Raw genomic sequence first — 115,343 nt, 5'->3', positions numbered from 1 at the left:
CAGTTACAGTCATTGCTGGTGCTGCATCTGGGTTAGTTACAGTGTAACCTGCAATTACTGGAGCAGCTACTTTATCAAAGTTAGCAGTATTCCAATCACCATAAGTAATTTCGCCAGTTACTAAATCTTGAGTTGCTGTTCTAGTCAAACTTACACTTTGAACGCTAGCTAGCATTGGTGATTGACCAGCAATTTGAGTATAAATAGTACGAGTTACATTCTTAGTAGTACCAAAATCAATAGCCTTAGTTTGGTGTTGAATGTAAACAGTAATTGTCTTTGGATCAGTTGTGCCAAAGGTAATACTACTTGGAATACTTTGACCACCACTTAATTCCCAACCAGCTGGAACTTGTGGTGTAAATTGAACTGTTGAACCTGTTCTACCAGTAACAACATCAGTTGAAACAAGCTCGTTAGTCTTTTTGTTTACGTAGCTAATTACTTGGTTATGCCATGAAGCAGCATATACAAATGTCACAGTTGAATCTGGTGTATCACTAGTTACGGTCATTGCTGGTGCTACAGCTGAACTTGTAATGTAGTAACCTTGAAGGCTTGGTGCGTTAACTTGATCAAAGCTACCAGTTGACCAATCACTATAAATTACTTTTCCAGTGACTAAGTCCTTTTCACCAGTTCTAGTTAAAGTTACTTTTTGAACAGTCAAATCTTCTGGATTTTTGTCATTTGGTAAAAGGTAATTAATTGTTCTAGTAATAACCTTAGTAGTGTCAGCTGGATCTGTTATTGCTTCAGTACCATGTTTTACATAAACAGTAATTGGTTCATTACCATTAGGACCGAAGGTTACATTAGTTGGAATTGTTTCTGGATTAGCAATTACCCAATTGGTTGGTACATGGCTTTCAATATTTAAGCCAACAGTTTCACCAGTCTTACCATCTACATCATATTGACTAACTACATTATTGTGATTATCGTTATCGACAAACTTAACTACTTGAGTTTGCTCATTTGCAGTATAAGTGAAAGTTACAACTGAATTTTGAGTATTACCAGTTACTTCTACAGCAGGAGCAGCCTTTGGATTTGTTACTGTATATCCTGCAACTGCTGGTGCGTTAACCTCATCAAAGCTGCTAGTTGACCAATCACTGTAAGTTACTTCTCCAGTGACTAAGTCTTTTTCACCAGTTCTAGTTAAAGTTGCTTCTTGAGTAGCTAATGGACGAACAACATTAGTTACTGGATCAAGATAGTTAACTGTTCTAGTTACTTTCTTAGTAGTATCAGCTGGATCTGTTATTGCTTCAGTTCCATGCTTAATGTAAATAGTCATTGGAGTTGGATCTGAAGTACCGAAACTAATAGTTGTAGGAACTTCTTGATCTGCTACCCAACCAGCTGGAATTTCAGCAGTAAAGGCTACATCGCTATCAGCTTTACCAGTTACAGTTTGCTTACTGATTGTATTATTGGTTGTACGATCTACATAGTTAATATCTTGAGTTAATGTATTAGCAGTATAGTTAATAACTACCTTAGTATCTTCAGTATCACCAGTTACAACTTCACTGGCTACCTTAGCAGGATTTGGAGTATAACCTTCAACTGCTTGAGGGGTATATTCGTCCCAGCTATTAGAACCAACTGGTTCCCAATCAGTAGCTGAAAGTTGCTTACCACTCATATCTTCAGTAACTTTACGAGTTAAGTTAACTTTTTGTACTACGGTAACAGGGGTTTGCTTAGGAACATTGTCAACAATTGTACGAGTTACAGTCTTATTATCATCGACAACTTGGTACATTTGTTTAACAACGATTTTGGTATTTACATCTGTCTTTTGTCCATCAGGCCAATTAGCTACAACAGTTGCATCAAATGTTCCTGGAACATCAGTCTTAGGAACTTCTTTCCATGAGTAAGTAGTTCCTGGGAAGTATGTTTGAACTTGTTGGTCATTAGTAATTACACTGGCTGCACTTGGCGCTGGGTCACCTTGATCTACGTTTACAACCTCTTTACCTTCAGGCCCAATTACAGTTACAGGAATAGAAACTGAAGTTTGGGTACCGTTCTTATACTCTAAACGCGCAGCCCCAGTTTGGGTACCTAAGACAGATGTATCAACTACTTTTACACCTTGTGCTTGTTGATCAGTTACCCAATCACCTGAAACCAAACCGGTAAGGTTTTCACTCTTAGAAGCAAGTGCTTTCTTGATATCTTCATAAGTTAATGTACTGCCCTGATGGACATAAATCATATCAGCATCTACAATTGGAACTAAGAATAAAGGTTGCGTAGCTGAAGGACCAATATTATCACTATTTAACAGAAATTCCCTTACAATATCGCTTATCCAGGTTCCTTCCTGACCAGCCATACCAATTGAACCATCTGGATTGTGGTATAAAAATGTTCCTAATTCAACATTATTTCCTTCTGAATTCTGTGAGCTTAACCAACTAACAGCATGCCATTTAGTTTTATTAGTTGCAGATTCATAATAAGTATTCTCATCTAAGCCCAACTTTGCCAAATCTTCCTTTGACATTGGTTGAACTAATTGATTAAATTCTTTCCAGAATTCACTTGCTTCTGGCTCAGTAACTGAAGGTACAGTAATTCCATATTCTGTGTATCCACCAGTTCCATTTGCATGTGTAGCTGCAGAACTGGTTGCAGCTGAACTAGTAACAGCTTTACTTGCAGTTAATTCTTTAGCTGCAGCACTATTACTTTCTAAGTCTTTTACTGAAACAGTATTTGTAGTTTCTTTCTTAGCTTCTGAATTCTTTACTGAAGTTTCACTTGCTGGTGCAGCACTACTTGCTGAACTTGATGCTTGACTACTTGCAACATCACTTGCTGCACTTGAAGTAGCTTCAACTGCTTGAGAAGCTGGTGCTTTTGCTTCATCAGTAGTTTCAGCTTCTGCTTTTGCAGTATTTTCATTTGACTTAGCAGTTTCAACTTGTGGAGTTACGGTATCAGCATGAACAGTAGTTTGTGATCCCACTCCCATGAAGAAGAAGCCAATTAGCACTGAAGCAGCTCCAACTGAAAACTTACGAATGGAGAAACGCTCTTTCTTTTGTTCCATCTTTCGTAATCTTTCCTTGTAATTATTTTTTGATAGCATTCTTAATCTCCTTACTTTATTCCTTAATTTTCCTTAGTCCACTTAGTGTAAGTTACACGTTTAGGATTACCCACTGGATAGGCATAATCAGTTAATCTGTTTCTAGTATAAGTAGTCTCAGTGGTTACATCACCTTGACTACCAGTTCCAGAAACCTGAGTTGCTACTCGAATTACTTTGTATAAGATTTTATCGTCTTTGTGGTCAATACCCTTTTCTACACCAATTACATCAATGGTTACATTTACTAATTGGTGAGTTCCATCAGCATAATCCACCTTTACTACGCCTGGGATTTCAGCACCAGCAACATCAGTTTTTGGAGTTTGATCCCACGTCATAGCTTTAATACCAAAGTTGTCAACATCTTTGGTATTAACGGCTAATCTAGCGTTAGGAGCAGGTTCACCTTGGTAAACCTTATTACCATTAATAGCAGTTGCACCTTTAACTACTACAGGTACCTTTACAGTTTCATTAGACTTATCTTTAAAAGTAATTACTAACTCACTGTTTTCTTCAGTAATCTTTGTAGTATCAGGAAGTTTTTTCCAAGTCACTGTATAATTTTCTGGAGCTACAATTGCTTTACCATCGGTATCTTTCCAAGTTAAGGCAACATTTTTAGCAGCTAAAGAAGGACTTTGTTCATTAGCACCAACGTGAGTTACTACTTCGCCCTTAGCACTTGCTAAATACTTAGAAGAATCAGGTGCTAATTGAGAACCAAAGGCAATTCGTTGAGCCTTCCACCAGTTAAAGTTATTGTTAAAGTCTGCATGTTGTTCTACATTCTTACGATCAGTAAATGAAACAAATCCTGAAGTTTGATCAAATTTCAAATCAGTACTGTATTGCTGCTTACTTGGATTATTTCCAGTCTTTTGACCCTTACCGTTGTAATTGTAAGCGTAATTTCCCATCTTGTTTTCAGTGAAAAGACTGTCTACATTCCAGCTATAATCACTCTTATCAGAATGATTACCAGCTTGCCATTGCATCAATGGGATATCGTTACCATTAATATTAACTGCATTTGAGCCTGAGATGTTATGACCACCTTCAAGACGGATCAAAACTCCGTGTTGGTAACCAGTTCTTTGTAAGTTAACATACTTAACATTTCCAAAGTTTAAGTTATCTACAGATCTAATTCCGTACATTGCAATCAAACCATTGAGAGGTAATTCTGCTGAATTTCCTAAGTATGAGGCTAACTTGTCACCATATTCATGCCAATTAGATTGTCCAGCATCTTGTAAATCTAAAGTAGCACCATCAGCAACATTTAAAGTGTAATTGTTGTATGGATTTTCACCGGTACTACCAAATGAAATTAATGGACTAACTGCTGGACGACCACTTTGACTACGAACAATTCTTACAGTGGCATTCTTTTCAATATCAAAACCTGTGTTACCGTGGCTATCTTTTAAGTTACCCAAGCTAATTGGAGCAACGTGGTTTCCGTTATTGTTAGAACCCCATGCATGTGAGCCATTATTATCTTGTTTGGTAGTAATATTCAAAACAGCTCCGTTTTTAACAGTTAATTGACGTGCAGCCAAAATTGCAGTTGAGTTACCATCACCCATATTCATATCTACATGAGCATTATCTGCAATAATCATGTTTGCCTTATCACTAAATGTAAATCCTTTAGTGTTAGTAGTTGCTTGATCAGGATTAAATTTAAAAGTAGCACCAGAACCAATTACTACGGCATCATTACTATCATTGTAGTAAGTGTGAACTGCTGAGTTACCCCAAAGATATTGCGTAGTATTGTTAGAAAACTTAGGATCTTCTTTAACATTCATTACTACATTAGAGCCATCAGTTACTTTCATGCTGTAAGCAGTAATTACTGAATAATCGCCACTTTCCAAAACAGAATTAATATTTACATTACCATCTAAAACAATGTTAGAAGCATCTGATCTAGAGAATTGGTGACCAGTGTAATTTACATTTGAGTAAGTAATAGTATTTTTCTTTGAATAGTTAACACTGTTGTTATTAGTAAAAATTGGAGTAAATACTTTGTCAGTACTGGTGATATTTACATCTTTAAAGATGATATTCCAGTTTTGGTTGGTATTCTTTTGGTTATTATCCCAAGTACTGATAAAGTGCTCACCAAAGTTAAAGTTTACTGGCTTATCTGCATCTTTACTGGTAATTTCAACAGTTCTAGCAATTCCCTTTTGAGTAAATGCTTTTTCACGACGTCCACCAACATTAATGTCATTATTTAACACAATTTGATCAACACTACTGTCCTTAAAGGCATTAGAAAATTGATCCCAATCACTTACTTGAACCGAATTCTTGAAGTTAGTTGGAATGTTTGCTTGGACAGTAGGAACAATTTTAGCTTGTTCTTGATCTTGACTTGCTGATTGAGTTGCATCATTAGTTTGAGCAGTACTTGTGGTAGCTGTCTTATCTGCTACTGTAGCTGTATTAGCAACAGTTTCAGCTTTATTTGTATCAAGACTAGTTGCTTGCACAGCATCATCAGCTTTTTGTTGAGTATTGGTAGTTTGTAAAGTAGTTTGAGCGGCATTATCTACAGTTGCAGCTTGAGCTTTAGAATGGTTACCAAATACTAAAATACTTGTTCCCAAAATTACTGAGCACAAACCAACTGATACTTTTCTTAAGCCTAAACGTTGAGTTACTTCACCAAATTTTAATTTTTGATTTTTTCTTTTATTCATCTCTTACTATCCTCGCGTTATTTAATTTGTTTGATTACGTTATAAATATAGCATTCAATTTTTCACTGTCAATAATTTTTCTTAAAAATACAATAACGCTCAGCCCTTGATACCTCTAACTTTTGAAGAATTCTTCCAATTAGAAAAATAACATTTTTTCTAATTTATATTAATTATTTTTTTGATTTTTTATTAAAAAATATCTATTAAACTTCATCGTAAGGATAGTTTTTTTATATAACATTTTTTGTTATTAAAAAATAAAAAAATTCCTCTTTCTAAAAAATTAAAATAATCATTTTCACGACTTTCAAGCAACCATTTACGAAATTAATTTTAAAAGTATATAACTATTTTTATAAAATTTACTATTTTCACTCAAAAAGTAAATAGTATATTATTTACATAAACTATTTTTTATATTATACGTACACACAAAAAGCCGCTCAACGTGAGCGACTTTTATATTTTCATTAATTTGTTTTTTAATTATTCAAATAATTTTTTATATTCTCCATAACCTTCTTGATCTAATTGATCAACTGGAATAAAGCGTAAAGCAGCAGAATTTATACAATAACGTAATCCACCACGGTCTATCGGTCCATCGGTGAAAACATGCCCTAAGTGAGAATTTGCTTGCTTACTTCTTACTTCTGTTCTTTCCATTCCAAAAGATTGGTCTCTTTTCTCGGTCAGTTTAGCAATTGGTTTTGTAAAGGCTGGCCAACCACAACCAGCATCATATTTATCTTGGGATGAAAATAAGGGTTCTCCGCTAACCACATCTACATAAATTCCTGGTTGGTAAAAATCATCATATTTTCCTGTAAATGGTGCTTCTGTAGCTGCTTCCTGTGTAACTGCATATTGTTCTGGAGTTAAACGCTTTTTTAGATCTTCTTTATTCTCCATTTTTATCTTCCTTCCTTTTTAGTATTTAGTGTGTTTCATTGTACCTAGATTTTCTTCAATTTCCAAGTAATTAATCTTCTTTAACAACCTGATGAACTACCCGAGCAAAATTATTGAATGTTGTATTTATTATTGATACATTTAAATTAAGTTAACTATAGGAAGGACACTTTATTATGCCTGATTACTTACATACACAAAATGAATTTGTTCTAGTAAACAATGTTAGAATTGCTTATCGTGAACTTGGAGCTAATACTTCAGCTTTGCCATTACTATTGCTTAATCATCTAGGTGCAACCATGGATCAATGGGATCCAGCTTTTATCAATGAATTAGCACGCCAAAATCACGTAATTGTGGTTGATTTAAATGGTGTTGGAGCCAGTGGTGGCAAAGTTCCAACCACTATTAGCCAAATGGCTCAAGAAGCAATTAGTTTCATTATTACTTTAGGCTACGATAAGATTAATCTGCTTGGACTATCAATGGGTGGATTCATTGCTCAAGATGTAATTCGTCAAGATCCAAATCTTGTTAACAAACTTATTCTCGTTGGAACTGGTCCTAAAGGCGGAATTGGAATTGATCAAGTTACCCAAGTCACCTTCAAAGATATGGCTAAGGGGCAACTTCATCATATTGACCCTAAGCGCTATATATTCTACACCCATGATCAAGCTGGTAAAAAAGAAGCTACCGAAGTTCTTAATCGCATGAACAGTCGCACTAAAGAAAATACTGATGATAAGATGAAAGTTTCTTCATTTTTGCGTCAATTAAAAGCTATCAAGAAGTGGGGAAAAGACAAGGAAGATTCCTTACAATACATTCACCTCCCTACCTTAATTATTAATGGTAATGATGACACCATGGTCCCTACTGCCAACAGTTATGAAATGCACTACAAAATAAAAGATAGCAAACTGGTTATTTACCCACATGCAGGACATGGTTCAATCTTCCAATATCCAAATAGTTCTGTCAAAGAAATTGACAAATTTTTAGAAAATTAATTTTATATTATTTAGCAAGCTAAAAAGCATCCCTGAAGCGTAATTTCACCAAAGGGGTGCTTTTCATTTATACTGTCTCATTTTACCTAAAAAGTAACTTAAGATACTTATGGTCAATAAAAAGTAATACTGAAATTTATTGTTACCACTTTCAAAACAGATAGTTTCGACAGTTCTAAGCTTGATAAGCTGAGTGAAATGACTGCACCAATTCTTCCAACACTTGTGAGAAAATTTCCTCATTTTCAATTCAAATTATCTTCGACACAAAAATACCCCAAAATTCGAGAAATGAATCTTGGGGTATTTATTAATTAATGGATTTTTTGATGGAGATCAATATTTTCTTTAGTTTCATTAACAAGTTGTTGAAGAGTAACTTGTTTCATTTTTTCGTTAGCAAGTTTCTGCACCTCTTGATAATGCTTATCTAAAACTTCCGGAAATGCTACACCAACACTACAAACTTGTGAAGTATTATTATCAACTTGTAGCAAATTTTTCTGAGGTTCAATTGCCTGATAAACATCAAATACAGTAACTTTATTTAAATCCTTTACTAGGTGTGGTTTGCCTTTAACCGATTCTAATAAACCTGCACTTCGTAACTGCACTAACATACTTCTTACCAAACTTGGATTAGTATTCAAACTGCTAGCTAACCTTTGGCTAGTTATTTTTTCTCCATCATGTACTTTGAGATAAACTAAAATTTGCAATAAATCACTTAAGCGAGTATTTGCCATTTTTTATCCTTTACTAAAAAATTAAATATTCCTACTTAATTAGTTTAGCATTCTTTACAGCTTCAACATCTTTTGTTCCTGCTAATTGCATTACTGTTTTGAATTCATTATTTAAGTGTTCCATTACACTTTGGACACCTTGGGCACCACCAAGAGCTAACCCATAAATTACTGGACGAGCCAACGCAACTACATCTGCACCACTTGCTAAAGCTTTAAAGACATGAGATCCGCGACGAATTCCACTATCAAAGAATACTGGTACTCGTTTATTTACACGTTTTGAAACTTCTTCCAAGACGCTGAATGAAGCTGGACCACCATCAAGTTGACGGCCACCATGGTTAGAAACCCAAACACCTTGAGCACCTGCGGCAATTGCTGCATCAGCATCATCTGGATCTTGAATTCCTTTGACAATAACTGGAAGATTTACATATTCTACAATCTTTTTAATATCTTCTGGACCAATTTTTTGTGCACCAGCTGCATAAATTTCACCAATTCCTTTACCAGTTCCAGAATCCTTAGCATATTTTTCTAAGTTTGCCATTGGAAGTGGGAATTGGAAACCTGTTCTAATGTCAGCTTCTCGATATCCACCAACAGTTGCATCAACTGTTACAATAATTGCTTTGACTCCTGCTTTTACTGCTTCATCAAGTAAGGCTTTATTTACATCCCAATCTTTGCTCATATATAATTGGAAAAATTGTGGTGCACCTTTTCCAGCAGCTGCAGTATCAGCAATTGTTGTATTTCCGTAAGTACTTTGTGCCATAATGGTGCCTGCCTTAGCCATCCCTTCAGCAGTTGCCATTTCACCACGAGTATGGGCCAAACCTTGAGCTGCTGCTGGTGACATCATAATTGGCATACTCATCTTAATACCAAATACTTCAGTTTCAGTAGATGGATTTTCAACATTAGAAAGTACTCTTGGCATAATTTTTACATCATTGAATGCACGTGTATTTTCATTTAAAGTCCATTCATTTTCAGCACCACTAGTGATGTAACCAAAACCACCTTCTGGAATAATTTCTTGTGCTTCTTTTTCTAATGAAGGGAGATTAAGAATATTAATTTTGCGTTCATTATCTGATTGATAGTATCCATTTGTAATTGACATAGGAATTCCTCCTTTAAATAATTGCAATATTTTTTATTGCATTTCTCTTTTCGATAATTAGTATAACACTCAAAAATAAAAATGCAATATTAAATATTGCATTTTTTGCTTAAAATTTCTATTTATTTTCTTTATCACTAAATGATACACTATTTAAGTATTAAAATATTTGCGTATAACGGTTCAGCAAACATTATAGTTTGTTGAGCTTTTTTGTTTTTATTAAAGGAGTAAATATGGAATTTTACATGAAACTACCTCGTAACTGGAAAGAAAAGGCAATATTTATGCTTATTGTTTCTTTTATCTCCGTAAACATAATTGGGCCAATTATTTCTCTTTGGGAAATGGGCTGGAGCGTTAAAAACTATTTAAAAGTTCTTCATATTTTACCATTTATCTGGGTAGCTGTTATCTTCATAAAAAAGAACACATATCTCTGAAGTGCCTCATAATTATTAGCCATAGATTTAACGATTGTGAGGCACTTCATCTACTATATGGTCTCTTCAAAATCTATTATTTCAAAACCACCCCTTGAATCGCATTCTTATAGGTCCACTCTTTTAATTGATCCATTTCATTAGTCTGATAAAAATCACTTAACAAATCATTCCACTCTTCCCATTTATCAAGGGGAATATTTATTAATCCAGCTCCACCATCAATCATAATTTTATTGGCAAAAATTGTTGCAGTTCTTTTATTTCCATCCCAAAATATCTTTGCACGCATATCGTGGTACATAACTGTCATCGCCTTATCAGTTGTACTCATATTATTTGAATGCAAAATACTAATTAAATAATTCTTTTCTTGTTCAACATTAGGAATGGTAGGAATAAAGGTCTCATCATTTGTAAGAGCCACCATACTATTCCCAGTTCTAATTTCACCTGGTACTAGCGCATCATGTAAAGCTACAATTTTATTAATTTTTTCTTCTAATTCTACTGAAGGAAGTTCACTAGTATTGATTACAAATTCCCAGCCTCTTTTTAATTGAAGAATAGTTTCAATATCATCAGTAGAAACTCCCCTCACTCCCATGCCATCAATAATAGTTTGTGTTTGAGGAAGCGTGGTAGTTAATCCTTCAAATCTAGAATTAGTATAGACTAATCGGGTAATATTTTGTTTAGCAAGTCTTTTATTTTGATCTATCGTGAGATGATACAGATCGGGATATTTCAACTTTATCTTTCCTTTCTAAACTCACAAAATAGTCTTCTAAATTTACTTCTTCTCTAACACACTCACTGCTTCAACATGAGGAGTTTGTGGAAACATATCAACCGGATCAATTCTGTTAAAACTATATCCTTTTTCTTTAAATAATTGTAAATCACGCACCATCGTAGCTGGATTACATGAAATATAAACAATCTTTTTAGGACCAGTTTTAACAGCGGCCTCAATAAATTCTGGCGTCAAACCTTTACGGGGTGGATCCACAAAAATCACATCAGTCTTTAGACCATCTGCTGCCCACTTAGGCATAATTTCTTCTGCTTTTCCCACAACATAATGAGCATTTTCAATTCCATTCAAAGTAGCATTATTATTTGCATCTTCAACTGCTGGCTTAACAACTTCCATTCCGCGTACTTCTTTAACATGCTTGGCTACAGACAAGCCAATAGTACCAATACCAGAATAAGCATCAATTACTACATCATCCGGTTTCAACTCGGCTGCTTCAATGGCTAAATTATAAAGTCGTGGTGTTTGTAATGAATTGATTTGGAAGAAACTTTGCGGAGATATTTTAAATTTTACATCCCCAATTTTATCCATAATGTAATCATTACCCCAAAGCAAGTAATCCTTCTTTCCCAAGATTACATTAGTCTTTTGCGGATTATGATTCAAGACAACACTAGTTACGCCATCAATCTCACTAATTTCTTTAGTCACTTTAGCCAATTGTGGAAAATCTTTATGAAGTGTGACTAAAATAACCATAATCTCACCAGTAGCTTTAGAACGTCTAACATCAAGATAGCGCACCTCTCCCTGATGATTTTTCTCATCATAAGCAGGAACATTATTTTTACGTAAAATATCACGTACAGCTAAAAGCGTGCGATCAATTTCGGGATCGGTTGTAAAAAAATTGGTCAGTGGCATCAAATCGTGAGAATGACGACGGAAAAAACCAATCTCTAATTGTCCTTTCACATTTCTTACTGGCACTTGTCCTTTATTGCGGTACCCAATTTCTTCTGGACTTGGTAAAGTTTTCCCTACTTCAATATTATCTAAGTGTGCTTTTTGTAGTAAATTTACAACCTGTTGACGCTTAAATTCAAGTTGCTTATCATATTTTAAATGTGCTAGAGAAGCCAGCCCAGTTTGTACCCACTGGCGTAATTTTACATTGATACGGTCAGGACTTTCTTTTTTAATCTTTTCAATTTTAGCAAAAGCAAAATTCTTTTTTACTTTTAACAATTTTGCACTAACAATTTCTCCCGGTAGCGCATTAGTCACAAAAATAGTTAATCCATCTAAATGAGCCACTCCCATTGCTTCATAAGATAAGTCAGTTATTTCTAAATCTACAATTTGATTTTTTTGCATAATAGGCCATCTCTTTTCTATAAGAAATTATTTTTCGTTGGAACTTTTACCTACATCTTACCATTTTTTATCGTTAGATGAATTTGCGAAATTTTTCAATTCATTATTGACAGTTAATTTTAATCTTGCTATCATAATTAACAACTAAAGCGACCTAGTAGAAACTTCGTTAAGCGTCAGAGAGCTGGTGGTGATGTGCGAACCAGTCAGGCGAAGATTTTCGAATTACACCGCGTTTTCTAACCGGCCCTAAGCAGTGCCGCTATCACCTGCGATGAGACACAAGTTTTACTTGTAAATTTGGGTGGTACCACGATGTAAGTTCGTCCCGTTGATTAATTTCAACGGGACTTTTTTATTAGGAGAATTTAATATGAAAATTAAAGTAGGATTTGGTGAAGCAGTTACAATTTTAGTAATCTTGCTTGCCATTTTAGGAACTTCAGTTATTAGTTTAGGTCTTTCTCCCGAAGTACCTGTGCTGTTCACAGTATTATTACTAGTGTTCTGGGCTAAACTTCGAGGAGCCAGTTGGGAAGAAATCCAAGACGGCATCAAGGAAGGGATTGGTGTTGCAATTATTCCAATTTTTATCTTTATTTTGATTGGAGCTTTAATTGGGCTCTGGATTAAAGGTGGCATTATTCCCTCAATCATGGTATTAGGATTTAAATCAATCAATGGACAATTTTTTGTTCCTTCCGTTTTCATTGTTTGTTCAGTGATTGGAACAGCAATTGGAAGTGGCTTTACCACAATTTCTACAGTAGGAATTGCACTATTTGGAATTGGAGTAAGTATGAATATTAACCCAGCTTTAATGGCTGGTGCAATTATCTCTGGAGCAGTTTTTGGAGATAAAATGTCTCCTCTTTCAGATTCAACTAATTTATCTTCAGCTGTAGCAGAAAGTGAACTCTTTGCTCATATTAAAAATATGATGTGGTCAACAATTCCAGCATTTTTTGTTTCATTAATCTTATTTTGGATTTTGGGTAATGGTGGTCAAATGCACGCCACTAAAATTAATCATACCGTCCAAGTTTTACAACAAAACTTTACTATCAGCTGGTGGGCAATTATTCCAATTTTATTGATGATCTTTTGTGCCTGGCGCAAAATTCCAGCAATTCCCACTTTATTTTTAAACATTGCTGTTACTGTAATCATGATCTTTATTCAATCACCTCATGAAACTGCTAAATCTCTAACTGATTTAATTATGAATGGTTTTGTCGCTAAAACTAGTGATTCAACTGTTAACTCTCTTTTATCTCGTGGTGGAATTTCTAGTATGATGGCAACTGTTGCTTTAATTATCGCTACCTTATCACTAGGTGGTTTACTCATGAAATTTGAAGTTGTTCAAAGTGCCATGGAACCACTAGTAGCTAAGTTAAAAACTCCCGGAAAACTTATTACAATTACAATTTTATCTGGAATTTGTATCAACTTATTTGTTGGTGAGCAATACTTGTCAGTAATTTTACCAGGACGTGCCTTTAAGCCAGCCTACGATAAAATTAAACTTTCTCCACTTGCTCTCAGCAGAGTGTTAGAAGATGGAGGAAGTGTAATTAACTACTTAATTCCTTGGGGAGTTGCTGGTTCATTTGCGGCTTCTACTTTAGGGGTTCCAGTTTTAGCCTTTATACCATTTACCTTCTTTAGTTTACTCTCACCTGTCTTTTCAATTCTTTCAGGAATAACTGGAATTGGTTTAAAGTGGAAAAAAGAAAAATAATCTAACTACTTGAGACAATGATGACTTTTAGTTATCATTGTTTTATTATTTAATTATAAAATTAAATTTTAGAAAGAGAGAAAAGTTAATGGATAATTTTTCAAATACACCTGAACGTCGCCCTATTCAAGACGTTTCAGCAGTAAACAGCTTTTTAACTAAAACTTATATCATTATGGCAGTTGCAGTTTTAGTTTCAGCTTTAACATCATTTTTATCAACAACAGTTTTTAGAGCAAGTTTAATTCACTTATTCAGTAATCAGGCCTCAAGTTGGATCATTATTCTTCTACCATTTGTTCTTTCGCTGTTTATCAGTTTTAGAGCTACACGTAATCCAGTTGCTAGTTTTATTTTGCTAATGGTTGTTGCAGTAGCTTACGGCTTAACATTTGCTGTTATTTGTAGTGTATATACTACTGGTACAGTAACATCTGCCTTTGTTTCTGCAGCAGCTGTTTTCATTACAATGGCAATCTATGGAACAGTAACTAAGCGGGACTTATCTAATATCGGTTCCTATGCTACAGCTGCTTTGATTGGTTTTATTGTGGCTACAATAATTAATATGTTCCTTAAAAATCCAATGATTACTTACATTTTTGCTTATATTGGAGTTATCATTTTTGTGGCTTTAACAGCTTCTGATGCTCAACAAATTAAGAAAGTTTATGCTCAGTATGCTGATCAAACTAGCTCACTTGGATTAGCCGTTTTGGGAGCCTTACAATTATACCTTGATTTCATCAACATCTTTATGTTTTTCCTTGAAATTTTTGGTATGGGAAGCGATAATCGCTAATCTAATAAAAAATACGCTGATTTTTCAGCGTATTTTTTTATTTCTTTTCGGAAAAAAGAATGAAACTATTGGGATCGATAAATAAAGGACCATTGCCAAACTTGGGTACCACCAAGCCACTGCAATTAAAATTATACTCATAATCGCTGTAATTTCTAAGCGCACCAAAGCATGACGATAATTCATTTTTTCCATAATTGAAGATTCTAACAATGGTTTTGTACCAAAAAATCTAACTAAAATACTAAAAATTTGAGCTATCAGAAAAACGACCCCAAAATTAATTACCGCAAAGGTAGAAGGAGTAGCCATAATCCATTTGGTCATTGCAGGCAAAATTGATAAATCAGCTAGCAATCCTAAATCAAAGATTACTGTTAGCTTATCTGGTTTAAACCCTAAATAGTCAAACATTTTGTGCAAACTATACCAAAATTCACCCAAAATAAAGAAGGTAATCAAAAATACTCCTATATCTTTTAAGAAGTCACCATATTCATTTACATGCACTGGTGGCTGAATTTCTAGCACAATAATTGTCATTACAATTGCTAGTACTGCATCATTAAGCGCTTGAAGATGTTCTTTTAACCTTTTAGGTGCTTGGGATTTATCTTCTGTAATTTTACTTTTTGCATTTAATAGCTTTTCTTTTTCTTCTGGGGTAATTTTAAACTTTCCACTTTTTGGCATTATTTTTCTCCATCTAAAAATGCACTGCAATTGCAGTGCATTTTAATTATCCAATGTAAAACTCAATATGTTGTTGTAAATTCTGGAATTCAATTGGCAGATATCCACCTAATTCTCCATCCAGATTAATTGGAATTGGCTCTTTTTCTTCATCAAGAGGTTCTACTTTTAGAGAACGCGTCTTAGTGTAAATAATTTTAGGATCATTTACATGAGTACCCTTTAAAGCCATTCCTAGTAAACGTAAAACTTCCATTGGATTAGCAGTTTTTACCACAATTAGCTGAAATAGACCATCTGATAATTGGGCATCAGGCATAATTTGTTCTAAACCACCCATTGAATTGGTCATCCCTAATAAGAACATTGACATATCACCTTCATATACTCCATCGTCATATGTTAGGCGCATCTTACGATTCTTAATATGAGGGAACATTTCCATTCCTTTAATTAGGTAGGCACTATATCCCAAAACAGATTTCAATTGTGATGGCACAGCATACGTTAAATCGGTTAACGATCCGCTAGCAGCAATATTCATAAAATATTTGTCAGCTGCTTTTCCAATATCCATTTTTTGAGTCTTACCTTTTAAAACAACCTTAGCTGCATCAATTAAATTATCTCGCGGAATATTTAATGCTCGGGCATAGTCATTAGTTGTTCCAGCAGGAATTACAGCAACTTTAGGTCTTTTTTCTAAGGGTGCAATTCCATTTACAACTTCGTTAATGGTACCATCCCCACCAGCACCTACAATTAAATCAAACCCATCCAAACTACATCTAGTAGCTTCCTTTTGAGCTGATAATGGTTCTGGGGTTGTCTGATAGGCACTTGCCTCAAAACCGGCTTGCTCTAATATATTTAAAATTCCCGCCACATTTTGAAGCATTTGTTCATGGCCTGAAACAGGATTATAAATTAATCGTGCTCTCTTTGTCATTACCTATCACCTTTCTTATTTACATTAACGACTTTGTAATTCCTTGTTTAATAATTGGTTAACTACCTTAGGATTTGCCTTTCCACGAGTTTCTTTCATAATTTGGCCAACTAAGAAACCAATTGCACGATCCTTACCATTCTTGAAGTCTTCCACAGATTGAGGATTATTATCAACAATCTTTTTAACCATTGGTTCTAGAACAGAAAGATCAGAAAGTTGGACCATACCATTATCTTCAACATATTTCTTAGGATCAGTACCATTTTCAATACTTTCTTGGAAGACTTTCTTAGCAATTTTAGATGAAATAGTACCATCTTTAATCATCTTAATGATTTGAGCTAAATTAGCTGGTGTTAACTTGATTTCACTAATTTCAACTTGGTTTTCATTCAAATAACCATTAATTTGAGTATTCAACCAGTTTGCTGCTAAAGTAGCATCTGCTCCAGCTTTTACAGTTTCATCATAGAAATCACTAGATTCTTTAGTCTGTAAAATAACATCTGCATCGTATTCTTTAATTCCGTATTCATTGACGTAACGCTTACGACGTTCAAATGGAGATTCTGGCAGGCTTTCTGCAATTTCATCGATCCATTCTTGACTAATATGATCTGGAGCAATATCTGGTTCTGGGAAGTAGCGGTAATCTGCTGCACCTTCCTTAACACGTTCTAGAACTGTCTTACCAGTATTTTCATCAAAACGACGAGTTGAAACTTGAATACGACCACCTGAAAGTAAAACTTGTTGTTGACGTTGTTCTTCATAAGCAAGTGAACGTCTTACGTGATCAAATGAGTTCAAGTTCTTCATTTCGACTTTAGTACCAAGTTCTTTTTGACCAGCTGGGCGAATAGAAATATTAGTATCTACACGCATTGATCCTTCTTCCATCTTAACATCAGAAGCACCAGTAAATTGAACGATTTGGCGTAATTTAGTTAAGTAAGCATAAGCTTCTTCTGGATCTTCCATATCAGGTTCAGACACAACTTCAAGAAGAGGAACACCTTGACGGTTTAAGTCAACGTAGGAGTAACCGTTAGCACCGTGAGTGTTTTTACCAGCATCTTCTTCAATGTGCATTTCATGAATACCAATACGTTTCTTTTTTCCATGAACTTCAATTTCAATGTAACCATCACGGGCTAATGGTTGGAAAAATTGTGTAATTTGGTATGCCTTAGGATTATCTGGGTAAAAGTAGTTTTTACGATCAAAATGAGTAGTTGGTAAAACGTGTGAATGGGTTGCTAAAGCCACCATAATTCCCAAACGATAAACATCTTTATTTACCATTGGTAATACACCAGGCATTGCCCAGTCAATTACATTTGTTTCAGTGTTAGCAGGTGCTCCGTAACTAACAGGTGATGGAGAGAAAATCTTACTCTTTGTTTTTAACTCGAAGTGAACTTCAAGCCCGATAGTCGATTTAAAATTCATTAATTAATCCTCCAATCCAGCTGGTTTCTTTTCATAGAATTTATTCTTGCGTTCAATAAAGTCAGCAACTTGGAAAATACTTTCTTCATCAAAGCGCTTAGCCATAATTTGGAAACCAACAGGCATTCCATCAACTAAGCCTGCTGGAACACTAGCTGCAGGAATTCCAGCCATGTTAGCAGAAATAGTTAAAATATCATTTGCATACATCTTAAGTGGATCTTTGATTGAACTACCAATCTTAAAGGCAGTAGTAGGTGTAGTTGGTCCAACAATTACATCATTTTCTTCAAAGATTTTTTCAAAGTCACGACAAATTAAAGTTCTAACTTTGGCAGCTTGTCTAAAGAAACGATCATATGAACCTGCTGATAATGCGAAAGATCCAAGCATGATACGACGTTTTACCTCATTACCAAATCCTTCACTTCTTGATTTAATATAAACGTCAAGTAAGTTTTTAGTATCTTTAGCACGGTAGCCGTAACGAATTCCATCGTATCTTTGTAAGTTAGATGAAGCTTCACTAGAAGCAATAATATAGTAATCAGGAACAACGTATTTAGTGTGAGGTAAGCTTACCTTATTAATAATGGCACCGTTGTCTTCCAAAAGTTTGATTTGTTCATTTATTAAATCTTTAACTTCTTTTTCGACACCTTCACCAAAGTATTCTTCAGGAACTGCTACACGAAGTCCCTTAACATCCTTACCAAGGGCCTTGGTAAAATCAGGAACTGGACGTTGTGAAACAGTTGAATCATGTTCATCGCCACCAGCAATTACATTTAAAATTTTAGCTGAATCAGCAACTCGTTTAGTCATTACACCAATTTGATCTAATGAAGATGCAAAAGCAATCAATCCCCAACGTGAAACACGTCCATAAGTTGGCTTAATACCAAAAATACCAGTAAAAGCAGCAGGTTGGCGTACAGAACCACCAGTATCAGAACCAAGAGCTGCTACTACTTCACCACTAGCAACAGCTGCTGCAGATCCACCTGAAGATCCACCAGTTACTCGGGTTAAATCCCAAGGATTCTTTGGCGCACCATAGTATGAATTTTCACTAGAAGATCCCATGGCAAACTCATCCATGTTTGCTTTACCAACAATTGTCATTTGAGCTTTTTTAAGCTTGGAAATAACTGTAGCATCATACATTGGCATAAAATTATAAAGCATGTGACTTGCTGCAGTAGTCTTAATTCCATTGGTAATGATATTATCTTTAATGGCAATTGGGATCCCAGCTAATTCATTAGAAAGATCTAAATCTTCTGCAGGCTTAGCATCATCAACTACTGTAATCATTGCGTTAAGCTTTGGTTCTAAGTCCTTAATTGTCTTTAAAGTATCTTCAGTTAATTGGTTTGCGCTAAGTTCACCATCTACTAATTTTTTATGTAATGATTCAATATTTTCATTTAAATAATTCATTAGGCATCCTCATCTTTATCAATAATTACTGGTACCTTGATAAATCCATCAACTTTTTCAGGAACATTTTCCATTAACTCTTCCTTACTTTGCCAATGTTCAGGTTTATCTTCTCTAAATACAGTGTCTCGATCAACTACTTGAACTGTTTCAGGAACATCACTGGTATCAACTTCAGCAAGTTGATCAGCCATATTGATAATTTCATCCATTTGCTTAGTAAATGTATCTAACTCTTGATCACTAAACTCAAGTCGTGACAAAGTCGCTACGTGCGTGATCGTTTCTTTCGTAATCTTCACGATATACCTCCTATTCACCGCCAAAGATATGTGTATAATAACTATCATCTGCTGAATTCTTAGCAATTAATGCTTGTGTTTCATTTACAGACCCAATTTTTATTTCAATTGGGGCATCTTTTGGTAAGTACTTTTTAGCCGATGATAAAACTAACCGTGAAAAGCTTTCGATTTGAGCATAACCAAAAAATTGGGTTGTCACATTAATATTCATCTGCTTTAACTTACCATCTTGATACTTAACTGTCGCAGTTACTCCACTAATATTAGGGAAATATCCTTCAATCGCTGTCTTGAAGTCACTAAAGGCAGTTGCATCGTTAGAATTAATTGCTTTCTCATTTCCAACAACTGGTAGTACTTGACTTTGGTTATTGACGGTTTTCCACTTATCTATTTTACTACTATTTGCATTTGCAATTCCATATGTAAAATAGTTACCACCAACTAAAGAATCCTTGTCAGTTTTACTAAATAATCCAACTATTAATGTAACATTTTTTAAAGCTTTACGCTTTCGTAATCTCGCTACAATTTCATTAGCTGCATTTTTACCAAGTTTTTCTTGCTGGGCACGAGAAATATTTTTACTATATTCGGCCCCGTTTTTGACTTTATTGTAATAATCAACTGAGTTTAAAGCTAATCCTAAACTAATTCCACTAACTTTATAACTAGTACCTGATTTGACTAAGTAATCTTGTTCCAAAATTTGATCCAAAATAATTGGGGTATAATTCTTAGTTCCAGTTGATTTTAAGTTCAAACCTTCAGGATTATTTTTTGATTTACGTGCTAGCCAATCTGTTGCTGTAGCTGAAGAAATTTCTTGACCTTCTTGAAAGACATACTTTGCTGGTGAAAAAGTACCCTGTGAAATAGCCATCAAACCAGCTTCCAACGCACGTCCATCAACACTATTATCACTGCTATTTTCAGTTAAGCCTTCAATTGGACTAGTTACATACTCTCCATTTTTTAACAAAACACTGTAACCATTGCTAGAAGCACTGGTTGTTTGGTAACCCTTCTTTTTTACCGTTGTATTAGTAGAATTATTAGCTAAATCAGTATCTTTTAAACTACCACAAGCACTTAAACTTACAGCAGTTCCTAAAACTACTAAGAAACTTAATAACTTTTTCACTTACCTTAAAACCTCTTATTCATTAATTTTGGCCATTGCTTCTTGTTCAGTAAGCATCGGAATTCCTAATTTTTCAGCTTTTTCTTTCTTGGAACCTGCTTCTGCACCATAAATTAGGTAGTCAGTCTTTTTAGAAACTGAACTTGTAACTTGAGCACCTAATTCTTCTAATTTACTTGTGAATTCACTGCGTCCAAAGTGTTCTAATTTTCCAGTTAAAACTACCTTCTTATCTTTGAAGAAGTTATCAGGGATATCTGCTTCTGTCTTACCCAAGTATTTCATATTTAATCCACTGGCTTTAAGCTCTTGGATTAATTTTTGGGAAAGAGGTTGGTTAAAATACGTAACCATTGAATCAGCAATCGTCTCTCCTATTGTATCGATTGTAGTCAATTCTGACACGGTTAATTTACTAATCTTTTCTAAGTCTTTATATTTTTCACTAATTAAACGAGCTGCTTTAGCTCCTACATGATCAATTCCTAAACCATAGAGTAAAAATTCTACTGAGTTATTTTTACTTTCTGCAATTGCGTTTAATAAATTAGTAATTGATTTTTCACCAAAATGATCTAATTGCCCTAAATCTTCTGCAGTTAAATGATATAAATCTGCTACATCTTTTACCAGCTTCTTTTCCAGTAATTGCTTAATAATTTTAGGCCCTAAGCCCACAATATTCATGGCTCCACGAGAAGCAAAGTGAATAATCTTTTCTTCAACTTGAGCTGGGCACATTGGATTAATACAACGTAAAGCAACTTCACCATTTACATGCACTAGCTCTGCGCCGCAAGATGGACAAGTTGTTGGTATTTCATAAGGCTTGCTATCCTTTGGGCGCTTAGATAATACCACTTCAGAAATCTCAGGAATAATATCTCCAGCTTTATGAAGTTTAACTGTATCACCAATTCGAACATCTTTGGCTTTTAAAAGCGTTGGATTATGCAAGCTGGCTCTTGAAACAGTTGTACCTGCTAACTGAACGGGATCCATAATTGCTGTAGGGGTAACTACTCCAGTTCGTCCTACTGTCCATTGAATGTCACGAACTACTGTTTCTTGTTCTTCAGGTGGAAACTTATAAGCAATTTCCCAACGTGGCACTTTTACTGTAGCACCTAATTCTTCTTGTAAGTGTAAATCATCGACCTTTAAGACAATACCGTCAATTCCATAGCTTAATGTATTTCGCTTAGCAGTAAATTCATCAATAAACTTAAAGACTTCATCCATCGATTCTAAACGAACACCATTTTCATTAGTATGGAAACCCATTTTTGTCATTTCATCAATTGCTTGATGTTGACTGGTAATTTCCTTTGGAGGATTAATCCAAGTATAAATAAAAGTACTTAATTCTCTTTTTTTAGTAATTGTTGGATCTAATTGACGCAATGAACCAGCTGCTGCATTTCTAGGATTAGCAAAAATTTGCATCCCCTCTTTATCCCTTTGCTCATTTAATTTAGCAAAGGCTTCTTTACCCATATATACTTCACCACGAACTTCCCCAGTAAAAGAGTTAGGCACTGTTTGGGGCACATCAGCAATATAGCGTACATTTTCTGTTACATCTTCACCCACTTGACCGTTACCACGAGTCGAAGCACGTTTTAATTTACCATTTTCATATTCCAATGAGACTGATAAGCCATCAATTTTTAATTCAACATTATAAGCTACTTGGTGACCAACCTGCTTTTGAATTCTTTGATCAAATTCACGCAATTCTTCTTTTGAAAAAACATCCCCCATTGAAAGCATTGGAACCGCATGATTAACTTTAGTTAACTCATTCTTTAACTGTCCGCCCACTCGCTGGGTAATTGAATCTTTAGTTACAAGTTCAGGGTACTGTTGCTCTAATTTTTCTAGTTCATTATAAGCTTTATCATAAACTGAGTCTTCAACAACAGGGGCGTCCTTTGAATAGTAATCATCTGCCCATTCATTTAACTGTTTACGTAATTTCTCTGCTTTTTCTTGCGCTTCCTGTTTGGAAGTTTCCTGTAAAGTTGAACGTACCATTTTTTGCCTTCTATCTAAAATATAATAAAATTCTTTTCTTACTTCTTATTATATCTTTTTAATAGGAGCAAAGGCAGCTAAAAGGCGTTTTATTCCCTGATCAGCAAACGCAATATCTAATTCCATATCTTCTCCACTACCTGTCACTTTTGTTACTACACCAACACCCCAAGCTTTATGTTGGACTTGATCACCAATATTCCAAGCTTTTTTATCTGCTCCAACAGCGCCAGCAGCTTTTTTAGCGATTGGTTTCACTTTAGGAACAGTAACTTTCTTATGACGAGAAGAAATATCAATAATGGCTTTTTCTGATTGCTCTACCTTAAGATCTTTTCCATCAATTTCTTCAATAAAACGGGAAGCAGGATTTGCTTGGATTCTACCATAAAGTAAACGTGACATTGCATTAGTTAAGTATAACTCTTGACGTGCACGAGTAATGCCAACATAGGCTAGTCGTCGTTCTTCTTCCAGTTCAGCTTCATCATTAAGAGCACGTGAAGTTGGAAAAATACCTTCTTCCATCCCCACTAAAAATACTACTGGAAATTCCAATCCTTTAGCAGCATGCAAAGTCATTAACGTTACTTCGTTTCCTTCATCTTCTAGATCATCTTGATCACTTAACAAAGAAACCTCTGCTAAAAAGTCTTCCAAGCTGTTTGCATTTTCATCTTCAGGTTCATAATTATCATCAAATCTTTTAGTAACTCCTAAAAATTCCTGAATATTTTCAATTCTAGCCTCTGCTTCTAGACTCTTATCTGCTTTTAGTGCCTCTAAGTAACCAAATTCATCCAAAATCTTTTCAGTTAATTCTGTGACATTATGATCTAAAGCATACTTAACGATATTTCTAAAACTATTACCAAATTTATTTAATTTTGTAGCTGCACTACCTGTAATTGGTGCCAAAGCCAAGTTATTAAAAGCTTCTAACATTCCAAAATTATTTTCACTAGCAAAACTATTAAATTTAGCCATCGTTGTAGGCCCAATTCCTCTTTTTGGCGTATTAATAATTCTATTTAAGCTCATTGAATCACTAGTATTGGCCACAATTTTTAAATAAGCCAAAATATCTTTAATTTCTTTTCGATCGTAGAACTTATGTCCCCCAACAATCTTATAAGGAATATTTGACTTAACTAATACTTCTTCAAGATTACGTGATTGGGCATTAGTACGATAAAGTACCGCAAAATCTTTATAATTACGCCCCTTTTTCACTTCTTCTTTGATTTTAGAAATAATGAAATAGGCTTCATCATTACCATTTGATGCTCGATAATAATTAACCTTTTCTCCTTCACCCTTTTCAGTCCACAAATTTTTCACTTTGCGATTTACATTATTTTTAATAACCGAATTAGCTGCTGACAAAATATGCCCAGTTGAACGATAATTTTGCTCTAGCATTATGGTATTAACTTCTGCATCTTGATAATCTTTTTCAAAATTCAAAATATTTTCCATATTTGCGCCACGCCAGCCATAGATCGATTGGTCAGCATCCCCCACAACACAAATATTTTTATATTGAGCAGCTAAAAGCTGACATAATTCATACTGTGCTTGGTTAGTATCCTGGTATTCATCAACTAAGATATAGTGAAACTTGTTTTGATAAAAATGTAAGACATCTTTATTACTCTTCAGCAGTTTTAAGGTTTGCATAATTAAATCATCAAAATCCATTATTCCGCCACGCTTTAATTCTGCTTGATAATTTTTATAAACCTTAGCTGCTACTTTTTCAAAAGGACTTGATACTTGCTCTTCATAATCAGCAGGCTCTAATAACATATTTTTAGCTTTAGAAATTAGCCCTAAAATTGCGCGAGGATCATATTGCTTACTATCGTAATTAAGTTCTTTTAATATTCGTTTAATTAAAGTTTTTTGTTCACCACTATCAGCAATAGTGAAATTTTTAGTATAGCCAATCTTGTCGGCATCTCGACGTAAAATTCTAACTCCTAAAGAGTGAAAAGTTGAAATCCAAACACTTTCAGCCACAGGTCCTAAAAGATCTTGGATACGACTCTTCATCTCGCTAGCAGCTTTATTAGTAAAAGTAATTGCTAAAATACTCCAAGGAGCAACTTGATTTTCCTCAATTAAATAAGCAACCCGACGTGTTAAAACAGATGTTTTTCCACTCCCTGCTCCTGCAACTACCAAAAGTGGTCCTTCAGTAGTTTCGACTGCTTTCTTTTGTTGAGGATTTAATCCATTAAGAATTGCCTCTGCACTCATTTTAATTCCTCCCTATTGTATTTACTCATTAATAAGACGTCTCTAATTATAACAAAAAAAGTATTCTAGAAATTCTAGAATACTAAATTGATTAGATCTTCTTTTCAAGTATTTGATTTACACAATTTCTCATTTCTTTTACATCTAAAATACTATAAGCAAATTCTTTTTTTACCAGTTCATCTGGCAAAAATTCATCATATTTATCAAATACAGGTACTTCATTTGGAAAAAGTAGCTCTAAAGGATCAAATTCTTTATTAGCTTCTTGCTCTAGAACTTCAAAGAATTCTTCTTCATTTGCATCCATTGAAAATTCCATGAAATACGGTCTTGAAGAGTTAAATCCTCGAATATTTAACTTTTTTCCACACTTTATTCTAATTAAACGCTCTAAAGCCAAAAAGCTATAAGAACCTGTCCAAGGGAAAAATGCCCACATTTTACCTCCTAAATTAATTAAAGGCTTATCTGGCATTCCTGCTACCGCTACAGTATCACGCATTTGAGTTAAACGTGCACGCGCATTTTTCATCAAATAAGGATACATCTTTTTTTCGGTTAAAACTTGACGCATTCTTTGTAAAATTTTAGATTGCATATCACCAGCTACATCACCAAAATAAGCAGAAATTCTACCTTCAACACCATGAACATAAACTTGATGACGCTTGCGGTCAATATCTTCAACTACCCAAACTTTTCCTGCAATAGCAATTTTGTCTCCTACAGGAGGTGGCTTAACAATGGTTCCCAATTCTTCACTACCAGCATGCACACTAAATTCTTCATTTTCTTGAAAAACCGCATAGAACTTGAAATTATTAGTTATTCTCTCACCACTAATTCCTACAATAAGGCCACCATTTTCAGTTTGTTCAATATGGTTAATTTTTAATAAGTGACGAAGCAAAATTTTATAATCTTCCTGACTTACATTTCTAAAATAAGACAAACTTAAAACTCTTGAAGCAAGTTCTGCTGGTGACATTTCCCCTCCTGCAGCTAAGGTACTCATTGTTTGGTGATAAAGCAAACTATAAGGCAAGCGGTTAGGAGCTGGAGGCTCCACCCATTTTTCTTCAATATAAAGTTGTACTAAAGCAATTCCTTGTAAAAGAGACCAAGGTATCAAATCAGGTAACATTGCTCTTGATTCGGGATGTTCTTCTCTCATCACAAAATGCATTTCTGGTGGTGTTCCTCGTCGACCAGTTCTCCCCATTCTTTGTAAAAATCCCGAAACAGTATAAGGGGCATCAATTTGATAAGCTGACTGCAACTTCCCCACATCAATTCCTAATTCCAAGGTTGCAGTAGCACAAGTTGTCATATATGAATCTTCATCCTTCATTGCATCTTCAGCGGTCTGCCTTAATGCTGGTGAAAGATTACCATGGTGAATTAAAAAGCGATCTGGCTCGTGATTATACTTACAATATCCTCGCAATTCCTGACAAACTGCTTCACATTCCTCACGACTATTCGTAAACACAAGAGACTTTTTCCCACGCGTATGCTCAAAAATATAACCAACACCTGGATCAGCTTGAGCAGGAGCTTGGTCAGTTTTTGCTTCCACAAATGTCTCTGGGTCAAATCCTTCAGTTGCAGCCTGAGGATCTGTTTTATAAAAATGCTCCATTGACAAGCGCCAAACTTGCCGATCGTTTGCTACCTTAGGAGCTCCAGTTTCATAGGGACTGCCTGCTCCTAAGAATTTACTGGCAGTCTTTAAATCCCCAATTGTTGCAGATAAACCTACTCTTCTAGGCTGCACATCTGCTAACCTTGCTAGCCGTTCAATTAAACTGAAGGTTTGCCCACCACGATCACTACGTAAAAAAGAATGTAATTCATCAATTACAATATATTTTAAGCCATGAAAAAGGTGTGGCACTTCCATATGCTTATTAATCATAAAACTTTCAAGCGACTCTGGCGTAATTTGTAAAATTCCAGAAGGCTTTTTCAGTAACTTTCGTTTTTGGCTTTGGGCAACATCTCCATGCCAGCGCCAGACTTTAATCTGAGTATCATTACATAACTCAGTTAAACGATCATATTGGTCATTAATTAAAGCCTTTAATGGAGCAATATAAAGAACTTGAACAGAATCTACTTTATCTTGAACAATATCAGATAAAATTGGAAAAAAAGCTGCTTCAGTTTTTCCTGAAGCAGTTGAAGCAGCTAACAATACATTATGATTAGTTTGAAAAATTTCTTGCGCTGCTGCCACTTGAATTGGTCGTAATGTTTGCCAACCCTGGCGGTAAATATAATCTTGAATAAAAGGTGCATAATGACTAAAAACGTCCATTTAAACCTCTTTTCTAAACTCAAAGAGTAAACTCAGTATAATCATCGTCTTTTTTATCAGAGACTGCTTCAGACTTAGCAAAACTAAATTTATCAGAATTTAAAAGATCGGTAATGCTTCTTTGCGGATTTTGATGAACAATATCTAGTAATTCAATAAAATCACGAATTACCTCACGTGGAGTAATGTTTGTTTCAGCACCAATTCTAGCGTATTCAATTTTGATAAATTGAGCTAAGTCTTCATCAGTGATTGTTTTTTCATAGTTGTATAAAGCTGCATGCATTTGAGCTAATTTTTCAGTTAAAACTAACATTTCCTCTGGAGTTAAAGGATCCAAATGGATAATTGGTGCATACATATCCCGTGCACCTTCTTGAGAAAATTTGCCACTAGATAGACGTGAACGTAGTGCTTCATAGCTAAACACTCCGCGTCTTTGGTCCTCAATTGCTTGTGGTGTCGACCCCATAATTACTCCAAGATACTTTGCTTTTCCTTGCAGCGCATCGTTATACATCGTTAAAATTTTTTCATAGTTATATTGACGTGAGATACTGTTGGGAATTTTAAAAATATTAACTAATTCATCAATCATGATAATTAATCCAGAGTAACCTGCTTGCTTAAAGAAACTTGCAAATAGTTTTAAATATTCATACCAATCACTATCTGAAATAATTATATCAATGCCTAAGTCCTTTTTTGCTTCCGTCTTTGTAGCGTATTCTCCTCTAAACCACTTAACTACTTTAGCTTTTTTCTCATCATCAGCCGCAATATAAGCCTGATAATACATATTCAAAAGCTTGGCAAATTCAAAACCATGAACTAATTCATTCAAATTTGAAATTACTTCATAGATTTTTTTCGAAACTTCTTGTTCAAATTCAGGACTTTCAGGAGTTAAATTTCCTTCTTGCGCTACTTGTGATTGCACTGAATTTATCCACCGATCTAAAATTAATGTCAAAGCTCCACCCTCAGGACGAGTTTTTGTGGCTAAATTTTGAATTAATTCTCGATAAGTTGCTAACCCTTGTCCCTTAGTTCCTTGTAGTCTTCTTTCAGGGGATAAATCCGCATCTACTACTACAAAATTACGATCCATTACATAATTACGCATCGTTTGTAATAAAAAGCTTTTCCCTGATCCATAGCGTCCCACAATAAATCTAAATGAAGCTCCACCTTCAGAAATAATGTCTACATCATGTAATAAAGCTTCAATTTCAGATTTTCTTCCTACAGTGATATAGGGTAACCCAATTCTTGGAACTACCCCACCTTTTAACGAATTTAAAACTGTCTGTGCTATTCGCTTTGGAATTCTTCTTTTCATTTCTACCATTTACCTCTACTCCTTTCTAAAACATTTCCATTAAATCTTCTCGATAATCTTCAACAATTTTAGGGGTATCATTTTCATCAAATTCAATCACACTATCACCAATCTCATCGATTATTTTTTCATTGATGCTATCGGCTAAAATCGAGACCATTAGATGTTTTTTGTTTAAATAATCTTCAAAAGGCCGATGATTAAGTAACGCCTTTAAGAAAAATACTTCATCTTCATTTAAGCCATAACTTTCCTGTACCACTTCTTGGTTTCCATCATTAGCTGACAAGACCTCTTGATTAAAAGTACTTTCATCAAAGCTATTTAAATTGTCTCCAAGTTCACTATCTTGCTTTTCTTCTTCTGTTAACAAACTTTCTCGCGTTTGAGACGCATCACGTCGAATTTGATCTAAATCAGAAAAATCAATTTCAATTTTTGGCTTACTTGCTTCTATCTTAGCAAGTTGATATTTTTTAATTCCTGCTCTAATTGCGTCTACCACTACATCACTAAGATCATTAGCTTTTAATTTTCTTCCCACCTGAAAAACATCTCGACTAATGCGATCAACTTCATGTAAAACTTTATTAAGTAGAATTTTTCTTCTAGCTTGGGGAAGATAAAAAGTTTTAGAGCCACTAATTTCATTGAGCTTAAACTTCAATAACTTATCAATCTCTAGCTTAATTGACTTTTTATTTTGATTATAAAAAATCGCCCCTGTAAAAGGAAAATAATCTTCTGTAACTTTCATTGCCACAGTATTATCAAAAAAATCGGGTACTGTTGTTAAAGCTTCTTTCCATGCATAAAAAAAGACCTGATTAAATTCTTCCTTCAGCGGACTCTTACCGTGATAAGTAGCCATTTTTCTTATTACTTGCATTAGTTCTTCAGCATCTGCAGGATTTAGTAACCTTTCATAAAGAGTATCTTGCTTTATCTCTTTTTTAAATTCTTGTTCAATAACTTCCGCCGGCAATTGATAAAAAACTACATAATCTTGTAACCAACGCTTTAAATAAACTGCCATGAAAGGTGCATAAGTTGAGATGTAATTCTTTTCTAATTCTTTTAGCTGATGGTAACCCTCTAAACTATCCTTTACTCCAACTTGATTCAATAATTCATAAATATAGACAAATACATAAGAACTACTTGTTTCTTGATAAACTCCCTTTCTTACTTTGCTACGCCAAGCAAAATAGGTTCTTAATTGATTAATGGTCATATCATGGTAGACCGGATAGTATCTTTTAAAAGGATAAAATTTCGAATAGTCATCTTCATAGTTTGCAACTATTTGAGCTTGTTTATAAAAATTTCTCTCTCTGCCAATTCTAGGCAAGATACTATAATCATAAGCCTGTAACATTTTGTGGATAGGTTCAGGAATATTATCCTTAAGATGATTTTTAACTTCCACTGGCTTCTTATCATGGTTAAAAGGAATCGTTTGAGCTTGATATTTATCAGTATCGGTTTCACTTTCAGAATGATTTAAAACAATATATTGCCCAGATCCAGTGTGATTCTTATTTAAGGCTAATTTGTAGGCGTAATCCACTGCTTTAGCTACTGCTTCAAAGTTTGCATTTTCAAGGTTTACTCCTACCCAATTATTATCATGCGTATAGTAAGGAAATGAGAACTCTGGCAAATCTCTAATTATTTCAGAAAAAGAACCACAGTTTATGTCAACTTGCAGTTCATTTTCTGGCTTAAACTGAACAAAATAATTTGGGTTTCCTGGAGCTTTTAACACAAAAAATTTATCTTGAGAGGTAGTCAATACCTCAAAATGAAGGGCATATTTATTCTTTAGATAATTTTTCAATTCTTGTAGTTTCATCATATCCCTCCTTACGAACGTATATTCTATTATAACAAATTATTTCTCATGAAAAAAGTACTCTAGAAGACTAGAGTACTTTAAAATTATTTAACTAAATCAATGATTGGAGAATCAGCTTGAAATGAATTTTTCAAATCCAATTTTTTTAATCCTTCTTGAATTTTCTTTAAATCATAGCTTTGATTATTTTCCTGCCACTGCTTTAAAAATTCTATGTAATTTAGATAGTCATCTTTTTTGACTATCTTTTCAATCACGGATGTTTTTATTGCGGTAACACTCTCCAGCTGGCCAAGATCATTTAAGGATTCAATTATTATAGTATCTTCATCTTCTCTAATAATTTTCCCAACCAAAAATTCATTTTGTTCAATTGGTGACTGATTTTTTAAATCTATTTCTACCAAATCAGAATTTTCAATAGAAGTTTCTGAATTTAAATATTCATCTAATAACTTATCTTCTAACAGCTTAAACCCAAATACCTGGACTTCATCCAGTAATACTGTCAACTGATGATTCTCATAATCTAATTCCGTTAAGGTTATTTCTTTTGAATTAATACTTTTTACTTTTCCGTGATAATTTTCATCAGCTGTTTCAAGATAAATTAGTGAATTTTCCTGACATAACTTCTTAATATCTTGCTGCGTTAAAAATTCTTTTAATAATTCTTCGCTATTTTTCTTTAGACTAAAAGGATCAATAATTTTATTCTTTAAATCTTCAATTTCATCAGAATTTGTTTTTACTGCTGAAATTGCAGACTTTTTAATGAAATATATTCCACCTAGATAACCATTTTCATCTACTGACTGTAAAGCTAGATAATCTGGCGTTTCAATAAGACTATTTCCAAAAAAGTAACTTGAGTGGTCTTTTTTTAGATGAATTTCTACTACAGACATTTTAATTACCTGTTTCTTTTCCATTTACTACTTATTTTTTTCTTTTCCTTTCCTCCAGGCCTTTTCTTAGTGTGTTTGTCATGAGTAGATTTTCTTGCATTTTTTCTATGAGAAGCATAATGCATTACTACTCCACCAAATCCTCCAGCTGCTCCTGCGGCTCCTAATCCTCCTAAAGAAATACTTCCTCCTCCACCTATAGAAGTAGCTACATTCATTTTTGACTCACTTATCCAGCTAGTTGAAATCTGTTGTGCTGAAGTTACATTAAAAGTTGTATTTTTTTCTGTTGCTTCTACTTTATTAGTAATTTCCAAGGGAGCTACTGTACTAATAGCAAATCCAATACTAGAAATTAATATTACTTTCTTTTTTAATTTGTTTTTCACATTTATCATTCCTTTATTTTATTTTTTTATAATATTATCATTTACATAATCATTAAGCAATACTTTTTTCTGAAAATATATTAAATTCACTCCTACCTCAACTTTCTTTCCACACTTCTCTTTAGAGGAATAACAATTATCGGTGTTAAAATTCCAGTAAATATCATTTCTCCAATACCATTAATTCCTAATGCTGTAAACAAGATTAAAAGTAGAGGGTTTGAATTATTTGTTTGACCTAATGCATGTAATAAGTTGCCTGGATGCCACATATAAACTAAAGTTGTCATGACAATTACACCTAGCGTATTAGTTAAAGAAGTAACTACTCCTACTAAAAAATAAATTAATCTCTTAGGATTACTTTTTCCCTTTGCTAACTTTGCCACAAGACCACCAACTACTCCAGCAACTGCTCGGGGTAAAACAGCAATTAAGGGATTTTGAAACAACAGTAAGCTTAAAACATCACTTGGTTGTACATAAGCCAATATTAGTCTCAAAGCTCCCCAAAAAAATCCTAACCATCCTCCAAAACTTACCCCCATTAAACTAGCAGCAATTGCAATAGTTAATGGAATAGTTGTCACAGCAGGCAAACCTGGAATAAGGTGCAAGTAACCAATATATGGTACAAAAGTTTGTAATAAAATAATAGCTACAAAAATTGCAGCAATTGTTAAACGCTGTATTTTTTTACGAATCATTTTATTTTCCAAAATTAATTTCAATAAATTTTATAAACAAAAAAGGAAGTCGACTTAACGACTTCCTTTTTCCTTGGTGCGGGCGAGAAGACTCGAACTTCCACGATCTAAAGCGATCACAAGATCCTTAGTCTTGCGCGTCTGCCATTCCGCCACGCCCGCGTACTTAACTAATATACCAAAGAATTCGTAACTCGTCAACCACTTAAAAAATTAATTAATAAGCTATTTCCTAGTTACTCAAATAATTTATCAAATAGATAATCAATCGTCAATATGGCAGATCAAATCTTAACGAATAATTTTTTCATATAAGCCAGCTTGTTGAGGATTAGAAATATGCTTTTTTAAAAACGTAACTAAATTATGCTTAATTGAGCTTTTTCCTTCTAACCACGTTCCAGTAAATAGATGAATAGACTTAGAATTACTAGAAGGATTACATAAAATCCCATCCCCATAAACATGAATTCCTGTTCGTAGTTCTTGTTCGTAATTACCAGTCTTTAGTCCATAACGATCTATCAAAATATCTGTTACCGAAAAACTATTGACCCCTGCCAGCTGATTATTTTTATCAAATTCAAAATTTCGATTTTGATAGTAAGCAATCATATCTTGGATAAAGGGATGCCCTGGTCGAGCTCCAAAAACGGCAGCCGATAAATAATTTTCATTTTCAAATCCAATAAATGCTTCATTAGCAAGCAAAGGAGTTAAATCATCTAGTACACGTACATCAGTATCCAAATAAATTCCACCTTCTTGCTCAATCACTCGAGCACGGATATAGTCAGAGACAAACGCCCACTTTTTAGCTTGATAAGCTTGCTCAATGTACTTATTTTCATGAATATTAAAGTTATCTTCGTTCCATTCAATTATTTCAAAATCAGGTAATTTTTTCTTCCAAGTCTTAATTGAATCTACAACAACTTTAGGTTTCGGATTCCTTCCTACCCAAACATAATGAATTTTTTTAGGAATCATTGTTTTACTCGCTTTCTAAAAAATTTTTTCACTAACAAAATCAAATCTTGATTAAAATCTAAAGGACAAAGGAACATTAAAATTAAGTACACCAGTAAAATTACAATTGATTTGACTGCCATATTAAAGAAGGCACTTGAAATAAAATTAGGTAAGACCATCCCCACCATTAAACTGATCAATCCAATGCCCAAATAATATGGCACATCATGAAATACATAACTAAATTTAAATGCATCCCTAACAATCCAAATTCGCAGCACCAAAACTACCGCCTCGGTAATTAAAATTGCTACCATAGCTCCAGCAGCTGCATAAGTTTTATCCAAAAAGTAACTCAATACTAATTCTAAAATTGCTCCAACTACTACCGGAATTGCATAATCTTTATCTCGTGAAACTGCTAAGGCATATTGATTGGCAAAGACTCCCCCTGTTGGGATCATAATAATTGTTAAGGTAAAGAAAAACATCAGTGGTGTCATGGGAATATACTTATTTCCAAAAAAGAACGGCACAAACTGCTTAGTATTTGCCATTACTATTACCGAAAATAATGTACCAAGCATAACCGTTGCTTCGAGTGATTTTTTCATCACAACTTTTTGAGTCGCCTTACCTTCTCCAGCCATTTTTGGCATAATAACCAAAGAAATTGACGTAATCACTCCCAGAATCATATTTGAAATTCTTTGAGAATTATCATAATAAGCAACTTGCGTTGAATTTTGAAAAAGACCTAGCAAAGGTTTATCTAAAGAAGTATAAATTTGAGTTGCAATTTGGGGAATCATTAGAATGACAATCGCCTTCACACTTTCGCGCCACTTGTAAAAGCCTTTAGTAGGCTTCCCAACATAATTATGAATATCAAACCAAAATACAAATGATCCTAGCATTGTTGAAACTGACATAATGAGTAAATATTTCCACAAATCTTGGGGACTTTTTACCCAGAGTAAAATCAGCACCACACTGACTAATTTAACGCCAGTATTTTTTAAAACAACGCGTCCGAAATCTGCTAATCCTTGGAAAAACCAGGAAATATCAAATTGTGCTGAAATCAGAAAAGGAATCATTAATAAGAGGTAATTCCAATACTGAATTTTTAAGGAAAGGCAAATCAAGCTAGTTAGACCAATCATTACAATGCCAGCAATACCTTGAAAATACCATAATCCCCAAAATGCTTGCGTTAATTCTTCTCGTCCTTGAGTTGCTCTAGTTTTTGAGATTGTTCTCATCCCAATATAAGTAATCGATAAGACACAAAAAACCATCAAAAACTGAACTGTATTATTAACACTACTATAAATTCCATATGTTTTAGGACCCAATACCCTTGATAAATATGGCACAGTGATTAACGGAACAAATACTAAAAATATCTGATAAACCGCATTATATAAAATATTTAAAAAAGTTCTTTTCACAAAAACCTCTACTTAAATTCCAAATATTCACAAATTCTTTGACTATTATTTTCTCCTACAACCTCATCTGTCAACGATAACCAATACTTACGTTCGCTATCTCCTTGATCAGGTGATAAGGTAGCTAAGCATTCCACCAACTCCGCCTGATTGTTAACACAGGGACCAGGAGTAATTTTTTGATAGGGGCTTATTAATAACCCCCGCACTTCTTCATATTTTTCTAAAAAGTTAGTCACAAAAATAATTGGTTTATTTAAGTGGAGGTAATCAAAATAAATTGATGAAAAGTCAGTCAGCAAGAAGTCGGTTAATCCTAATAATTCATATAAATCATAATTATTTTCAAACAGATAATCATTATTTAAAAAGGCAATATTAGAATACTTACTATTAAAATTGCTAAACAAACGCATTTCATAGGGATGAAGCTTAACAATTAAGTATTGATGATTATTTTTTAGGCTAGAATTCAACTTACTAATCTCAAAATCGGTAAAAGCAAAAAAGTTCCCCTGCTTAATTTGCTCCATAATCTTGCCATCTTCTAATTCATAACGAAAAGTTGGCATATAAATTCCTATTTTAGCTTTAGCATCTTCCTTACCAAATAAATCTTTTAAAAAATCCTTTTTACTAATTACGGGATTTTTTAAAGCATCTAAACGTGGAAAGCCAAGCTTTTGGTATTTACCGGCCTCAATTGCCATACAAGCTGTCATCATACTTTCGTATAAGTCACTACTTGAAGTTACAAGATCTGCTGTTTTCTGCCACAAATGTTGGTTACGCAAGTTATCCTTGCGCAAGGTATTATGAGCCATAATTCCCATTCTTTTTAAGGGAATTCCATGCCAAAATGCAACATTAACTTGTTTTTTCTTAATTTTAAAAGGCTGATGGGTCGTAAAAATAAAGTGAGCTTGCCCAATTTTTTTCCACATTGAAAAAGGTAAATGTGATGATGGCCAGGGCTCAACTAAGGTTACTTGATAGTTCGGATAATTTTTTTGGAGATATTTATAAAATAAAAAACCATTCGACCCTGATCTTCCTGACCCATTTAAAATCACAATTGCATTAGCCTTCGTTGGTACAAAAAAAGCTAAAAATTTCATCAAATTTAGATACCATCTAAAAAAGAAACTCTTCATATTATTTTCCTCAATTAAAATCTTTTAAGTTAATCATACTATTTCTTTTCTTCTTCTGCTATCTAACAAAAAAAGATCTGGAAATTATTCCAGATCTTAGGAAAATATTTAATTATTCTTCAACTTTCTTTGGAAGAATTTTACAATTTCAACAATTAAGACCATTAGAATTCCTGCTACGACCACTACTAACCATTGTTGACCATCCAATTCAGTTACATCAAATAACTTAGTCATAAATGGTAATTCAACAGCTGCCATGATTAAAGCTGAAATAATAATTGCTCCATTAAACCACTTATTTTCAAATGTTCTTTTAGTAAAGATTGATTTGTGAATAAACTTCGCATTAAATGCATGGAATAACTGAATAAGTCCTAATGTCAAAAAGGCCATGGTTAATGCATCTGCATGCTGCAAGTTGGCATTTCCTACATGAGGACCAACATGAAGTCCAAATTGATATGCCCCTAGGACTAGTAATCCTTCTAAAATTCCTTGATAAATGATGGAGCTAGCTACTCCACCTGAGAAGAAGTTAGAATTCTTTCCACGTGGCTTTTTCTTCATAATTCCCGGCTCCACTGGTTCAACCCCTAGTGAAATTGCTGGTAAAGTATCAGTTACTAAGTTAATCCAAAGTAGTTGCGCTGGCATTAAAATATCCCAGCCCAACATTGTCATCATAAATACAGTTAACACTTCACCTACGTTACAACTCATTAAGTAAAGAATCGCCTTTTGAATATTAGCAAAAACTTTTCTTCCCTGTTTAATTGCTTCCACAATTGTTGCGAAGTTATCATCAGCTAACACCATATCAGCTGCACCTTTTGAAACTTCAGTACCAGTAATTCCCATTCCGATACCAATATCAGCTTGCTTTAGACTAGGGGCATCATTTACACCGTCACCAGTCATCGCAACAATTTTATTATTTGCTTGCCAAGCTTTTACTATTCTAACCTTATTTTCAGGCGATACTCGTGCATAAACGCTATAGTCTTGAACATGCTTAATGAAGTAATCGTCAGAAAGCTTATCAAGTTCTGCTCCCGTTATAACACCATCGTGGTCTCCATCTAAAATTCCTAATCGTTTTGCGATAGCAGCTGCTGTCACTTGGTGGTCACCAGTAATCATCACTGTACGGATTCCAGCATTTTTAGCTTCTGCTACAGCAGCTTTAGCTTCAGGACGCTCTGGGTCAATCATTCCAACTAATCCAGCAAAAATTAAATCTTGTTCAACATTATCAGTGCTTGGATCAGCGTAAGGTTGATCAATAATTTTATAAGCTAATCCCAATACACGTAATGCCTTTTGTGCTAATTCTTGATTTGTCGCTAAAATTTGTTTTTTATCTTCTTCAGTAATTGGAGAAACATCACCATTTTCTTCAATTTTTGTTACTCGTTTCAATAACTCATCAGGAGCACCTTTGACTGCAACATAATACTTGCCATCCTGGTACTTATTAACAGTTGACATTAATTTTCTGTCAGAATCAAATGGTACTTCTTGAACACGAGCATCTTCTTTTAGTAATTCTTCAACCTTGATTCCCTGATCAAAGGCGTATTGAATTAACGCTGTTTCAGTCGGATCTCCTAATAAGTTACCACCATTTTCAATTTTAGTATCATTAGCTAAAACCATTGAAAGTAAAACAGGATTTGCTGGTGCAATGTCATCAGCATTACTATGAATTTTTTTATTATAGTAAAGCTGTTCAACTGTCATTTTATTTTGCGTTAAAGTACCAGTCTTATCAGAACAAATAATGTCAGTTGCACCTAGAGTTTCAACTGCTGGCAATTTACGAACAATAGCCTTATGTTTGGCCATTTCCTGAGTACCAAGTGCCAAAATAATAGTAACAATTGCTGGTAATCCTTCTGGAATTGCAGCTACAGCTAATGAAACAGCCACTAAGAACATATCAATCATTAACTTATTAGTAGGTTCTGTACCTTGTTTAGTAAACATCCCTACCACAAAAACAACCACACAGATTGCCAAAATCATAATTGTCAAAATTTTACCAAGTTGGTTTAAATTTTGTTTTAATGGTGTATCTGTTTCATCTGCATTATTTAACATTGTAGCGATCTTACCAACTTCTGTAGTCATTCCAGTTCCGGTAACAATCCCTTCACCACGACCGTAAGTAACATTGGTATTTGAATAAGCCATATCGCTCCGATCACCCAAAGCTACATCTGGTTTATCTAGAGTAGCAACATCTTTTTCAACTGGAACAGATTCTCCTGTTAAGGCTGATTCTTCTACTTTTAAGCTTGCTGCTAAGCCTAATCTCATATCCGCTGGTACAATATCTCCAGCTTCAAGCAACACAACATCTCCTGGCACAATTTCTGTGCTTGGAACTTGTAAGATTTCTCCATCACGTCGAACATGAGCATTAGGAGTTGACATCTCTTTTAAAGCATCAATTGCTGCTTCCGAACGTGCTTCTTGGACTACACCTAAAATTGCATTAATTAAAACAACAATCATAATAATTGCGGCATCTGTCCATTCTTGAGCAACTACTCCTGATAAAATTGCTGCAACAATTAATACAATAATCATGAAATCTTTAAATTGGTCAAAAAACTTTGCGATTAACCCCTTATTCTTTTTTGCGGTTAAAGCATTGGGACCATATTTTTCCAGCCGTTTTTTAGCTTCTTGCTTAGACAACCCAGTTTTTAAAGAAGTATTTAGCTCCTTTTCAACTTCAGGAATTGTCTGATCATAATAATGTTTCACCAAATTTCTCCCTCCAAATCTAATAAAAAAAGACCTACGCCCAATTATCTGGTGCATAAGTCTCACTCATTAAGACAAGTCCAGAGAGAAGAATTCTCTCGGTTGTTGAACTTATCACAATTACTTGCGGTTACTCCCTTAATACAGTTACTATTATATTAAATATTTAGTAAAAGATGCAAGTTCTATTTCTTGTAAAAATCATCAAAAATTGTTACTGGAAGGTGACGCTTATGTTCACTTTTTTTCCATAACTTTTCAATTTGCTCAGCTGCTTGCTGACTTACTTCTCGTCCTTCAAGATAATCATCTACTTCTTGATAGGAAACACCCAATGCAACTTCATCAGGAAGAGCAGGTCGATCTTCTTCTAAGTCTGCAGTTGGTGCCTTTAAGTAAAGATGTTCTGGCGCACCTAATTCCTTAAGCATGGCTTTTCCTTGACGTTTATCTAAGCGAAAGAGTGGCGTAATATCAGCTGCTCCATCACCATATTTAGTATAAAAGCCAGAAAAGTTTTCTGCTGCATGATCAGTTCCAATCACGGCACCTTTATTTGCCCCAGCAATTGCATATTGAACAATCATTCTCTGACGCGCTTTGATATTACCTTTATTAAAATCAGTAATTTTTTGTCCAGTTGCCTCTACAACTTTAACCATTGCATCAACTGGTTCTTTAATATTAACAATCAAATCTTGATCAGGCTTTTGAAAAGCAACTGCATCAGCTGCATCACTTGCATCTGCTTGAACACCGTAAGGAAGGCGAACAGCAATAAATTGGTAAGAATCATCACCAGTTTCCTGACGCACTTCTTCAATTGCCATTTGAGCTAATTTACCAGTTAAAGTAGAATCTTGACCACCTGAAATTCCTAAGACATATGATTTCAAAAAAGGATTAGCTTTAAGATAATCTTTCAAAAAATCAATTGATTTTCTAATCTCTTCTTTAGGATCAATTTCAGGCTTTACTTTTTCATATTCAACAATCTTTTTTTGTAAGGGTCTCATTTTTTACCTTCTTTAATTAATACGACTACGAATTTCATTAATTAGATTCATCTTATGATCATACAACTTTTGGGAAAGATCAACTGGGTAATCTTGTGGATTTAAACTACGTTTATATTCATCCCATAGACTATCTAAATTATTAGCTGCAAATTTTTTAATTTCTTGCAGACTTGGTTCTTGATAAACCAATTTTCCTTTTTCAAAAATTGGCTGCAAGAGTGGTCTGGCCGTAAAGTCAGTTACCACCTTATTGATGTAGGTGTATTGTGGATGGAACATAAAAAGGGAATCAAAATTTCGAGGATCTTCATTAGCTTGGGACACCCAGTCACCTTCATTTTTCTTCACTTGATTAGCAGAAATACGCCAAACTTGTTTCTTACCAGGAGTTGAAACTTTTTCAGCATTCGAAGAAATCTTAAGGGTATCCCGCATATTTCCAGCTTCATCTTCCATAGAAACCAATTTATAAACTCCACCTAACGCAGGTTGATCAAAAGCTGTAATTAATTTAGTTCCTACACCCCAAACATCAATCCGTGCATGTTGCATTTTTAAGTTTTGGATTGTTTTTTCATCTAAATCATTTGAAGCAAAAATCTTTGCGTCTTTAAAGCCGGCATCATCTAGTTGCTTACGCACCTTTTTAGAAATATAGGCCATATCACCAGAGTCAATTCGAACTCCTAAAAAATTAATTTTATCACCCATCTCTTTAGCAACTTTAATTGCTGTCGGTACACCACTACGTAAAGTATCATAAGTATCAACTAAAAAGACACAATCTTTATGAGTTTGTGCATAAGCTTTAAATGCCTCATATTCACTACCAAAAGCTTGCACTAATGCATGAGCATGAGTACCTGAAATAGGAATATTAAATAATTTTCCTGCACGGACATTACTTGTCGCATCAAAGCCCCCAATATAAGCTGCTCGAGTTCCCCAAATTGCTGCATCAGTTTCTTGAGCTCTTCTTGAACCAAATTCCATTAATTGATCATCACCAACAGCTACTTTAATTCTAGCTGCCTTGGTAGCAATTAAAGTTTGAAAATTAATAATATTTAACAGAGCTGTTTCAACTAGCTGTGCTTGCGCAAGCGGTCCTTCAATTTGCATAATTGGTTCATTAGCAAAAACTAACTCTCCTTCAACTGCCGCTTTAACACTCAACTTAAGCTCTAAATTTCTTAAATAATCAATGAAATCATCATCGTAATTTTCTTGTGCTTTTAAATATTCTAAGTCACTCTCTTTAAAATGTAAGTTGTTCAAATATTCAATTGCACGACTTAATCCAGCATTAACTGCATAACCATTGCCAAATGGTTCTTTTCTAAAGAATAATTCAAAAACAGCATTTCTTTCACTAATGCCCTTTTTAAAATATGTATACATCATATTAATTTCATACAAATCTGTATGCAAGATCAAAGAATCATCTTGATCTAAAGTTTTGTTTAACATTTTCCCTCACTAATTATAAACTTAAATTTCTTGTCTCTTATTATAACCAAACTGTCATTAATGGCAACTGGCAACTAACAAAATTACTTTCCATCTAACTCCCTATTTTTAGCTGAACATAATTTTTAATGGTAAAGAAATCTAAAATTTCTTCAAAAGATTTTTTATCTTCTTTTTTGACCTCAATAATTCCTGTTCCTGATTTTAAGAGTTGAATTAATTCTTTATAAAAGGAAGAAAGTTGATCTTGCTTCCAATTTTCTTCAAATTGCTCCACATCACAACCCCGATAAATTTTTAAATCCTTGGGAAGAGAAATTAGTCCCACTTTTTTAGGATCATAGTTTTTAACAAACATTTTAATTAGTTCCATATACTGACTGCTACCTTGATATTGGTTAAGGACTGGCAGTGAAAGACTAGGAGTAATTTTAAAACTTTTTCCGTATTTAAAGATCGCTGGATACATACTTGAAATATATAAACGATTAGCCCAGCGATATAACACTACCTGCAAACTAAATTTAGGGATATCAAAGTTAGTTCTAATTTGTTGAAAAAAGCGCAGCCGTCCTGAAAAAGCTAGTAAATTATTTTCATCTTCCTTAGCTCTATCCTTGTATTTTAAGCCAATAAAATTAGCATTTACCATTCTTAAACCCAATTTTGCCTGCGGATTGTACCAAGTAGGTAAATTATCAATCAATGAATTTTTTACAACAATTTTTTTAAAAATATCACTCCGCCAATAAATATATGGTAAAAATAAATCTTTGCCTAAATTTAAACCACTTTTTACAAGAGTAGTTCGGCTATCATAATACGGACGAGGGCGTTTGATTTTGTAAGTTTGTCCAAAAATAGACTCTTTTTCTATACCAACAAAGATTCCATCACATTTTTCTTGACTCAAATTATGCATTGCACGATAAAATACATGTCTGTCATATAAGCTATCTTCTGGATTTAAGATATAAACTATCTCTCCCTTAATCTTGGAGGTACTATTAATAATTGCTCGTAATATGCCTTGATGGGATTGGTAGACTTGCTTTATTTTCATTTCGTTATACTTGAGATAACGCTCTACGTATTGCCTAGTATGATCACTTGAACCATCATCAATCAAAATAACTTCCCAATTTTGATAGCTTTGCTTATTTATTGAATCTAAACATCCAACAATTGTTTCTTGATTGTTATAAGTAGGAATAATTACTGAAATTTTTGGATCAGTCTTTAAAACTATTCCTCCAAAAATATTAATCACATTAATATAAGCGATAAGTAATAAAACTAAATACACTGAATTCAACAATCGGGGCTGATCTAGTAACAAACTACTCTCACTGATTAATAAAATCGCTCCAATTCCTAGGCCCAAATTCCAATTTAATCTTATTTTTTGGAGCTGAGTGTTTAATAAAAATGCTAGTGGGATCAACCCCAAATCCAGCACTGCCTCTATTTCCCAAGAAATATTGTCTAATTGAAAATTTACATTTTCATATCCAACCCACACAATTGCAAATAAGAGCACAATAATATAAGTAGTTAAGATTTCCAAACGAAATTGAATACTTCTCGTAATTGCAAAACGAATTAAATAAATTAATAGGGAAATAAAGCTTATTAATAACAATAACCAGCTTCCTAAAGGCGGAAAAACGAAGCTTAGGGTATTCATATTAATAATGATTAAAATAATATTTTTAACAGTAAAATGACGTTCAACAAAATAAAGACTGCCACTTAAGGTCAATAATCCCATTTGAAAGATAAATTGTGGCATTTTAATGCTGAGCAAATGATTATTTTCTAATAAACAAATTGCCCATAGTGATACACTTAGCCAAGTAATGGCTTTTTCTAAAAACCATTGATCGATATCTAAAAGATTAGTTTGAAATAATACCAATATTATCCCCAAAGCAAAAAGACTATTAAAAAGAAATGCTGTGATGCTTTGGTTCCAGAAAAAGTCAATGATCTCTAAATAAAGTGGCGCAATACTAATGAGTACTAGTAAAATATTTAATTGACGCCTTCTAGTTACCATTTTGCTCACTTCGATTATTCTTTAAAAGATAACGATAATAATTAGTAATAACTAAATATTGATTACGCATTGAAAAAGTCTGCGATAAATAATTTTTCTCTTTTTTTGCCATTTCTTTTAGTGCAACTGGATCTGTATTTATTGCATGATCCAGCTGTTCACTAATTGCTGCTATATCACCAATTGGTGCTATAAAGCCATAATTTTCATTGGGAATCATCTTTTTTATATCACCAACACTGGTGGAAAGAATTGGGACTAAGTTGTCAGCAGCTTCTAATAAGACCAAGGGGAAACTCTCAGAATAAGAAGTTAAAACTGCCAGATTCATTTTCCGATATAATTCACTAGTTTCTTTTTGAGTCAAAAAGCCATGAAAAATTACTTGCTGACTAATTCCTAAATCTCTTGCTAATGCCTTAAGATAGTTTTCCTTACTTCCATCCCCAACCAAATGAACTCTGATATTAGGATTATCTAGTTTTTTAATCGCCTTTAGCAAAACATCTTGACCTTTTAGTGGTTCCTGACGTCCCACATTAATAATATTAAAATAAGGGTGGGCAAATTTACGGGCAATTTTGCTATTATCATGGAAAAAGATTCCATTATAAATTACACAAATTTTAGTTTTATCTATACCAATCTTTTCATTCAAAATATCAGCAAAATTTTGTGTAATGGCAAAAATTCCATCTGCCTTTTGCAAAGCTTTTAAATTTAAATTTGTAAATGCTTTTCCAAGTAAGCCACGTTCTTTGAAATCTTTTAAGGGATCCGAATGCACAGTAATTACCCATTTTGCCTGAATTCTTTTCCTAATCAATGATAAATAAAGATTTGCTCTTGGTCCGTGGGTGTGAACAATATCAAAATTTCCTTCATTAATAAATTTTATTAACTTACTTAAACTCGTTAAATTATAGCGACTTTGGCTGCCAAGAACTGTAGTTTTGATTCCTCTTTTTTTAGCAGCCTTACTTACTGGCCCTTCTGCCAAAGTTAACAATTCAAAATCTGCTTGTTCCTTCTTCGCCTGGGTTAAAAAATTAACCACATGAAACAGACCGCCACCTTTTTCTAAACCAGCATTAATATGTAAAACTTTCATCTTTTCCCCTTTTTAACTGCTAATTGTTTCTTTTCAACCTCTACAACAAATTTTGGCAAAACTAACATTCGTTTTAACCGAGTTGGATTAGTTATTAGGCGATAAAACCATTCTAAATGCATTTGTTGAAACTTTTTAGGTGCTCTTTTCACAACTCCCGAAAAGACATCAAAACTTCCACCTACTCCCATCATTAAAGCAGGCAGCTTTTGCTTACGTAGAATTGCCAATAATTTTTCCTGACGTGGAAATCCTAAGGCCGCAAATACTAGATCTGGTTTTGCTTTTTCAATACGATTAGCTACAGTTTTCAAATCTTCTTTAAAATAGCCATCCTCAGCTCCAACAATTTTTATATTAGGGTATTTTTGCGCAATTTTTTGCTTAGTTTTTTCTAAAACCTCAGCTTTTGCTCCCACTAAATAAATTTTTAACCCTCGTAGATTAGCAATTCTTAATAGCCAAGTAAATAAATCATAGCCTGTAACTCTTTCTTTTAAAGACTGCTTCTGCATCTTGGCAGCTAAGAGGATGCCAATGCCATCAGCAGTAACGTAATCAGCGTCCTCTTTAATTATTTTAAAGTATTCTGAATCATTTTTTGTAGCCATCACAATTTCCGGATTAGCGGTTACTATTAGGGTAGAGCGATGATTATTTAAGCGATGAATAAATTCTTTTTTGAACTCTTCAAGCGTAAAATTATTAAAATTAATTCCTAAGACATTTACTTTATTCATAATTTATCCTTTATTTTCCCATTTACTATTTGATACTATTTTAACAAAGAATAGGTTTTTTGATAAAATATACTGGTAACTTAGAAAAGGAATTTTAAATCTATGAAAAAAGTCATCACATATGGAACTTTTGACTTACTCCATTATGGCCATGTTCGCTTACTAAAAAGAGCCAAAGAATTAGGTGATTATCTTGTAGTTGGTCTTTCAACCGATGAATTCAATCAATTTAAAAAACATAAGGAATCCTATAATTCCTATGCGGAAAGAAAATATATTTTGGAAGCAATTCGTTACGTCGATGAAGTAATACCTGAAGAAGACTGGGATCAAAAAATTACTGATGTTAAAAAACACAATATTGATCTCTTTGTAATGGGGGATGACTGGCAAGGAAAATTCGATTTTTTAAAACCTTACTGTGACGTGCTTTATCTCCCTCGCACCCCTGGAATTTCCACAACTAAGATAAAAAGCGATTTAAAATAAAAATGAGCAGAAATAATGATATAACCTTAAAATTAGGTCACATTATTCTGCTCATTTCATTTTGCAAATGTAAATTCAAATCGTTCTGCTACATAAGAAGCTCGTACATATTCAAAAGGAGTACCATCACTTAATTTAGTAACTTGTCGTCGCGTAACTAAGGCTTCACCCTTCCTTACAGATAATCGTCTAGCATCTACCTCACTTGCCACAGCTGCTCCGATATTTTCAATTACATTTCCTAAGCTATAACCACCTTTATGTTGAATGGTTTGATAAAGACTAGTTGAAATTTCTTCCTTAGAAAACTCTTTTACTAAATTATAGGGAATTGCAGCAACTTCGTAGCAAATTGGAACATTATCAGCTGAACGAACTCGTTCCATCCGTAAAACATTTTCTCCATCTTTAAGTTTTAATTTTTCTTTTTCTGATAATGAAGGCTTAGTAACACGATAAGAAATAACTTTACTCGAGGGAATCTGTCCATTAGAACGCGTAATTTCAGTAAAGCTCATAATTCCAGACATCTTCTCTTGTACTTTTTGGCTAGCAACGTAAGTTCCACTACCTAAACGTCTTTCTAAAATTCCTTCATCCTCAAGGGTCTTGATAGCTTGACGCAATGTCATTCGTGAAACTTTAAATTCAGTAGCCAATTGTCGTTCAGCAGGTATTCTTTCCCCAACCGCATACTTTTTATTTTCAATATCCTTTTTGATTTGATTATGAATTTTAATATACATTGGTTCTTGCATTTTAGTCCCCGCTTTTACTAATCTATCATTATTTTACCTTAATCTTTTTTGCGCCTCAATCATCAGTAGTTTTTGGTGTCCACTTTATTCCTAAAATGCTAATATTTTCTGGCCTTTTACATTCAATTTCCAGACTATCTTGGTTAGCCGTTAAAACATTTAAAGTAACATTAGCATCATCTTGAATTGCCATTGTTCCTTTATTTGGATTCAAAATTACATCATTTCCTATTAATGATGCTTGAGCATTTAGGGCTAGGAAATATTCAAAATCTTTTCCACCTGAAAATACTGTTCTAGTTGCTCTGCAAGTAGCATCATCTTGAAAGTCGGTGTGACTGTTTATTTGGGTATTACTTAAAGTGACCTTAGCTTCATTACAACCAATTAGACGATCCATTTCTGAATTTTGGATTATTGCTCGAGCTTTTTTATCAAAATAAACTCCCCCAGCAAAATTACAATTAACTACATTTATCCAAGATTCATCTGAAACATAAAAGCTTCCATCATCTTTGCCAGTTATCTGGGTATTTAAAAGATTCATCCATGTTTGTCCATGAATTAACAGCGTATTTACTTCTGAATTATTAAGGTCAACTTCTGAATTTGAGTCAAAGTAAGTACTCAAATTTCCTTTAATAGTTGTATTAGAGATGATTGCGGTCCCTTTTCCTTGAATTCCAATAGCTGCATATCTATCGGAAGGATAGTCCACAAAACAATCATTCATCGTTAAGCGAAAACTTGACTTCTTAAACAGCGAAATGCTGGCACCCAAGACTTTTACAGAGAACAATTCAATAGTACATTTTCCATTGCCCGCAATGGCTGCAGTATTATCTATTCCACTTTCAATGACTGCATTACGCAAAGTAAGGTAAGTATCAGCACTTTGTTCAATAAAAAAAGCATTATGATTTGTTTTGGTACGAATTGCAATATTTTCTAAATTAAAAAAGCGACAGTCTCCTCCTAAAGAAAAATATCCTTCTATTACAGTATCTTCAGGATTATTCCCCATCCCCTTGATTGTAATATCTGCTACGTTTAATCCTTGCTCTAGTTCATAAAAGCCAGGTTCTAAAAGCAAGACATCATCTGCTTTAACATCTTTTAAAGCCTGTTTCCATTCTACTTCTCCACCACGAGTTCCTACTTGGATAAGTCGCGCCATTTCAATTAAATCCTTTCTAGCCATTAAGTATTAGCAAAATACCCATTGTATAAAAAAAACGCCTTCAACGAAGACGTCTTTTTCGGGTTGGGTGTTCTAAAGAACAATTGGGTTAGCTGGATTCGAACCAGCGCATGACGGTACCAAAAACCGTTGCCTTACCACTTGGCTATAACCCAGTACCAGTCGAACTTTTACTTGTTGTTCAACAATGGAGGCCAGTGGATTCGAACCACCGAACTCAGAGAGAGCGGTTTTACAGACCGCCGCGTTTAGCCACTTCGCTAGGCCTCCTTAACAGTACTTTATTATAATACCTGAACAAAAATAAAAATGCAAGCAAAAAAATTGAGAAATAAGAAAAAAACTTATTCCTCAATTTTCACTTAATTCAATTGATCAATGTGTTCTTTAATTTTTTCTGCAGAAGCTTGTAACTTCTCGTTTTCTTCCTTACTTAAAGGTAACTTAATAATTCTTTCAACACCATTTTTTCCAATAATTGCTGGATAACCAATGTAACTTTCTACTTCTTCTAAGTAAACTGAGGTTGGTGCAAATAAACGTGCGTTGCTAAATACTGCTTGTGCTAATCTTACTCCACAAGTTGCAATTGCATAACTAGTATAACCTTTTCCCTTAGCTACTTTGAAAGAATTTTTATTTGGTTGAGCACTTAATTGAGCTAATTCTTCTTTAGTAAATAATTCTGTTGCACTTTCGCCATTTACTCGCACAGTTGACCAAGCAGTGAACTGGCTACTACCATGTTCTCCTAATACAAAACCTTCAACATTACGAGGATCTTCATGAAGCTTTTCCCCAACAATTCTCTGCATTCTGGCTGTATCTAAAAATGTTCCTGTACCAAACACTTGCGCTTTGGAAAGTCCTGTACTCTTTTGCAATAAAGCACAGACTGCATCACAAGGATTAGAAATATTAATTAAAATTCCTTTGAATCCCGATGCCTTAATTTTTTCACCAACTTCTTTTGCATTGGCAGCATTAATTTCAAATTCACCGAAACGATCTCCAGTTTCAACAGTTGCTTTAATGTCTCCAAATGCAGTAATAATTACATCAGTATCTTTTAACTCATCCCAATCTTGAGCCACTACATCAACATAGTAATTATTTCTTGCTAGTGTATCTCTTAAATCATTATATTCTGCTTCTGCTTTACCTTCATTTTTATCAAGTAAAACAAGCTTATCAACAATTCCATGAGTAAACAAAGTGTAGGCGACTGTTGCCCCAACATGTCCTAAGCCAATAACTGCTGCTTTTCTCATACGCATTCATCCTTTCCTTAAATCTGGCCATGAACTTTGACGTATCTATATTATACAACTTTTAATTTAAAATTATACATTTTTTAATAAAAATCTATTAGTTATTTAACCAAATTAACTCAATCTACTTTTTAAAATATCTCGATACTTCTTCTTAAAATTCTGCAATTTTAAATCACTATCTAAGACATTTGTAATTATTGCTTCCAATACATTAATTACTTTTTCCTTTTGACAGTCGATAAAGCAATCTGCTTCCATTCCTACTCTTCTTCCAAGTTCTCGACCTAAGGTTACTATCTTTACACCCTCATGCTTAGCAATTTGAACCTGTTTAACTAATTCAAATGATATTTCTTCAGGCTCAATTACGAGTAAAACATCTTTTGACTTTAAGTGTAATGTCTGCGCTAAACTAATTTTTGGATTAGCTACTCCTAAAGCAAAAATTCCATTTTTATTAAGCAATTCTATTATTTTATCCTGTAATTTTTCTGATGCTCCCACAATTTGCACTAAGGCGGCATCTCTAAAAATTGAAACAAGGTTATCCTTTTCAAAAGTTGGTAAATCATTAAAAACCTTTGAAATTGAACCCTTATTCATCAGATTCTTGTTGCCTAGTTGTTCTCTTAGTTGGACAAAACTACTAAGCCCCAATTTTTCACAAAACTCAGTAACAGTGCTTTCACTTACCTGAAGAAACTGAGCAAATTCTGATAAGTTCATTTCTGCTACTTTCGATGGGTTTGCTAAAATTACCCGTGCAATTTTTTGGTCTTCAGCAGGAAGTGTCCCCAATTCTTGATAGATCATATTTAAAATTTCTTGCATGTCGATACCTCTTTTTATACAAAAAAAGAGATCAGGCATCGCCTAATCTCTAAAATATTGGGTTAGCTGGATTCGAACCAGCGCATGACGGTACCAAAAACCGTTGCCTTACCACTTGGCTATAACCCACTGTATTGAGCTTTTACTTGTTGCCCAATGCAACCAATTAAGTTAAATACTTAACAAATAATATAATACTCTTTTTCGTAAAATTGTCAATAAAAAATTATAAATCATTTCCCGATAGGAATAGGTGAAATTTTAATGATTATTTTAAATAATTTTTTCTTCAACTAGCCCAATCTTTATAATTTTCGCCTTTACAGTCTTACTTGCCTTTTTGCCTGGCTGTATTTGTCTAACACTAAAGGCACCCTTTTTACCTTTAAGCTTTTTAGCAGAAATGAATACTTTTAAGTGGGAAGACTTTGCTTTCTTAGAGAGAATGGTTTTTCCATTATAAGAAAACACTACTTTGGCCTTCTTTGCTACTTGTAATTTATAGGTGATTCCTTTTTTAGTATGGCTAATATAATTAACCGAAGGAATTTGACTCATTCTTTCAGCCTTAGTAGTCTTAGCACTAACTTGAGTAGTATTATTAGCCATAATACTGCCTGCACCTAATAATGCTATGCTTGCTGTTATAACTAATAGATTCTTTTTCATAATTTTCCTCACTTATTGCAGGATTTGGAGTCTACTGTTAAGTTGAATTTTTCAGCTACAGCATCCCCAATTGCCAGCACATAAAAAATGGCCATTACAATGTAGATTGTACCCATAATATACATCTCTAATCTTGTATCTGGGTAATTAAGTAAACTAATCACTGTTAAAATTAGCGCAATAGCTAATTCGATCTTTACTTTTTTCAACATCATAATGACCTCCTTCTTTAATTAACTTTAGTATAGTTTATTCCACCTAAATCAGTTAAAATTTTGCTTACTGGTCTGATGGATTAGACTTTCTTTTTCTTAACATCCAACGAGTAATTGAAATAATGTAATATGCTATTACAATTACCCAGGCAATTCCCATAATGGTTCTGAGAATTGCGCTTTGGGGATGCCAAAAGATATTGAGTAAAAAGAAAATTATTGCTATTAAATTAAAAGACTTTTCTCTAAAATTAGGTTTATTTTCCATGTTTTCCTCCTTTGTGAGATGACTTCATTATATATAAGTTTTATTAAAGATGAACAACTTTTCCTAAGTGGTCGTTTTTCTTTCTTATTCTGCTAATAAAAAAGAAGATTACTCTTCTCTTTAAAAATTACTTTCCACCAACTGTATTAATTGTACTTCAGACTTCAACTTAATTTTTCTACTACTAAGTTAAAGATTTATCTAATTTCCTCAAATACATATTTAACTTTTTATTATAAGAAAACATCGCCCAACACATAATTAAAAAAATTATTAAATATATTCCTACAAATAACCAAATGGTATTCGGAGCAGTTGGCTGGACCAATTGCAACGACATATCATGCCAAGCATGTAAAACTATGCACCAAGACAAGTTATTCGTTACCATGTGAATATAAGCGTAGAGTATTCCCAAATCTGCTGCCATTATAATTTGAATAGCGGTAGTTGATGCAGGTTGCACAAATAAATTGAACCCATGACCAATCCCAAAAATAATTGCAGAGCAGACTCCTGCTAAAAAAAGAATATTTTTACTTTTAAAAAATAAGGCTATTAAAGCATTAAATATAACTCCTCGGAAAATAAACTCTTCAATAAAGGCAATTACAATCGCCGTAATTATAATTTTAGTTAATTGTTCACCTGGTATCTTAAATAAGGCTAACTTACCACTTGAAGCTAGCAATATTTCTAAAACTAAAAATATTCCAAAAACTATGCTGGAAAATTGATGATGAAATTTAATTTTTTCTAAAAAAACACGTACTGTTTTCATCACCCCATAAGATACACCACAAATTACTATTGCTCCAAATAGTAACACGGCTATTTTAAAGCTTTCGTTTTTGGGGAATACCTCACTTACCAAAGGATAGACCTCATAGAATGCTATTAATGAAATCGCTGTACCAATTAAAAAGATAAAAGTCTTTCTTCGTAATTTAGGATTTTTTAGATTAAATTTTAATGCCATTGCTAACATAATATCTCTCTACTCCTTATAAAAATAGGTCAAGAAAAATCTTGACCTCTTAAGTGAACTAAAGCAAGATTGGATCCATATGATTTTAAATTATCGCTAAACATGCTACTCTACAATCAATTTTATCCAATTGTTATACCTATACTTTTTATGCTTTTTTCCATCTTTTTCCTCACTTAATTTACTTCAAGCCAACTTTCTTTATAATTAAATTTATTTAGCAATTCTTTCATTTCTTTTTTCTTAGTACGTGAATATGGCTCTATATCACCATTTACAAACTCAACAAGTTTATTTTTCAAATCGATTGTCTTAATATTTTGCGGATTAACAAGACATGACTGACTTATTTTAACTAACATTGGATTTTCTTTTTCATACTGGTTAATTGTTCCAATGAAATCTGCCTTTCCCATAGTTTTCTTTAACAACAAACGATGGGGCAAATCAGACGTTACAATACAAATAACATCATCAATTCGAATATTATTAATACGACGTCCTACTTTATAAGAAAAAGTATATCTTTTAATTTTATTAAATTGATCTAAATTTGCCATCGCCTTCTTTAAAGCTTTCATGATTCTTTTCTTTAATTTCTGCGTATCAGAAGTCTTAATAATATAATCAACTGGCCCTAAATATCTTTCAAAAGTAATCAGAGACAAATCTTCATGGCTAGTCACAAATATAATTTGCGCTCTTTCATCACGTTTTTTAATCAATTCTGCTAAGTCAAATCCTGTATTAGAATCTGTCTTATTTTCTAATTCAACATCTAAAAAATAGATTCCACTACTAATTCTTCCTTCAGTAATTCCCTCCATTGCTCCTTGATAAGACTCATAAGTGATTAAATTGAATTTTACTTCTTTTTCATCAGAAAGATACATCTCTGCAACTTCCATAATATTCTTAAGATTAGTAATTTGTTCTTGCTCATCATCGCAAATAAATACTGAATATTTCATTTTAATTCTCACTTTCTTGCCAATCCTTAAATGGTACAATTACTAAATTAAAGATAAAATAGTCTTCATTATACCCATAATCAATCAATACATTTTTACGATACTTTTTGGCAATTTCTTTCACATTAGCTAACCCAATTCCTAAATGATCTTTTTTAGTTGTGTAACCTTTTTGACTAATTTTTTTAGTATTTTCTTGACTAAGAACTTTATTTCTTATTTCAAATTCAAACGTCCCATCTTCTTCAAGATACATTGCGGCTACAAAAGGTTTTTGATTCTTATTACGCATTTCTAAACTTGCTTCAATCGCATTATCAAAAGCAATTCCAATTATTCTAGTAATATCTAGTTCGTTAACACCTTTCGGCAAGTTTGTAACATCCTTTACACAATCAAAGCTATAATCAATCTTCAAATTATAAAGCTTCGCAAGCTTTGCAATAGCGATGCTTTTTAATCCCTCAGCCTTTACATGATTAATTCCTTTATATTTTCGCAGAGCTTTATTATTAATCTGAGAATTTGTATATTGATCTAATTTTTTAATTAGTTCATTTGCATTATCATTTTCCGCACTTACTCGCAAACTATTTAAAATATTTTGATAATCATGTTTGAACTTACGCAATTCATCTTCATTCTTATCAAGATATTCTGCATATTCTTTCAGTTTTGCATATTCTTCATTAATTTTCTGATTTTCAATTTTTAGTTGTTTAAGTTGTGCTTCTTTTTGTTCCTGTTTTGCTTTATTAAGGATATTCTTTCGAGTCCTTACAGCTACAATATACATTCCTATTAAGAAAATTAATTGGACTAAAAATATAAAAGTAGACAGCTTTGCACTTTCAGATAGATTATTTAATTTTAGGATATTTTGATATATAAAACTTACTGTAATATAAATATATAAATTTAACAGTAAAAATAAATACTTATTTTGATTTGTAACCAAATTATTCAAATAATTCTTAAATTTTAATATGAGTGTTAGAACTATTAAAGCTACTATTATTACATCTATATCAAAAAATGATTCTTTCAGTGGAATAATATCATCAATTATATTTCCTATTATTGATATTCCCAAATCAATGTTACTTACTAAGAGCAAGGTATTAATTAAATCAACCTTTGAAAAATATTTTTTGTAAAAGAAAAAATATAACCCCCAGCTTATCATTTCAATTGTATTATCTAAATAATCATTTCCTCCATGATAAAATTGCCACAACGATAAACCGCTTAAAAGCAAAATAATAATGCCAATTGACAGAAGGTCTCTTTTATCAACTCTTATTTTTAAAATAGTTGCTATAGAAATAAAATCTAAACATATTATAAAAATAGGCTGCAACCAGAATAAAATCAAGATATAATTTTTCAATTACCTCCCCCCAAAGAACATTCTCTTTTTCTTTCTATTATTAATAACCGCAAAACTATTAATAAATCCTAAATTCATAAATAAATTAAAAATAAGCATCTTTTTCTCCTTTTTTCAGACTAATTTTCATTAAACTTCTTTAATATATCTTACCGTATCTTTACTTTAATATACTTAATTTTTCTTAAATGGTCATTTTTTCATCTTATTTGTTATAGTTACTAATTAAGACACAAAATTAACCTCTTAAGAAAACTTTCCCCATTCGAAACATTCTTCACTATACTTAATTTGTAATTGATTTTTTAAGGAGATTTTTATGAAAAAGAAAACAACTATCGGAATGCTAACAGCCATAACAAGTACTTTATTACTCGGTTTTAATAAACCTCTTTCAGTTAAAGCTACCACTTGGAATCCTACTCCTATTACAAATTATCGATATCAAAAAGCAACGGCCTACTATCTCGATAAATCTACTTCTTCCCATTACAAAGAAGTTTGGCAAAAAGCTGTTAATGGATGGAAAGCCAACGGATTTAATTGGAAAGCCGCTTCTTCTCATTCTAAAACTACATTAAGCAGTTATAACGGAACTGATAATCTTAATGTAGCAGGTTATGACAATGTAGATTATGATTCATCTACAGGGCAAATTATTTCAAACGATGTTCGAATAAATCGCGCTGTATTCAATAAATATGGCTACACTTTAGACCAACAAGTTAATGTTGCAGAACACGAACTGGGACATGCGCTTGGATTAAATCATAATGCCTCTAATAGTATTTCTGTAATGAATCCCGCTAATCGGTACTACAATATTAAGAGTGTAGATGTTAATGGCATGAAAAAACGCTATTCTACTCAAGCATCGTTTGACAGTGTACCAGGTACCCCTCAAATTGTTCATCTTCACATTGTAGATTTAGTTACTCCAACCATTAACCGTATTTCTTACCACTATGATTCAAAATCAAAAGCCATTATAATTTCAGGAAAAGCTATTAATGTAAAAAAAGTAGCTATTCTTTACAACAATAAGACTGTCAAACAGATAGTTCCTAAATCTAATGGCGATTTTTCAGCAAAGATTTCTTTTAAAGGCTATAAAAACTTTAAACTTCTTGGCTTAGATAAACATGACCAGAAAGTAACTTCTACTAAAACTTTTACTGCAGATGATTACGCAGCAAAAAAACCTGAGATTACTAAAATCTCTCACACAAACAAAGGGATTACCTATAAACTCAGTACCCTACCAAAGTCTTCATTAACTTTTTACTACCAAGGGAAAAAATTCCTTACTCAAAAAACTTCCTCTACTGAGACTACTGTTTTTATTTCAAAAAGTAAATTAAAGGGGAAGAAAAATTACTTTATTATCAAACAAACTTCAAAAAATAAAAAACAAAGTCAAGGAATTAAAGGAAAAATTATTAAGCAAGGAACCATTACAGAAAAAATATTCTAATTTATTCCTTTTTTACAAAAAATGGTACTTTCGTTATTTCTTTATAATGGTATCGACTTCTTTCTGTAATCTTTCTGCAACATTCCCCCTGTAATATATAACTTGTCAATTAAAGAACAAGTAATTAATTTTTATTAAATTTACAAGGAGAGAAAAGTTTTGAATCAGTTTAAGTCAGTATTAGTTAAATTATCAGCCGGTGTTGCTCTTACAATTGGTTTAGGTGCAGCAGTTACTGCAACTCAACCTGCAACTAACGCTCAAGCAGCTACTACTCTTAAAACAGTTGGAACTATCAAGATTTCTAACAAGAATGGTACGCAAATTTGGACTAACTACCAAGGCGGTAAGACTACTGGTTCAAAAGCTCTTTACAATGCTAAGTACAAAGTTACTGGTACTGCCACTGATCAACAAGGTCGTAGCTGGTACGCAATCGGCACTAATCAATGGATTTTAGCTTCTAATACTAAGAAAGTCACTAAAAAGACTCCTAAGAAAGCTAAGACTACCACTACAAAGAAGACCGTTTCTCAAGCACCTTCAAATGCAGAAACTGCAGCTAAAAACTGGATTGCAATGCGTGAATCTGGTGGTTCATACAGCGCACGTAATGGTCAATACATTGGTAAATATCAATTAGCTGCAAGTTACCTACACGGCGACTACTCTGCTGCAAACCAAGAACGCGTTGCTAACAACTATGTAAAATCCCGTTACGGTTCTTGGGTAAATGCTAAGAACTTCTGGGTTAGCCACGGTTGGTACTAAAAACAACAATAAAAAAGATGCCCTAGGGCATCTTTTTTATCTTTTAGACTTATTTTTGTAATTCTTTCGCAATATTTTTCTTGTATTATGTATTCAACAATTATTTAAAGGAGAGATTATTTGAATCGTTTCAACTCACTATTAGTTAAAGTATCAGCAGGTATTATGCTTAGTGCTACTGGGATTATTTCTACCCAAGCACTTACTTTCCCTCAAGCTAAAGCTGCTACAACTTCTAGAATAACTATTTCCAATAAGGATGGAGCTGAAATTTGGACTAACTATCAAGCTGGAAACAATACTGGTTTAAAAGCTTTTTATCACGCAAAATATAAAATTATTGGAACAGCTACTGACCAAGAGGGCCGTCAATGGTACGCAATTGGTTATAAGCAATGGATTTTAGCTTCTGATACTAAAAAATTTCTTCTAGCTCAACTACGTCTTATGACTTTAATATCAAGCTAGATTCTACTACTTCTTCATCTAGCTCAACTAAAAAATCCACTTCTTCTACTAATTCTAGTTATACTTCAAATCTTTCAAGGAGTGAAGCAGCTGCTAAAGCATGGATTGCGATGCATGAATCAAGTAATTCTTACACTGCTAAAAATGGTAAATATATTGGTAAATATCAACTAGATTCAAGCTACTTAAATGGTGACTACTCAGCTGCCAATCAAGAACGTGTAGCTGATAATTATGTTAAATCTCGCTATGGTTCTTGGGTAAATGCCAAGAAATTCTGGGAAAATCATAATTGGTATTAATTTAGCAAAAGAAAAAGGCATTGCGTCATTTAAAACGCAATGCCTTTTTTCTTACTTTCTACCAAACAAATAATCCAATCATTGAGGCTGAAAGAAGTGATACTAAAATTCCTGAAAGAAGTAAATAAGTTACGTTCTTAGAAATTAAAGTGCTCTTTTCTTTGTCAACTAATCCCTTAAATGCTCCAATAATCATTCCAATAGTAGAGAAGTTTGCAAAACTTGTTAAGAAAGCTGTTAACACAGCTTGATAGTGGGGACTGTAATGGGCAATCTTCTTAGTAACTTGCCCCATTACCACAAATTCATTTGTTACAAGCTTAGTACCCATATTCTGAGCAAAATCAAATGCTTGATCAAATGGGAGCCCCATTAACCAGGCAAATGGATACATAATAATCCCTAATAAGTGCTCTAAAGAAAGCCATGGATTAACAAATCCTAATATCTTATTAATTAAATCTGCTAAAGCTACAAATGCAATAACATTAGCAGTAATAATCAAGATTAATTTTCCTGCTCCAATAATTGAATCACCTAAGAAGGAGAAGAAAGGTTCTTTTTCGGGCTTACCTTCTTTATTCACATCCCCAATTTCTTCCTCAGCTACTGCTGAACTACTACTCATTGTTTCAATAGTATCTTCTTTAGGGCTTACATTAATTGGATTTAGCATTGCCGTAACAATTAACGCATTGATTACATTAACTGGTACAGCTGTCAAAATATATTGTGCTGGCATCATTTCAGTATAAGATCCGATAATTGAAGCTGTTACACAACTCATTGACATCATTGCTAAAGTTAAATTACGTTGTGCACTAATCTTTTTTAATTGAAGAGATGATACAGCCAGTGCTTCTGTATTTCCTAAAAACATCATTTCTACTGAGAAAAATGATTCAAACTTTGGCTGTCCGGTTAATTTGGATAATCCTTTTCCAATCCACTTAATAACCCATGGTAATACCCCAATATAGGTCAAAATATCAAATAATGGAACAACCATTAAAATTGGCATCAATACTTGGAAGAACCAATCGACTGACTTATTATTGATTTGATTTGGGAAGGCAAACTTGATTCCTTCATAAGCAACATCCATTAAGCCGTTAAACCCTGCTGCTGCTCCACTAACAATTGCTCTTCCGACTGAAAAACTTGTCAAAAACCAAGCCAAAACTAAGTTGAAAATTACCATCGTGATAATTCCACGCCACTTAATTTCTTTTCGATTTTTTGAACATAGCCAACCAATTAGTAAAAATATTGCAACTCCTAAAATATTAATGGCTAAATACACTGGTTCCACCTCTCTAGTTAATCTACAACTGTTAAACCTTTTTTAAAAATATAACCTTTTTTCTATCAGATTTCAATATTAGTTTTAAAAATAATTATTATTTTTTCTACAAAAAAATCGTCCTCAAATAAGGACGATTTATAATATTAAATTTTAGTACCAACCGTTTGCTTGCCAGAAACTTTGTGCTGCAGTCCATGAGCCGTAACGTGACTTAACATAGTTATCAGCAACACGTTCTTGGTTTGCGGCAGAGTAGTCACCATTTAAGTAACTTGCAGATAATTGGTATTTACCAACATATTGACCATTAGTTGCAGAGTATGAACCACCAGATTCACGATTTGCAATCCAAGCCTTAGCAGCTGCTTCACTGCCACTTACACTTGAAGTGTATGAACTTGATGAAGTTGAAGTAGTTGCATTGTTTGATGAACTTGCATTTGAAGTGTAAGTTGAAGTTGAGTAGTTACTTGTAGATGCGTTATTAGCGTTAGTATTAGTAGAAGTTGTGTGCTTAGAAGCTGCTTTGTAACTACCTACAACGTGGTAACCAGCAACAGTTTCTGAAGCTTTAACCCATTGGTTAAGACCTAAGTCATACCATTTATTTCCTTGTGCATCATATGCGGAATCAATAACTTTCCATGAAGTAGCATGTGCTAAAATTTGACCAGTTGAAGCTGAGTAATCTGAAGCACTACGCTTAACAGTTGCACCTTTAGCAACGTTGATAGTTACAACACTAGGATCGTTTGCAGTTACTGCAGCTTGAGCATGGTCATTAGTACTTGTAGCTGCAAGAGTAAGTCCTGCTGCTACCATACCTGCAGCAAAAGTTTTAGATAGGATAGATTTAAAATTGATGGATTTAAAATTCTTCAAAATAAAAAGTCTCCTTTAAAATTAATTCCTAATTCAATTCTTGAATCAACATAGTTTAATAATTAATTGATTTTGTTTTGCGTTGATTCATTTGACATCGTCTATAATACATAGTTCATGTTGCACCAACGTGACACAATCAAGTTTTAATATTAAGGAAACGCATGTTTTTGTTACATTGGTGTAACATTATAACTTTTTGTAATGTCATAGCAATATTGTTACAATTCTGTAATAATTCATATAGAAAAAAGAAGGATATTACTATCCTTCTTGCTTAATGTATATTTTCTGCTGGCCAACCTGCTTCTTCAATCCTAATTTTTCCATTTTCTTCACTCATTTTTACATAAGCACAATTCTTAAATCCAGAAAATTCTAGCTCTTCTTTATACTTTCTGACATATTGTCCCAAAATATCACCATGTCCCACTACTAAAACCGTTTCTCCGTCCCTAGTTTGACTAAATACTTCTTGCATCCCTCTTTCCATCCGCTCTACTACCGCACTATCTTTTTCCATAGTTGGTTCAAAATCTCTCTCTAAGCCGCGATTCCAAGGTAATAAAAATTCATCTTGGCCTTCATAAATACCATAATCTTTTTCACGCAGATTTTTTAAACGCTTGTAAGGTAAGGAATTATGAGTAATAAGTTCTAAAGTATCATTTGCACGTTCTTGCGTAGAAGTGAAAGCTCGATCAAATTTTATATTATTTTTTTCAAAAAACTTTCCTGCTGCTAAAGCTTGTCTTTTTCCTAATTCTGTTAATGGTGAATCTATTCGCCCTTGCGTTTTGTGCCGAAAATTAAAAAGAGTTTGTCCGTGTCTCACTAAATAGATAGTTTTTACCATAATTTATCCTCATTTCATTATCTTTTCAATTAATCTTACCGACAAAAAATACTCCAAGCAAGTTTTTTCAGATTGTGGTATATTTAACTAAGAATATTAGAAAAAGAGGGAAAGTTATGACTAAATATACTGTAGAATTAACTGAAGAAGATATTCAAATGATTAAGGATTGTCACTCCAAGAATCCTTCAATCATGAAGGCCATGCAAGAAGCTAAAGAAGTTAAATAATCAAAAAGGTCGTGTCTATTAAATAAATAGCACGACCTTTTAATTTATTCATCATTCAATTTTTGCTCAAATTCAAGTGCATCTCTCAAAAAGCTGCTAACTAATTCCAATTGCTTAGGAGTATATTTATCAGTAAACTTCTTCATCATCTGTGTCTGCATTTTGCAATGCAACTCATCGTGAGCTTGAGCCACTTCTCGTCCCTTATCTGTAAGTGTGTAGTAAATATTTTTTTTATTTCCATTTTTTTTACAAGTAGTAATTAAATCATACTCACATAATTTCTTACTAGCACGACTTACTCCACCACGTGTTAAATTTAGACTGCAAGCTAGATCATTTCCCGTCTTAGATCCCTCTTCTAAGTCTGATAAAATATGCAACGCTCCTATAGAAAGCTTACTAATTGGCTCTTTTAGTTCACATCTATTCAAATGATTAGCAATCCAGGTTTGCTCCTGAGTACTATGAGTATTATCCCTAGTTAAGCGAATGTTCTTTATTGCATCATACACATCTTTTTCTGGGCTAGACATTTTCAACACCCTTTCTAATTCTTACTTCCTACTTAATAATATTTTATCAGATTAGACAGGAAAACCCATTTGTATTCCAAATGGGTTCGAAGAAAGATTCATTTTATTAGGCTAGAACATTTTTGCCTTTTCATCTGCTTCTTTCAAAGCAGCATCTAAGATGTCTTGGCGCTTATCAGGCATCATATCAGCACCTTCAATAAAGATGTGATTTACATCAGTAATGCCATAGAAGTTCATTTCATAATCAAGGTAGTTAGTACCAAAGTCGTCTTTAGCTGCTGGATCATCAAAACCATTTGCATGGTATAAACCACCAGCTGCTTGAATGTGCATAACTTTCTTTTCAGGTAATAAACCAATTACACTACCATCTGGAGCATATTTGAAAGTCTTGTGAGTAACAGCAGTTACATCAAGATAAGCCTTCATTTGTGCTGGCATAAAGTGATTCCACATTGGATTAATGAAAACATATTTATCTGCATTCACGAATTCATCAAGCCATGCGTTATGACGAGTAAGAACATCCTTTTCTTCATCATTTAATGGCATACCGTTCTTTTCTTTCTTCCAAGCTGCGAAAGTCACATCGTTTAATGGTGGAACTTCTTCACCATCAAATAAGTCACGAATCACTACTTCATCATCTGGATGACTTTCTTGATACTTCTTGATAAATTCGTCACCTACTGTCAAAGATAAACTATCATCAGTATGTGGATGTGCCTTAATAACTAATACTTTACTCATTGGAATCAATTCCTTTCTCTATTTATTAATCTCTTTTTTGTTGCTTATCAACATTACAATACTTATTATATTCCTTTATTGTTGCTTGTCAACAATAAAAGCCAAAAAAATAAAAAGATTTCTCTTTTTATCCTTGTGTAGCAGAAAAAGGTAAGTCAATTACTGCTTCTTCTAAAATATGACCCTTACTTTTATATAAAAATTCATTTAGCCAGTACGCATGTGGTAGATCTAACTTAGAATCTAAGGCATAGACTCTTAAAGTATATTTATGAACTCCTGATGGTGGTTGTGGGCCAGTATAACCAACTGGTGAACCAGAATTTAATGGTAAAAACTTACTTCGATTACTATTAGAACCTTGCACCATTTCAAAAGGTTCCTTTCGACTGGCATCTGCGGGAATTTCTCTAACATCACCTGGGATGTTTGCGGCTAACCAGTGAATCCAAGCAAAGCCACAAACAGGCACAGAATCAAAGTCGTTCATAAAAATTGCAAACGTCTTGGTTCCCGCAGGAACATCGCTAATCTTAATTGGAAATGATTTTGCAGGCTTGCCATTAATACGATCTTCTTCAGGAGCAAAAGAACCGTACTCACCTGCTAATAAACCATTAACTAAAGGTACTTGAATTTTCATATTTTTCCTTCTTTCTAATCTTATAGTAGAAAAAGGAAAATATTTTTTCAAATAAAAAACTCCTAGCTAGTTGCTAGAAGTTTTAGAGCTAAATGCTGAATGCCAGGATCGAACTGGCGACCTCTTCTTTACGAGGGAAGCGCTCTACCAACTGAGCTAATTCAGCGAATTATCGTTAAAATTATAGCAAAAGTTGGTAGAAGATTCAATTACTTTCTACTTCCAATCTAAGCAAAGCTTTTGCTTATGAAGAGCTTCAGGAATTTGATCCCGATCTGTTTGATGGTTGTCTAATTTTTTACCGGCAATTTGCTTAGTAAATGAATCCACACGACGATTAGTATCACGTAAATCATAGTAAGTCTCTACAATTTCATCATAGCCTTTTAAATCACTAATCTTAAAATCTTTAGGATACTCATTTTCAAAACAAGTAAATTCAAGTGGTAAGCGCGGTTTTAATTGGGGATCTTGATCTGGACGTCCCACCTGCATCCCTATCACTGGAAAAGTTAGTTCTGGTAAATCTAGAGTTTTAATCATTTCCAAGGGATGATCAATTACGGTACCTAGGGGTACATATCCTAATCCCATACTTTCAGCTGCATTTCCCATATTTTGTACAGCCAAAACTGTATCTTGAAGAACTTGTAAGAAAATATCTGTGGTATGTACTCGTCCATCATCTGTCCCCATTTGCTGACGAATTTGTTGATTACGATGCAAGTCTGCTAAAAAGATGAATAAATCTCCATTAGCTCCTACATATTCTTGATTACATAATTCTCTAATTCTTTTTTTCTTTGCTTCATCAGTAATATGTAAAATAGAAAATCCTTGTAAAAACATACTAGTTGGAGTGTGTTGCGCTACAGTTAATAAGGTAGCTAATTCTTCTTTAGATAAAATTTGATCTTTAAATTTTCGAATGGAGCGATGATTTACTTGTTCATCAATCGTGTTAGTGTGAATCATAAAATTCTTCTTTCTTTTAATAAGTAACACTTCCACACTATCATTTTTTAAACTACTGTGCAACTAAGCCAAATTTTGTTTTAAAGCAACTAAAAATCTTTCCCAACCTTCTTGACCAGCTTTATTATCTTTAAACACACCACTATCTGTTAGCACCTGTTCAAAAACATCTGCTAACGCCTGCTGCATTACTTGGTCTACATTATCAGCTGTAATTGTTTCTTCTTGCTTTATCTTTTCAGCCCAAGCTAAATGTGAAGCAGCAATCTCATTATTTTGATTTAACCAATACTTTTTTACTTCTTCCAATTCCTTCTTTAACCGTCCTGGCAAAATTGCCCGTCCCATTACTTCAATTAAACCAATATTTTCTTTTTTAATATGCCAAAGTTCTTGATGAGGATGAAAAATTCCTAAGGGATATTCTTTACTAGTATTATTATCTCTTAATACCAAATCAAGAATAAATTTTTCTCCTTGTCGGTGCATGATCGGGGTTACTGTATGGTGAAGCTCAGTATCATCCTTTGCCTTTATCTTAAGTGCTGGATCACTATATTTTTTCCAAAAACTAATGATCTTACTTCCCAAATCAATTAAACTAAGTGAATTACTACTTTCAAGACGCAAATCACTCATTGGCCAATCAACAATTCCAGCTGCTACTTCAGGATAGGCTGGAAAATTAATCTTTTGCTTTAACTTTGCTTTCATCATTGGAAAAACATGTCGCCCGCCCTGATAGTGTTCATGAGACAAAAGGGATCCACCTACTATCGGTAAGTCAGCATTAGATCCCACAAAATAATCAGGGAAGATTTTTTCAATTTCTACTAAATTAATTAATGTTTGCTGATTAATAACCATTGGGGTATGGACAAAATCTAAAAAAATACAATGCTCATTAAAATAAGCATAGGGGGAATACTGAAAGCCCCACTTTTTCCCTCCCAGCATTAAACGGATAATTCTTAAATTACTTCTAGCATTTTCTCCATAGCCACCAACGTATCCTTCATTTTCTGCACATAATGCACACTGAGGATATTTCTTGCTAGAGCTTTTAGCTGCTGCTGCAATTGCCTTGGGATCTTTTTCCGGCTTAGAGAGATTAATCGTAATTTCTAAATCATGTCCATTTTTTCCTTTACCGGTAAACACAATATTTTTTGCAATTGCTTCTTTTTTTACATAATTTCCTTTTACACATAAATTGTAAAACCAGTCAGTAGCTTGTTGAGAACTCTTTTGCATCTTTTCCCAAAACTGGGCATTAATTTGTGAGGGAAGGGGCATCAACAAATCATAGAGTTCATCATTTAAGACTTCTCTTGATGTAAGATCATCTGGAATTTTTTTATTATCTACGGCTATCTCTACCAACTGTTTTACTACTGGTTCAGTTTCTTGATAATTCTTATCTGTCTTTCCAACTAGCGCATAAATTTTGTTAGTGAGATAGATATCATCTATTTCTTGAAAACGTCCACTTTTAACCGCTTCACTAACAAATTTTTCAATAACTTTCATTACTCTTTTATCCCTCAATTTTCTTAGTTCCGTCTACTATTTCTGCATCATAAAAACTAGCTTCATAGCCAATCTTTTTCGCATAAATTTCTCCAACATTGTGCTTAAAAACTTCGGCTTTATCTTTTTTCACAATTGCAATGGCGCTGCCGCCAAATCCTCCGCCAATCATTCTAGCACCTACTACTCCTTCTTGTTGCCAAGCAGCTTGTACCAAAGTATCTAATTCTTTGCCTGTAACTTCGTAATCATAGTGTAAAGAAATATGCGAAGCATTTAGCAAACGCCCCAATCTAGCTAAGTCTCCTTCTTCCATTACTTTCGTAGCCCGCAAGGCTCTCTCATTTTCACTAATTGCATGACGAGCTCTTCTTAGGAGTTTGTCATCATTAATTAAGTAAGAATACTCTTCTAAAGTTTCTGTATCTAATTCCCCTAGTGAATTAATCTCTAATTTATTTTTTAATAACTTTAATGCTTCTTCGCATTCTCTAACTCGATCATTGTAAGCAGAATCTGCTAAAGTATGTTCTTTATTAGTACTCATAATTACAATTTCATAATCAGATAATTCTAGGGGCTTGTATTCATACTCCATAGTATTACAGTCTAGAAAAATTGCACTATCTTTTTTACCCATAATACATGCAAATTGATCCATAATTCCTGAATTTAGACCGACAAATTCATTTTCCGTTTTTTGTCCTAGACGTGCTAATTTTTCCCTTGAAATGTCTAACCCAAATTCTTCTTTTAAAATTATTCCCATCAGCATTTCAATGGCAGCTGAAGAAGATAAACCAGAACCTGATGGTAAATCTGCTTCAAGATATAAGTTAAAACCTTGCTTAATTTGAGTTGGAAATAGCTCTCTCAAATAAGTTAACATCCCTTTTAAGTAATTTGTCCAAAATCGATCCTTTTGTTCTACACTTGAATCTTCTAAATCAAAAGCAACTACTTCTCCTTCAATATTTCCAGAGTAAAGTTTAACTTGTTGATCACTACGTTTTCCAAAAACACCGTATACTCCTAAACTAATCGCTGCTGGAAAAACATGACCCCCATTATAGTCTGTGTGTTCCCCAATTACATTAATTCTACCTGGTGAAAAATATACTGCCTCACCTTTTTCTTTAAATATATCTTGATATTTATCTAATAGTTCACTCTTTTTCATCTTTTTCTCCTCCATTTTTTGGTAACCGCTTACAAAATTAGTATAATAGTTTTGGAGACAATTTTAAAGCTTAAGGATTTTTCAGAAAATTATTTTCTTATGCTAGAATAAAACTATAAATTATTATGTTACACAAAGGAGTTAACTATGCGTATTTTAGTTATTGGTGGAGCTGGGTATATTGGTTCCCATGCTGTTAGGAAATTAATTGAGAATGGTGATGATGTTGTCGTTTTAGATGCATTATACACTGGACATAAGAAGGCAGTTGATAAGCGTGCTACTTTTTATCAAGGTGACATCGAAGATACTTTCTTAGTAAATAAAATTTTACGTGAAGAAAAAATTGACGCTGTTATGCACTTTGCTGCCTATTCTTTAGTTGGGGAATCTGTCCAAAATCCGCTCAAATATTATGATAATAATGTAACTGGAATGATTTCCTTACTACAAGCAATGCAAGATGCTGGAGTAAAACATTTAGTCTTTTCTTCTTCAGCAGCTACATATGGTATTCCTAAGAAATTGCCAATTACTGAAGATACTCCTCTTGATCCAATTAACCCTTATGGTGAAACAAAAATGATGATGGAAAAAATTATGCACTGGGCTGATAAAGCCAATGGTATCAAGTCAATTGCCTTACGTTACTTTAATGTAGCAGGCGCTGCAAGTGATGGAACAATTGGTGAAGATCACGGACCTGAAAGTCACTTAGTGCCTAATATTTTGAAGAGTGCGCTTGCCGGTGACGGAAACTTTACTATCTTCGGTGATGATTATGATACCAAAGATGGAACCAACGTACGTGATTATGTTCAGGTAGAAGATTTAATTGATGCTCACATTCTTGCTTTACAACACCTCATCAAAACTAATAAATCTGATATTTTCAATTTAGGGACTGCTCAAGGATACTCTAACTTAGAAATTTTAGAGAGTGCAAAAAAAGTTACTGGAATTGATATTCCTTATAAAATCGGCCCTCGTCGTGGTGGAGACCCTGACAGTTTAGTGGCTGATTCTACTAAAGCTCGAACTATTTTGGGCTGGAAGCCAAAACATGAAAATGTTGATGAAGTAATTGCTACAGCTTGGAAATGGCATCAAACTCATCCAAATGGTTATGCAGATAAATAAGTTAAAAATAGAGATCAAAGCAAAAATTTGATCTCTATTTTTTGATAAAATTTATCAGTGAACCTACTAACTTATTAACCGCAGTTAGTGGGTTATATCTAGGACTGACTCTCTTTTATATTGGAATATTAATTGCCAATTATTATAATCAAGAAAAATTTAAGATTCAATTTAAAAATATCTTTGCAATTTTTTGTCTTTTAATAATTGGATATATTACTACCTTATTCTTTGATACATTTGCTGTAATTACTGTTACAACAATGATTGTGATAATTTTAATTGCCAGTATTTATGTGCAAATTTTAATGAAAAATCATTAATTTAAATTTTTTTAAATTTTCGAGGCTTTTTCTTTGCTTTTTAAAAGAGGTAATCATAAACTATAAGTGTATTAAGAAAAAGATATATCAATTCAAAGAAATCGATATATTATTTTAGGAGGTATATATTATGGCTGATTACGAAAAAAGAGAATTGAAAGCATTGGACAGAATTGCTAAGAAGATTGCTGATGCAGAAGCTCACTTAACTAAGATTGAAGAAAGTGAACCTGACAAGCGTCACCGCACTGCTCAACACGAAACTATTAAGGACATCAAGTCAATCTTAAAGCACGCTAAGAAGATTGGTGAAGATGAAGTTAAAGATGCTGAAAAAGGTGACGAAGACAAAGGTGCTCGTTACGATGCAGCTGAAGAATCAACTATCAAAGAATTAAAGAGTGCATTCAAGGAATTAGACGAAGAATTAAGTCACTTGAAGGATGAAGATGGTTACGACATTAAGCGTTACCGTTCAGAACACCACTCATTAGAAAAGGCTAAGGAAATCCTTAAGAAAGCCGGCAAACTTTAAAAAGAAGTTTGAGATTAAAAAAACTACCTCGTTTGAGGTAGTTTTTTTGTATGAAAATTTTTGTAAAAAGAAAAGCCGTTTAGGCTTTTACTAATATTACTTCATTCGATAAGCAATTGTTTTAATATTTAAGAGATCTCTTGCAGATACATTATGAGAAATAGAATTTTCCCCATAAGATCCTGCTCCTAAGGTTAATGATGGCATTAAGTTATTATACATTCCACCAATTCCCCCCATTGCCGCTGGAGTATTTACTAAAATTCGGCATGCTGACATTGCAAGGGCAAAGTCTTTTACTAATTCTTTATCAGTCGTATGGATACCTGCAGTATGGCCTCGCCCACCATAATTTACTAAAGCACTACAAATTTCAAAAGCTTCTTCTTGAGAGTTAGCCTTGTAAAGTGTAAAAACTGGTGAAAGTTTTTCTGCAGATAAAGGATGCTGACGACCTACTCCTTGATATTCAGCAACTATTACTTGAGTATCAGCAGGAACATCTACTCCACACAAGCGTGCAATTTCTACTGCTGACTTCCCTGCAATTGGTCCAGCCACTGTTCCACGCTTGGGATCAATGAAGTTCTCTTCAAATTTCTTAATCTCTTCATCATTTAAAAAGTAACAATGTAAGTCTTCAAATTTACTCTTAACTTCATCATATACATCTTTATCAACCACTACAGAATTTTCAGATGCGCAAATCATCCCATTATCAAAAGTTTTTGAAGCTACAATATCTTTAACTGCCTGATCAAGATCGGCTGTTTTTTCAATATAGGATGGTCCATTACCAGGTCCTACTCCCAAGGCTGGTTTCCCTGAAGAATATGCAGCCTTTACCATGCCAGGACCACCTGTTGCCAAAATTGTTTGAATACCATCATGATTGATTAAAGTATTAGTAGCTTCTAAACTAGGTTCTTCAATCCATTGAATGGCGTTCGCAGGACCGCCCGCTGCCTCAATTGCTGCTTGCAGCACTTCAGCTGCTCTCTTACTAGCCTGTTGGGCTTGCGGATGAAAAGCAAAGACAATTGCATTACGTGTCTTTAAAGCAATCAAACTTTTAAAAATTACAGTAGAAGTAGGATTTGTGACTGGAGTAATTCCCACAATCACACCTACCGGTTCAGCAATTTCCGTCAAACCTTGTTTGGAATCTTCTTTAATGATTCCAACTGTTTTTTCATTTTTAATAGAATTCCAGACTGTTTGGCTCGCAAAAATATTCTTTTCTACTTTGTCTGCTACTTTTCCTCTTTTTGTTTCTTCTACAGCTAATTCTGCTAACTCTTCTTTATGAGCTAAAGCAGCTTCTACCATTGCCTCACATATTTTATCAACCTGCTCTTGAGAATACTCAGCCATTTGATCTAAGGCTTTATGGGCATTTTCGACATATTTATTGATTGTCTCTTTTAATTCAGCCATAACTTTCTCCCTTCATAAACAAGCTTTTTATATGTTTAGTATACAACAATTTGTGAATAAAATCACATTTATATAATGAAGCTAAATTGTGTTCTAATGATTTTTTTTGATAAAATATAGAAGATGATTAAAAAATGTAATAATATATTTTAATAATTTATGATAAAATTTTATTACATTTAGAAAGGATGAGAATATTCATGACAGAAAAAAACTCTGCTCCCAAAAAAGAAAATAATGGGCAAATGAAGCGGAGCTTAACTAATACTCACATCCAGCTGATTGCTCTTGGAGGAACAATTGGGACTGGACTATTCTTAGGAGTAGGTAACAGTATCAAATTAGCTGGGCCTTCAGTGATTATCATCTACGCATTAGTTGGATTTTTCCTTTTTCTATTAATGCGCGCTTTAGGAGAACTTGTTCTCTCCGATTTAAATAAGCATACTTATATTGATTTTATTACTCAATATTTAGGAAAAAACATTGGGTTTGTTACTGGCTACCTTTACTGGATCAGTTGGCTAACCTTAGCTATGGCTGAACTTACAGCCTTAGGTATTTATTTCCAATATTGGTGGCCTAAACTTCATCCCTGGATTCCCGCGGTTATTACCTTAGTAGTTTTATTGGGTATTAATTTAATTTCTGCTCGAGTTTTCGGAAATCTTGAATTCAGTTTTGCAATTATTAAAATTTTAACAGTTATTATTTTCGTAATCTTAATTTTCTATCTAATGATTACTGGAAAAAGTACCCATTATGGTGCTATAGGATGGGGGAATTTTATTACCGATGGTGGCTTCTTCCCTAAGGGAGGCAAAGGGTTCCTGATGGGATTCCAGATGGTTATCTTCTCTTTCATTGGAGTAGAGCTGATCTGTTTAACTGCTGCCGAAGCCCAAAATCCTAAAAAGACTTTACGTCGAGCAATTGAACAACTACCTGTAAGAATCATCTTATTCTATGTTTTAGCTATTGTTGCAATTTTGTTAATTATTCCATGGGATAAAGTTTCTACAAGTAGTTCCCCATTCGTTCAAGCCCTTGCTGCTACTGGAATTAAAAATGCTGGTTCTATTATTAACTTTGTTGTTATTAGTGCCGCTGTTTCTTCAACTAATAGTTTCATCTATAGTGCAGGTCGTCTACTATTTTCTATTAATTACAATGGAAAAAATAAATGGAGTAAGACTTTTGGTAAGTTAAATCGTCGTCAACTACCAGAAAATGCTTTAATTTTTTCTACACTAGTTATTGCTTTAGCACCAATTTTGAACTACTTTTTAGGAGACGCATTTGAATTTATTTCATCTACTTCTACAAGTATGTTCTTGATAATCTGGTGCCTAATGATCTTTACTCACCTTCGTTATCGAGCACAAACTCCTAAAGATCAATTGCCAGATTTCAAGATGCCTCTTTCTCCATGGACCGACTATCTAGATTTAATTTTCTTCATTGCCATGATTATTGTTCTATTGATTTTCCCAGATCACCGTATTCCAATGTTAACAGCAATTATTGTTTTCTTAGTCTTAATTGCTTTAACTAAGTTTATCCGTGAAGAACAAGAAATTAAGGAAGAAAATAATCAATAAGAAAAACTGAAAACATCAATAAAATCTAAAATAAAATCGTCCCTCTATCAAGGCTTCTCAACCGTGAAATAGGGACGATTTTTTGTAATTAAAAATTACCTTTTACTTCTTTAGATCAATCTCTAAAAGTATTGGAGCATGATCTTTACGAGGGGTATCACTAAAAATTTTTAGATCTTTGATTTCTTTTTTCAAATCATCGGAAACTAAAAAATAATCTATTCTCCATCCTAAATTATATTGTTTACTCGTTGGTACACGCTGATCCCACCAAGTATAGTCTTTTCCATCAGGGTTTAAATAGCGATAAACATCAATAAACCCAGCTTTTAATATTTCACTAAATCCTGCCCTTTCTTCGGGAGTATACCCTGCCTTCTTTTCCATGCGTTCGGGATGCTTCAAATCCAGTGAGGATGCAGCCACATTGAAGTCGCCACAAACAATTACCGGCTTCTTTTTCTTTAAATTTTTTAAATACTCACAATACTTTTTATCCCATACTTCCCTATCTTCTAACCGAAGAAGATTATTTCCAGAATTTGGAGTATAGACTTGAGTGATGTAAAAACCTTCAAATTCTAAGGTTAAGATGCGTCCCTCAAAATCCATGGGAACGGGGGCAAAAATAACTGGATATTCCACAGCAGGATGATAGTTTTCTTTGATTAAAAACATTGTACCGGCATAACTTTTACGTGCTGGCTCATCAGAGGAACGCCAAATTACCCGATAATCTGGGAAAAATTCATTTAACTTTGAAAGATGGGTGGCTGTAGGGCCACTTGCTCTTAATTTTGTCTCTTGAAAAGCAATTACATCAGGAGCTTCGTGGCGAATTTTAAGTAGTAAATTTCTAGTTTCCTGAGCACGTGAAGACTCACTAGTCAAAGCAGCATTTAAAGAATCAATATTCCAAGAAATAATTTTCATTTTTTGCACCCCTTTAACATTATTTTAAACCAAATAAACAAAATCAAATAAAAAAAGACTCTATAATATAGAATCTTTTCAGAGAAGTAATGTTTAAAATAAATTTTACTAAAAGAAGGAGATACAAAAGCATATCTTTTCTTAAAAATTATACAGAAGAAAAAGCATAGCAACTACCTATCCTCGCAGGCAGTTTCCCACCAACTACTTTCGGCGTTAAGAAGCTTAACTTCTGTGTTCGGCATGGGAACAGGTGTTTCCTTCTTGCTATCGTTACTATACTTTCTTTGAGCTTTTACACTCAAAACTGAATATAATCTAAAGCCTAAAACCTAGAGCTTTGGTCAAGTGCTCGACTGATTAGTACTAGTCCGCTTCACTCATCACTGAGCTTACACTCCTAGCCTATCTACCTCATCGTCTTTAAGGTGTCTTACTGCTTTCGCATCGGAAATCTCATCTTGAGGGGGGCTTCGCACTTAGATGCTTTCAGCGCTTATCCCGTCCATACATAGCTACCCAGCGATGCCGAAGGCTCGACAACTGGTACACCAGCGGTATGTCCATCCCGGTCCTCTCGTACTAAGGACAGCTCCTCTCAAATTTCCTACGCCCACGACGGATAGGGACCGAACTGTCTCACGACGTTCTGAACCCAGCTCGCGTGCCGCTTTAATGGGCGAACAGCCCAACCCTTGGGACCGACTTCAGCCCCAGGATGCGACGAGCCGACATCGAGGTGCCAAACCTCCCCGTCGATGTGAACTCTTGGGGGAGATAAGCCTGTTATCCCCAGGGTAGCTTTTATCCGTTGAGTGATGGCCTTTCCATACAGTACCACCAGATCACTAAGCCCGACTTTCGTCCCTGCTCGAGTTGTAGCTCTCGCAGTCAAGCTCCCTTATACCTTTACACTCTGCGAATGATTTCCAACCATTCTGAGGGAACCTTTGGGCGCCTCCGTTACACTTTAGGAGGCGACCGCCCCAGTCAAACTGCCCACCTGACACTGTCCTCGACCGCGCTTAGCGATCTGAGTTAGAGGATCCATCAAACAAGGGTAGTATCCCAACATTGCCTCCGATAAAACTAGCGTCCTATCTTCTCTGGCTCCTACCTATCCTGTACATGTTTAACAAATACTCAATATCAAGCTACAGTAAAGCTCCATGGGGTCTTTCCGTCCTGTCGCGGGTAACCCGCATCTTCACGGGTATTATAATTTCACCGAGTCTCTCGTTGAGACAGTGCCCAAATCATTACACCTTTCGTGCAGGTCGGAACTTACCCGACAAGGAATTTCGCTACCTTAGGACCGTTATAGTTACGGCCGCCGTTTACTGGGGCTTCAATTCAAACCTTCGCTTGCGCTAAGCTTTCCTCTTAACCTTCCAGCACCGGGCAGGTGTCAGCACCTATACGTCATCTTACGATTTTGCAGATACCTGTGTTTTTGATAAACAGTTGTTTGGGCCTCTTCACTGCGGCTGATCTTTTACAATCAGCACCCCTTCTTCCGAAGTTACGGGGTCATTTTGCCGAGTTCCTTAACGAGAGTTCTCTCGCTCACCTGAGGATACTCTCCTCGACTACCTGTGTCGGTTTGCGGTACGGGTAAAACTACTCTGGCTAGAAGCTTTTCTTGGCAGTGTGACATCATGACCTTCGCTACTTAACTTCACTACGCATCACGTCTCAAGCTTTTAAAGACAAGCATTTGACTCATCTTAACTCTTAACGCTTGCACATGGATATCCAACACCATGCGTCATTAGCCTCCTGCGTCCCTCCATTGCTCATAACAAGCAGTTTCAGTACAGGAATTTCTACCTGTTGTCCATCGGCTACGCCTCTCGGCCTTACCTTAGGTCCCGACTTACCCTGGGCGGACGAGCCTGCCCCAGGAAACCTTAGTCTTACGGCGGATAGGATTCTCACCTATCTTTCGCTACTCATACCGGCATTCTCACTTCTAAGCGCTCCATTAGTCCTCTCGATCTAACTTCACCGCACTTAGAACGCTCTCCTACCACACATATAATATATGCATCCACAGTTTCGGTACTATGCTTAGCCCCGGTAAATTTTCGGCGCAGCGTCACTCGACTAGTGAGCTATTACGCACTCTTTAAATGATGGCTGCTTCTAAGCCAACATCCTAGTTGTCTACGCAACTCCACATCCTTTTCCACTTAGCATAGATTTGGGGACCTTAACTGGTGATCTGGGCTGTTTCCCTTTCGACTACGGATCTTATCACTCGCAGTCTGACTCCCGTGCATTGATATCTGGCATTCGAAGTTTATCTGGATTCAGTAACCCATGACGGGCCCCTAGTCCAAACAGCGCTCTACCTCCATTATCATTCACACGAGGCTAGCCCTAAAGCTATTTCGGAGAGAACCAGCTATCTCCAAGTTCGTTTGGAATTTCACCGCTACCCACAACTCATCCCCGCGATTTTTAACTCACGTGGGTTCGGTCCTCCAGTGTGTTTTACCACACCTTCAACCTGGTCATGGGTAGGTCACTTGGTTTCGGGTCTACGTCACATTACTCTTTCGCCCTATTCAGACTCGCTTTCGCTACGGCTCCGTCTTTTCTGACTTAACCTTGCAACATAACGTAACTCGCCGGTTCATTCTACAAAAGGCACGCCATTACACTTTAATGTGCTCTGACTACTTGTAGGCACACGGTTTCAGGTTCTATTTCACTCCCCTCCCGGGGTTCTTTTCACCTTTCCCTCACGGTACTGGTTCACTATCGGTCACTAGTTAGTATTTAGCCTTACGAGATGGTCCTCGCGGATTCAATCGGGATTCCTCGTGTCCCGACCTACTCAGGATCCTGCTAAGTCTTGTCGCAATTTCGCTTACGGGGCTATCACCCTCTCTGGCTTATCTTTCCAGATAATTCTGCTATCACTTCAAGTACTACATCGCAGTCCTTCAACCCCAACTGGCAAGCCAGTTGGTTTGGGCTCTTTCCTGTTCGCTCGCCGCTACTTAGGAAATCGATTTTTCTTTCTCTTCCTGCAGCTACTTAGATGTTTCAGTTCACTGCGTCTTCCTTCGTATAACTATTTATTCATCATACGATAATACCTCTCGGTATTGGGTTCCCCCATTCGGATATCTCCGGATCATCGCTTACTTACTGCTCCCCGAAGCCTTTCGTGGTTCGTCACGTCCTTCATCGGCTTCTAGTGCCAAGGCATTCACCATGCGCCCTTTTCTACTTGACCTATTTCAAGTTTGAGTTTCTCTCTTCTTCTCGGTCGCTCTTCAATCTGTTTCTCTTTCGATTGTCTCGGTTTTTTGCTTTGATTATATTCAGTTTTCAATGTACTAACTCTTGAGAACTTCTTTACTGCCCTCAAAACTAAACAAAAATTCTTCTGTGTGCCTTTTTCTTGTTTGGCTTTCTGACTTCTTTTAGTGTCTTCACACTCTCCATCAGTTGCCCTTCCTTAGAAAGGAGGTGATCCAGCCGCAGGTTCTCCTACGGCTACCTTGTTACGACTTCACCCTAATCATCTGTCCTACCTTAGACGGCTGACTCCTTAAAGGTTATCTCACCGGCTTTGGGTGTTACAGACTCTCATGGTGTGACGGGCGGTGTGTACAAGGCCCGGGAACGTATTCACCGCGGCGTGCTGATCCGCGATTACTAGCGATTCCAGCTTCATGTAGGCGAGTTGCAGCCTACAATCCGAACTGAGAACGGCTTTCAGAGATCCGCTTGCCTTCACAGGTTCGCTTCTCGTTGTACCGTCCATTGTAGCACGTGTGTAGCCCAGGTCATAAGGGGCATGATGACTTGACGTCATCCCCACCTTCCTCCGGTTTGTCACCGGCAGTCTCATTAGAGTGCCCAACTTAATGATGGCAACTAATGACAAGGGTTGCGCTCGTTGCGGGACTTAACCCAACATCTCACGACACGAGCTGACGACAGCCATGCACCACCTGTCTCAATGTCCCCGAAGGGAAAGCCTAATCTCTTAGGTTGTCATTGGATGTCAAGACCTGGTAAGGTTCTTCGCGTTGCTTCGAATTAAACCACATGCTCCACCGCTTGTGCGGGCCCCCGTCAATTCCTTTGAGTTTCAACCTTGCGGTCGTACTCCCCAGGCGGAGTGCTTAATGCGTTAGCTGCAGCACTGAGAGGCGGAAACCTCCCAACACTTAGCACTCATCGTTTACGGCATGGACTACCAGGGTATCTAATCCTGTTCGCTACCCATGCTTTCGAGCCTCAGCGTCAGTTGCAGACCAGAGAGCCGCCTTCGCCACTGGTGTTCTTCCATATATCTACGCATTCCACCGCTACACATGGAGTTCCACTCTCCTCTTCTGCACTCAAGTTTAACAGTTTCTGATGCAGTTCTTCGGTTGAGCCGAAGGCTTTCACATCAGACTTATTAAACCGCCTGCACTCGCTTTACGCCCAATAAATCCGGACAACGCTTGCCACCTACGTATTACCGCGGCTGCTGGCACGTAGTTAGCCGTGACTTTCTAGTTGATTACCGTCGAATAAAGGCCAGTTACTACCTCTATCTTTCTTCACCAACAACAGAGCTTTACGAGCCGAAACCCTTCTTCACTCACGCGGCGTTGCTCCATCAGACTTTCGTCCATTGTGGAAGATTCCCTACTGCTGCCTCCCGTAGGAGTTTGGGCCGTGTCTCAGTCCCAATGTGGCCGATCAGTCTCTCAACTCGGCTATGCATCATTGCCTTGGTAAGCCGTTACCTTACCAACTAGCTAATGCACCGCAGGTCCATCCAAGAGTGATAGAAATCCATCTTTCAAACTCTAGACATGCGTCTAGTGTTGTTATCCGGTATTAGCATCTGTTTCCAGGTGTTATCCCAGTCTCTTGGGCAGGTTACCCACGTGTTACTCACCCGTTCGCCGCTAGCTTGTATCTAGTTTCATGAAATGCAAGCATTTCAATCATCTAGGCAAGCTCGCTCGACTTGCATGTATTAGGCACGCCGCCAGCGTTCGTCCTGAGCCAGGATCAAACTCTCATTTCCTTTTTGAAATGAGCTTTTCTTAGCTCTTAACGTTTTTTTGATTTGTTATCTCAAATTTATTGCTTGCGAATTGACTTCGCTTTGTTTGGGGTTTATTTCCCCCGCACACTTACGAATTTTTGTTCAGTTTTCAAGGTACTAAAGCGTCGATTGACGACTTACCTATTATATCATACTTGCTTTTTACTTGCAAGAGATATTTTTTATTTTTCACTCTCTAAAAATATTCTTTTTCAGACAGCTATAATATTATATTACACCTCTCAAATAAATGCAAGAGTTTTTTGATATTTTCTTCTCTTCGTGAGAAGCATAGTATAATTTACACTCTTTTTATTAGTTCGTCAAGTACTTTTTTATATTTTTTCAAAAATACTTATTCCTACCTTTAAATTCCTTTCCTTGTTATTCTTTACCCTTACTTTATACCACCCATTCCCCTTTAATCTTATCCACTTATTTCCTTGTATTACCAACCTTTTGATTACTCCTCCATTTTTAATTAATTCCATTTTCACTCTTTGTCTTTCTTGCTGGGTAATGTGAATCCAACATTCATTTTTTATACCTACTTCATTACTTTCTGCTTTTGCCATTCCATTATATATTCCACCTTCACCTATTAATTTCATTTATCTTTTCCTTTCAAAAAAGGAACTTCTCTCGTAAGAGAAAGTTCCTCAGTTAATTTATTCACCAAGTGGTGCTTCTTTAGTAATTACCTTCATACCATGCATATATGGTTGTAAAGCTTCCGGAACATTTACAGTTCCATCTTCATTTTGGTAATTTTCCAAAATTGCTGCTACTGTTCTACCTACAGCTAAACCTGATCCATTTAAAGTATGAGCTAAATGAAGCTTACCATCTGCATCCCGGTAACGAATTTGGGCACGACGAGCTTGGAAATCAGTACAATTTGAACAACTTGAAATTTCACGATACTTGTCTTGAGCTGGCATCCATACTTCCAGGTCATAAGTTCTAGCACTAGTGAAACTAGCATCCCCAGTTGAAAGTGCAACTACATGATATGGTAAGCCAAGTTTTTGAAGTAAGTCTTCAGCATTGTGAGTTAATTTATCCAATTCATCCCATGAGCTGTCTTCATCAACAATTTTTACCATTTCTACTTTTCTAAATTCGTGCATTCTAATTAATCCACGTGTATCACGACCAGCTGAACCCGCTTCACTTCTAAATGCAGGTGAAAAAGCAGTGACATTTACTGGCAATTTCTCTCCATTTAAAATCTTTCCACGGAAGTAGTTTACTAAAGGTACTTCTGCTGTAGGAATTAAAGTTAATTCTCGAGGCTTATCTGGATCATCATTATCTACAATTGTGTAAACATCTTCAGTAAACTTAGGGAATTGTCCAGTTCCTTGCATTGATTCTCTATTTACCATGTAAGGAGGAATGATTTCTGTGTAACCAGCCTTCATGTTTTGGTCTAGGAAAAAGTTTGAAACTGCTCTTTCAAGCATGGCACCTGCACCTTTGTAGTAAACAAACCGTGCCCCAGTTACTTTACCAGCTGTATCCCAATCTAAAATATCCAAATCTGTTCCAATTTCCCAGTGAGGCTTAGGGGTAAAATCAAACTTAGTTGGTTCATTCCATTTTCTAACTTCTTCATTGTAGCTTTCATCTGGTCCTACTGGCACACCATCTGCTGGAAAGTTAGGTAAACGAAGTAAAATGTAATTTTGCTTTTCAGTTAGTTCATCTACTTCTTTATCTAAGTCTTTAATTTCTTTTCCTACTTCACGCATTGCCTTAATTGCTTGGCTTGCATCTTCTTTGTTACGCTTAGCTTGGGCAATTTGATCTGAAACTTCATTACGTTTTTGTTTTAAAGTTTCACTTTTAGTTAAAGCTTCACGGCGCTTTTTATCAATTTCAACTAGTTCATCAAGCTCTTTTGCTTCAACACCTCTAGTTGCTAATTTTTCTTTTGCCCAATCAAGGTTTTCTCTAATTACCTTAATATCTAACATTAGTATGTTCCTCCTTAAAATAAAAAAAGCCGACTCATCCCCCAATTGGGACGAATCGACTTCACGGCTCGCGGTACCACCCAGTTTCAGTGTATATTTACACCACACTTCATAGCAATAACGGCGCTAACCGTGTAGAATTACCTACCCACTCTTAAAATCTGGAAATGACGTTCACTTACTCTCACCAACCGTAAGCTCTCTGAAGTTGTCTTAGGATTTCGTGTTTAATTAGATTATACCATTATTATTTTTTTAGGACAAAAAACTTTCTTCTTTTTTCCATTTCACCCAAAGCATACATCTGTTTGAAACCTAATTTTTCTAGTAATTTCTCAGAAGCCAAATTACTACCAATTATTTCTGCCCATAGGACATCTTGATTCAATTGTTGAAAGGCGTAATTTACTAACAACTTCATTGCCTCAAAGCCATAACCCTTTCGCCAATAATTTTTATCTATCAAAAAGCCTAAGGATTTAGCCCGCATAATTCCAGCAGCAATATCGATTGTTTGATCATATAATTCAGCTAATCCAATCATTTCATTCGTTTCTTTTAATACAATTGCGTAACTCCATGGTCTTTCAGCATAAACTTTCGCTGCACGCTGTGCTTGGGCTAAGTTTTTAAATTTTTCAAAACCAGCTAATTGATGGTAAATCTCATCTTGGCCCCACTTATATAATGTTGGGGCATCAGCTGGGGTAACTTTTCTTAATTCTACTTTTGTTCCATTTAACATTACTTGCCTACAATCTGTAATAACCATTTTGCACCGTAAACCAGTCCTAAACTGTATGCAGCAATTGTCCAAGGTTTACCAAGTATGATAATCCAAAAGTAAGTTGAAAATTTCATCTCGGTTAAACCAGAAATCATACATAATACATCATCAGGTGCGGCAGGTGCAACAATACATATCGCAAAGATCCAATTATAGCGTTTTTGATTTTTGGTCCACTTAATGTACTTATTATAAGTTTCCTCTGAAACCAAATGCAAAATAAATGGTTTTCCATAATATCGTGCTAAAAAGAAGATAATAATCGACCCAATACAAATTCCAACATAATTATAAATAAATCCCCAAATTGGCCCAAAGAAAACCACTCCACCTAAAAGTGAAATTCCTCCTGGAATAATTGGAATTACTACTTGTACAATTTGAATTAATATAAAAATTAAGGGTCCGATAATTTTTTTATCAGCTAAATATGCATGCATTTTTTCCTGACTAGTAAAGATTCCCAATCGATACCAATAAATTGTTAACAAAATAAGTAAAATTGTACATACAATTGTCCCAATATTTATTAATCGTCGCGTAGTTTTAGTCGACATACCTGCCCCTCCTTAGTTTTATATTAATCATACCAAATTTTTCTCTTACATTATTTAATATTCGCTAAAAAATTGCTTCAAAAAAAGAGGATTTAAATTCCTCTTATTTTTCTTTTCGCCATTGTAAACTTTTACTAGCTAAAATTGTGGTTAAAATACTAGAAATAAATAGCAGATACGATGAAATTCCAAATGAAATAGCATTTTCTAGCATTTGATGTAGCTTCAAATTATTAGCGACAGTGGTAGTAATCCCCAGCTTATGGCCAGCATTCAAGAAAATTAATTCAAAAGCATAAATAAACAAAACGATTGTTTCTGCCAGTGACAGAATAAAAGCAATTTGCTGGTTATGTTTTTTATTTTTAACTGTGACTACAATTATCGCAATTGGGACTGCAACAATTATCACCCATAAACTATAGCCAATTAAACTATATTTTCCATCCATCCCTGCAATAGAGAGTAAAGTAGTTGAAATTGAATGTTTATGGAAGCTACCAGAACTTGCTGCAGAAAAAGGGCCAAAAAACACTACTATCAGACTTAACAGCGCCATCAAAACTAATCCCCATTGGGCAGTAGTATGACTTTTTCTAGATAAATTTTCTTCATGTTCTGGGGTTTTTCGCCTTCTATACTCTCTTACTTTACTTTCTTTATCCTGAATTTCATTGACAACATTGGAACTTACTTGATTTACCTTCTGTGTCAATCTTTTATCAGCAAAATATTGTTCAGGATTTTGATTTTTATCACAAACAATAAATAGCCAAATCATTAAAGCCAAAAATGTAAACCAGCCTAGTGGGCGAGAGATGCTCATTAAAATTAATAATAAAACTCCCACGCAAAAGACAATCATTGAATTTACTTTAATCCATTTAATCATTGCTTCAATTGTTGAATTAGGCTTTTTAGGTTGATAATTTTTAGCAAGAGCTTCTCTTCTAGTTTTAGTAGTACGGGCAGATACTCCCTCTGTTTGAGAACGATTTTTACTAAAAAATTCACTGCGAAACTTTTTTAAGTTAAAGCCACAATTAGAACAACTTTCATCAGTTTCTTTTACGGGATGATTACAATTTGGACAATTCATAATAACTTTCCTTAATTCTTAGATTTTCTACGGCTACTATCAGCTAGCTTGACCACTAATAGCGCCATCACTAATAAAACAAAAATTCCTACAGCTAGCCCAATTAACTTTTTGGCATCCCCTGAAAAAATTGCATCTCCACCAAATGCATAAAGATACGAAGTCGGTAACATACCAATAACTACCATTGGAAAATATTGTTTCCAAGTAATATTCAATCTGGCAGCTGCATAATTTACTAATACACTTGGAATAAAAGGTATCATAAATCCAATCGTTAGTCCAACTCGTGGATGGTTTTGGTTCATTAAGTAAGTAAGAATTTTATTTTTCTTAAAATGTTTAGAAAAATCTATCTTTCTAATAAGGGCTACTACAATTACATTGCCCAAGATATTTCCTAACCAATTAATTCCTAAACCAAGCCATGCTCCATAACATAGACCAGATAAAACGCAAAGTAGAGAATTTGATAGTCCTGGAATGGCATTTAAAATAGCAATTAAACATAATAAAAAAATACTGTCTCTTACTGCATGTTCACGTAACAAAATTAATAATTTTTCCTTTGTATCTGATGTTGGATGTAATAAAAGATTAATTTCAGGACGATAATCCCGATAAAGTAAATATGCTAAACAGATAGCCAAGATAACGCCCAAACTTATTAATAATATTTTTCGTAGATTTTTTCTCATCGATCTAATCTTTCTCTTGCTAAAACTATTTAATTTTAGTTTAGCATGTTAAGTTAGCATTTTTCCATTAGAAAAAAGCTCGCAATTTTCACTGCGAGCTCTTAGCTAAGAAAAATCTTTTAGTTATTTTGCTTATTTTTCTTTCCAAAATTGAAGTTAAGTCCTTCGTACGTAATCTTCATTGCTGCCGACATAATGATTGGCAAGAAGAATACTAGTAGTAATAAGCCAATAATTACAGTTAAAGCAACTTCAATTAATGTTGGAACTCCTGATGGAATTAATGCTGCAAAAGTACCACCTAAAATAATAGCTGCACTAATTACAACTACCCCAATGTTAGCACAAGCTTGTAAAATTCTTTCACTTGGACTAAATTTAGGATTTTCAATACCTAGTTCTCGGTATCTCATCATTAAGAAGATACTGTAGTCAACTCCTAAAGCAATGATCATAATGAAACTGAAGAATGGTGTATTCCAAGCTACCATTGAACGGTGCATGATAGATTTTACAATCATTTCATTAAGAGATAATGCAGTAAAGTAAGCTGCTAATAATGTTCCTAAAATAAATACTGGTTGAAGTACTGAACGGGTAATAATGATTAAAGCAATTCCGATACCAATCAACATAATTGCAGCTGTTCTGGTAAAGTCTTGACTAGCAACTTTTTGTGTATCGTAAATCTTTTCAGATTGACCACCCATCGCAACTGTTGCTTTATCTAAATTAGTTCCTTGAAGACTCATCTTCGACATTTGTCCTAATTCATTTGCTACCTTTGCATTCTTTAATGAACTTGGATTTCCTTTTAAGATAATAATCAACTTTGTAGTCTTCTTATCTTGACTTAAGTAAGTATCAAGTGCTGGTTTAAAAGTTGATGATTTTAGGCTCTCGCTTGGAATATAGAAAGTATCGGCAGCTGCTGACTTACTTAAAGGATTAGTGTAATCTTCAATCTTACCAAGTCCTTTATTTACCTTCTTTATTCCCTTAGTTAAACTTGGAGCTTGATCATAAAGTTTCTTTGCTCCATCACTTAATTGACTTGCGGCAGGAACAGCTTGATTTACAGCTGTTTGAACTTGCGTTAAGCCGGAATTCATCTGTTCAATTGCACTTACGGCACCTGGAAGTGCTACATTTGAAGATTGAGCTAATTGTCCAAAGGAACTTCTTAATGTAGACATTTGACTCATTGTTCCTTGCAAGCCTTGCATTGTGTTTGCCACACTCGCCATTGAATTTCCAAGTGAGCGGTTAGCAATTCCAGCAGCTTGCAAGCTTCCAGCTACTTGCTGCAACTGACGACCAGCGGCTGCTTGCTGACTATTTACGGCAGCAGTTTGTAAACTTTGTAATCCTGCACCAGCAGTAGTTAAATTAGTACCAATATTTTGTGCTTGTGTACCAATATTATTTAAGTTTGAAGAAAGAGCAGCAGTATCAGGAACAGATGAACTTTGCAATTGCCCGTTAATTTGCTGAATACCATCATTAATTTGCGGTAAACCACTTTGTAATTGCGCAATTTGTTGAGAACTACCTGAAAGTTGTTCAGTCAATTGGTCATTCATCGTACTTAAGCCATCACTAAGTTGCTTAGTTCCATCACTAACTTGACCAATTCCATTAGTTAATTGAACAGAACCTTTATCTAATTTCTTAAGACCACTCCGTGCACTAGATAAACCATCATTGACAGTTTTTAACTGATTTTTAAGATACAATTTACTTACTGGCTTACCCGTTGGTTGAGTAACTGAGTAAACTGATTTTACACGTTTATCATTTTTGATCTTTTTAGTTAAGGTATCTATTTCTTTAAGATATTCTTCTTTATTTAATTTCTTTTTATTTTGAATATAAAGAGTTGAATATTCAGCTGTACCTTTAGAAAAATGATCTTGAATTACTAATAAACCTGCCTTAGCTGGATCAGAATTTGGTAATTCATCAGCATCATCATAGTTTAATTGATTTGAATTAAGTAAAGCAACTGGAGTAATAACTGCTGCTAATACTACTAAGAAAATAACAGGATATTTTAATGAGTACTTAGAAAGGAATGTCCAAAGCTTAGAATTTGAGTCACCGTCAAAATTCTTCACTGGCCAAAACATTCTTTCCCCTAAAACGACCATGAAAAATGGATTCAAAGTCAACAAGACAATTAATAAAACTGCTACCCCAATTGCTACTCCAACAGCTGATTGGTAAATTGAAAACTTCGCCAAGCCTAAGGCACTAAAACCAATTAAAATTGATGAGCCAGAAAACAGAATGGTTTTTCCAGCCTTTTTGATGGCATCTTTCGTTGCTGCGTACTTGTCCATCCCTTTACCAAGGTTTTCCTTGAACTTATCATACAGCAAAATATTATAGTCAGTTCCCACCCCAAATAATACGATTACCATAAATACTTGAGTAAAGTTTGAAAATGGGAAATTCGAACTTTTTACTAAATTAGTTACTAATGAAAATGATGTAATAAATGAAACACCAACTGTTAAAAGTGAAATTAATGGAACAATTGGTGAGCGGAATACTAAAACTAAAACAATAAAGATAAAGATAATAGAAATTACCTCAGTCTTTTTGATTCCTTGTTGAATCTGATTTGAAAAATCATCTTGTAGAATCTTGACCCCAGTTACATAAGTAGCTAGACCTTTAGTTTTAATAGCACGTTGAAGAGCTTTCGTAGTATCAGTAACAGTTGAATGGTTATTTGGAATGTAGACTTGAATCATTTCTGTTGTCTTATCTTTAGACAAAAGCAATGATTTTGCTCCTTCATTGTCATTAACTGTTGTCATACTCTTAATACCCAAACTCTTTTTGTTATCATTCAAGTATTGAATAGTATTATTAATTTCGGCTTGATCTTCTTCGTTGATCTTACCTTTCTTCTTATTAAATACAAGTCCCACCATGTACGTATTATCTTGTCCGTGGCCCCAATGTTTTTCAATTCGAGTAGCCACTTCGGTTTCAACGTTTTTAGGTAGAGTAATATCTGAGTGCTCACGTGTCAAAGCACTGACGTTTGGAAGAGTAACTATCGCAATAATCACAATAGCAATCCAAGCAATTAACGCACCTACATGGTTTTTGAGAAAGTTCTTCATTAACCCTTTTTCCGTTCCTTTCCTAATTTTGGTTAGTTTTTACTTTTGGCCCCACTAACTGCAAAAGTAATTGATGATAATTATTATTTACCGTTCTTTCATCTTCGCCGCTAAATAGTTGAGCACGATCCAAAAATACATATCCTATTACTGCAGCCAATAAACTTTGCAAAGACACGATATTTTTTTGATCTACTTCTAATTTTTCCCCTAATTCAACTATTTCACTAATTTCTTTGTGCACTCGCGTATCTTGCCCAATTTCTTCTACATTATAAAAAATACTTGATACGGCATAATCATTTAGCAAAAAATTTCTAATAACATCCGCAAAAGTAAACAATGCTTCTGAGCCTGAAAGGCCAATTAACTTGTGAATTAATTCTTCCTTCAGAATTGCAAGTCTCCTCGCACAGATTATTGATAATAACTCGCGCCGATTTGCTACATAATGATAAAGAGATTGTGAGCGAATATTTAAAAACTTTGCCAGTCGTGGCATGGTTAAGGCTCTCAATCCTTCTTTATTGATAATTTCTGTAGATTTTTGAATGACCTTATCTAAGTCAAGTGTCCGGTGTTTCTTAATAATTATCACTTCCTTTTTGCTATACTTAGACAGTATATCACTTAAGATTATAGATTACAATCTACAATTTGTAGATTCTTTTCTACTTTTTGAAGTCTAAACCAATAATTACTATTTGTGAACCACTTGGTTAATACTTTTTCCTAAATCACCAAAATTATATCCTTCTTTTTCATTAATTACTGCCATTACATAGTTCTTACCCCTAGTTTCAACTAAGGCTACACTACCAAAACTTCCACTCATCTTATAAGAAGTTCCACTAATTTGGGAGCTTAATCCTTTATTAGTATCGTTAAACATATAACCAATTATTTGGGTATCATGTGTTACTCCTAAAACTTTTCCTTGGTATAAGTTTTTAATGACTGTGGTAAAATCAGCTGCGCTTGAACTACCCTCTAATTTATTATCTACTTTTTCAACAGTTGTATTTTCTGCCCCAAATTTTTTAGCAACTGCGTTAATATTATGAAGTCCTAGCTTATTTACCAAAATCATTGCAGCTGTTGTACTATCATGTCGAACCATCATATCTCGAATATAGGCATAACTGTAGTTAATTCCTGTTTTTAACATTGGATCAGTTTTTCCTACTTGATCAGATTTTTTAATTTTATAAGAGGAAGCTGAATGTAATTTATTATTTTTTACTGCACTTTGATAAGCAAGCAAAACATAAAAGCGTAAGCTTGATTTAAGTGGTAGAGCTGTTTGATTAGTATTAGTAACTTGAGCATATTTCCCAGTATTTAAATCTACATAGCTAACTTGATATGGTTGACTTTGATTTGCAAGGGTCTTTTTAATTTCCTGGGCAATTTTTTGCGTACTTCCTTTAGCAATTTTTACATTTGTTGCTGAAGAACTTGTCTTTTTTGCTACCTTTTTTGAAGTCTGAGTTGAGCTAGTACCTGAAGAAGTTTGAGAACTTTGACTACTCTTTTTTACAATTTTTGTTGATTGTCCTTGATAAACTTGGACCTCTTGTTTATTTAAATGATTAATACTTACTAAATAAAAAGCTAAACTACAAAATGCTACTAGTGCCGATATAAAAAACACCTTATTTTTCATTCCTTCTAATTTCCTCCTTTATTTTTAATTATATCTAAAATTGTCAATTTAATCTCTCTTAGTTTGTACCTTGTCTATTATAATATAATTAAAACGTTCACATTCTTAGGAATTTAAGGTAAACTAATAAAATAAAACGTTTAAAGAGGTATTAAATTACAGATGATTAAATATATGATTGGTATTGATGCAGGTGGTACACACTCAACTGCAATCGCATATGATGAAAATGGTAAAGAATTAGGTCGTGCAGAAAGCGGTCCAGGTCAAATCAACAATGATTACGAACTTGGTCTCAAAAATATTGCAGCCGCAATTAATGAATTACGCGACAAAATTGAAGGAGATCCAATGAAAGTTTTAGCCGGAATTGCTGGCTTATCTGTTGTTGGAAATGCTCCAGAAGTTGCTGCAACTATTTCTTCAATGGTAGGAAATATTCCTACTCGGGCAATTACTGACTCACTTTTAGCTCTATACAATGGTTTAGAAGGTGCAGATGGTGCTTTAGTTATTGCAGGAACTGGTTCTGTGGTTAATGGACGTCAAGATGGTTCATTAATTACTGCTGGTGGATATGGTTCCTTATTGGGAGATGAAGGTAGTGGTTACGCCATCACCAAAGCTGCTCTACAAGCTGCTCTCTTAAAATGGGATAAACGTGAAGATAGTTCCTTAGTAGATCTTTTTGTAGATATGTGGGATCTTGATTCACTTAATGATGCATCTGCTAAGTTTTACAAGATGACTAGTCCAGAAGTTGCTTCTTATGCGGTCAAAATTGCCAAACTTGCTGATTCTGGTGATGAAGAAGCACGTAAGATTATTCAAGAACAAGCTCATTTATTAGCTCGCGATATTCTTATGGTATTAGATCGCTACGAAGATCCTAAACCTATGCGTGTCGCTTTAACTGGTTCTGTTCTTTCTAATAACGCAATGATGCGTTCATTTATGGAAGATGAGGTAAAAGAAAAATACCCTGACGTAGTCTTCAGCGTTTCAAACGGTGAAAATGCTCGTGGTGTATTATTTGATAAAAGTAAGGACTATCGTTACTTCACTAATCACAATGAAAATGAATAAAATTAAAAGCTCTGAGTCTACTCAGGGCTTTTAATTTGAATTTTTTAGATAAAATATTTTAGTTTCTTTTTTAGTTTCTTTTCCGTATACTTAAATTGAATAATTTTAGAGGAGGGATGATTGTTGAATACACTTCAAATTATAGGAATAGTGTTGACAATTGCTGTAGGAATCGAACATATTGGAATTGGTTTTCTAGAAATTTTCGGTAAGCCTGCAACTCAAGCAAAAGCTTTTGATATGAGCATAGAATATGTTGAGCAAAAAGAAGCTCGCGTTTCAATGGCTAACCAAGGTATTTACAATGCCATGATTGGATTACTAATTACAGTTGCTTACTTTATGTTCCCAGTCAAATGGCTTTTTCCATTTTGGTACTTAATGTTAGCTTTAATTGTAGTAGTAGCATTATTTGGTGGCTTTACTGCAACTAAAAAAATCTTTTTAGTACAGATGCTACCTGCTCTAGTTGCTTTATTTTTCTTATTCATTTAAAAAGATCGTCCTTCTACGGGACGATCTTTTTATTCTTCTACCCTCATCGAGCGATCTCTTTGTGCTCGCCCGTTATTATAGTTAAAAACATAACCTGGTTGCACATTATAAATATAAACATTGAAATCTAAATCACCACTAGTTGAGATTGCTTGTAAATTAATACCACGTGCCATCAATTCATCCCCTCTAAAAATTGGTGTTGCTTGATAAATCACCTTTTCATTTTTTCTTAGTGCTTGACGAACTTTACTTTCATAAATAGTTTGAATTTTTTGATTGGTAAAAGCACTTTGGGTGAAGAGATTTTTAGGATTATTTTGGTCTCCTGACTTATTTCCTGGGTTATATTGCCCATCTTGATCAATCCCGGCAGAAATTGAATAAGCAATTAAGTGACCACGATTATAAATTTGAACACCATTTCTCTTATTAGAATGCCAAGCTGTAGGATTTACAAATTGCCGCACCCTTAAACTTTGATCTGCGACATTTCTTTTTTCTAAGAAAGCAGTATTAGAATTTGAAGTTCTATTTAGATTATCTAAGTTAGAATAAATAACCTTATTAACTTTCCAGGCATTTTTAATTAAGGTAGACTTATCATCATTTACATAAACATAAGCCTTGTCCCCACTTTTAAAATTTAAATTAGCTAACTTTTGATAATCTTGTTTGGATAATCCTCCATAACTAGTTTGCGCCTGATTAGCTTTTTGAATTACATTAGCTGAGTTATTACTAGTTGAAGTTCTATTCTTGCCTGTTCGCTGATAAATTACAAAGACTATTACTAAAAAAATAATAATAAAAGATAGAATTCTTTGTCCTTGGCTGTTTTTATTTTTTCGACGTGATGCCATAATCATGCCCTTTCTAAAAAAGTTTCCAATCTATTATAACCGAAAGTTCTACTTTTTTGCGCTACAATTAAAGGTGAAAGAAAGGAGATTTTTAAATTGAAATATTTCGAATTAAATGATGGCAATCGCATCCCTCAACTAGGATTTGGAACTTATCGTCTCAATGGGAGTCATGCAGTTAGTGTGATTGATAACGCCATTAATCTTGGCTACCGCCTAATAGATAGCGCTGTTTTATACGAAAATGAAGGTGCAGTTGGGCGTGCAATTGAAAATAGTAGCATTGGACGTGATCAACTATTTGTCACTTCTAAATTACCCGGTCGACATCAAGCTTACAAAGAAGCAATTACACAAATTCAAGAATCACTTTATAGTGCTCATCTAGATTACTATGATCTCTATCTTATCCATTGGCCTAATCCTAAGAAAGATCAATATTTAGAAGCTTGGCAAGCATTAATTGACGCTAAAAAATTTGGTCTTATTCGCTCAATCGGTGTTTCTAATTTTGAACCAGAGCATATTCAACGTCTAATTGAGGAAACTGGTGTTACTCCAGCAGTTAATCAAGTAGAACTTCATCCATATTGGTCTTCTAAAAAAGTCCGAGAATTTGATGATAAACACAGAATTATTACTGAAGCTTGGAGTCCACTCCAACGAGCAGGCTATGCGATGAAAGAGGACTTAATCTTACAATTAGCGAAAAAATATAATAAAACTCCTGCGCAAATTATTCTTCGCTGGGAAACCCAGATTAATGTTCTTCCTATTCCAAAAGCAACTTCTATCACCCACCAAGAAGCAAATCTTGAAATTTTTGATTTCGAACTTACACCTAAAGAAGTTACTGCACTCACCAATTTAGATAAAGATGATGGCCGCAGACTAGATCCTTATACAATGGAGGGCTAAAAAAGGTACGCTACAGTTACATGTAACGTACCTTTTTACTAAGAACGAGCCCAATTATCTAAGGCATTTAAAAAATATTTTTCTGTCCATAAATGAATTTTACTTCCTTGATCTTTTAACAACTTTGCTTTATTTAGTTCTGTTAAATCTGTTCTAAAGCGATCATTATCCCCGATCAGTAAATAGTCGCTATCTTCATTTATTTTTTCTTGAAGCTGACCGCCTAGATTACGAAGTGCTTGCGCAACTTCGGTTGTATTTAAATCCCAGTCTCCAGTAATAGTAATATTTTTATTTTTAAAAGGACTTCTAAAATTATAGGTCTGTTTTACAAAATCTGGCCATTCATTAGTAAGATCTACCGACTTAATCATTTCATGCGCTCTTAACAGATGATCTTGTTTAAATTGGCGATGTAATTCATCAAACACTGCTTTAGTGTCAATTGTATCTTGCAGGCCGCGATGATCTTGAGTTTGGGCAATCCCCAGCCGATTCAAGCAATCAATCAAACGATTGTGACGCTGGTCCGGGTAAAAACTTCGTGCTAATCGATAAACATCCACGTAATCATTACTCAAGACTGGTAAATCATACTTTGCTATTAAATCGTAAACAAAATTCAAATCAAAATTAACATTATATCCCACAATCGGATCACTACCAATGAAATAGCGAAACTTCTTAATTGCTTCGTCTACTGGCATCCCCTCAGCTTCAATTTTTGCTTCATCAATTCCGTTCAACTTACTAATATAAGCGGGAACCTTATTTGAATCAGGAAACTTCACTAATTCTGAAAAAGTTTGAATCACTTTGCCTCGTCTAACTTTTAATCCACCCATCTCCGTAATTCGACTATAAGTTGGATTAAGACCCGTGGTTTCGACATCAATTAATGTATAATTCTCAGGAAAACCTGGCTTTTCCATTCCTTTCGCACGAATTTTGTGTTGCGCACCTGGAATATTTAAAACACCCTGCATAATTGAAATGCTCATCAATCTGCTTCCTTTCTAATATTACGTCCACATTTCGCTAGCTCCAGTATCAGCATCTGTTTCTGGAAGTGAATTGGGATTATTTTCATCATCAACTAACTTTTGGCCTGTCTTTTGCAAATATAGCTGCACTAAAGGATAAATATCTTCTCTTTCTTCTAAAATTCCATTAAACTTGCCCTCTTTAGTCTTACTTGCTTGATAACGAGAAACAATAAACTGCGTTTTAGTATTATCTTCGTCTGCTAGTAATATTTCATCCTGAGGATTACTTTCTAATTGCTCAAACATTTCCTGGTACATACCTTGCAATTTAGAATCTTCAAGATAACTACCCCATGTTTCCCCTAGCTGGGGTGGGGTATAAACAAGTTTGCGATTTTGACGATAAAAAATTAACTTTTTATCTTTATTGATAAAAGAATTTAAATGCGAACTGGCTAAAAAATCTTGTAATTCACTAATTTTCACAATTCCAGCATGAAGTTTAAGATAATCTTTTTTATTTGCAAAAGTTAATTCACTTTGTTTTTCAAATCTCTCCATTTTTACCTCTTTTCTTAATTTTATCGCAGAAAAAAAGTGGACCCAAGTTTTCTGACTTAGATCCGCTTTTTCTTAATCATTTAATATTCTTAATCCTTCACGTTTACGTCCACGATTAAACCATGGTGATACAGTAAAGGCTAATACATCATTTACAATATAAATTAAACTATTTACTGCCATTGCCAAACTTGCATCCCCTTGTGCATAAGTAATTGCCCAAAGAATCAATTGGAAGACCCCACTTGCAGTCCACCAGAAGTATTGATTATTATAACGCAAGAAGCACATAATTCCTGCAGTAAGAGAAATTGAAAAACTTAAAGCATCAATCCAAGGACGAGGATCATTAGTAAACTTTCCAATTAAAAAGCCAGAAATTGCATAAACAGCAAGAGTACCTAAAATTGCAATAATCCATTCTTTAGTACAAAATTTACGCAAATGATTTTTTGTATCATCATTCCAAGAATTTACTGCCAATAAAATTGGTAAGTCTAAAGTCAAAATATAAGCAATTTGTTCAAAAATTGATAAGTAATTTTTGGCAATTAATCCTACATAAATAAAACAAGCTGCTGAAACTAACCCTAACCAGCCATTAATTGCCTTAGTAGCATTAATTGCTAAAACACAAAGTGTCCCTAGCAAAGTTCCAAAAAAGGTTACGATTGAAATAAGCGTAATCTTTCCTTCAATCAAAATTGCTAATTGGAAACCAAAAGCAAAAAACCAAAGCATATAGTTTTGGATAGGCCACCCCTGAAGTTGCTTAAACAACCATACAAAATAATTGTCTTTTTTGGTAGACTTTGAACCTTTAATTGATGTTAAATTTTCCATTCAATTTCTCTCCTTCTTTTTGATAGGTCACAAGCTTATTTCTATATCTTGTGCCTTGTCCGAATTTCTTTTTGAAAAACATCAATATCTAGTATACGGGCCAATTTTTTTAATACAAGGGTTGACTTTAAAAGGCATTTTCCAAGCCTTCAAGAAACCGGTTTCTTTCTTTAAAAAAATTTTATATTTTCTTCATAAAGTGTTCAAATAATTATTTGTATAATATTAAATATAAAATATGAATAAAAAAGGAGATGGAATTAATGATCAAAGAATTCAAAGAGTTTATTGCTCGTGGCGATGTAATGGACCTAGCTGTTGGGGTAATTATTGGGGCTGCATTTACAGCAATTGTTAACTCACTGGTAACTAACATAATTAATCCTTTAATTGGACTATTTATTGGTCAAATAGACCTCTCAAACTTGAAGTTAACCATTGGTGAAGCTACTTTTAAATATGGAGCATTTATAAATTCAATAATTAATTTCTTAATCATTGCTTTTATCGTCTTCTTATTGATGAAAATTGTTAATAAAATTACCCGTCGCAACAAGGCAAAAGCTGACGAAGAAGAAAAAGAGCTTACCCAAGAACAAGCATACCTCAAAGAAATTAGAGATTTACTTGCACAAAAGAATAGTAATTAAAAACTTAGCGAGATGCTAAGTTTTTTTCTTTATGAAATATTATTTTTCTACTACTACGACTTTTCCAAAACTATGTGATCCTTCTAGATAACGATGAGCATCTGCCACATGTTCTAAATCAAATACTTTTTCTGGTTTTACCTTAATATCGTGTTTTTCAACAAACTGCAATAATTGCTCAATCTTCTTCTGATCAACATTAGCTGAATAAAAACTGGTCAAATACCCATTTGGCGCAATATCAGTTATGGGGTCAAAATCTTTTAAATACCATTCATTTCCTAATTGTCCTGTAGAACACACAATACCGTATTCGCAGGTATGCTGAAAACTATTTTTAATAGTTTTGGGGCCAATTAATTCTAGAATTTTATTAAATTTTTGATCAGTTTTTAGCTTTCCATTTTCGTCAACTATAACTTCATCATAACCAGCTACTTTCATCTCTTTCTCTTTTCTTAAAGACCTACTAGTTCCAGCTACAAAAATATCAGGATACTTGCCTTTAATTAACTGCACAAAAGCAATCCCTACGCCACTAGTACCCCCACGCACTAAAACTTTATCAGAAGGAGCAATTTTTAAATTAAGTAAAGAGCCATAAGCAGTATAGTAAGTTTCTGGCAAAGCAGCTAAAGTAGTCCAATCTAGATCAGTTTCAATAGGATAAAGTTGATCATTTGGAATTAAAGCATATTCTGCATAAGAGCCATCAAAATCTCGTCCCATTTCTCCCATTAGTGAAATCACTTTTTGACCAACTGGTAATCTTTTTGGGTCTGTCGTTTCAGCGATAATTCCTACACATTCAATTCCAAGAATGCGAGGAAATTTAACTGTAGGAGATAATCCTTTTCTAGTAAAAATTTCCGAATGATTAACTCCAAAACCTTTTATCTTTACTAAAGACCATCCAGATTTTAAATTAGGTTTCGGTACGTCTTGATATATAAGCTTTTCTGGACCTCCTGCTTCTTTTATTACTACTGCTTTCATTACTTTTCCTCTTTTCTTTTAATCATTATCTCTTTAATCTGGTGATTTTTTTCTTTTTTTACAATCACATCTGCTCTCTTTTTAGTTGGAGCAATATAAGAATGAAGATTTTTCAAATTTACCTTCTTCCACACCTCTTCCGCAAATTTATCTGCTTCTTGGCGTGGCCGGTGAGCCCAAGAATAGAAAAAATTTCCCGGGTTATTATAATTTAAGTCCATCATTTTATGAAAACGTTCAAGATACCAACAATATAAGTTCTCTTCACTAGTATCCAGATAAAAATTGAAATTAATATATTTTCTTGGGGAAACAGTTTCTCCTGGAGCATCTTCTAATAAATAAATTCCTTCTATAATTAAGATATCAACTTGCTCCAAAACTTCAACTTGATTAGGAACTAGATCAGATAATTCATGAGAATAAATGCGATAAGGAATGTTAGGATAATGATTTTTTACTGCTTCAAAAAAATTGGCTAATGCATTCCAATTAAAGGACACGGGAAAGCCCTTTTGTTCCATTAGCCCTTTTTCTTCTAACTCCGCATTTGACTTTAAAAAATTATCCGCTGAAACCACTTCTATCTTTTTTAAAGGATACTTTTTTTCAAGTTCTTGCTTCAGTTTGGTTGCAAAAGTCGATTTTCCACTAGCAACTGCTCCACTAACTCCAATAATAAAAGGTGTCGTTTTTATTGATAAAATATCAATAATGTCTTGCCAAGGTTGCTTTTCAGAAGCTGGGATTATCTTCCATTCGCTTTCTTTTTTCTGCTCCATTTAGTCGCCTTCTCTCCAAAATTGTTATTACTAGAATTTTTCTATCTTTCAGACTAACATAATACTTGAAAGAGAAAAAGAAAAGGCGATTTACGTGAAAAAAATTATTCTTTATGGTGACTCTATTCTCGCTGCTTACCAGCATAATCACCCTACCTCATTACTATTGGCTCGCCTAACTAAAATGTTACCTAATGCAGAAATCATTAACCGTTCTATTCCGGGAGCAACTAGTGAAGAGGCGTTAGACTTTTTACCCTTAAAGGTTACAAATGAGGATTATGATTTGGTAGTGTTGGGGATGGGAACCAACGATTGTACAATAAAACTTGGTTTATCACCAGGTAAATATTCTTGGAACTTAGACGAATTAATTTCTAAAATTGGTTATCACAAAATTTTATTAATGGGGCCTGCTTATACCAATTGGGAAATTGCAGTGGACCATTCTTGGCCACGCACGCTCCAATTCCGCTTAGTGGCTGCACAAGCCGCCCATAAAAATAAAGTGCCGTTTTTAGATTTAGCTAATGATATGATTCTAACCGGACACCCCAATAAATTACTGCAGGCCGATGGAATTCATCTCAATAACGAGGGGCTAGATTTACTTGCATCGGATTTAGCCAACGAAACAAAAAAGGTTCTCCAATAAGGAGAGCCTTTATTTAGTTAAGTAAGTATTTTCTTTAACATGATCTAATAAATGACTCTTGGAGCCAGTATATATTAAATCTAACTTGTACATTGCTCTTGAAGCAATCGTATAAAGAAGTTTTACTTCATCATCTTGGTGATAATTTTTTTCTGAAACTTCCCAAGCTACTACAGCATCAAATTCTAACCCTTTGGCTAAATAAGATGGCATAACAAGCGTTCCAGGAACTAAACGTTGATTTGCACTTCCAATTAAAGTAACAGGAACTTTTCTTTGTTTTAGTTCTTCAGCAACTGCCTTAGCTTCTGCGAGCGTTTTAGTGATGATGGCTGTTGTTAAGTTCTGCTCTTCGTTTTCTTTTAATACATCTTCTAAAACTTGATAAGCTTGATTGCTTTCATCACGCTGCCAAAAAGTTGGCATTGGACCGGTTCGATCAAACGATTCAATCTTTTCTCCTTGAAGCAGAATCTCCTTAGTAAAATCAGTCAATTCCTTTGTCGAACGATAAGATTTAGTTAACTGGACTACATCTGTCTTTTCAGGATCAAACAGCTTAGCAATTTGACCCAACAAAGTTTTGCTTTCATCTTTGGTGAAAATTGCTTGGTTTAAGTCCCCTAACATCGTAAAGCGTGCCCGAGGGAAATTATACTTCAGGTATGCTAACTGGAAAGGCGTATAATCTTGAATTTCATCAATAAATACATACCGCATATCAAAGTCAGTTCTCCGCCCAGTAATCAAATCATACAAGTAAAGGTAAGGTGAAATATCCGCCATTTGAATTTTACGATTCAAGAAGTTTTGTTTTACTTGCTCAACATGCTCTTGCCACTCTTCCTCAGTGATGTTCCACTTAGAAAGATCAATTAACTTAGGAACTGCACGTAGAAATGCTAAGTATTGACCACGAATATTTAAAAAACGGTTGCGATGAATTTTTTGACTTACATTCTTCAATTCCTTAGTAACAATTTTTTTAGCTAAAAAATGCTCTTCCTTAGCACTAGATTCAAATTCTTGTCCCGGGAAATCATATAAACTATTTAATTGTGATTGATCTAAAGATTGAATGGTTTTACTTACCCAAGATTTTTTAGTTTCTGGCTCAACCTTTCTTGCCAGTATGTCCAAAAGCTGTTCTTTAGTAGCTTCAATTCGATTAGTTAAATGATAATTTTCATTAAAACTATAATAAATTTCCTTTATCTTTTCTTTATCAAAAAATGGTTTCTTTTTACTCTTAAAATAAATATTTTTAAAGAGCATCCCACTCTTTTCTAAATGTTCTCCATAGCGCGTAATCGCATTAAAGAACTGCAAGGAATCTTTTAACTTAGTAATCTTTTTATCTTGGTGATTGTCTTCGAATTGTTCAAAAAGTGTCTCTACATCCATTGCTGGTACACGGCGTGAAACAAATTGCCAGTAAGTCATTTGGACCATATTTTGTTCACCCATTTCAGGAAGAACATTTTTAATGTAATCATTGAAGAGCTGATTTGGGCTGAACATGATTACCTGGCTTGAATTCAAATTACCGCGATAGCGATATAGTAAGTAGGCAACTCTTTGCATAATAGCACTTGTTTTACCAGAGCCCGCAGCTCCTTGAACAAAGAGTAAATCTGCATCTGTGTTACGAATAATCTTGTTTTGCTCACGTTGAATCGTCGTTACAATTGACTTCATTTGAGTGGAAGATTTCTCATTTAAGACATTTAAAAGCATCTGATCACCAATTGATTCATTGGTATCAAACATATTTTCAATCTTTCCATCTTCAATAATAAATTGACGCTTTTTAGTCATATCAACTGTTTGTTCACCATCAGGAGCGTTATAGCTTACTTTACCCAATTTTCCATCATAATAGATAGAAGAAATTGGAGCACGCCAATCATAAACCAAAAAGTGGTCATCTTTATCCGCAAATGATCCTAAACCAATATAAATCGTTTCACCCTCATCTTCATCTTTTTCTTTAAAGTCTACTCGGGCAAAATAAGGTTTCTTTTCTAGGCGTTGCAAGGTTGAAAGTTGCTTAGTTGAATGTTGCCAAGCATGTTCTCGTTCTTGCAACATTTGTTGTTGCTGATGGATTGAAAGTGCTGTATCCATTGAAGTAGAATAGCCATCATAATCTAACTTCAAGTCATCAAAAAAATGGGCATTTAAGTTTTTTGCTTCTGATTGGGCACTCCCGATTGACTTATTTAATTCTTTTTCCTTCTTTTGGATTAAGTTTAATACATTATCTAAATGTTTTTGTTCAAATTGTTTTTGAGATTCTTTTACCAAAGTTATATCACCCTTTTTATTCCTCAAAAATTTATTGCATATAATTCTAACATATTATTACCATTTACTAAAACAATCACTCTCTAAAACTCAAGATTTTCTTAAAGGCTATTAAGTTTTACTTTAATTAATACAAACTTTTATTTTTTTACTTTCTCTAGCGTTATAATTTACTAAAAATAATTAGAAATGTTGAGATAAGACTGTGAAAAGATTTTTTCGAAATATTATAATTTTAGGAATGTTAGCCTTTGGGCTAACTTATGCTTATCATGCTTCGGGATCTGTCTTTGAGAAATATTTTGGAACTAACAATCCTATTCCTTATATCACAATGCAGGTTCAAAACTTTATCAATAATAAGCAAATTCCGCAGACTGATAATGAGGACGCTGATGATACAAGTTCCCAATATCACACTTTTAATAAGCCCAGCGCCACGGTTTACATTGCCATTGAAGATCCAACTTTACGTAAAGCTTCCCAAGACGCCATCCAAATTTGGAATAATACGGGGAGTTTTACTTTTAAAACAACTACTACTAAAAATTCAGCTCAAATTGTTATGGAAACAATGAATGATGACCAAACTAATGCCGCTGGCTTAACAAGTGCCTCCTATAATTCAGTCACTGGTTATTTAGTTCACGCAGTGGTTAAATTAAACGAATACTACTTACTCAATCCACGCTATGGCTATAGTAACGCTCGCATCGTTAATACGGCTGAACATGAGCTAGGACATGCAATTGGCTTAAAACACACCCAAAGTTTATCAGTAATGTATCCGCAAGGATCTTATTACACTATTCAACCTCGTGATGTTAAGTTAGTTGAAAAAATTTATCATGAAAAAAAGGCTACTTCAAATAAGTAGCCTTTAATTTTGAATTTCTTTACTCTGAACTACTAAAGTCCAAATTTTGACACCAGCTCCAATTGCTAATAAAAGCCAAATCAAAAAGATTAAACTGTTAATCGAAATCATCTTCACTTGGCCTAAGATAGAATTATTTACTATTACATTAATATATAATCCACTTAAAAAACCTGCAATTTCAAATCCAATTAAATATTTAATAACTTTATTCTTTAATGTAGGGTCTTTTTTGGAAAAGCTTAGCTTCCAAATATTGCGCAAACAATCGCTACTACCCCAAATCATAATGGCAATTACCAAAACACTTGTCCACCAATTTGGATTACTTTTAAATTTAATAGCTAAATCAAATAGGTAGTAACCAATAATTCCAATAAAAATCCCTAAAATAGCAAGATAGCTTGCTAATGTCATTTTTTCTTTTTTCGTCATTTTTAGTTAGCTTTCTAATGGACTACTCCTATTTTACTACTTTTGAATTTATTGTGTGGTCCCAAACCATTTTGTTTTTAGTTTCTGCATTGTGCCGTTTCTTTGAAGAATATCAAATCCTTCGTTAATTTTTCTTTGTAAGGTCTTATCTCCTTTACGCATCCCTACCACAAAATAGTCAGCTGGCACTTGATCGTTAATAATTACTTGATAAGAATTTTTATCTTTTTGCTTGGAAATATAATAATTTGCATAGACTTCATCAAGTAAAATTCCTTGAATTCTACCAGCATTTAAATCTAAAAATTCATTTGGAATTGTGTCATACAAAACTGTTGATTTAGCCTTGAGCAATTTTTGTTTACCATCATACCAAGTTGCTGCAGTTGACCCTGTCTGTAAACCTAGAATTTTCCCTTTCATTTGTTTAAATGAATTAATATGGGATTTTTTCTTCACAACTAAGACTTGACGATTTTTTAAATATGGTTTTGAAAAGGCAGTCTTTTTGGCTCTTTGCGGAGTCTTACTGTATCCATTCCAAATCAGGTCAATTGTACCGTTACGTAATTCTGTTTCTTTCATTGACCAATCAATCGGCTGAAAATCCACCTTGATACCATATAATTTAAATACCGCTTTAGCCAAATCAATATCAAAACCTACTAACTTTCCTGATTTTGTCCTAAAACCCATTGGTACAAAAGAATCATCTAACCCTACAACTACTGTCTTTCTTTTTTCAATTCGTGACCAAGTATCTTGTGTATCAGTCTTTTTTTGTAAATTTTGACAACCACTAGCTAAAAGAAAGATTCCCAATAAAACCGCTATTAATCTAATCTTCTTCATGATTATCACCATTTACTGGAGTAATGCGTAAGACCTCGTCTGAAACTGTTTGGGCAAAATTCATATCGTGGGTAATTATGAACTGTGTATATCCAGCCTTCTTTAAGTCTAAAATCATTTGGGTAACCTGATCACGGGTAGCTGGATCAAGTGCACTAGTTGGTTCATCATAACATAGAATCTCTGGTTTCATAGCTAAGGCACGGGCAATTGCTACTCGTTGTTTTTGTCCCCCTGATAACTGATAAGGATATTGATTTTCTCTACCAAGCATATCTAGTTGTTCTAATAATTTTTTTGCTTCTGCTTCTGCTTGTCCTTTATCTTGTTTTAAAACTAATTCAGGAGCTAAAGTAATATTTTCTAAAACAGTTAAATTTGGAAAAAGATTATAGTCTTGAAAAACAACTCCAACTTTTTGTTCTTGAGCTGGATTATATTCTTTCCCATCTAAAATTAACTTACCTTCATCTTTTGTTTCAAGTCCTGCTACAATTCTCAAAAGAGTCGTTTTTCCCGCTCCTGAAGGTCCTACAACTGTTAGAATTTGCCCATCTGGCAAATCAAAATTAATCTTATCTAAAATCTTTCTACCATTAAAACTCTTACCTAAGTTTTCTGCTTTTAACATGTGCTCACATCCTATCTATAGTAAGAAAAGTGTGCTTCAATTTTTTTCAAAATAAGAGTACAAATTCCAATTAATGCCAGATAAATTAAGGCTACTAAAATTAAGGGAACTAATGTTACATCACGTGACATGGCAATATTTCCTGCACGCAATAAGTCTCCTAAGCCAATTACATAAACTAGTGAAGAATCTTTAAACAAGTTAATAACTTCATTTCCAATTGATGGCCAAACAATTTTCATTACCTGGGGAATAATTATTTTGCGCAAGGTTTGCCAATGGGTTAATTTTAAAACTTTAGCAGCTTCATATTGTCCAGGATCGATTGCTTGAATTCCACCACGAAAGATTTCTGCAAAATAAGCTGCATAATTGACAACAAAAGCAATCAAGGCTGCCTCAAATCTAGGAAAAGTAATTCCTAAAATTGGAAAGCCATAAAAAACAAAAATTAATTGCAACAGTAAAGGTGTCCCTCGCACTACCCAAACATAAACACTTAAAATGCTGGTTAGAATTTTTGATTTTGATGTTAATCCTAGCCCCACAATAATTCCTAAGGGTAAGGAAAAAATAATAGTTTCAAAGAAGATTCTTAAAGTCATTACTAGTCCACTTAAAAGTGAAGGTAGTATTTCTCCAATATAATTTATAGACATTGTTACCTGCTTTTCTAAAAATAAAACCCCCTTAGACTTTAAAGTCTAAGAGGGCGACAAGTGACGCGGTTCCACCTCAATTCATAGTTTACTTACGCAAACTACCTCATTAAGTTTAATAAAACTCTTCGCTATAACGGGCTGAAACCGACTTTCTATTACAGAAAATAACTCACAGATGTGTTTTCACTAATGCACTCGTCTTACTCGCAGCACTATAAGACTCTCTGAAGAGGTTGATTAGTTACTTGGTCTGCTCTAAGTTATCTTGATTATTTTTTGTCGACACTCTTCGATGATGTCGAAAGTATGGAATCCAAAAAGTAATTACATATCCAATGGCTAAACCTACAAAAGTCCAAACCATGATATTTTTGACAAAGAGGCCAATAATTAGGCCGATTAAGGTACACATCCCTAACACAAAAGAATTATGTTTTTGCATGAATATCTCCTTAAAATCTACTTTTCTATTTTATTTAATTTTACACGATAGCAGGGCTATTGACTAGCCTTAAATTTGTAATTCTTAATGGTAACCAGTATGATTTAAGTAGCAAGTAATGTAACCACTTACAAAGAGGTGATCTTAATGAAAGCACAAGATTTTTTTGCAAAGATTAAACATGGAATAATTGTTTCTTGTCAGGCACTTCCTGGGGAACCACTTTATACAAAAGCTGGTGGAATCATGCCACTAATGGCTAAAGCAGCGCAAATGGCTGGTGCTGTGGGTATCCGGGCCAACTCCGTTCGTGATATAAATCAAATTAGGGAAATGGTAGATTTACCAATGATTGGTATTATCAAACATGATTACCCACCTGAAAAGCCCTATATTACTGCAACAATGAAGGAAGTTGATGAACTTGTTAAAACTGGTGTTGAAGTAATTGCATTTGATGCTACAAGTCGCAAACGTCATGACAATAAAAGTATCAATGAATTTATCAAAGAAATTAAAAATAAATATCCCACCCAACTTTTAATGGCTGATATTTCAAACTTTGAAGAAGGAAAAGCCGCTTATGAAGCTGGTGCAGATATGGTCGGAACTACTCTTTCTGGTTATACTGCTGAATCTCGCACATCTACTGAACCAGACTATGAATTAATTAAAAAATTAGTTGCTGCTAATATTCCTACTATCGCTGAAGGACGAATCCATACGCCAGAACAGCTGAAGAAAGTTGCTGCTTTAAAACCCACCGGCATTGTTATTGGTGGCGCTATAACGCGTCCTTTGCAGATTGCGAAAACATTTGTGGATGTCTTACAATAAAAAAACGAAGAATTTAAAAAATTCTTCGTTTTTTTGCGTAATTAATAATTTAGGTAATTTATTCAGCTGTTATTCTGCATGTACATCTGCAATTAATTCAATTGGAGCGTGATCAGATTCATCAATTGAACTTAAAATTGTAGATTTTTCAACCTTATCAGCAATATCATTAGATACTAAGAAGTAATCTAAACGCCAACCAAGGTTCTTTTCACGTGCATCTTCACGTGCGCTCCAATAAGTATATGCACGTTCATCTGGGTGAAGAGTACGGAAAGTATCTTCAAAGCCTGCATCAAGTAGTTCTTGAAATTCTTTTCTTTCAGTTCCGGTAAAGCTGGCATTGTGGTGATTTTCACTTGGTTCTGCTAAATCAATTGGTTCAGCAGCCACACTCATATCACCACCAATAATGACTGGCTTGTTGTTAGCAAGTTTAGTTACATAATTTCTAAATGCTTGATCCCACATTACGCGGAAACTTAAACGTTGTAAATGTTCTCCAGAAAATGGAACATAAGTATTTACATAGTAAAATTCTGGATATTCCAAAGTAATAGTTCTACCTTGTTGATCAAATTCTGGGATTCCAATTCCATAGGCAACAGTCATTGGCTTAATTTTGGTAAATACTGCAGTACCATCAAAACTTTTTTCTTTAGAATAGTTCCAATACTTGTAGTATCCAGGTAAGTCAATTTCAACTTCATCTGGAGATAAACGAGTATCTTGCATACCAAAAATATCTGGATCTAATTCTTTGAAAGTTCCTAAAAAACCATGACGTAAGCAGGCACGAAAGCCATCAACATTCCAAGAGATGAATTTCATATTTATCTACTTCTTTCTTTAAATCTTAATTCTCTGTTTCAACTTTATTGTACAAAATCAAGGGGTAAGCGTTAAATATTTCGACTTAAAATCAGTAAAAATATTTTTAATTGTTTTTTAAGTTTTATAAATTGACAATGCTTATTTAAATAGAGTATTATGAAGAATAATAGATTTCAGAAAGGAGTGGTATATCCAAGATGGATACTCACAAACGCCCTCCAGCCTATACTCAAGACAGTGCTGGAGTTTTACAAAATTTAAGAACTAGTTTAACTGGTTTAAGTTCCCAAGAAGCACAAAGAAGATTAGAAGAAAATGGTTCAAATGAATTAGGAGAACCTCCCCATTTCTTTTTACAAAAATTTATGGATGGTTTCCGTGGCATCTTTATTCCAAAGTCACATCCAATTCGTCAAAAGAAACTTTCTTCTCAAGTAATGCGTGATGGTGAACTCAAAGAAATTTCAAGTAATCAATTAGTTGTTGGAGACATCGTTTATCTTGAAAAGGGTGATAATGTACCTGCTGATATTCGTTTACTTGAAACTAACAATTTACAAATCGAAGATAAAAAGCATCTCATTTGTCAAAAAGATGCAGATGTAATTTTACCAGTAAATACTGAATTGGATGAACATGTTAACATGGCTTATCATTCAACTTGCGTAAAAAATGGAAGCGGAGTTGGAATCGTTGTTAATACTCGCTTAGATAATGCAGAAGCTCCAATTTGTTTAACTGGTGAAAGTCATTTAATTCAAACAATTTAAAATTAGTAAACAACAAAGGCTGACTAAGTTTAATACTTAATCAGCCTTTTTAAGTTTCCTTATTCATACTTTTCAAAAGCCTTAATCATCCCTAAAATATCTTTGTCTTTATTGAGCAACTCAATTTCAACCTCAGCTTTTTTAAGAATATCATTTTCAGTAACTGGTCTTCCTTCAATTAAAGCAGCCAATTCTTGAGCAGATTTTTTTGCTTTCTTTGCCTGACTAGCCCCTACTGCCATAATTGTTGCCAGCGGGGTTACCGGCAAGATACGGATTAATTCTGTAAAATTATTAAAGTTATTGCGATCAATATAAGCTAAATACAGCGGAATTCCTAAATTCTGCGTTTCTTGCGTTATAAGTTCACCATAATAGCGTGACAATTCTCCTAAATCTTGGTTATCCACAAGCTGCACAATTGCTACGCAGTGCTGTTCATCTTCATTTAAAAAGTCAATCTGAACATGAAAATAATCATAGTTTAAGTCATCAAATCTTGCGGTAATATTCTCTATTTCACTAATTTTAACATCAGGATAAAAAGTCTTGATTACAAAACTTGCAAAGCGTGGTTCCTGCATTATTTTCGCAAAAATAATTTTATTTCCCAGGGTATATCTCACTATGAACACTCCTTTGATTTAAATTCATCTAAATCTTATCACTAACTTCACCAAAAATAAGAGAAAAAGCATTTCTGCAATAGAAATGCTTTAACAATTTATTTTATTTGGGTAAAGTTTGTTGCTTGTTTAACTACACCTTGTCCAGCGTTAGCTATTTGATAGGTAAAACTACTTGAATGCAATTTACTACCTAAAGCTAAAACGTTATTGTATTGCCAAAGTGAAACTTTACTATCTTGAGTTTTTGCAATGGTTAATTTACTTCCATCTGCTTTATAACTCCATTCTCCGTTTTTATTTTCAGCTTTATAAACCTTTTGAAAATCAGAGCTACTCTTGCTTGCTTCGATAGCCTTTTCTTTATTAGAAGTTACTATTACTTGGTCACCACTTTTAGCAAAAGTCATGTAAGCTTTTTGAGAACTAGCAGTTCCATTATATTCATAAACATGACCAGGAAGATGACTAGCTGCTGCATGACTTGCATAAATGTAAAAGCCACCACCAATTACTGCTACTGCGACAATTACTCCAATAAGAATCTTTATAAATTTTTTCATCTGTGAATTTAGCCCCTATTATTCATCATCAGTAGTTGTGTCAGTATCTTCATCGTTTGTGTCAGCTTTACTGTTATCGTCATCATCACTTTGACTGTCGTCATCGCTGCTTTGACTATCTTTATCTTCGTCGTCTTTATCGCTACTTTGGCTGTCTTCGCTAGAGTCATCACTACTTTGTTTGTCATCATCCCTCTTTGAGTAGCTTGCATAAACATGAAGATCGTCGCCATCACCATCAATAGAGATCGTTACATCTTCATCATCTTTATCGCTGTCTAAAGCACTGGTAATTTTGTCAAGAAGTGCGCTATAGTCGTCATCTTTAACAGCCTTAGCAATATCATCAGAGCTGATGCTTAATTCAGTTCCATCACTACCTTCAGTAAATGAAAGCTTGTCATTGTTATTAGCCTTCTTCAAGCCATCAACAACATCTGAAGCTGAGACTGAATCTGATGAAGAAGTATTTGAATCCGATGAAGAATTATCAGAATTTGAACTATCACTACTCTTATTTGAAGCGGCTTGACTAGAAGTATCATCACCAGCTTTGTAAATATTAGTAGTGTTCTTAGAGTTATCAGAATCGTTGTAGTACTGTTTAATAGCACCTGGTTGTACTTCAATATTTACAAAAGTCGGACCGTTATTAATTGTTACTTTAGTTTGCGCTACGATATATGGATCAACATGTGGGTGATAATCATCTGGAACATAACCATCTTTATTCAAAATTAAGATATTTCCTGCGTAAATAAGATTAGCATTTTCAATGTGATTATCGTAGCAAAGCTTAGCAACAGAAATACCAGTTGCTGCAGAAATACTAGATAAAGTGTCACCCCATTGAATCACATAGCGAACCCCATTAAGATTATTGGGATCGATGTGTTGCATTGCCATGTTATTTGAAACTTGAGCAGGGGTATTAGCAATCCAATTAGTAATATCAGCTTGCTGCTCAGGAGTCCCAAGATTATTGTTATTAGTAGTGTTTGCCATTGCGGTAGTTGCAAAAGTTGCACTTGCAATAATCATTGTCATTAACCCTGCACTAAACTGCTTTTTATTAATTTTCATAAACTTCTCCTCTTAAGTTAGTTATACCGTTATTAAATATACACCTTACTTCTTTTCAATTCAATACACGGCCTAGATATTGAATTTTTTGCTAGTTAATGGTTTTATTTTTCTTAATTTTTACGTTCTGTCTTTATTTACATTGTTAGCAAATCATTTGACGAATGGTTTGCCGATTATAAGCAGAATAATAAAAATAACTCTCACAAACATCATTAACTGGATGCAGTTAATGCAAAAACACTACCTTTGCCAAGATAGTGCTTCTCTTTTTATTGAAATTTTATTAGGCCTTTGTTCTGCTTAATTGTACTATATTTTACCGCAATATAATTTATTTTAATTAAAGCCGATTTTAGATACAACGGCCACCTATTCTTTGTAAGGTTTTAATTCTGAAACATATGTATCCACTTCGTTTTGTTGATCCTTCGTAGTGTAATAATCACTAATAAGACCATTTAACGATACACCTTTACTGGTTATGGAAGCTTCAGCAACTGTTTCTCCTTCTTGGGGATCAACATATTTTACAGTAACGTTATCACCATTTATCTTATAATAAATATAACTTGTTGGATCACCATTTGCTGTAATAAAATTATATCCCTTTGTTTTTTCATCCCCATATTTCCAGTTATCTCCATAATACATCGTTCCGCCTTTTACACCAGCTTTAAACCAATCAGGTGATTTCCAAAGCGCTACTAATACTCCGATTGTTTTAGATGAAATATTATTTTGATTATTATATCTTTGAAGAATTTCTCTATAATTTTGTGGAAAATGCATATCTTGTAAAATTCCTTCAAATCTTACCGGATGGAATTTTACCTGATAATTATCTAATAATTCAACTATTTTTCTAACCATCGTAACAAATACTTGCTTACTTTGTACTAGTTTTAAACAAATTATTAGTTCAAATACACCTACCTGATCTTTAAAAGTTAAATTTCTTTCCTCTAAGATATTGCTAATGCTTCTTATACTTGGAGATCTATATAAATACTTTGAATATGTAATTTCATTATGCGCAACTGCATTTCTAAATTGATTTACAATTTGATTAATATTCTCAATAACATTTGGAGTTATTGAATTAGTCCGCGTTAAAGAGTACTCACGTTTTCTCTTATTAGTAAAATCTTTAGCAATTTTTATTTTTATACTATCTTTACAATTACTATAAAAATAATTTAAATCACCAAAAGTTAGAAAGTTTACCAAAACCCATAATGGAACATGACCATGTCTATTAACATAATGTTTAATAGCATTATCACCATGTTTATCAGATGCCTTAATATTCAAAGTATTAGATAGAGAGCTAATTGTTTTTAAAATTTGTGGGGCCTTAGTCTTATTATCACTATAATTATTCATTTCTAAATATGAATAATTTTCTGGAAAATTTTCAGAAAATCGATATAAAAGTTCAGCTCCTAAATTAGTTTCATAGGAAAGAAGTGCATCATACAAAATAGATCTTAGTTCTTTATCCAAATTATATAGCGCCAATATTTCATCAAAATTCGTATCAAGGCTATATTGCTCTGGATTAAGAATTACACCATTTGAATCCCTAGCTAAAAATAAATGCTTATATCCATTTATTAATGAATAATACCCAATACTTTGTAATGCGTATATAGCATTTTCAGTAGAATCAATATTAAGTCCTCTACTTTTAAAATCTCTATTTGTTCTTCATAAGCTTTAAACGGTTTTGTATTTTTCATAATAACTCCCAAAAACAAAAGCCTTGATATAAAAATATACCAAGACTTCGTTTAGTTTAGAACCTACTCCCACTGCCTCTAAACTTGATCTGTTAGATAAATTATACAAATTATTTAGTATAATTGTCAAACTAAAACGTTCCAAGCAATCATACATGCTTTGAACTTTTATATCCCCTATCTTGCATCTAGTAATGATCCTTACAAGAAAATATTATTACTTGTTTATTTTCATAAGAATAAATGAGTCTATTTTTTGCATCAATTCTTCTAGACCAATATCCCGTTAAATTATCTTTTAAGGCCTCAGGCTTGCCAATACCTTCAAATGGATTACGCATAACGTCTTTAATTAAATTATTAATTCTTTTTATCTGACGTTTCTCTCCTCGAGTTTGCCAATAAAGATAGTCTTCCCATCCCTTACTTGTCCAACTGAGCATTATTCCTTATCCTCAAAATCTATTAAATCGTGATTTTGGAGTTTACCTGACTCAACTTCACGACGACCTGTAGCAATTTTTTCCATTAGATAGCTATTTGCTTGAATTTCCATCGTCTCAACTATCGCATCGTATTCATTTTTACTAAGAATAACTACATTATCTTCAGGGTTTTTATTCGTTACAATTAATGGTTCACTTCTATCATTTACCTGCTTAAAGTAGTCTTTCAAATGTTCTCTAAAATTACTATAATTTACAGCATCCATTTTAAATACCTCCCTATTAATTGTACTATTAATTGTACAATAGTATTGTGGTAATTACCAACATATTACTTTAGTCTTATCACTAATCCACTCTTTATACCCTATCTTATAATTATTTGAAAGCAGAAAATATTATGCGTAAGGACCAAGAAATTCTTAATTTAATTTCTACTTCTATTTAAAAAGTCCCAAGCACTCAAACATGCTTGGGACTTTAATTATCCTTATTACTTCCCTAATTCATCAAAGAAGCCCTGTTTTTTCAAAATTTCAATATAACGACTAACGGCATCACTCCAAGTTGGAAGTGGTTTAAAGTCATTTTCTTCAAGCTTGCTCTTATCCAATCTTGAATTAAGCAGACGATTTTAATAAATTTTTTGATCATAATAGCGAATTGTACGAACTGAACCATGTGCCTTTTTCGCAAATTCACCAATGGTGTAGTATGTTGGTATGCTTATTCTCACTAAAAAGCGTTAAAAGTTGATTAGCATTTTTCACATTGGGTACTACTGAATTACCAATCGTTCTAACTTTTCCTTTACCGAGAAATTTTTAATTTTAACTCTGTATTTTTACATCACTTATTTTTATAAATATCATTTCTTTTGCCAGCTTTAACCACAACAACTTTAAAAACATTATCTTTGATTTGAGCAATTATTCGGTAACTCCCAACTCTATATCTCCAAAGAGTAACAAAATTACCTTCTAAAGCTTTCCCCATAACGGAGGATTCTCACTACCTAAAATGTGCGTATCTAACCAAATAATAAGTCCCTTTTAAATCTGTTTATCTAATTTCTTTTAAAATCTTTTAGGGCTTTTTTATCAAACTCCCATGTATATTTTGTCATTAATTTAATCCTAGATCCTTAAGCACTTCTTCTCTAGACACCGTTTCTCCATCAGATGCTCTGAGATTAATGATAGCTTCATTATAGTCTAAAGTATCTGCTAATTTTTCAAGAATGGCATCCCTCATGAACTCAGTTGAATTTTTACCATCAAGTTTTGCCTGTTTATGTACCATTTTCAACACATCTTCATCAAATCTAATTGTTGTTGATTTCATTTTTGTTGTCATAAATCTTGTCCCCTTTCTATAATTATTACACTAGAACACATTTGCATTCTGAACGCTATAGATTGTTTCTTAAAATATATTTAACATAATTATCGCTTTTCTGAAGATAGGGACAGACAGAAAGCGTAAAATATTATGCGTAAGGACGAAGAAATCCTTAATTTGATTTCTACTTCTATTCAAAAAGAGTTTCCTTATTTAAAAAATCTCAAGCAGTTAATCCTGCTTGGGACTTTAATTATTCTTATTACTTCCCTAATTCATCAAAGAAGCCTTGTTTTTTCAAAATTTCAATGTAACGACTAATCGCATCACTCCAAGTTGGAAGTGGCTTAAAGTCATTTTCTTCAAGCTTACTCTTATCCAAACGAGAGTTGAATGGACGCACTGCTTTAGATAAACCATATTCTTCAGTCGTTACAGGTGTTACCTTAGTGTCATATCTGGCTTGACGATAAATTTCACGCGTGAAATCATACCAAGAAATATAGCCAGTCTTAGTACCATTTTCATCATGACCACTTACAGTTTCTGGTAATTCGGCGTTAGTTGCATGATAGTAACCGTACTTATCAGTTTCAATCATATCAACGAGTAAGCGTGCCAAGTCAAAAGTATAAGTTGGTGTACCAATTTGATCATCAACTACTTTTACTTCATCGTGAGTAGCGCCAACTTTGAGCATCGTCTTGATAAAATTCGATCCGTTAACACCAAACACCCAGGCAATACGGACAATGAAATATTTATCCAAAGTATTAGCAACTGCTTCTTCACCGCCAAGTTTTGTTTCACCATAGACATTCATTGGCTTAAAATCTTTGAAATCTGGTTTCCAAGGAGTAGTTCCTTGACCATCAAAAACATAATCAGTTGAAAGATAGACCATTGGGACATCTAATTGTTTAGCAACATTTGCAATATTTTGCGTTCCATTAACATTAACATTGCGAACTGCTTCAACCTTGTCATCATCTTCAGCCATATCAACTGCTGTCCAAGCAGCACAGTGAATAATTACATCTGGCTTTGCTTCATTAATTACTTGATTAACTGCTTCTGCATTAGTAATATCCAAACTCACATAAGGCGCAGTAGTAACGTAGCTTCCATCAGCAACACCAGCGTATTCAGGTGCAATATCAGAACCAATACCTTCATACCCACGCTTAGCAAGTTCATTCATAACGTCATGGCCTAGTTGACCATTAACTCCAGTTACAAAAACTTTCATCGATTTACCTCACTAATTAAAACTTGAAAGTATCTTTCAAGCCCTTCCAATTTTGATCGCGTTCAACAATATTAAGCTTAGTTCCATCTTCTAAACTGTAATCTTCAGAAGCTCCACTACCTGGATATTCTCCGACAACATGTGGCCATTCGATTCCAATTTCAGGATCATTCCAAACAAGACCACCTTCATCATTTGGATGCCAAAAATCATTAACTTTGTAGGCAAATTCTGCTTTATCACTTAAAACAAGATAACCATGAGCAAAACCTTGGGGAATTAAAAATTGTTTCTTATTTTCTTCAGTAAGTTCTACCCCATACCATTTACCATAAGTCTTTGAACCAGTTCTAAGATCAACTGCAACATCAAACACACTACCACGAACCGCACGAACTAGTTTAATTTGTGGATAGTGCTTCTGAAAGTGAAGTCCACGCAAGACACCTTTAGTTGAACTGGATTGGTTATCTTGAACAAAGTTAATACTAAAACCAGCATCCATCATATCACGTTGATTAAAAGTTTCCATAAAGTAACCGCGGTCATCACCATGAACAGTTGGAGTGATAACTGCTAAGCCTTCAATTCCTCCAACGTTTTTTTCTACTTTAATTTGTCCCATTTTACTTCTTCTTTCTCTCAAACTCTAGTAACGCAACTTACCTTCAGCAACTGATTTTAAATGTTGTCCATAAGGACTTTTACCATATTTCTTAGCTGCTGATTTCAATTGATCCTTATCAATCCAACCATGAATAAAGGCGATTTCTTCAGGTGCAGATACAGATACACTTTCTCTTTCTTCGATCATTTTTACAAAATTAGAAGCATCTACCAAACTTTGCATAGTTCCTGTATCAAGCCAAGCATAGCCACGGCCTAAAAGTTGAACTCCTAAGTTGTCATCATCAAGATACATTTCGTTTAAACTAGTAATTTCAACTTCTCCACGAGCACTTGGCTTAACTTGAGCTGCCCGCTCACTAACTCCTGCTGGATAGAAGTAAAGTCCAGTTACAGCGTAATTGCTTTTCGGACTAGCTGGCTTTTCTTCAATAGAAACAGCTTTGCCATTTTCATCAAAATCAACTACCCCAAAGCGTTCAGGATCTTTAACATAGTAGCCAAAAACAGTTGCCTTACCATTTTGAGCATCGTTAGCAGCATTTTTTAATAAATTAGTAAAGCCATTGCCGTAGAAAATATTATCCCCTAATACCATGGCACAAGGTTCACCCTTAATGAAATCTTCACCCAATGTAAAAGCTTGCGCTAACCCATCTGGAGAAGGTTGTACCTTATAAGACAAATTAATCCCAAATTGTGAACCATCACCAAGCAATTCTTTAAATCTTGGCGTATCTACTGGAGTTGAGATTACCAAAATATCCTTAATGCCAGCTAACATCAAAGTTGATAGTGGATAATAAATCATTGGCTTATCATAGACAGGCAATAATTGCTTGCTAGTTACTAAAGTCAATGGATACAAACGAGTACCTGAACCACCTGCTAAAATAATTCCCTTCATTATTTGTCCTTCTTATCTAATACTTCTTTTTTACCGTACATTTCATCGTAGTAATTTTGGTAATCACCAGAGATAATATTTTCCCACCAGTCCTTGTTATCTAAGTACCATTGAATAGTCTTCTTGATACCATCTTTAAACATAGTTTCTGGGAGCCATCCTAAATCATTATGAATCTTTGTTGGATCAATAGCATAACGTTGGTCGTGACCCTTACGGTCAGTAACATGTTCAATTAATGAGTAAGGTTTATCTAAGTAATCACAAATCAATTTAACAATATCAATGTTATGCATTTCATTGTGACCACCAATGTTGTAAACTTCACCAGGTTTACCATTTTGTAAGATCAAATCGATTGCCTTACAGTGATCTTCAACGTATAACCAATCACGAACGTTTTGGCCTTCACCATAAACTGGCAACTTTTCATCTGCAAGTGCTCGTTGAATCATCAATGGAATCAACTTTTCAGGGAATTGATATGGTCCATAGTTGTTTGAACAACGTGAAATTGTTACTGGTAAGCCATAAGTTCTACCATAAGCACCTACTAATAAGTCAGCACTAGCCTTACTTGATGAATAGGGACTTGAAGTATGGAGGGGTGTATCTTCGTGGAAGAAAAGATCTGGGCGATCCAGTGGTAAATCGCCATAAACTTCATCAGTTGAAACTTGATGGTAACGTTTAACACCATACTTGCGGGATGCATCCATTAAAACAGAAGTACCAATGATATTAGTATCTAAGAATACTTCAGGGTTTTCAATTGAACGATCAACGTGACTTTCAGCAGCAAAGTTAACTACAATGTCTGGCTTTTCTTCTTCAAATAGCTTGTAAACACCTGCACGGTCACGAATATCTAGCTTTACAAATTTAAAGTTAGGATTATCCATTACATCTTTTAAGGTCGATAAATTACCTGCGTAAGTAAGGCTATCAACACAGATGATTTCGTAATCAGGATGCTCTTTCAACATGTAAAAAATAAAGTTTGAGCCAATAAATCCAGCTCCACCAGTAACAATAACTTTCATCTTAATCTCCGATCTAAAATTTTATGTCATTGTTATTATAAAACATTACGTAACGTAACTTTCAAGGGTAAATTAAAATTATTCTTTCTTTCCTACAAAAAAACCAACATCTTTAGTAATATGAAAACCATCTTTAACTTTATTTTCTACAAATTGTTTAAACTCTTGATAATTATCTAATAGAATTGAATTTTGATTCCCATGGCAAGAAAGAATATAAGAAATAATGGGAGCTGCACTCGATAGTTCAATTGAATCTTCGTATTTATAGAGCTTTACATTATTAAAATATTTTTCTAAAATTTCTCCACCATTCTTCAAACCAAAACGATCATACAAATTGGTCGAAGAAAGGACAATGTTGCTGTCGAAACTTTGCACTAAGTCTGTAATTTCATGCATATGCTGGTGGGAATAAGTACTACAGTATATTAATCCACCCGGTTTTAAAATGCGCTGTACTTCTTTTAGGGCTTGATCAATGTTATTACAGTAAAACAACATATGATTGGCAATTACAATATCAAAAGTATTATCAGCAAAAGGAATTTTTTCTGCATTGAAGACACCGTATTGGAATTGCGACTGTTCTCCAATTTCACGTTTTGCATCTGCTAATATTCCCTCGGAAATATCTGACAAAATAATTGTTAATCCTTGGGGAATTTGAGTAATATTTTGTGACCAGAGTGCACCATTACCAGCTCCAATTTCCAATACTTTCATTCCTGGCTTCAAGTCTAAGTGCTGAAACAGCCACGGAAACCAGCCCGCTTGATTAGTTGAATAATCACGATGCAAACGAATTCGAGCCGCAATATTTGTTGCATTTTGGTATTGAGTACTTAAAGATTGCGTTTGAGCAGTTAGCTGCATTAGATCTAACATTTTACTCCAATCAACTTTTTGCTTTTCTTTAAGTGCTTCAGTAGTCGATTCTATTGCTTGGGAAACATTTTCCATCTGCTTAAG

105 protein-coding genes, 5 tRNA genes, 3 rRNA genes, 3 pseudogenes and 1 other annotated feature (2 of these 117 cut by a window edge) are annotated in these 115,343 nt (G+C 34.2%); of the genes and pseudogenes, 21 read left to right on the top strand and 95 right to left on the bottom strand.

The features are described 5' to 3' along the window. The 3 genes from FP435_RS01655 to msrB all read right to left on the bottom strand — a co-directional run. Positions 1 to 3,112 carry the 5' portion of a mucin-binding protein gene (locus FP435_RS01655; RefSeq protein ID WP_265484030.1) on the bottom strand. Its footprint begins 2,489 nt before the window's first position, so only the first 3,112 of its 5,601 coding nucleotides appear in the window; its start codon is at positions 3,110 to 3,112; its stop codon lies beyond the left edge, outside the window. A 23-nt stretch (positions 3,113 to 3,135) separates the two neighbouring features. Next, complete coding sequence (locus tag FP435_RS01650; RefSeq protein ID WP_265484029.1) at positions 3,136 to 5,835, bottom strand: pectate lyase-like adhesive domain-containing protein; 2,700 nt, start codon at positions 5,833 to 5,835, stop codon at positions 3,136 to 3,138. 489 nt (positions 5,836 to 6,324) lie between these two features. After that, positions 6,325 to 6,750, bottom strand: coding sequence for a peptide-methionine (R)-S-oxide reductase MsrB (gene msrB / locus FP435_RS01645; RefSeq protein WP_265484028.1), 426 nt, complete (start codon positions 6,748 to 6,750; stop codon positions 6,325 to 6,327). 176 nt (positions 6,751 to 6,926) lie between these two features. Between msrB and FP435_RS01640 the strand changes: the two genes are divergently transcribed. Continuing rightward, entirely contained in the window at positions 6,927 to 7,766 is an 840-nt protein-coding gene (locus FP435_RS01640; protein ID WP_265484027.1) for an alpha/beta fold hydrolase, read from the top strand. 314 nt (positions 7,767 to 8,080) lie between these two features. Here the strand turns inward: FP435_RS01640 and FP435_RS01635 are convergent, their stop codons facing one another. Together FP435_RS01635 and FP435_RS01630 are read right to left on the bottom strand one after the other, a co-directional pair. Further along, positions 8,081 to 8,512 carry an Rrf2 family transcriptional regulator gene (locus FP435_RS01635; protein WP_265484026.1) on the bottom strand — a complete coding sequence of 144 codons (432 nt, stop codon included), beginning with the start codon at positions 8,510 to 8,512 and terminating at the stop codon, positions 8,081 to 8,083. A 31-nt stretch (positions 8,513 to 8,543) separates the two neighbouring features. Next, positions 8,544 to 9,644 (bottom strand): lactate oxidase, encoded by a 1,101-nt coding sequence (locus tag FP435_RS01630; protein WP_265484025.1) that lies wholly within the window; start codon positions 9,642 to 9,644, stop codon positions 8,544 to 8,546. Positions 9,645 to 9,880: 236 nt separating this feature from the next. Between FP435_RS01630 and FP435_RS01625 the strand changes: the two genes are divergently transcribed. Next, positions 9,881 to 10,087, top strand: a complete 207-nt coding sequence (locus tag FP435_RS01625; protein WP_265484024.1) for a hypothetical protein — start codon at positions 9,881 to 9,883, stop codon at positions 10,085 to 10,087. Between the two features lie 76 nt (positions 10,088 to 10,163). Here the strand turns inward: FP435_RS01625 and FP435_RS01620 are convergent, their stop codons facing one another. Beyond that, positions 10,164 to 10,838, bottom strand: a complete 675-nt coding sequence (locus FP435_RS01620; RefSeq protein WP_265484023.1) for a Fic family protein — start codon at positions 10,836 to 10,838, stop codon at positions 10,164 to 10,166. A 42-nt stretch (positions 10,839 to 10,880) separates the two neighbouring features. Then, positions 10,881 to 12,227 (bottom strand): 23S rRNA (uracil(1939)-C(5))-methyltransferase RlmD, encoded by a 1,347-nt coding sequence (gene rlmD, locus FP435_RS01615; RefSeq protein ID WP_265484022.1) that lies wholly within the window; start codon positions 12,225 to 12,227, stop codon positions 10,881 to 10,883. 373 nt (positions 12,228 to 12,600) lie between these two features. Between rlmD and nhaC the strand changes: the two genes are divergently transcribed. After that, positions 12,601 to 13,971, top strand: coding sequence for a Na+/H+ antiporter NhaC (nhaC, locus tag FP435_RS01610; RefSeq protein WP_265484021.1), 1,371 nt, complete (start codon positions 12,601 to 12,603; stop codon positions 13,969 to 13,971). An 88-nt stretch (positions 13,972 to 14,059) separates the two neighbouring features. Then, a complete protein-coding gene (locus FP435_RS01605) occupies positions 14,060 to 14,773 on the top strand; it encodes a Bax inhibitor-1 family protein (protein WP_265484020.1) in 714 nt (237 codons plus the stop codon). Positions 14,774 to 14,797: 24 nt separating this feature from the next. Here the strand turns inward: FP435_RS01605 and FP435_RS01600 are convergent, their stop codons facing one another. The 24 genes from FP435_RS01600 to FP435_RS01485 all read right to left on the bottom strand — a co-directional run bounded on the left by FP435_RS01600 (position 14,798) and on the right by FP435_RS01485 (position 45,342). After that, entirely contained in the window at positions 14,798 to 15,466 is a 669-nt protein-coding gene (locus FP435_RS01600; RefSeq protein WP_265484019.1) for a TMEM175 family protein, read from the bottom strand. A gap of 46 nt (positions 15,467 to 15,512) precedes the next feature. After that, positions 15,513 to 16,415 (bottom strand): diacylglycerol kinase, encoded by a 903-nt coding sequence (locus FP435_RS01595; RefSeq protein ID WP_265484018.1) that lies wholly within the window; start codon positions 16,413 to 16,415, stop codon positions 15,513 to 15,515. A gap of 24 nt (positions 16,416 to 16,439) precedes the next feature. Continuing rightward, positions 16,440 to 17,870 (bottom strand): Asp-tRNA(Asn)/Glu-tRNA(Gln) amidotransferase subunit GatB, encoded by a 1,431-nt coding sequence (gatB, locus tag FP435_RS01590; RefSeq protein ID WP_265484017.1) that lies wholly within the window; start codon positions 17,868 to 17,870, stop codon positions 16,440 to 16,442. Positions 17,871 to 17,873: 3 nt separating this feature from the next. Next, positions 17,874 to 19,313, bottom strand: a complete 1,440-nt coding sequence (gene gatA, locus FP435_RS01585; protein WP_265484016.1) for an Asp-tRNA(Asn)/Glu-tRNA(Gln) amidotransferase subunit GatA — start codon at positions 19,311 to 19,313, stop codon at positions 17,874 to 17,876. Further along, complete coding sequence (gatC, locus tag FP435_RS01580) at positions 19,313 to 19,615, bottom strand: Asp-tRNA(Asn)/Glu-tRNA(Gln) amidotransferase subunit GatC (protein ID WP_265484015.1); 303 nt, start codon at positions 19,613 to 19,615, stop codon at positions 19,313 to 19,315. The genes gatA and gatC overlap by 1 nt, the downstream gene beginning before the upstream one ends. A 10-nt stretch (positions 19,616 to 19,625) precedes the next feature. After that, positions 19,626 to 20,762, bottom strand: coding sequence for a CamS family sex pheromone protein (locus FP435_RS01575; protein ID WP_265484014.1), 1,137 nt, complete (start codon positions 20,760 to 20,762; stop codon positions 19,626 to 19,628). A 15-nt stretch (positions 20,763 to 20,777) separates the two neighbouring features. Continuing rightward, positions 20,778 to 22,799 carry an NAD-dependent DNA ligase LigA gene (gene ligA / locus FP435_RS01570; RefSeq protein ID WP_265484013.1) on the bottom strand — a complete coding sequence of 674 codons (2,022 nt, stop codon included), beginning with the start codon at positions 22,797 to 22,799 and terminating at the stop codon, positions 20,778 to 20,780. A 48-nt stretch (positions 22,800 to 22,847) separates the two neighbouring features. After that, on the bottom strand, positions 22,848 to 25,061 hold the full coding sequence (pcrA, locus tag FP435_RS01565; protein WP_265484012.1) for a DNA helicase PcrA: 2,214 nt from the start codon (positions 25,059 to 25,061) through the stop codon (positions 22,848 to 22,850). A 91-nt stretch (positions 25,062 to 25,152) separates the two neighbouring features. Continuing rightward, positions 25,153 to 27,384, bottom strand: a complete 2,232-nt coding sequence (locus tag FP435_RS01560; protein ID WP_265484010.1) for a DEAD/DEAH box helicase — start codon at positions 27,382 to 27,384, stop codon at positions 25,153 to 25,155. Between the two features lie 19 nt (positions 27,385 to 27,403). After that, entirely contained in the window at positions 27,404 to 28,735 is a 1,332-nt protein-coding gene (locus FP435_RS01555; protein WP_265484009.1) for an ATP-binding protein, read from the bottom strand. Between the two features lie 16 nt (positions 28,736 to 28,751). Next, entirely contained in the window at positions 28,752 to 30,581 is a 1,830-nt protein-coding gene (locus FP435_RS01550) for a TerB N-terminal domain-containing protein (protein WP_265484007.1), read from the bottom strand. 86 nt (positions 30,582 to 30,667) lie between these two features. Next, entirely contained in the window at positions 30,668 to 31,516 is an 849-nt protein-coding gene (locus FP435_RS01545) for a hypothetical protein (protein WP_265484006.1), read from the bottom strand. Beyond that, on the bottom strand, positions 31,498 to 31,881 hold the full coding sequence (locus tag FP435_RS01540) for a hypothetical protein (RefSeq protein WP_265484005.1): 384 nt from the start codon (positions 31,879 to 31,881) through the stop codon (positions 31,498 to 31,500). The genes FP435_RS01545 and FP435_RS01540 overlap by 19 nt, the downstream gene beginning before the upstream one ends. Positions 31,882 to 31,973: 92 nt before the next feature. Beyond that, the gene (locus FP435_RS01535; RefSeq protein WP_265484004.1) at positions 31,974 to 32,588 is read right to left on the bottom strand and encodes an ECF transporter S component; all 615 of its coding nucleotides are present in this window, start codon (positions 32,586 to 32,588) and stop codon (positions 31,974 to 31,976) included. Positions 32,589 to 32,662: 74 nt separating this feature from the next. After that, positions 32,663 to 32,750: transfer RNA gene (locus tag FP435_RS01530), tRNA-Leu, on the bottom strand. A gap of 129 nt (positions 32,751 to 32,879) precedes the next feature. Next, positions 32,880 to 33,578 carry a glycosyltransferase family 32 protein gene (locus tag FP435_RS01525; RefSeq protein ID WP_265484003.1) on the bottom strand — a complete coding sequence of 233 codons (699 nt, stop codon included), beginning with the start codon at positions 33,576 to 33,578 and terminating at the stop codon, positions 32,880 to 32,882. Then, a complete protein-coding gene (locus FP435_RS01520; protein WP_265484002.1) occupies positions 33,575 to 35,014 on the bottom strand; it encodes an oligosaccharide flippase family protein in 1,440 nt (479 codons plus the stop codon). Before FP435_RS01520 ends, FP435_RS01525 begins: the two co-directional genes overlap by 4 nt. Positions 35,015 to 35,022: 8 nt before the next feature. Beyond that, positions 35,023 to 36,168, bottom strand: coding sequence for a CDP-glycerol glycerophosphotransferase family protein (locus tag FP435_RS01515; RefSeq protein WP_265484001.1), 1,146 nt, complete (start codon positions 36,166 to 36,168; stop codon positions 35,023 to 35,025). Between the two features lie 108 nt (positions 36,169 to 36,276). After that, a complete protein-coding gene (locus FP435_RS01510) occupies positions 36,277 to 39,000 on the bottom strand; it encodes a calcium-translocating P-type ATPase, PMCA-type (RefSeq protein WP_416209742.1) in 2,724 nt (907 codons plus the stop codon). Positions 39,001 to 39,128: 128 nt separating this feature from the next. Further along, positions 39,129 to 39,959 (bottom strand): ammonia-dependent NAD(+) synthetase, encoded by an 831-nt coding sequence (nadE, locus tag FP435_RS01505; RefSeq protein ID WP_265483999.1) that lies wholly within the window; start codon positions 39,957 to 39,959, stop codon positions 39,129 to 39,131. 12 nt (positions 39,960 to 39,971) lie between these two features. Then, on the bottom strand, positions 39,972 to 41,432 hold the full coding sequence (locus FP435_RS01500; RefSeq protein WP_265483998.1) for a nicotinate phosphoribosyltransferase: 1,461 nt from the start codon (positions 41,430 to 41,432) through the stop codon (positions 39,972 to 39,974). Positions 41,433 to 41,526: 94 nt separating this feature from the next. Further along, positions 41,527 to 43,350: a glycosyltransferase family A protein gene (locus FP435_RS01495; RefSeq protein ID WP_265483997.1), complete on the bottom strand. Its 1,824-nt coding sequence runs from the start codon at positions 43,348 to 43,350 to the stop codon at positions 41,527 to 41,529. 130 nt (positions 43,351 to 43,480) lie between these two features. Continuing rightward, the gene (locus tag FP435_RS01490; RefSeq protein ID WP_265483995.1) at positions 43,481 to 44,602 is read right to left on the bottom strand and encodes a glycosyltransferase; all 1,122 of its coding nucleotides are present in this window, start codon (positions 44,600 to 44,602) and stop codon (positions 43,481 to 43,483) included. Then, positions 44,599 to 45,342 (bottom strand): WecB/TagA/CpsF family glycosyltransferase, encoded by a 744-nt coding sequence (locus tag FP435_RS01485; RefSeq protein WP_265483994.1) that lies wholly within the window; start codon positions 45,340 to 45,342, stop codon positions 44,599 to 44,601. Before FP435_RS01485 ends, FP435_RS01490 begins: the two co-directional genes overlap by 4 nt. A gap of 102 nt (positions 45,343 to 45,444) precedes the next feature. Here FP435_RS01485 and tagD point away from each other — a divergent pair, with 102 nt between their 5' ends. Continuing rightward, positions 45,445 to 45,831, top strand: a complete 387-nt coding sequence (gene tagD, locus FP435_RS01480) for a glycerol-3-phosphate cytidylyltransferase (RefSeq protein ID WP_265483993.1) — start codon at positions 45,445 to 45,447, stop codon at positions 45,829 to 45,831. A gap of 56 nt (positions 45,832 to 45,887) precedes the next feature. Here tagD and FP435_RS01475 read toward each other — a convergent pair whose 3' ends face one another. The 13 genes from FP435_RS01475 to FP435_RS01415 form a co-directional block, all read right to left on the bottom strand. Next, positions 45,888 to 46,589 (bottom strand): GntR family transcriptional regulator, encoded by a 702-nt coding sequence (locus FP435_RS01475; protein WP_265483991.1) that lies wholly within the window; start codon positions 46,587 to 46,589, stop codon positions 45,888 to 45,890. A 55-nt stretch (positions 46,590 to 46,644) separates the two neighbouring features. Further along, on the bottom strand, positions 46,645 to 47,766 hold the full coding sequence (locus FP435_RS01470; RefSeq protein ID WP_265483990.1) for a hypothetical protein: 1,122 nt from the start codon (positions 47,764 to 47,766) through the stop codon (positions 46,645 to 46,647). Positions 47,767 to 47,873: 107 nt separating this feature from the next. Then, positions 47,874 to 47,945: transfer RNA gene (locus FP435_RS01465), tRNA-Gln, on the bottom strand. Positions 47,946 to 47,978: 33 nt separating this feature from the next. Further along, positions 47,979 to 48,060: transfer RNA gene (locus FP435_RS01460), tRNA-Tyr, on the bottom strand. 92 nt (positions 48,061 to 48,152) lie between these two features. Further along, positions 48,153 to 49,061, bottom strand: a complete 909-nt coding sequence (locus tag FP435_RS01455; RefSeq protein WP_265483989.1) for an L-lactate dehydrogenase — start codon at positions 49,059 to 49,061, stop codon at positions 48,153 to 48,155. A gap of 114 nt (positions 49,062 to 49,175) precedes the next feature. Next, a complete protein-coding gene (locus tag FP435_RS01450; protein ID WP_265483987.1) occupies positions 49,176 to 49,895 on the bottom strand; it encodes a MurR/RpiR family transcriptional regulator in 720 nt (239 codons plus the stop codon). A 57-nt stretch (positions 49,896 to 49,952) separates the two neighbouring features. Further along, a tRNA-Gln gene (locus FP435_RS01445) sits at positions 49,953 to 50,024 on the bottom strand. Positions 50,025 to 50,168: 144 nt separating this feature from the next. Further along, positions 50,169 to 50,564: a hypothetical protein gene (locus tag FP435_RS01440; protein WP_265483986.1), complete on the bottom strand. Its 396-nt coding sequence runs from the start codon at positions 50,562 to 50,564 to the stop codon at positions 50,169 to 50,171. Between the two features lie 8 nt (positions 50,565 to 50,572). Then, positions 50,573 to 50,779, bottom strand: coding sequence for a hypothetical protein (locus FP435_RS01435; RefSeq protein ID WP_265483985.1), 207 nt, complete (start codon positions 50,777 to 50,779; stop codon positions 50,573 to 50,575). A 64-nt stretch (positions 50,780 to 50,843) separates the two neighbouring features. Further along, positions 50,844 to 51,047: a hypothetical protein gene (locus FP435_RS01430; RefSeq protein ID WP_265483984.1), complete on the bottom strand. Its 204-nt coding sequence runs from the start codon at positions 51,045 to 51,047 to the stop codon at positions 50,844 to 50,846. A 184-nt stretch (positions 51,048 to 51,231) separates the two neighbouring features. Next, entirely contained in the window at positions 51,232 to 52,035 is an 804-nt protein-coding gene (locus tag FP435_RS01425) for a CPBP family intramembrane glutamic endopeptidase (protein ID WP_265483983.1), read from the bottom strand. Positions 52,036 to 52,211: 176 nt separating this feature from the next. After that, positions 52,212 to 53,006 (bottom strand): LytR/AlgR family response regulator transcription factor, encoded by a 795-nt coding sequence (locus FP435_RS01420; RefSeq protein WP_265483982.1) that lies wholly within the window; start codon positions 53,004 to 53,006, stop codon positions 52,212 to 52,214. A 1-nt stretch (position 53,007) separates the two neighbouring features. Next, positions 53,008 to 54,396: a GHKL domain-containing protein gene (locus FP435_RS01415; protein WP_265483981.1), complete on the bottom strand. Its 1,389-nt coding sequence runs from the start codon at positions 54,394 to 54,396 to the stop codon at positions 53,008 to 53,010. Between the two features lie 319 nt (positions 54,397 to 54,715). On the opposite strand from FP435_RS01415, the gene FP435_RS01410 reads away from it, so the two are divergent. From FP435_RS01410 to FP435_RS01395, 4 genes are all read left to right on the top strand, one after another. Continuing rightward, on the top strand, positions 54,716 to 55,870 hold the full coding sequence (locus tag FP435_RS01410) for a matrixin family metalloprotease (protein WP_265483980.1): 1,155 nt from the start codon (positions 54,716 to 54,718) through the stop codon (positions 55,868 to 55,870). A gap of 159 nt (positions 55,871 to 56,029) precedes the next feature. After that, on the top strand, positions 56,030 to 56,641 hold the full coding sequence (locus FP435_RS01405; RefSeq protein ID WP_265483979.1) for a peptidoglycan-binding protein LysM: 612 nt from the start codon (positions 56,030 to 56,032) through the stop codon (positions 56,639 to 56,641). A 120-nt stretch (positions 56,642 to 56,761) separates the two neighbouring features. Next, entirely contained in the window at positions 56,762 to 57,109 is a 348-nt protein-coding gene (locus tag FP435_RS01400; protein WP_265483978.1) for a hypothetical protein, read from the top strand. Positions 57,110 to 57,219: 110 nt separating this feature from the next. Beyond that, positions 57,220 to 57,411, top strand: a complete 192-nt coding sequence (locus FP435_RS01395) for a hypothetical protein (protein WP_265483977.1) — start codon at positions 57,220 to 57,222, stop codon at positions 57,409 to 57,411. A 58-nt stretch (positions 57,412 to 57,469) separates the two neighbouring features. Here FP435_RS01395 and FP435_RS01390 read toward each other — a convergent pair whose 3' ends face one another. The 10 genes from FP435_RS01390 to FP435_RS01345 all read right to left on the bottom strand — a co-directional run bounded on the left by FP435_RS01390 (position 57,470) and on the right by FP435_RS01345 (position 66,302). Beyond that, positions 57,470 to 58,714: a NupC/NupG family nucleoside CNT transporter gene (locus FP435_RS01390; protein WP_265483976.1), complete on the bottom strand. Its 1,245-nt coding sequence runs from the start codon at positions 58,712 to 58,714 to the stop codon at positions 57,470 to 57,472. 153 nt (positions 58,715 to 58,867) lie between these two features. Further along, positions 58,868 to 59,581: a hypothetical protein gene (locus FP435_RS01385; protein ID WP_265484619.1), complete on the bottom strand. Its 714-nt coding sequence runs from the start codon at positions 59,579 to 59,581 to the stop codon at positions 58,868 to 58,870. A gap of 295 nt (positions 59,582 to 59,876) precedes the next feature. Continuing rightward, the gene (locus FP435_RS01380) at positions 59,877 to 60,455 is read right to left on the bottom strand and encodes a histidine phosphatase family protein (RefSeq protein ID WP_265483975.1); all 579 of its coding nucleotides are present in this window, start codon (positions 60,453 to 60,455) and stop codon (positions 59,877 to 59,879) included. A gap of 274 nt (positions 60,456 to 60,729) precedes the next feature. Continuing rightward, positions 60,730 to 61,221 (bottom strand): winged helix DNA-binding protein, encoded by a 492-nt coding sequence (locus FP435_RS01375; RefSeq protein WP_265483974.1) that lies wholly within the window; start codon positions 61,219 to 61,221, stop codon positions 60,730 to 60,732. Positions 61,222 to 61,332: 111 nt separating this feature from the next. After that, complete coding sequence (locus FP435_RS01370; protein ID WP_265483973.1) at positions 61,333 to 61,974, bottom strand: FMN-dependent NADH-azoreductase; 642 nt, start codon at positions 61,972 to 61,974, stop codon at positions 61,333 to 61,335. Between the two features lie 127 nt (positions 61,975 to 62,101). Continuing rightward, the gene (locus FP435_RS01365; protein ID WP_265483972.1) at positions 62,102 to 62,617 is read right to left on the bottom strand and encodes a YbhB/YbcL family Raf kinase inhibitor-like protein; all 516 of its coding nucleotides are present in this window, start codon (positions 62,615 to 62,617) and stop codon (positions 62,102 to 62,104) included. 93 nt (positions 62,618 to 62,710) lie between these two features. Next, positions 62,711 to 62,783 (bottom strand) — tRNA-Thr (locus FP435_RS01360). 50 nt (positions 62,784 to 62,833) lie between these two features. After that, the gene (locus FP435_RS01355) at positions 62,834 to 63,592 is read right to left on the bottom strand and encodes an NADPH-dependent oxidoreductase (RefSeq protein ID WP_265483971.1); all 759 of its coding nucleotides are present in this window, start codon (positions 63,590 to 63,592) and stop codon (positions 62,834 to 62,836) included. A gap of 63 nt (positions 63,593 to 63,655) precedes the next feature. Next, positions 63,656 to 65,122: a UDP-glucose--hexose-1-phosphate uridylyltransferase gene (locus FP435_RS01350; protein ID WP_265483970.1), complete on the bottom strand. Its 1,467-nt coding sequence runs from the start codon at positions 65,120 to 65,122 to the stop codon at positions 63,656 to 63,658. 7 nt (positions 65,123 to 65,129) lie between these two features. Continuing rightward, positions 65,130 to 66,302, bottom strand: a complete 1,173-nt coding sequence (locus FP435_RS01345) for a galactokinase (protein WP_265483969.1) — start codon at positions 66,300 to 66,302, stop codon at positions 65,130 to 65,132. 147 nt (positions 66,303 to 66,449) lie between these two features. On the opposite strand from FP435_RS01345, the gene galE reads away from it, so the two are divergent. The 3 genes from galE (at position 66,450) to FP435_RS01330 (ending at position 68,300) form a co-directional block, all read left to right on the top strand. Continuing rightward, complete coding sequence (gene galE, locus FP435_RS01340; protein WP_265483968.1) at positions 66,450 to 67,442, top strand: UDP-glucose 4-epimerase GalE; 993 nt, start codon at positions 66,450 to 66,452, stop codon at positions 67,440 to 67,442. A 41-nt stretch (positions 67,443 to 67,483) separates the two neighbouring features. Further along, positions 67,484 to 67,765: a hypothetical protein gene (locus FP435_RS01335; protein ID WP_265483967.1), complete on the top strand. Its 282-nt coding sequence runs from the start codon at positions 67,484 to 67,486 to the stop codon at positions 67,763 to 67,765. A 130-nt stretch (positions 67,766 to 67,895) separates the two neighbouring features. Then, complete coding sequence (locus FP435_RS01330) at positions 67,896 to 68,300, top strand: hypothetical protein (RefSeq protein ID WP_265483966.1); 405 nt, start codon at positions 67,896 to 67,898, stop codon at positions 68,298 to 68,300. A 105-nt stretch (positions 68,301 to 68,405) separates the two neighbouring features. On the opposite strand, the pseudogene FP435_RS01325 reads toward FP435_RS01330, so the two are convergent. Next, a pseudogene (locus tag FP435_RS01325) lies at positions 68,406 to 69,737 on the bottom strand (aldehyde dehydrogenase family protein); the annotation flags it as partial. A gap of 200 nt (positions 69,738 to 69,937) precedes the next feature. On the opposite strand from FP435_RS01325, the gene FP435_RS01320 reads away from it, so the two are divergent. Next, the gene (locus FP435_RS01320; protein WP_265483965.1) at positions 69,938 to 71,338 is read left to right on the top strand and encodes an amino acid permease; all 1,401 of its coding nucleotides are present in this window, start codon (positions 69,938 to 69,940) and stop codon (positions 71,336 to 71,338) included. Positions 71,339 to 71,440: 102 nt separating this feature from the next. Here the strand turns inward: FP435_RS01320 and FP435_RS01315 are convergent, their stop codons facing one another. The 13 genes from FP435_RS01315 to FP435_RS01255 all read right to left on the bottom strand — a co-directional run bounded on the left by FP435_RS01315 (position 71,441) and on the right by FP435_RS01255 (position 87,262). Then, positions 71,441 to 72,271: an exodeoxyribonuclease III gene (locus FP435_RS01315; protein WP_265483964.1), complete on the bottom strand. Its 831-nt coding sequence runs from the start codon at positions 72,269 to 72,271 to the stop codon at positions 71,441 to 71,443. A 164-nt stretch (positions 72,272 to 72,435) separates the two neighbouring features. Continuing rightward, positions 72,436 to 72,552: ribosomal RNA gene (gene rrf / locus FP435_RS01310) — 5S ribosomal RNA — on the bottom strand. 59 nt (positions 72,553 to 72,611) lie between these two features. After that, positions 72,612 to 75,518: ribosomal RNA gene (locus tag FP435_RS01305) — 23S ribosomal RNA — on the bottom strand. A gap of 229 nt (positions 75,519 to 75,747) precedes the next feature. Beyond that, positions 75,748 to 77,318: ribosomal RNA gene (locus tag FP435_RS01300) — 16S ribosomal RNA — on the bottom strand. The 16S, 23S and 5S rRNA genes sit together here, the layout of an rRNA operon. Before the next feature lie 356 nt (positions 77,319 to 77,674). After that, complete coding sequence (locus tag FP435_RS01295) at positions 77,675 to 77,950, bottom strand: hypothetical protein (protein WP_265483963.1); 276 nt, start codon at positions 77,948 to 77,950, stop codon at positions 77,675 to 77,677. Positions 77,951 to 78,007: 57 nt separating this feature from the next. Beyond that, the gene (gene serS / locus FP435_RS01290; RefSeq protein ID WP_265483962.1) at positions 78,008 to 79,318 is read right to left on the bottom strand and encodes a serine--tRNA ligase; all 1,311 of its coding nucleotides are present in this window, start codon (positions 79,316 to 79,318) and stop codon (positions 78,008 to 78,010) included. Between the two features lie 247 nt (positions 79,319 to 79,565). Next, the gene (locus tag FP435_RS01285; RefSeq protein ID WP_265483961.1) at positions 79,566 to 80,063 is read right to left on the bottom strand and encodes a GNAT family N-acetyltransferase; all 498 of its coding nucleotides are present in this window, start codon (positions 80,061 to 80,063) and stop codon (positions 79,566 to 79,568) included. Then, a complete protein-coding gene (locus FP435_RS01280; RefSeq protein WP_265483960.1) occupies positions 80,063 to 80,662 on the bottom strand; it encodes a TVP38/TMEM64 family protein in 600 nt (199 codons plus the stop codon). Before FP435_RS01280 ends, FP435_RS01285 begins: the two co-directional genes overlap by 1 nt. 103 nt (positions 80,663 to 80,765) lie before the next feature. After that, positions 80,766 to 81,761, bottom strand: coding sequence for a zinc ribbon domain-containing protein (locus FP435_RS01275; RefSeq protein WP_265483959.1), 996 nt, complete (start codon positions 81,759 to 81,761; stop codon positions 80,766 to 80,768). Between the two features lie 11 nt (positions 81,762 to 81,772). After that, the gene (locus FP435_RS01270) at positions 81,773 to 82,459 is read right to left on the bottom strand and encodes a TVP38/TMEM64 family protein (protein WP_265483958.1); all 687 of its coding nucleotides are present in this window, start codon (positions 82,457 to 82,459) and stop codon (positions 81,773 to 81,775) included. Between the two features lie 119 nt (positions 82,460 to 82,578). Then, on the bottom strand, positions 82,579 to 85,596 hold the full coding sequence (locus FP435_RS01265; RefSeq protein WP_265483957.1) for an MMPL family transporter: 3,018 nt from the start codon (positions 85,594 to 85,596) through the stop codon (positions 82,579 to 82,581). A gap of 22 nt (positions 85,597 to 85,618) precedes the next feature. After that, the gene (locus FP435_RS01260) at positions 85,619 to 86,194 is read right to left on the bottom strand and encodes a TetR/AcrR family transcriptional regulator (RefSeq protein WP_265483956.1); all 576 of its coding nucleotides are present in this window, start codon (positions 86,192 to 86,194) and stop codon (positions 85,619 to 85,621) included. 102 nt (positions 86,195 to 86,296) lie between these two features. Next, positions 86,297 to 87,262: a serine hydrolase gene (locus FP435_RS01255; RefSeq protein WP_265483955.1), complete on the bottom strand. Its 966-nt coding sequence runs from the start codon at positions 87,260 to 87,262 to the stop codon at positions 86,297 to 86,299. Positions 87,263 to 87,424: 162 nt separating this feature from the next. Here FP435_RS01255 and FP435_RS01250 point away from each other — a divergent pair, with 162 nt between their 5' ends. Then, positions 87,425 to 88,348 (top strand): N-acetylglucosamine kinase, encoded by a 924-nt coding sequence (locus tag FP435_RS01250; RefSeq protein ID WP_265483954.1) that lies wholly within the window; start codon positions 87,425 to 87,427, stop codon positions 88,346 to 88,348. A gap of 123 nt (positions 88,349 to 88,471) precedes the next feature. Then, positions 88,472 to 88,843, top strand: coding sequence for a DUF1304 domain-containing protein (locus FP435_RS01245; RefSeq protein ID WP_265483953.1), 372 nt, complete (start codon positions 88,472 to 88,474; stop codon positions 88,841 to 88,843). Positions 88,844 to 88,872: 29 nt separating this feature from the next. Here the strand turns inward: FP435_RS01245 and FP435_RS01240 are convergent, their stop codons facing one another. Next, positions 88,873 to 89,706: a DNA/RNA non-specific endonuclease gene (locus FP435_RS01240; RefSeq protein WP_265483952.1), complete on the bottom strand. Its 834-nt coding sequence runs from the start codon at positions 89,704 to 89,706 to the stop codon at positions 88,873 to 88,875. A gap of 96 nt (positions 89,707 to 89,802) precedes the next feature. Here FP435_RS01240 and FP435_RS01235 point away from each other — a divergent pair, with 96 nt between their 5' ends. Then, positions 89,803 to 90,624: an aldo/keto reductase gene (locus FP435_RS01235; protein ID WP_265483951.1), complete on the top strand. Its 822-nt coding sequence runs from the start codon at positions 89,803 to 89,805 to the stop codon at positions 90,622 to 90,624. Positions 90,625 to 90,662: 38 nt separating this feature from the next. Here FP435_RS01235 and FP435_RS01230 read toward each other — a convergent pair whose 3' ends face one another. The 3 genes from FP435_RS01230 to pnuC all read right to left on the bottom strand — a co-directional run bounded on the left by FP435_RS01230 (position 90,663) and on the right by pnuC (position 93,014). Beyond that, positions 90,663 to 91,625, bottom strand: a complete 963-nt coding sequence (locus FP435_RS01230; RefSeq protein WP_265483950.1) for an exonuclease domain-containing protein — start codon at positions 91,623 to 91,625, stop codon at positions 90,663 to 90,665. A gap of 21 nt (positions 91,626 to 91,646) precedes the next feature. Beyond that, the gene (locus FP435_RS01225; RefSeq protein WP_265483949.1) at positions 91,647 to 92,171 is read right to left on the bottom strand and encodes a PAS domain-containing protein; all 525 of its coding nucleotides are present in this window, start codon (positions 92,169 to 92,171) and stop codon (positions 91,647 to 91,649) included. Between the two features lie 72 nt (positions 92,172 to 92,243). Then, on the bottom strand, positions 92,244 to 93,014 hold the full coding sequence (gene pnuC, locus FP435_RS01220; RefSeq protein ID WP_265483948.1) for a nicotinamide riboside transporter PnuC: 771 nt from the start codon (positions 93,012 to 93,014) through the stop codon (positions 92,244 to 92,246). A gap of 263 nt (positions 93,015 to 93,277) precedes the next feature. Between pnuC and mscL the strand changes: the two genes are divergently transcribed. Further along, positions 93,278 to 93,664: a large-conductance mechanosensitive channel protein MscL gene (mscL, locus tag FP435_RS01215; protein ID WP_265483947.1), complete on the top strand. Its 387-nt coding sequence runs from the start codon at positions 93,278 to 93,280 to the stop codon at positions 93,662 to 93,664. A 39-nt stretch (positions 93,665 to 93,703) separates the two neighbouring features. Here the strand turns inward: mscL and FP435_RS01210 are convergent, their stop codons facing one another. Together FP435_RS01210 and coaA are read right to left on the bottom strand one after the other, a co-directional pair. Beyond that, on the bottom strand, positions 93,704 to 94,660 hold the full coding sequence (locus tag FP435_RS01210) for a zinc-binding alcohol dehydrogenase family protein (protein ID WP_265483946.1): 957 nt from the start codon (positions 94,658 to 94,660) through the stop codon (positions 93,704 to 93,706). Then, on the bottom strand, positions 94,660 to 95,442 hold the full coding sequence (coaA, locus tag FP435_RS01205; protein ID WP_265483945.1) for a type I pantothenate kinase: 783 nt from the start codon (positions 95,440 to 95,442) through the stop codon (positions 94,660 to 94,662). Before coaA ends, FP435_RS01210 begins: the two co-directional genes overlap by 1 nt. A gap of 94 nt (positions 95,443 to 95,536) precedes the next feature. On the opposite strand from coaA, the gene FP435_RS01200 reads away from it, so the two are divergent. Beyond that, entirely contained in the window at positions 95,537 to 96,097 is a 561-nt protein-coding gene (locus tag FP435_RS01200; RefSeq protein WP_265483944.1) for an SGNH/GDSL hydrolase family protein, read from the top strand. Between the two features lie 9 nt (positions 96,098 to 96,106). On the opposite strand, the gene helD is transcribed toward FP435_RS01200, so the two are convergent. Continuing rightward, on the bottom strand, positions 96,107 to 98,404 hold the full coding sequence (gene helD, locus FP435_RS01195) for an RNA polymerase recycling motor HelD (RefSeq protein ID WP_265483943.1): 2,298 nt from the start codon (positions 98,402 to 98,404) through the stop codon (positions 96,107 to 96,109). Positions 98,405 to 98,609: 205 nt separating this feature from the next. Between helD and FP435_RS01190 the strand changes: the two genes are divergently transcribed. Then, positions 98,610 to 99,281, top strand: coding sequence for a matrixin family metalloprotease (locus tag FP435_RS01190; RefSeq protein WP_265483942.1), 672 nt, complete (start codon positions 98,610 to 98,612; stop codon positions 99,279 to 99,281). A 3-nt stretch (positions 99,282 to 99,284) separates the two neighbouring features. Here FP435_RS01190 and FP435_RS01185 read toward each other — a convergent pair whose 3' ends face one another. The 5 genes from FP435_RS01185 to FP435_RS01165 all read right to left on the bottom strand — a co-directional run bounded on the left by FP435_RS01185 (position 99,285) and on the right by FP435_RS01165 (position 102,303). Continuing rightward, positions 99,285 to 99,716, bottom strand: coding sequence for a hypothetical protein (locus FP435_RS01185; RefSeq protein WP_265483941.1), 432 nt, complete (start codon positions 99,714 to 99,716; stop codon positions 99,285 to 99,287). A 48-nt stretch (positions 99,717 to 99,764) separates the two neighbouring features. Further along, a complete protein-coding gene (locus FP435_RS01180) occupies positions 99,765 to 100,568 on the bottom strand; it encodes an amino acid ABC transporter substrate-binding protein (protein WP_265483940.1) in 804 nt (267 codons plus the stop codon). Continuing rightward, positions 100,555 to 101,199, bottom strand: coding sequence for an amino acid ABC transporter ATP-binding protein (locus FP435_RS01175; RefSeq protein ID WP_265483939.1), 645 nt, complete (start codon positions 101,197 to 101,199; stop codon positions 100,555 to 100,557). The genes FP435_RS01180 and FP435_RS01175 overlap by 14 nt, the downstream gene beginning before the upstream one ends. 11 nt (positions 101,200 to 101,210) lie before the next feature. Then, positions 101,211 to 101,858, bottom strand: coding sequence for an amino acid ABC transporter permease (locus FP435_RS01170; protein WP_265483937.1), 648 nt, complete (start codon positions 101,856 to 101,858; stop codon positions 101,211 to 101,213). A gap of 46 nt (positions 101,859 to 101,904) precedes the next feature. Next, positions 101,905 to 102,128: a binding site (T-box leader), on the bottom strand. Then, entirely contained in the window at positions 102,103 to 102,303 is a 201-nt protein-coding gene (locus tag FP435_RS01165) for a hypothetical protein (protein WP_265483936.1), read from the bottom strand. (Overlaps the previous feature by 26 nt.) 147 nt (positions 102,304 to 102,450) lie before the next feature. Here FP435_RS01165 and FP435_RS01160 point away from each other — a divergent pair, with 147 nt between their 5' ends. Then, positions 102,451 to 103,140 (top strand): N-acetylmannosamine-6-phosphate 2-epimerase, encoded by a 690-nt coding sequence (locus FP435_RS01160; protein ID WP_265483934.1) that lies wholly within the window; start codon positions 102,451 to 102,453, stop codon positions 103,138 to 103,140. Between the two features lie 69 nt (positions 103,141 to 103,209). Here FP435_RS01160 and FP435_RS01155 read toward each other — a convergent pair whose 3' ends face one another. Further along, on the bottom strand, positions 103,210 to 103,971 hold the full coding sequence (locus tag FP435_RS01155; protein ID WP_265483933.1) for an exodeoxyribonuclease III: 762 nt from the start codon (positions 103,969 to 103,971) through the stop codon (positions 103,210 to 103,212). A gap of 200 nt (positions 103,972 to 104,171) precedes the next feature. On the opposite strand from FP435_RS01155, the gene FP435_RS01150 reads away from it, so the two are divergent. Continuing rightward, positions 104,172 to 104,744, top strand: a complete 573-nt coding sequence (locus FP435_RS01150) for a cation-transporting P-type ATPase (protein ID WP_265483932.1) — start codon at positions 104,172 to 104,174, stop codon at positions 104,742 to 104,744. Between the two features lie 59 nt (positions 104,745 to 104,803). On the opposite strand, the gene FP435_RS01145 is transcribed toward FP435_RS01150, so the two are convergent. The 14 genes and pseudogenes from FP435_RS01145 to FP435_RS01080 form a co-directional block, all read right to left on the bottom strand. Then, positions 104,804 to 105,370: a hypothetical protein gene (locus FP435_RS01145; protein ID WP_265483931.1), complete on the bottom strand. Its 567-nt coding sequence runs from the start codon at positions 105,368 to 105,370 to the stop codon at positions 104,804 to 104,806. A gap of 98 nt (positions 105,371 to 105,468) precedes the next feature. Then, positions 105,469 to 105,933, bottom strand: coding sequence for a hypothetical protein (locus tag FP435_RS01140; protein ID WP_265483930.1), 465 nt, complete (start codon positions 105,931 to 105,933; stop codon positions 105,469 to 105,471). 18 nt (positions 105,934 to 105,951) lie between these two features. Next, complete coding sequence (locus FP435_RS01135) at positions 105,952 to 107,016, bottom strand: LysM peptidoglycan-binding domain-containing protein (RefSeq protein WP_265483929.1); 1,065 nt, start codon at positions 107,014 to 107,016, stop codon at positions 105,952 to 105,954. A gap of 372 nt (positions 107,017 to 107,388) precedes the next feature. Continuing rightward, entirely contained in the window at positions 107,389 to 108,651 is a 1,263-nt protein-coding gene (locus tag FP435_RS01130; protein ID WP_265484618.1) for an Lreu_0056 family protein, read from the bottom strand. A gap of 295 nt (positions 108,652 to 108,946) precedes the next feature. Beyond that, positions 108,947 to 109,201 carry a Txe/YoeB family addiction module toxin gene (locus tag FP435_RS01125; RefSeq protein ID WP_416202972.1) on the bottom strand — a complete coding sequence of 85 codons (255 nt, stop codon included), beginning with the start codon at positions 109,199 to 109,201 and terminating at the stop codon, positions 108,947 to 108,949. Further along, positions 109,201 to 109,470: a type II toxin-antitoxin system Phd/YefM family antitoxin gene (locus tag FP435_RS01120; RefSeq protein ID WP_265483928.1), complete on the bottom strand. Its 270-nt coding sequence runs from the start codon at positions 109,468 to 109,470 to the stop codon at positions 109,201 to 109,203. The genes FP435_RS01125 and FP435_RS01120 overlap by 1 nt, the downstream gene beginning before the upstream one ends. Before the next feature lie 227 nt (positions 109,471 to 109,697). Then, a pseudogene (locus FP435_RS01115) lies at positions 109,698 to 109,835 on the bottom strand (dTDP-4-dehydrorhamnose reductase); the annotation flags it as partial. A gap of 12 nt (positions 109,836 to 109,847) precedes the next feature. Then, positions 109,848 to 109,928: pseudogene (locus FP435_RS01110) on the bottom strand (MerR family DNA-binding transcriptional regulator); the annotation flags it as partial. 401 nt (positions 109,929 to 110,329) lie between these two features. Further along, entirely contained in the window at positions 110,330 to 110,560 is a 231-nt protein-coding gene (locus tag FP435_RS01105) for a DUF6290 family protein (RefSeq protein ID WP_265483926.1), read from the bottom strand. 247 nt (positions 110,561 to 110,807) lie between these two features. Beyond that, the gene (rfbD, locus tag FP435_RS01100) at positions 110,808 to 111,794 is read right to left on the bottom strand and encodes a dTDP-4-dehydrorhamnose reductase (protein WP_265483924.1); all 987 of its coding nucleotides are present in this window, start codon (positions 111,792 to 111,794) and stop codon (positions 110,808 to 110,810) included. 16 nt (positions 111,795 to 111,810) lie between these two features. Beyond that, positions 111,811 to 112,419 carry a dTDP-4-dehydrorhamnose 3,5-epimerase gene (rfbC, locus tag FP435_RS01095; protein WP_265483923.1) on the bottom strand — a complete coding sequence of 203 codons (609 nt, stop codon included), beginning with the start codon at positions 112,417 to 112,419 and terminating at the stop codon, positions 111,811 to 111,813. Between the two features lie 24 nt (positions 112,420 to 112,443). After that, positions 112,444 to 113,328 carry a glucose-1-phosphate thymidylyltransferase RfbA gene (gene rfbA, locus FP435_RS01090; RefSeq protein ID WP_265483922.1) on the bottom strand — a complete coding sequence of 295 codons (885 nt, stop codon included), beginning with the start codon at positions 113,326 to 113,328 and terminating at the stop codon, positions 112,444 to 112,446. After that, positions 113,328 to 114,371, bottom strand: a complete 1,044-nt coding sequence (rfbB, locus tag FP435_RS01085) for a dTDP-glucose 4,6-dehydratase (RefSeq protein ID WP_265483921.1) — start codon at positions 114,369 to 114,371, stop codon at positions 113,328 to 113,330. Before rfbB ends, rfbA begins: the two co-directional genes overlap by 1 nt. A 78-nt stretch (positions 114,372 to 114,449) precedes the next feature. Beyond that, positions 114,450 to 115,343, bottom strand: the 3' portion of a protein-coding gene (locus tag FP435_RS01080) for a MerR family transcriptional regulator (RefSeq protein WP_265483920.1). It continues 282 nt past the right edge of the window; the window shows 894 of its 1,176 coding nt (coding positions 283-1,176); the start codon falls outside the window, past its right edge; it ends in the stop codon at positions 114,450 to 114,452.

It is taken from the genome of Lactobacillus sp. PV037, from assembly GCF_014522345.1.
Lineage (GTDB): Bacteria > Bacillota > Bacilli > Lactobacillales > Lactobacillaceae > Lactobacillus.
This window is presented reverse-complemented; position numbering and strand designations above follow the sequence as displayed.

Excerpts from the sequence above, each read along its gene's own strand:
- FP435_RS01330 (WP_265483966.1), top strand. The coding sequence starts at position 67,896 with ATGGCTGATTACGAAAAAAGAGAATTGAAAGCATTGGACAGAATTGCT.
- rlmD (WP_265484022.1), bottom strand. The coding sequence starts at position 12,227 with ATGCAAAAAAATCAAATTGTAGATTTAGAAATAACTGACTTATCTTAT.
- FP435_RS01370 (WP_265483973.1), bottom strand. The coding sequence starts at position 61,974 with ATGAGTAAAGTATTAGTTATTAAGGCACATCCACATACTGATGATAGT.
- FP435_RS01440 (WP_265483986.1), bottom strand. The coding sequence starts at position 50,564 with ATGAAAAAGAATCTATTAGTTATAACAGCAAGCATAGCATTATTAGGT.
- FP435_RS01365 (WP_265483972.1), bottom strand. The coding sequence starts at position 62,617 with ATGAAAATTCAAGTACCTTTAGTTAATGGTTTATTAGCAGGTGAGTAC.
- FP435_RS01420 (WP_265483982.1), bottom strand. The coding sequence starts at position 53,006 with ATGAAATATTCAGTATTTATTTGCGATGATGAGCAAGAACAAATTACT.
- FP435_RS01155 (WP_265483933.1), bottom strand. The coding sequence starts at position 103,971 with ATGAAATTCATCTCTTGGAATGTTGATGGCTTTCGTGCCTGCTTACGT.
- FP435_RS01270 (WP_265483958.1), bottom strand. The coding sequence starts at position 82,459 with ATGAGAAAAAATCTACGAAAAATATTATTAATAAGTTTGGGCGTTATC.
- nadE (WP_265483999.1), bottom strand. The coding sequence starts at position 39,959 with ATGAGACCCTTACAAAAAAAGATTGTTGAATATGAAAAAGTAAAGCCT.
- FP435_RS01515 (WP_265484001.1), bottom strand. The coding sequence starts at position 36,168 with ATGAAGAGTTTCTTTTTTAGATGGTATCTAAATTTGATGAAATTTTTA.
- FP435_RS01160 (WP_265483934.1), top strand. The coding sequence starts at position 102,451 with ATGAAAGCACAAGATTTTTTTGCAAAGATTAAACATGGAATAATTGTT.
- FP435_RS01125 (WP_416202972.1), bottom strand. The coding sequence starts at position 109,201 with ATGCTCAGTTGGACAAGTAAGGGATGGGAAGACTATCTTTATTGGCAA.
- FP435_RS01170 (WP_265483937.1), bottom strand. The coding sequence starts at position 101,858 with ATGTCTATAAATTATATTGGAGAAATACTACCTTCACTTTTAAGTGGA.
- FP435_RS01140 (WP_265483930.1), bottom strand. The coding sequence starts at position 105,933 with ATGAAAAAATTTATAAAGATTCTTATTGGAGTAATTGTCGCAGTAGCA.
- FP435_RS01135 (WP_265483929.1), bottom strand. The coding sequence starts at position 107,016 with ATGAAAATTAATAAAAAGCAGTTTAGTGCAGGGTTAATGACAATGATT.
- FP435_RS01105 (WP_265483926.1), bottom strand. The coding sequence starts at position 110,560 with ATGACAACAAAAATGAAATCAACAACAATTAGATTTGATGAAGATGTG.
- FP435_RS01150 (WP_265483932.1), top strand. The coding sequence starts at position 104,172 with ATGGATACTCACAAACGCCCTCCAGCCTATACTCAAGACAGTGCTGGA.
- rfbD (WP_265483924.1), bottom strand. The coding sequence starts at position 111,794 with ATGAAAGTTTTTGTAACTGGAGTTAATGGTCAACTAGGCCATGACGTT.
- nhaC (WP_265484021.1), top strand. The coding sequence starts at position 12,601 with ATGAAAATTAAAGTAGGATTTGGTGAAGCAGTTACAATTTTAGTAATC.
- FP435_RS01470 (WP_265483990.1), bottom strand. The coding sequence starts at position 47,766 with ATGGCGCGACTTATCCAAGTAGGAACTCGTGGTGGAGAAGTAGAATGG.
- FP435_RS01545 (WP_265484006.1), bottom strand. The coding sequence starts at position 31,516 with ATGGAAAAGAAACAGGTAATTAAAATGTCTGTAGTAGAAATTCATCTA.
- ligA (WP_265484013.1), bottom strand. The coding sequence starts at position 22,799 with ATGGTACGTTCAACTTTACAGGAAACTTCCAAACAGGAAGCGCAAGAA.
- FP435_RS01315 (WP_265483964.1), bottom strand. The coding sequence starts at position 72,271 with ATGAAAATTATTTCTTGGAATATTGATTCTTTAAATGCTGCTTTGACT.
- pnuC (WP_265483948.1), bottom strand. The coding sequence starts at position 93,014 with ATGGAAAATTTAACATCAATTAAAGGTTCAAAGTCTACCAAAAAAGAC.
- FP435_RS01425 (WP_265483983.1), bottom strand. The coding sequence starts at position 52,035 with ATGTTAGCAATGGCATTAAAATTTAATCTAAAAAATCCTAAATTACGA.
- gatB (WP_265484017.1), bottom strand. The coding sequence starts at position 17,870 with ATGAATTTTAAATCGACTATCGGGCTTGAAGTTCACTTCGAGTTAAAA.
- FP435_RS01225 (WP_265483949.1), bottom strand. The coding sequence starts at position 92,171 with ATGGAGAGATTTGAAAAACAAAGTGAATTAACTTTTGCAAATAAAAAA.
- FP435_RS01605 (WP_265484020.1), top strand. The coding sequence starts at position 14,060 with ATGGATAATTTTTCAAATACACCTGAACGTCGCCCTATTCAAGACGTT.
- tagD (WP_265483993.1), top strand. The coding sequence starts at position 45,445 with ATGAAAAAAGTCATCACATATGGAACTTTTGACTTACTCCATTATGGC.
- FP435_RS01275 (WP_265483959.1), bottom strand. The coding sequence starts at position 81,761 with ATGAATTGTCCAAATTGTAATCATCCCGTAAAAGAAACTGATGAAAGT.
- FP435_RS01280 (WP_265483960.1), bottom strand. The coding sequence starts at position 80,662 with ATGTCGACTAAAACTACGCGACGATTAATAAATATTGGGACAATTGTA.
- FP435_RS01430 (WP_265483984.1), bottom strand. The coding sequence starts at position 51,047 with ATGGAAAATAAACCTAATTTTAGAGAAAAGTCTTTTAATTTAATAGCA.
- FP435_RS01255 (WP_265483955.1), bottom strand. The coding sequence starts at position 87,262 with ATGAAAAATAAGGTGTTTTTTATATCGGCACTAGTAGCATTTTGTAGT.
- FP435_RS01450 (WP_265483987.1), bottom strand. The coding sequence starts at position 49,895 with ATGCAAGAAATTTTAAATATGATCTATCAAGAATTGGGGACACTTCCT.
- FP435_RS01265 (WP_265483957.1), bottom strand. The coding sequence starts at position 85,596 with ATGAAGAACTTTCTCAAAAACCATGTAGGTGCGTTAATTGCTTGGATT.
- FP435_RS01250 (WP_265483954.1), top strand. The coding sequence starts at position 87,425 with ATGATTAAATATATGATTGGTATTGATGCAGGTGGTACACACTCAACT.
- FP435_RS01320 (WP_265483965.1), top strand. The coding sequence starts at position 69,938 with ATGACAGAAAAAAACTCTGCTCCCAAAAAAGAAAATAATGGGCAAATG.
- FP435_RS01525 (WP_265484003.1), bottom strand. The coding sequence starts at position 33,578 with ATGATTCCTAAAAAAATTCATTATGTTTGGGTAGGAAGGAATCCGAAA.
- FP435_RS01640 (WP_265484027.1), top strand. The coding sequence starts at position 6,927 with ATGCCTGATTACTTACATACACAAAATGAATTTGTTCTAGTAAACAAT.
- msrB (WP_265484028.1), bottom strand. The coding sequence starts at position 6,750 with ATGGAGAATAAAGAAGATCTAAAAAAGCGTTTAACTCCAGAACAATAT.
- FP435_RS01380 (WP_265483975.1), bottom strand. The coding sequence starts at position 60,455 with ATGGTAAAAACTATCTATTTAGTGAGACACGGACAAACTCTTTTTAAT.
- FP435_RS01485 (WP_265483994.1), bottom strand. The coding sequence starts at position 45,342 with ATGAATAAAGTAAATGTCTTAGGAATTAATTTTAATAATTTTACGCTT.
- FP435_RS01230 (WP_265483950.1), bottom strand. The coding sequence starts at position 91,625 with ATGAGCATTTCAATTATGCAGGGTGTTTTAAATATTCCAGGTGCGCAA.
- FP435_RS01650 (WP_265484029.1), bottom strand. The coding sequence starts at position 5,835 with ATGAATAAAAGAAAAAATCAAAAATTAAAATTTGGTGAAGTAACTCAA.
- FP435_RS01345 (WP_265483969.1), bottom strand. The coding sequence starts at position 66,302 with ATGAAAAAGAGTGAACTATTAGATAAATATCAAGATATATTTAAAGAA.
- FP435_RS01625 (WP_265484024.1), top strand. The coding sequence starts at position 9,881 with ATGGAATTTTACATGAAACTACCTCGTAACTGGAAAGAAAAGGCAATA.
- gatA (WP_265484016.1), bottom strand. The coding sequence starts at position 19,313 with ATGAATTATTTAAATGAAAATATTGAATCATTACATAAAAAATTAGTA.
- FP435_RS01210 (WP_265483946.1), bottom strand. The coding sequence starts at position 94,660 with ATGAAAGCAGTAGTAATAAAAGAAGCAGGAGGTCCAGAAAAGCTTATA.
- mscL (WP_265483947.1), top strand. The coding sequence starts at position 93,278 with ATGATCAAAGAATTCAAAGAGTTTATTGCTCGTGGCGATGTAATGGAC.
- coaA (WP_265483945.1), bottom strand. The coding sequence starts at position 95,442 with ATGGAGCAGAAAAAAGAAAGCGAATGGAAGATAATCCCAGCTTCTGAA.
- serS (WP_265483962.1), bottom strand. The coding sequence starts at position 79,318 with ATGTTAGATATTAAGGTAATTAGAGAAAACCTTGATTGGGCAAAAGAA.
- FP435_RS01120 (WP_265483928.1), bottom strand. The coding sequence starts at position 109,470 with ATGGATGCTGTAAATTATAGTAATTTTAGAGAACATTTGAAAGACTAC.
- FP435_RS01535 (WP_265484004.1), bottom strand. The coding sequence starts at position 32,588 with ATGATTCGTAAAAAAATACAGCGTTTAACAATTGCTGCAATTTTTGTA.
- FP435_RS01240 (WP_265483952.1), bottom strand. The coding sequence starts at position 89,706 with ATGGCATCACGTCGAAAAAATAAAAACAGCCAAGGACAAAGAATTCTA.
- FP435_RS01635 (WP_265484026.1), bottom strand. The coding sequence starts at position 8,512 with ATGGCAAATACTCGCTTAAGTGATTTATTGCAAATTTTAGTTTATCTC.
- FP435_RS01490 (WP_265483995.1), bottom strand. The coding sequence starts at position 44,602 with ATGAAAGTTTTACATATTAATGCTGGTTTAGAAAAAGGTGGCGGTCTG.
- FP435_RS01600 (WP_265484019.1), bottom strand. The coding sequence starts at position 15,466 with ATGCCAAAAAGTGGAAAGTTTAAAATTACCCCAGAAGAAAAAGAAAAG.
- rfbB (WP_265483921.1), bottom strand. The coding sequence starts at position 114,371 with ATGAAAGTTATTGTTACTGGTGGAGCTGGATTTATTGGCTCAAACTTT.
- FP435_RS01355 (WP_265483971.1), bottom strand. The coding sequence starts at position 63,592 with ATGATTCACACTAACACGATTGATGAACAAGTAAATCATCGCTCCATT.
- FP435_RS01185 (WP_265483941.1), bottom strand. The coding sequence starts at position 99,716 with ATGACGAAAAAAGAAAAAATGACATTAGCAAGCTATCTTGCTATTTTA.
- FP435_RS01295 (WP_265483963.1), bottom strand. The coding sequence starts at position 77,950 with ATGAAATTAATAGGTGAAGGTGGAATATATAATGGAATGGCAAAAGCA.
- galE (WP_265483968.1), top strand. The coding sequence starts at position 66,450 with ATGCGTATTTTAGTTATTGGTGGAGCTGGGTATATTGGTTCCCATGCT.
- FP435_RS01395 (WP_265483977.1), top strand. The coding sequence starts at position 57,220 with ATGCATGAATCAAGTAATTCTTACACTGCTAAAAATGGTAAATATATT.
- FP435_RS01500 (WP_265483998.1), bottom strand. The coding sequence starts at position 41,432 with ATGTTAAACAAAACTTTAGATCAAGATGATTCTTTGATCTTGCATACA.
- FP435_RS01350 (WP_265483970.1), bottom strand. The coding sequence starts at position 65,122 with ATGAAAGTTATTGAAAAATTTGTTAGTGAAGCGGTTAAAAGTGGACGT.
- FP435_RS01560 (WP_265484010.1), bottom strand. The coding sequence starts at position 27,384 with ATGGACGTTTTTAGTCATTATGCACCTTTTATTCAAGATTATATTTAC.
- FP435_RS01550 (WP_265484007.1), bottom strand. The coding sequence starts at position 30,581 with ATGAAACTACAAGAATTGAAAAATTATCTAAAGAATAAATATGCCCTT.
- FP435_RS01165 (WP_265483936.1), bottom strand. The coding sequence starts at position 102,303 with ATGCAAAAACATAATTCTTTTGTGTTAGGGATGTGTACCTTAATCGGC.
- FP435_RS01175 (WP_265483939.1), bottom strand. The coding sequence starts at position 101,199 with ATGTTAAAAGCAGAAAACTTAGGTAAGAGTTTTAATGGTAGAAAGATT.
- rfbA (WP_265483922.1), bottom strand. The coding sequence starts at position 113,328 with ATGAAGGGAATTATTTTAGCAGGTGGTTCAGGTACTCGTTTGTATCCA.
- FP435_RS01180 (WP_265483940.1), bottom strand. The coding sequence starts at position 100,568 with ATGAAGAAGATTAGATTAATAGCGGTTTTATTGGGAATCTTTCTTTTA.
- rfbC (WP_265483923.1), bottom strand. The coding sequence starts at position 112,419 with ATGGGACAAATTAAAGTAGAAAAAAACGTTGGAGGAATTGAAGGCTTA.
- FP435_RS01285 (WP_265483961.1), bottom strand. The coding sequence starts at position 80,063 with ATGTTAAATGGAACAAAAGTAGAATTAAGAAAAGTTACCCCAGCTGAT.
- FP435_RS01555 (WP_265484009.1), bottom strand. The coding sequence starts at position 28,735 with ATGGTAGAAATGAAAAGAAGAATTCCAAAGCGAATAGCACAGACAGTT.
- FP435_RS01410 (WP_265483980.1), top strand. The coding sequence starts at position 54,716 with ATGAAAAAGAAAACAACTATCGGAATGCTAACAGCCATAACAAGTACT.
- pcrA (WP_265484012.1), bottom strand. The coding sequence starts at position 25,061 with ATGAGTGCAGAGGCAATTCTTAATGGATTAAATCCTCAACAAAAGAAA.
- FP435_RS01435 (WP_265483985.1), bottom strand. The coding sequence starts at position 50,779 with ATGATGTTGAAAAAAGTAAAGATCGAATTAGCTATTGCGCTAATTTTA.
- FP435_RS01375 (WP_265483974.1), bottom strand. The coding sequence starts at position 61,221 with ATGTCTAGCCCAGAAAAAGATGTGTATGATGCAATAAAGAACATTCGC.
- FP435_RS01630 (WP_265484025.1), bottom strand. The coding sequence starts at position 9,644 with ATGTCAATTACAAATGGATACTATCAATCAGATAATGAACGCAAAATT.
- FP435_RS01595 (WP_265484018.1), bottom strand. The coding sequence starts at position 16,415 with ATGACAAAGAGAGCACGATTAATTTATAATCCTGTTTCAGGCCATGAA.
- FP435_RS01455 (WP_265483989.1), bottom strand. The coding sequence starts at position 49,061 with ATGAGAAAAGCAGCAGTTATTGGCTTAGGACATGTTGGGGCAACAGTC.
- FP435_RS01510 (WP_416209742.1), bottom strand. The coding sequence starts at position 39,000 with ATGCACCAGATAATTGGGCGTAGGTCTTTTTTTATTAGATTTGGAGGG.
- FP435_RS01475 (WP_265483991.1), bottom strand. The coding sequence starts at position 46,589 with ATGCAAGAACCAATGTATATTAAAATTCATAATCAAATCAAAAAGGAT.